The following is a 115343-nucleotide window of genomic DNA, read 5'->3' on the forward strand; positions in this document are numbered from 1 at the left end:
GCTTTCTTAAGGAGACTATCCGCCTGCTTCAGGTTTTTCGCAGTAGGTACTGGGATTGGGTTGTTGCCAATGACAGATTTAATGGCTGTAGTAACGTCTTTCTTCGTAATTGCAGGTATTTTGGCAGGGGCTACCTTGGCAAGCGGCCGCGGTTTGCTTGTTTTCGATTGTGTTTTTGACTTAGGCTTGCCATTAATCGCTTCTTTCTTGGAACGGATCCTTAATTCTGGTTGCCAGGTAAATCCTGCAAGTTTCACATCCTCTTTTAGCTCTGCCATGGGCGTTCTTACACCTTCAGGGTCTCTAATCGCCAGAATTTTGTTGACCTCCTTGTTCTTAAGTAAAACCTTGATTCTGCTGCTGATCGTCTGGTTCATCTCAATATAAACACTGTCTTTGTCCCGGTTGTAATATACACTCTCTGCATTCCCATCTACAAATAAGTTGCTTAATTCTCCGTCGGTAAAGAATCCTGTGATGAGCTTTCCTTTAACCTGATTGAACTTTGCTGAGTCTGCATTTACATTTACTACGAAGGCACTTTGGACAATCTGCAGGGTATTCAACTTGTTATTTTTTAGCCTTAAGAATATGGTATCGCCGGTTTGCTGGGAACCCTGGGACCAGAGGATTGGTTTGCCGTACCACCGCAATGTAGAATCTGCAGCAGTATAGAAAAGTGAATCTGCAACCGCCTGCATGTTCGATTTATATACCCTTACATTGTGGTATGCCTTAATAACTCTTGTTTTGATCGTGTCCAGCGGGTTAGTCGAAAGTGTATCTTTCCCCTTTAGGAGTGTTGCTGGAGTCTTTGAAACTACTGTAGCTTTTGTTCCAGGTTTACGAACAACTGCTTTTTTTTGAGTGGTATCCGCCTTTGTCGCGGCTTTAACGGTGTCTTTAACTGCTGCAACTGCTATAGCCTTGATCGAGGTACTGTCTTTCAATGTACTGTCCTTCGGAAGCTGAATTTTGGTAGTGTCAGGTGCAGCTGCTTTTGCAGCCTTTTTATCTATCCTTGTAGGTTTTTTAAGTGCAGTTGTGCCAGGCGGAAGCTTCGCTGCTACCGCTTTTGACTTTGAAGGTACTTTAGGCCGCTTGGAATCGTCTTCAGCCTCACCGAGCTCATTGTCTTTGCGGAGTGTGGGGGAGGAGACCAGCTTCAAAGATTTCTGGAGCACCATCTGTGTTTCTAGGGTATCTGCACCCATCCAAAGGCTGTCGGGCTGAAGCTTTTTATTAATTATGATGGAGTCTTTTGTACCCATTCCAACGTATGCATTCTTGGTGACGATCGCCTTTTCACCAAGCTTGTAATAATAGCCAAGTTGTCCGTAAAGTACTGTTTTATCAGAGGTGTCTCGGAAGATGATATTCTTAACCGCCTTCCCATATCCGGCTCTACCGTCATAATAAAGGCTATCTCCTTTTAAAGATTTGCTGGCATTAGTATAAAGATTCCTCTTTCCAAAATATGCGTATTCTGTCTTGGTATTGTAGGCGCCATTCTCTGTGTAAAGATTGTCGCCTTTACCCTTGATGTTAGTGGGGCCATAAAAGTAAGCCCAGTTTGATAGCGTATTGTAGCGCAGGGTATCCGAAGTGATTCGGCTTTGAGGGGTAACCACTACTACATTATACCTGAAATACGCATCACGGCTGTTGGAAAAGTAATATCCGTTTTTACTGGTAAGCGTCACATCTTTGTTGACGATTTTACCTCCCTCTACATAAGTACCCACTTTTGTAGCTAAATTATAGTCTAGAATATTGGTGGTCAGCACGTTCTCTCTATCAAGCATTCTTACATTACTGGTAAGGTGTGCTACTTTTGTATTACCATCATAAGTAAGAAAATCCGAATAGATATTCAGAGTGTCTCCCTGGTTGATATGGACATTTTTAAATGCCTCAAAGACGTTTCTGTTTTCATAAAAAACCGCACTATCAGCTGTTAACGTAGCATTTTCATGTTTAAAAACAGGGAATTTCAGGTAAGTAATTGCTCCCTGCATTTTACCAGTTCTATTGTCTTCTAGTCTGATCTTCGTTTTCTGCTGCGCAAGCATAGAGAACGGAAAGATTAAAGCAAGGATAAAGAAGTGAATTTTTTGCACGTTACAAAGTTATGTTTTTGAATGCAAACTTTTTACAGTCAAATTCGATAGCTATTTTATGCATCATCAATTTGTATTTCGACCGTTATTGACAGGGTATTGAGTAGGGGTTGGTTCAGCTATGGTCGAACCAACCCCTACTCAACCTATCTTTAACAACGAAAAAACACCGCATTTGAATATGTTAAATTAAATTATATTTGAAGTCATGCTACCGCTTCAAAACTTCAACGATTTCATCTCCCAACACAAGCTTGCTGGAATAGAACACAAAATTTTATTGGCCGTTAGCGGTGGTAGGGATTCGGTTTTAATGGTTCATCTTTTTAAAGAGGCAGGTTATAATTTTGCAATCGCTCATTGTAACTTCAATTTAAGAGGAGACGAATCCCAAAGAGATGAAAGCTTTGTTCGGTTGTTGGCAAACCTCGTTGAGGTGCCAATCCACATAAAGCATTTTGATGCGAAATCCTACGCATCCGAACAGAAGGTGTCTATACAGATGGCAGCCCGGGACTTGCGCTACGAATGGTTTGAGGAACTCCGAACAATGGAAGGTTTTGACCTGATTGCGCTGGCACAACATCAGGATGATGGCATTGAAACCGTCTTGTTAAATCTTACCAGAGGCACAGGTATTGCAGGTTTGCATGGCATATTGCCCAAAAGAGGCAATTTGATACGGCCACTGTTATTCTTGTCCAGAGCAGAGATTGATGTGATCATTGAAGAAAACGCAATCGACTTTGTGGAAGATAGTTCTAACTCAACACTAAATTATGCCCGCAATAAGATCCGCCTTCAGGTGCTCCCACTGCTGAAGGAACTTAACCCGAACCTTGAACGCACATTCGAGCAAAACATTCAACGCTTTAGGGAAACAGAAATGGTTTTACAGCAAGTGGTGGATTCCCTGACCAGAGACTTGCTAACAGAGAAAAATGGGGCTACGCATCTTTCTATTGACATTATAAAACGACTGCATCCCCAGAAACTGTTATTATTCGAGCTCCTTAAACCCTTCAATTTTACAGAAAACGTTTTGAATGATTTAATACTTGGCTTGGACAAGCAAAGTGGAATGGTTTATTATAGCAACTCACATCAGGCAATTGTTGACCGGGACGATATTATTATCATTAAGATATCCAGCAAACCGGACGAGGAAATCTGTTTTATACACCCTCATGATGAGCAGCTGAAATTCCTTGGTCAGCAAATAACAGTCTTTTACGAAGAGACTATCTACTTTGAAAAAGAACCGAATAAAGCTTTCATAGATGCGAAGAAATTAATCTATCCTCTGGTTTTGCGAACAAGACAAGACGGAGACAAGTTTATCCCTTTGGGGATGAAAACACATAAGAAGTTAAGTAATTTCTTTATCGATCAGAAGGTGCCGATAAATGAAAAAAAAGTAGCGCCTATTTTGGTTAACGGGAATGGCGAAATTATATGGATCGGGGGTCATCGTCAGGACGACAGATATAAAATTACTGGAAGCACCACAAGCATAGCGGTGTTCGAATTAATGAAAGGTTAACCTTAGGTTTCAAAATTTGACGTTTTCGCCGCAAAAAACCCTTAACTTTATTAAATAGTTACTGCCTGTAGTTGCTCAGTGCTGTAACTCATGGCGAGCTTTCACATCTAAATAAGTAAACAATAATGGGAAACAGTTACGCGTATCTGGAGAAACAATATATAGGTCGTGATTACATCAGGATATGCATCAGGCTGGTGATGGCTGCTTTCTGTTTTGCTGCCTATGTTTATGAGCGCGACCGTGACAATACTCAGGATCTCTATTTGGTAGTGGGCTTTGGCATAATTGGAGTATCAATCGCTCTGATGTTTTTAATTCAATATCAAACCATCATAGAAGATAGAAAGATTGTAATCGAAGGGTTGTGGTCGGCCAGAAAGGTGGTTATTGACCTAAACTCCATTGTTAAAGTCCGTAAAGACACTTATAGCAATTACCTATTCAATAATCCGGTGTATAATCTCCACAGAAAGGGAAGCATCCGGTTTTATTCTTCCGGAAAGGATGCGGTTGTTCTAACTGATACTGATGGTTTTGAATATTACATTGGCACTCAACGACCTAATGAGATGTACTTGGTGATACTTGCAGAAATGAAGTCAAAGCAATAATTGCAATTCTTTAACACAAAGCTCACATTAAGTATTGTACTTTGCAGCGTAAATCAAAGTAATGAAAATAGGTATTGTTTGTTACCCCACCTTTGGCGGTAGCGGAGTTGTTGCAACTGAGCTTGGAAAAGCACTTGCTGATGAAGGCCATCAGGTTCATTTTATCACGTATAGTCAGCCAGCTCGTCTCGACTTCTTTTCAGAAAACCTCTTTTATCATGAAGTTTCCGTCAGAGACTATCCACTTTTTGATTACGCGCCTTACGAATCCGCATTAGCGAGCAAACTGGTTGATGTTGTTCGATTTGAAAAGCTCGACATTTTACATGTCCACTATGCCATTCCCCATGCATCCGCAGCCTTTATGGCGAAGCAGATTTTGGAGACCTACGGGATATTTATTCCTTTTGTTACCACCTTGCATGGAACCGACATTACTCTTGTAGGTAAAGATCCTACCTATAAGCCCGTTGTTACCTTCTCGATAAATAAGTCGGACGGCGTAACTACTGTTTCGGAGAGCTTGAAAAGGGATACAGAGAATCATTTTGACATCACTAATGAAATTAAAGTTATCCCGAATTTTATAGACTTCAACAGATTTAGTTTGAAGCCAAAAGATCACTTCAAAAAGGCCATTGCGCCAAACAATGAACGGATACTGATTCACACCTCTAATTTTAGATCGGTTAAACGAACTTCGGATGTGATACTGATGTTCGAAAAGATACAAGCTGCAATTCCTTCTAAGTTGCTGATGGTAGGAGACGGGCCTGAGCGTGCTTACGATGAGCAGCTGTGCCGAAGCCTTGGTATCGGTGAACATGTTCGTTTCCTTGGAAAGCAGGATGCGATTGAGGAAATTCTTTCCGTATCCGATCTGTTTTTAATGCCGTCTGAGTCCGAAAGTTTTGGTCTGGCTGCTTTAGAAGCTATGGCTTGTAAAGTTCCTGCAATCACTTCGAATGCTGGGGGATTGCCAGAACTTAACATTGACGGATTTTGCGGATACATGAGTGAAGTAGGCGATGTGGATGACATGGCTAAAAAGGCCATTTTGATTCTCAAGGATGATGAAGTATTAAACACTTTTAAAGAGAATGCCTTTAGCAGGGCCAAGGATTTTGATTTAAAGAAGATTCTTCCTGAATACATTGCTTATTACAATGAAGTAATTGAAAAGCAACTGATCCTAAAGAAAGTATAATCCGAGAAAGCCACAGGGTTTCCGGGTAGCTAAAGCGTTCTACTTATTGTTGGATATCTTTTTTGCAGAAAAAATCAAACAGACAGGGCTGCCTACATTAATTCGTTTTCCAGAGTCGGATAAAGCGCCCGATAGTTGATTTCTTTCAAAAAGCACTACTTGATCACTATTTTGGTTGGCAACAAAGAGATACTTTCCACTTGGATCTATTGCGAAGTTTCTAGGCCCTTTGCCAAGAGTGCTGCTCCTGGAAGCAAAAGTTAATCTGCCAGTTGGGAGTATTGCAAACACATTGATAGTATTTGCATCACCGCGGTTACTTTCATACAAAAATTTCCCGTCTGCAGAAACGTGGATATCTGCTGCATCAATTCTGCCCTTGAAATCTTTTTCGACTGAAGATACTTCTTGAATCTTTTGCAGGTTGCCGTTTTTATACGAGTAAGCAGTAACAGTTCCAGTAAATTCATGTGCCAGATAGGCGAATTTCCCATTGGGACTAAAGGTAAGGTGCCTTGGTCCGGTTCCTGCTGTGGTTTTCACAACAGTTTTGACAGTCAGGACGTTACTTTTTCCACTGGGATTATAATTGTAGATGTAGATCAGGTCTTCTCCGAGGTCGGTACAGATTAAGTACTTTTTATCGGGAGTAAACTGTACCATGTGCGCATGTGCACTAGTTTGTCTAGTCGGGTCGATACTTTTACCGGTATGCTGAATTACTTGTTTTGGTTCCGATAACGATCCGTCAGCATTCTTGCCATAAACTGCAATGCTTCCGCTACTGTAGTTTGCAATGATGACATTAACGGCATCTGCTGTCACGTAACATGGGTCTGTCCCTTCGCTACCTCTTTTATTCAAAAAAGAAAGTTCACCTGAGACTGGATTGAAACTGAAAGCACTGGCAGTACTGGCCGCTCCTGATTCATTTACGGCGTAGACAAACTTTCTGTCTGGGGAAACACTTAAAAAGCTAGGATTGACAATGCCTTTTGCTACTGACCTTTCTTTCAGCTCACCATTAAGGGCATTAAAATTATAAACATAGATTCCCTCGCTCTTGCCGCTATTCGTATAGGTGCCAATTAACAAATTATAAGTTTGTGCCTGGAGTTGCGTTCCCAAAAGCATAGCGGCAAGGAAAGTGAATCGTTTCATGTTATTTAATTAAGTGTTTGATCTGGATGAGCTCATGCTCTTCTAAAAAGCGCCATTTGCCGCGTGGAAGATCCTTTTTAGTCAGATTGCCATAGACAACACGGTCTAGTTTAACCACCTCGTAGCCGAGATGTTCGAAAATTCTTCTGACAATTCTGTTTTTACCACTGTGAATCTGGATACCTACTTCTTTCTTGGTAGCGCCTGCTACGTAGGAAATGTTATCAGGTTTAATTAATCCATCTTCTAACTCTAAACCAAACTGGATTTTGTTAAAGTCTCCCTGACTTAAGCTTTTGCTTAGTTCAACGTGATAGATCTTGGTAATTCCATTTTTTGGATGGGATAATTTATCAGCAAGGTCGCCGTCATTGGTCATTAATAAAAGACCTGTCGTATTTCGATCTAATCTTCCCACTGGATAGATGCGCTCTTTGCTGGCTTTTTCTACCAAGTGCATAACTGTGCGACGTTCCTGAGGATCATCAGTGGTGGTGATGTAGTCCTTAGGTTTATTAAGTATGACATAAACACGTTTTTCACGTTTAAGCAACTCGCCATTGTAACGGATTTCATCCTTGTATGGATCAACCTTTTGCCCTAATTCTGAAACGACTTCGCCATTTACGGATACTACACCTGCAGCAATGAGCTCATCAGCCTTACGTCTAGAGCAAATTCCTGAATTCGCAATGTATCTGTTTAAACGGATTAATCCGTCGTCTTTAACAGGAGCAGCTTTCCTGTTGCGCATCGATGGAGCATTTTCTACTCTTTCTCCACGATCCTGGAACGATGGCTTTGCACCTTCTTCCTCTCTTTTTCTAAATGGTCTGCTATCTGTACTTCTGGATGTGGAGCTTTTACTCTCGTCAAACTTCCTGAAAGGCTTGTCGCCTGTTCCGAAGTTATCCTTCTTTATATAACTGCGTTTTTCTCCCGGCGGAGTATCTCTTGAACTACCTTCTTTAAATGCTCTTGGCTTGAAGTCTCTTTTCTCACCATCGCGGGGTTTAAAGTCTCTTTTCTCACCATCACGAGGCTTGAAGTCTCTTTTCTCGCCATCACGAGGTTTGAAATCTCTTTTCTCACCGTCACGAGGCTTGAAATCTCTTTTTTCGCCATCACGTGGTTTGAAGTCCTTTTTTTCGCCATCTCTCGGACTAAAATCTTTACGTTCGCCAGTTCTTGGTTTAAAATCTCTATCGCTACTGTTTCTTGGTTTAAATTCGCCGCCGGTACTTCTAGGTCTGAAGTTATCTTTTGAATCTTTATCGGCTCTTGGCTTGAAGTCTTTTCTGTCGCCTTCTCTTGGTTTGTAATCTTTCTTATCTTTTCCTTCTTTATCCTCAAACTTGCTTTTTCCCCCGTACGAACTTTCAGTTCCACTTGGTCTTCTACCAGTTGTGCTTCGGTTTCCCGGTTTGGACTTGTCATCCCGACTGTTCCTATTATTGTCTTTTATCATGATTCACTATTAACCGCATGAAATATGCGGCCACAAACTTAGGCAAAATTGCTGAATTCCACAATTTTAAGTGTTTTGAAGAGTGTCATTCCCGGGTTTAATTTGTCCTGTTTAAGACCTGGCGTTTGAGGGGGGAAGATCATAGCGGAAGGAATGTGTTTAAGATAAATTGATTGCTAAAACTGACGGTTGTAACATAAAGCGAGATCAGTAAAATGAGACCAATTTATCGCTAAAATGCTTCCTAAAGAATCTGCGTTTAAACATAAACAGACCGCGATTATGAATGAAATATTCATAATACCTTGATAATTAGATGAATATATCTTATGTTTGCAGCCGTTTAATATTGTTAACCAAAAAAAGGAGGAAAATGATAAAGAAACACGTAATACTATGTACGGTAATAATTGCATTACTGGTTATGGCAAAAGTGTTTGCTTACAACATGCCCCAAGCAACTGAAAGTCTTCCAAAAAAGGAAGTCAAAAGAACAAAAGTTACCAAGACTACCACACCACCACAAAAAGTAAAAGTGCCATCTTCCCGTATGGCCAAATTGAATTTTGCTGAAGAAACACTTCCACCTGGCGATGCTAAGGTGCAGCTTAAAATGAAGAGGGTGCTTGCTACATTCAATCACCGTAAAATTCAAACCAATCGTTTACACACAAAAGCTGCAGAATGGTTTCCAGTTATTGAACCTATCTTAGCAGCTTATGGAATTCCTGAAGATTTCAAGTATGTTCCTCTTGTAGAATCTGGCCTAAACGCTGGAGTCTCGCCTAAAGGAGCAACTGGCTTTTGGCAATTTATGCCGGGGACTGCTAGAAACTATGGACTAAAAGTGAATTCTCGAGTTGATGAGCGTAAAAATCTACGCAAGTCGACCATCGCTGCCTGTAAATATCTGAAAGAGCTCTATGGGATCTTCGATAGTTGGACTCTGGTTGCCGCCGCCTATAACGTCGGTGATAACCACATGAAAAAACAGATCAATCGACAAAATCAAGCCAATTACTTCAAAATGCGCTTAAATTCTGAGACGGGACGTTATGTGTACAAGCTAATATCTATGAAGGCGATTGTAGAAGATCCTTCACGCTATGGATTTAAGGCTCCTAAGTCGATACTGGCTTACGATAAGCAACATAGTGCAACGAGCGTAGAGTAAGAGTTTTTTTCTTATTTTACTCCCCGATGGGATTATTAAAATTACGAATAGATAAAATGATTTATGGACCAGGGGAGGCTCTGGTCCTAACTTTCGGCATTCTGAACGGTCCGATGCCGACTTATCTTGCCGGACAGTTTTTAACGCTTCAGTTTCATGTCAACAACCGGGAACTCAGGCGCTCCTATTCCTTGTGTAGTTCTCCGGCGCTGGACGAGCCGCTTTCCATAGCCATCAAGAGGGTAGAAAATGGGGAGATCTCCAGGTTATTACATCATAAGACTTCAGTAGGAGATGTACTGGAAGCCCTTGAACCAAATGGGCTTTTTATTTATGATCCTGTACCAGCACTAAAAAGAACCGTATTCTTATTTGCTGCCGGTGTTGGCATTACTCCTGTATTTTCAATCATCAAAACTGCTTTGGTGCAGGAAGTCCACAGTAAGCTTATCCTTGTATATAGTAGTAGATCTGTCGAAGAAACGTTATTTTATGCGGAGCTGAACGAGTTGGAGAAAGTATATCCAGATCGATTTAGAATAGTCTATGTTTCCAGTCATTCTAAGAATCTACTTTACGCCCGACTGAATGTATTCCTCATTGAAAAATTGATCAGTCAGTATCTTGAGTTTGATCCGCAGGACGCTCTATTTTATACCTGTGGCCCAATAGATTATATGGTAACCTGCCGTATCAAACTGCTCGAACTCGGCTATAATATTGCTCAGATTAAACGTGAAACTTTTGTCTTACCCGAAGATGAGGCAGATGAGGATGACATGACTGAAAAGGGAACTGGCGACACCAACACTTACACGGTAATCTTGAATAACAGGGGAGTGATTAACCGGATTGCTGTTCCCTATAACAGAACAATTCTTCAGGAAGCATTGTTGAACAACATCGACATCCCCTATAGTTGCCGCGCTGGCATCTGCAGTACCTGCACGGGGACCTGTACTACCGGAATGGTGAAAATGGATTATAATGAGGTGTTGGTAGCCGATGAAATTGCTGCGGGAAGAGTGCTTGTTTGCACTGGTCATCCCACTGAAAATGACACCACCATTGTGTGGTAGAAGACTTTAATAATTATCTTTGTAATATGAGTAACACTACCATTGACCTGGGTGAGCAAAAAGATGTAGAAGTGTACGGTGCCCGGGTACATAACCTTAAAAATATAGATGTTTCTTTTCCCCGTAACAAGCTGGTAGTGATAACCGGATTGAGTGGTAGTGGCAAATCTTCTCTGGCGTTTGATACGATCTATGCAGAAGGACAAAGACGTTATATGGAGACGTTTAGCGCCTATTCCCGCCAATTTATGGGAGGAATGGAACGCCCGGATGTTGATAAAGTTTCCGGACTGAGCCCGGTTATTGCAATTGAACAAAAAACAACCAGTAAAAATCCTCGTTCTACAGTAGGAACCATTACTGAAATATATGATTTCATGCGTTTGCTTTATGCCCGTACCGGGGATGCATTCTCTTACAATACCGGAGAGAAAATGGAGCGCATGAGCGAAGATCAAATCCTTGACAACATCTTTAAGAAATATAGCGACGTCCCGGTTAATATTCTGGCTCCTGTAGTCAAAGGACGTAAAGGGCACTATCGGGAACTTTTCGAGCAGATCCGCAAACAAGGATATGTGAAAGTTAGAGTTGATGGGGATATTCAAGACATCACTGCGAAAATGCAGGTTGACCGTTACAAAATTCATGATATTGAAATAGTGGTGGACCGGTTGATTATAGACCGTAAGGACATCAAGCGAATACAGGACTCCTTGCAATCAGCAATGAAGCTTGGCAAAGGAATTATAAAGATCAGCGATAAGGACAATAACGTGTCTCATTTCAGCAGGTTTTTAATGTGCCCTACTACTGGTATTTCATACGACGAGCCTCAGCCCAATAGTTTTTCTTTTAATTCGCCCTATGGCGCTTGTGAGAACTGCGACGGTTTAGGATATATACTGGTAATAGATAAAGATTCTGTTATTCCAAATACTAAACTCAGCATTATAAATGGTGGTCTGGCTCCCCTGGGTGAGTACAGAGATATTTGGGTCTTCCAGGTATTAAAAGCGCTAGCAAAAAAATATAGCTTTTCATTATCTACTCCAATTGAAAAACTTAGTCAGGATCACCTCAATATAATATTAAATGGGGCACCTGAATTGTTGAGTGTTGCAGTAGAATATAATAAGTGGAACGTTCAGAACTATCAAATCACTTTTGATGGAATTATTAAACTTCTTGAAGAGCAGCAAGAGAAAAAGGGAGAAGGTGCGGTTGATGATATGGAGGCCTTTAGAAAGCTCAAGACATGTCCGGTATGCAATGGTGCTAGATTGAAGAAAGAAAGTTTGCATTTTAAAATAGATGGGAAAAACATCTTCGAACTAGCAGACATGGATATCAGTTCTTTAAAGAATTGGTACGAAGGAATTGAAGAGCGTTTAACTGAAAGACAGAATACGATCGCTAAAGAGATCTTAAAAGAGATCAGAACTAGATTAGGCTTTCTTACTGACGTTGGGTTAAACTATCTATCGCTCGACAGAACAGCAAGAACCTTGTCCGGAGGTGAAGCTCAACGGATTCGTTTAGCTACTCAAATCGGATCGCAATTGATGAATGTCATGTACATTCTCGATGAACCAAGCATTGGTTTACATCAGCGCGATAACGAACGTCTGATTGGCGCCCTAAAAAACTTAAGAGATCTTGGAAATACAGTTCTTGTCGTAGAGCACGATAAAGAAATGATTTTAGAAGCCGATCACGTGATAGATGTTGGTCCGGCTGCCGGTGTGCATGGCGGACAGATTGTTGCTCAGGGAACTCCGGCAGAAATACTTGCTTCAGATACTTTGACTGCTGCTTATTTAAATGGTAGAAAAGAAATAGAGATTCCTAAGAAAAGGAGAAAGGGGAACGGACATAAGCTATCTATAATTAAGGCAAGCGGGCACAATTTGAAAGAGGTGTCGGTTGATTTTCCATTAGGGAAATTCATTGCAGTGACGGGGGTTTCAGGAAGTGGGAAGTCCAGCCTGATCACAGAAACGCTTTATCCTATTCTAAATCACCATTTTTTCAGGGCTAAAAAACACCCATTACCGTATGAGAAAGTGAACGGTTTGAAAGAACTTGACAAAGTAATTGAGATAGATCAGGCGCCAATCGGGCGAACTCCGAGGTCGAACCCCTCCACTTACACAGGGGTGTTCTCAGATATCAGGAATCTATATGTTCAGCTTCCGGAAGCCAAAATAAGAGGCTACAAGCCTGGGCGATTTTCATTCAATGTAAAGGGTGGTCGTTGCGAAACGTGCCAGGGCGGTGGAATGAAGGTTATTGAAATGAATTTCCTTCCTGACGTTCAGGTACCTTGTGAGGAATGTAGTGGAAAGAGATACAACAGAGAAACTTTAGAAGTAAGATACAGGAGTAAATCGATAAGTGACGTACTGGATATGAGCATTGAAGAAGCCGTTGACTTCTTTGAAAACATGCCATCTATACACAGGAAAATTAAAACGCTAAAAGACGTTGGTTTAGGGTACATTACTTTAGGCCAATCTTCTACCACATTATCCGGAGGAGAAGCACAACGTGTTAAGTTAGCGACTGAACTTTCGAAGAAAGATACCGGAAGAACATTTTACATTCTTGATGAGCCTACTACGGGGTTGCATTTTGAGGACATAAACGTGCTCTTGGGTGTACTAAATGAATTGGTTGAAAAAGGCAATACTGTACTGGTAATTGAGCATAACCTAGATGTAGTTAAGGTAGCTGACTGGGTAATTGATCTGGGTGAAGAAGGCGGTGCAGGCGGTGGAAGAATTATCTTTGAGGGAACTCCTGAAGGTCTTGTTCAAAATCCGATAAGCTTAACAGGCAAGTTTTTAAAGAAAGAAATGAATTTGTAAATTACGATAATGGCAATCTATCTGAGCGACTACCTTCCTGATACGGACGACTATAGTGTAAGGCAAGTTGTTGCCCGTGGATTAGACAAAGGAGCCGAAAGCAGGCATCCTTTTCAGTTGATTGAACCGGAGGATATAAAACGCCTTCTAAAACCCCGACTACCCTATAGCCATAAAGGCACCTATGGCCATGCCCTGATCATTGCAGGAGCAGAAGACACCATGGGAGCTGCATTACTCTCTGCTAAGGCATGTTTGCATGGAGGCGCGGGATTAACTTCTTTGAGTATGCCTTCCTCGGGTCTGACCGCGTTAAATACTCTGATGCCAGAAGTCATGTTTCTAGACCGTAATAAGCTAGAGTATGGACATGTGCTTGAGAAATACACGGCTATTGCCATAGGTCCTGGCTTAGGTTTAGATAAAGAGCAGCTTTTAAGTAGGGTGCTTGACGCAGGAAGGCCAATGGTAGTTGATGCAGATGCCTTGAATATCCTGGCGGAGCATCCTAAACTCCTTCAAAAAATTACTAGGGGCTCCGTCTTTACACCACATATGAAGGAGTTTGATACCCTTTTTGGTGCGCACAAGACATGGTGGGCGCGATTGCAAACTGCGATTACGAAGGCTAGAGAATTTGAAATTTTAATTGTGTTGAAGAATGCCAGGACTTTTATTATTGATAAAGATGGTTCTGTGCTAATCAATCCGACAGGTAATCCCGCGATGGCACAGGGGGGAATGGGCGATGCTCTAACAGGTATACTCACTGCGTTCTGTGCGCAGGGTTACGATTCAAGAACAGCAGCAATTTTAGGTGTTTACTTTCATGGGAAGTCTGGAGATGAGTTAGCAGCGAACAATAACTCGATAACGGCGTCAGAAGTAATTAGTCAGTTGTCAAAGACAATTAAACACCACCCATAGCCATCATTTGCTCCATTGTTGGGGTTGGACTACCTCCGCGTAGTTCAAGTGTGACAGCGAATGCCTGAGCAACGGCAATCTCTTTCATGTCTACGAGGACTTGAGCAGCGTTAGGATCAACATCAAATACACCAAGGTCAACTGGTTTTCCGTTTACCAATGCCCATAATTGGTATTGATGTGCTTTATCATTGATTGGCAAAACCATTTTAGTGGTGTTTACCATCACATGTTTTCTTTTCGGATTCCAGTAAACTACCATGTTGTCATTGGGATCTTTCTTTCCAGCAAGCTTTATGGTCTTCCAACTAGGGTCATCAGCTATCGCAATCACCTTGTTCAAGTCGGCGTTATTCTGTTTCATGTAGTTCACCGTTGAGCTAAACTTTTCCCGATCTGCACTTAGACTAGCTATCCTTTCTTTCGCTGTTCCCAAATCTGAATGCACTGCATAAAGCGCCGCAATACTGACAACTAAAAAGGCAACACAAGCTACTAAAGCAAGTTGCAGGCTGCGTATTTTAGATTGATACTTAGCCTGATTTTCCGCATTTAAGGGAATCACTTTAGTCTCATGTTGAGGAACAGTTTCAGTGATGCCAATCTGATCAAATATCCTCTTCTCCAAACCTACAGTAGGCTTTATTCCGTTCTCCACTGCATATCTTTCCAGGGCAATTTCTATGTCTCCAATCTCCTGCTTTACTTCAGGATAATTTGAAGCCATGGCCTGAACCTCAGTCTGCTCCTGGGCGGTAAGTTGCCCCAGAACATAAAGTTCAAGCATGCCGGACTCGATATATGCTTTTCCTTCTTCCACTTTAATTAAAATTCTTTCTTAATTCCATAATAGCCATCCTGATGCGGGTTTTAACTGTACCTAATGGTAAGTTTAATTCTTCCGCTGCCTCAACATGAGTATACCCTTTAAAGTATACCATATCCAACACAATTTTAAATTCCGGCTTAAGCGATGTAACAAGATCTTTAATACCTAAAAGATCTGCATTAAAGATAATCTCTTTCTGCGCGTCTATAAAATCTACGTTATTTTCAATGTTCTGGTTTTTATTTGAATTCTTAAAGTCTTTAGACCGTAGTTTATCAATAGATAAATTACGCGCAATATTCATCATCCAGGTGAATAAACGACCTTTCGAATTGTCGTAGCTTCCTGCAGAATTCCAAATCTTAATAAAAGTTTCCTGTAAGAGATCTTCAGCCACCTCGGTATGCTGTATTACTCTTGTAATGACTCCAAGTAGTGCACCAGAGTACATGTCATACAAGGCCTGAATAGCCAGCGTGTCCTGACTTTTCAGTTTAGTTACTAGCTCTTCTTCTGAGAGTGATATTTTTTTAGTTGCTGCCAATGAATTGCTAATATACAGAAACTACAACAAGATCATGATGTAATTGTTTTGCCTGGCAAAGAGGAGTGTAAACGATAATGAATTCCTTTTAGAAATCAAATAAATGCTTCTCAGCGTGATAAGAAGAACGAACGAGTGGTCCGCTTTCCACGTACTTCAAGCCCCTGGCTAAACCTATTTCCTTATATTTTGCAAATTGATCCGGATGGATCCAGTCAACAACGGGATGGTGATTTTTAGTTGGCTGTAAATATTGTCCCAAGGTAAGAATATGAACGCCGTTGGCGACAACATCATCTATTGCTTCTAGAAGATCATCTTCGGTTTCACCAAGGCCAAGCATAATGCCAGTTTTAGTTCTTAGTCCAAATTCTGAAATCCTTCTTAAAGCTTCCAGACTTCTATCGTATTTGGCTTGGATGCGTACTTGCTTAGTAAGACGTCTTACTGTCTCCACATTGTGAGACATGACCTCCGGACGCTCTTCCAGTACCCGGTATAGATTATCCCAAACGCCTCTGAAATCAGGAATTAACGTTTCCAAAGTAGTTCGAGGACTTTCCCTTCGGATTGCCTGCAACGTTTCCGCCCAGATAATTGAGCCACCATCTTTCAAGTCGTCCCTGTCTACTGAAGTAATGACACAGTGTTTTACTTGCATCAGTTTAACAGAATTTGCGATCCTGTTAGGTTCATCTGTGTCTACAGCTAAGGGTCGTCCAGTTGCCACTGCACAAAAAGAACAGGATCGGGTGCAGATGTTACCCAAAATCATGAAAGTTGCGGTCCCTGCTCCCCAACATTCGCCCATATTTGGACAATTGCCACTTTCGCAGATCGTATGAAGTTTATGCGTATCAACCAGGCTTCTTACCTGTGCATATTCTTTGCCTACAGGAAGCTTAACTCTAAGCCAATCTGGTTTGCGTTGTAATGGGTTCTGTGAAACAACCGGAAGTGCGATCATAGCGCAAAGTTAAGCAATAGGTTTCAATTGAAAGAAAGCGGCTGTGTTAGTCCTATGTAATGTTACTGCCTATGTTAAGCCTAAATCTTAATTAATTAATCCACTTAACATTTGACACCCCTTATTTTAGCATTCAGGAATATTAGTGCAGGTATTTTTACAACGTTAAGTTAATAACCAATATAGACATGAACGACATTTTTCGTTACAATACCATACTGGCATTAGTCCTTTGTGTGCTCATGCTTAGTAGTTGTAAAAAGGCTGCTTCATTTGAGAAAGAGACTCCCATCACAGTCGTAACTGCTGAAAGTACCATTAACACCAAGCTGGTCACGCCCGGATCTAGTTTAGAAACTAATAACGTTTATAAGTTTTTAAGAGACAATTACGGGAAAAAAATTCTTTCGGGGGTTATGACTTTAAATAGCTTTGATGAGACCAATTGGCTCAAAGAGAATACTGGTAAAGAACCTGCAATAATTGGACTTGATTTCATGCACAGTGGGAGGGGTTACAGTTGGCATGACAATGAGGCTCCTATTAAAGACGCAAAAAGCTACTGGCTAAGGAATGGAATTCCTGTCTTTGTTTGGCACTGGCGAGATCCCTCCAGAATGACCGAAGAATTTTATTCCAACAAAACGAATTTTGATATCACTAAAATTAATGACCCCTCCTCTTCAGAATATAAGGCAATGTTGGCCGACATAGATGAAGTAAGCGCAATGTTTAAAAAGTTGCAAGCGGACCATGTACCGGTTATTTGGCGGCCGCTTCACGAAGCTGCAGGCGGTTGGTTTTGGTGGGGTGCAAAAGGTGCAGCACCTTGTAAAAAGCTTTATCAAGTTATGTTCGATCGAATGGTAAATTTCCACAAATTGAATAACTTGATTTGGGTCTGGACTCGTGAGCCTAACGACGAGGCATGGTATCCTGGAGACGATGTGGTTGATATTGTTGGTCGTGATCATTACAATCAGGGAGACCATAGCTCAAGAATTTCGGAATTCAATACGTTAAAATCACTATACGGAAATAAGAAAATCATTACACTTAGTGAGTGTGGTTCTATGCCGGATGTCGAAAATTTAATTAAGGATGCCGCAGGCTGGTCATGGTTTATGCCTTGGTACGGGGACTTTACAAGAAGCAGTAGTCACAATACACTAGAACTCTGGAAGAAAGCTTTTGTTAGCAACTATGTAATTACGTTGGATGAAATGCCATCATTAAAAAACTGATATGAAAACTAGAAATTTATACATCATACTGGGACTGTTGTCTTGTAATTTGGCTGTAGCACAGAAGTTGACCCCTATAGATAAGAAAGCCACAAAAGAGACTAAAGCCCTTTTTAAAAATCTCTTTACCCTTTCTGCTAAACATACTTTATTTGGCCACCAGCATGCAACGGAATACGGACATGGATGGACAGGCGATATGGATCGTTCTGACGTAAAATCTGTAGTCGGCACCCATCCGGCAGTAATCGGGGTAGATTTTGCGGAACTCTCTGGCAGGCCAGAAGCAGATGTTTTGAAAAGCAAGCAGAAACTGATCAAGCTGATCACCGATACTTATACCAGAGGCGGAGTCACTACGGTTGCATGGCATTTTTCAAACCCGGTGTCTGCAGGCGACTTCTACTGGAAAGATTCGATATCTTTGCCAGCAGTAAAATACATTATTCCCGGAGGGGAAGCTCATGAGAAATATCTAAGAATTTTAGATGTAATAGCGGATCTCGCAAAAAGTTTAAAAGGAAAGAACGGTGAACTGATTCCTGTTATTTTCCGGCCGTACCATGAATTTGATGGAGATTGGTTCTGGTGGGGTAAATCTCACTGTACGCCGGACGAATTTAGATCTTTATGGAAGTCTACGGTAAGCTATTTACGAGACTCTGCTGGAGTTCACAACTTCATTTATGCTTTTTCTCCCGACAATACGTTTTCCACTGAAGCGGAATATTTGGAGAGGTATCCTGGAAATGAATGGGTAGATCTGGTAGGGATGGACAATTATGGGGACATGGGAAGGTATGGCAAATACAATATTGATGCGGCGATTCAAAAGCTTAAAATCGTATCTGAATATGCCCGTAAAAATAAAAAGCTTTCAGCGTTTACGGAAACTGGTTTAGAATCTATTCCAAACCCTACATGGTGGAATGATGTATTATTAAAGGTAATGAAAAGCAAGGGTATTAGAATGTCTTATGTTCTGGTTTGGAGAAATGACGCAACAAGTCCTACGCATTTTTATGCGCCATATCCGGGCCATCCAAACGTTGCGGACTTTAAAAAGTTCTATGAAGATCCTTACACGCTTTTTGAGAAAGACCTGAAGAATATTTATAAATAGATTGATATATTGAGTTGATGTTTAAAAGCATAAAGTTATTAATTATTGCATCGCTCATCATGATTGGCGCTAAGGTAAGCGCACAGTATGATCAATATCAGTTTTCTCATCTTAACATCAATAATGGCTTACCTCACAATGACGTCAATTGTTTTTACAAGGACCAGAAAGGATTCCTTTGGCTAGGAACGATGGCTGGTCTTGCCAGGTACGACGGATACAGATTTAAAGTATATAAGCACAGGAGTAAAAACAGTTCAACAATTAGCGACAGCGATGTGCGCACGATCAATGAGGGACCGGATCAGAAACTCTGGATTGAGACCAGAGCAGGACTGGACATTTACGACCCCGAGACGGAACAGTTTGATCATAATATCAAGCCTGAACTGGAAGAGTATGGCATACCAGAAAGTAGTGTCCGCATGGTTAGGAATGGCCATAAGAATACTTTTTGGTTCGTATCCATGGTTACCGGCTTATATAAATATGACGCCAGGGCCAAAAAAAGTGTGCATATTTCTCATCGTTTAAGGGTAGACAATTCTATAGGAGCGAGTCCGATAATTGATCTTTCTGAGGACAGGAGTGGTAATGCCTGGATTATCCATGCAGATGGCTTACTTGAAATGCTTTCTACTGCTACCAGGCGCGTAGATCAGCGAATTAGTCTTGCAGAAAAGTTCAATGATCGTGAAAGTGAGACTTACCGGATCTTTATTGATCGACAAGGCATAGTTTGGGTCTATGACATTTCCACCTCAACGGGAGTAGTTTCATTTGATCCTGCCACAAAAGTACTACGAGAGATCAGCAAAAGCTCTTCGTATTTGAGGTTAAACTCAGATATCGTAACAGGGATAGTGCAGGACAAAGATGATAACATTTGGATTGGGACGGATCATGGTGGAATCAATGTGATCAATAAAAGCAAGGCTACGATCAAGTACGTTCTTAACAACGAAAACGACAGCAAAAGTCTAAGCCAAAATAGCATTTCAAGCATTTATTATGACGACCAGGGCATCTTGTGGATCGGCACCTTCAGAAAAGGGGTCAATTATTATCACCACGGGATAATAAAATTCAATCTGATCAAACATTCTTCTGATCCAGGAAGCCTAATCTATAGTGATGTCAATCGAATGGTAGAAGATAAGCTGGGAAATATTTGGATTGGGACCAACGGAAAGGGACTCGTTTATTATAACAGAGCTACTGAGAAGTTTGTTTCTTATAGGCATGATCCCCAAAACCGCAATAGCCTTGCCCATGATGCAATCGTTGGAATTTATATAGATCGTTTCGAAAAGATATGGGTTGGAACCTACACAGGAGGTTTTGACGTGCTTGCTAATGGTGTCTTCAAACATTATAAAAGTATCCCAAATGATCCGGAGAGCTTAAGTGACAATAAGGTCTCCGACTTTTTAGAAGACTCTTACGGTCGGTTTTGGATCGCTACCATGGGTGGCGGCTTAAATCTTTTTGATAGGAAGACAGAAAAATTCAAACGTTACAAGCAGCATAACAGCATGATCAGCTCAGACTATGTTTTCAAAGTCCTCGAAGATTCCCATCAAAACATCTGGATTGGTACCTCTTATGGTATGAACGTCTTGAAGAAAGGGAGTGATCGCTTTACTAAAGTCGTTAATGATGTAAAAAATGAAAATAGCCTTGTTAACGACAATATAAATAGCTTTATAGAAGACAAAAGTGGCAAGCTTTGGATAGGCACCAGGGACGGACTTAGCGTTTACAATCCCAATACTAAGCGTTTTTATAACTATACCACTGATCAGGGGCTTCCTGATAACAATATCATGGATATTCAAGAAGACAATTACGGTAACTTTTGGATCAGTACTTCTAATGGCCTTTCCAAGATCAGTGTTGAGAAAAAAAATGGCTTTAGTTTAAAGTTCGAAAATTTTGATGAGAACGATGGGTTACAAGGAAAAGAATTTAACAGGATTGCGTCCGTAAAGCTCAAAACTGGTGAACTGGCGTTTGGGGGTCCTGATGGTATAAATATATTTCAGCCTGCGAATATTAAAGCATATCATCAGAATTCCAGGCTATTCATCACTGATTTCCAGCTATTCGACAAGACAGTTACTGCCAATACAACCATCGATGGTCGTACTATTCTCGAGCGCTCCATTTTTGATACCAAAGAAATTACGCTTAGTCATGATCAAAATGTTTTTGCGATAGAATTTGCGTCAGTAAATTATGTAGGGCCACACAAGGTAAAGCTCCAATATATGCTTGAAGGTTTTGATCAAACCTGGATAGTGACAGATAATGCATCTAGAAAAGCCATTTACACCAACCTGGATCCAGGAGATTATACATTCAAGGTCCGGGCAATCAGTGCTGACGATGTATCAGATATCAAGCCTGTTGTTCTTAAGATAAGGATATTAAACCCATGGTACTCCTCAACTCTAGCGAAAATACTTTATGCCATGCTTATTGGAGCTACTCTTTATTTAATACGTCATCGCGGTATACGGAAACTTAAAGCACAATTCGCTACGGAACAGGAGAAAGCCGAATCGCAGCGGCTTATTGATAGCGAACGACTGGAAGCTGTACGATTCAGAGAGTTGGATGCTATGAAAATCAAGTTCTTAACGAATGTAAGCCATGAGTTCAGGACACCATTATCTCTTATTCTTGCGCCAATTGATAAACTGAGGAAGGCACTTGACGACAATGACCTTAAGGAACAAGTGTCAATGATCCAAAAAAATGCTAAAAGGCTGCTTAATCTGGTGAATCAGTTGCTTGATTTTAGAAAAATGGAACTAAATGAAATCAAGCTTCAGAAGAGACCAGGCGACTTAGTGTCTTTTGTTAAAGATATAACCTACTCTTTTAAAGATATCGCAGAGCAAAAAAACATTCAGCTGAGTTTCAATACCACCTATGAGCGTCTGAAACTAAACTTTGACCATGATAAGATTGAAAGGATACTTTTCAATCTGCTTTCGAATAGTTTCAAGTTCACTTTTAATAATGGAAAAGTGAATGTTTCTATGGATTGTGTTATGATGGACCAGTATATGGTGGAGTTAAGAGTTAGAGACACAGGAATAGGGATTGCGAAGGAAAAACAAGACAAGATATTTGAAAGTTTTTTTCAAAATGAGATCCCAGACGCCATCATCAACCAGGGTAGCGGCATAGGTCTGGCAATTACGAAGGAATTTGTGAAGCTGCATGGCGGGGAGATTTTTCTGGAGAGTGATCAAGATCAAGGGAGCTGTTTTATTATTCTCATACCATTTGACGAGTTAAGAGAACAGACTTTCCCAAAAGAAGACTTTGTAGATGCCTTAATAGCGAATGAAAAGCCGGAGGAAAAGGAAAGTGCAGCGACGATATCTTCAAAAAAGACAACGGTTCTGTTAGTGGAAGACGATGCCGATCTGCGTTTCTACCTGAAGGACAACTTAAAAGAAGATTTCAATGTCATTGAGGCAACTAACGGGAAAGACGGGTGGCAGAAGGCGTTGTTTCACCATCCCAGTATCATTGTAAGTGACATTTCGATGCCAGAGATGACGGGCATTGAGCTCTGCAAAAAGATAAGGGCAGATTCAAGGACAACGCAGATACCAGTAATACTATTGACTGCACTCGTTGGAGAGGAACAAGAACTAACAGGGTTAGAAACTGGGGCCAATGACTACATGACAAAGCCCTTCAGCTTTGAGATTCTACACTCCAAGATTAAAAACATCCTGATTCAGCAGGAGTCTTTTAAAAAGGTTTATCAAAAGCAGGTAGCGGTTCAACCATTAAATGTAGAATCAGAAAGTCCGGATGACGACTTTATCCAACAAGTATTGCAGGAGATTGAAAAGAACATTGCCAACAGTAATTTTTCTGTTGACGTTTTAAGCGGCTTGCTTCTTGTGAGCCGGGTCACGCTTTACAAACGTATTGTGTCGCTGACAGGCAAGACGCCTTTGGAGTTTATAAAATCATATCGTTTAAAGCGGGCTGCTCAGTTATTAGAGCAGGGTAAGCTCACAGTTTCTCAGGTGTGCTTTAAGGTTGGGTTTAAAACCACCAAAAACTTTGTTAAGTCTTTTAAAGATGAATTCGATGTTTTGCCTTCAAAGTATGCTGGAAGCAAAGATATAAGCGCGTTCTAGCACGTTTAGAGGCAGGTTAACATTTGGATCCCCTTTTTTTAGCAATCGAGATTGAGGTTGTTCATACGTTTATCCTCGGAAACACTCCCCGTGTTCCGAGTTAAACCAAATATGACGATTAAAATGAAAAGTACAAGAAAGAGTTGTAAAGGGTGGATTTATTGTCTATCCATAATTATGATGCTAACCGGAATTTCTAATTCCATCTACGCCCAAACCACTACTAAAATCGTTACCGGAGTTGTTACTGATGAACAGGGAACAACATTGCCAGGAGCTGCGGTGCTGGTTAAAGGTACAAAGACTTCGGCTTCTACATCTGTAGATGGCAGATATTCAATTGCTGTTCCTTCAGATGCCAGTGTCCTTGTTTTCTCCTACGTGGGGATGACAGCTTCAGAAGTAACTGTTGGTACGAAAGTACTAATAAACGTTACCCTGCAATCATCAGTATCGACCTTATCAGATGTAGTCGTCATCGGTTACGGTACTGCTAAACGTGCCAATGTAACCTCTGCAATCTCATCGATCAGCGAAAAAGACATTAGAGACCTACCAGTTTCAGGTGTTGATCAGGTCTTGCAAGGGAAAGTTGCCGGTGTAAGTGTGACCACGAATGGCGGACAGCCAGGTGGCGGTGTTTCCGTTCGTGTGAGAGGTGTAACTTCGGTGAACGGAAATGAGCCTTTGTATGTTATAGATGGGGTCCCGTTGCAAACGAGCCGAAGTAGTATCTCTCAGGATCAATTGGGAGGTATGGGTGGTCAAACCAGCCAAAGTCCTCTAGCATCCCTTAATCCATCAGACATTTTAAGTGTAGACATTCTTAAAGATGCATCAGCACAGGCCATTTATGGCTCGCAAGGTGCGAACGGAGTTGTACTTGTAACAACTAAAAGAGGTAAAGCCGGAGAAGGAAAAATTACTTACGAAGGTTATTATGGCTTGCAAGAAGTGCAGAAGAAATTGAAGATCATGGACCTTAGCCAATTTGCTCAATATAATAATGAAGTGCTGGGTGAAATTGCTGCGGTAGACGGTAACCCTAATTTTTCCACTGTAGGAGAGTTTCAGAATCCGTCTATATTGGGAAAAGGAACCGATTGGCAGGATGAGGTCTTTAGAAGAGGGGTAATGCAGAACCATCAGCTAAGTTTTTCTGGCGGTCATGATAAAACTAATTACTACACGTCATTGAACTACTTCAGTCAAGAAGGAACAATTGTAGGTTCCGACTTCAACCGTTTATCACTAAGATTTAATATCGATCAGCAGGTGAAGAGCTGGTTTAAGGTTGGTTTAAGTACAAACGCCACGCGAAGCAACCAGAGAGTTTCTCTAACTAACGGTTCGGACGCGATTGTTTCGATTGCCACAGCTAATAGCCCTGCTGCTCCCGTATATAATGAAGCTGGCGGCTATGCCACTACTGTAGCGGTGGGTGGTTATAACTTTGGAAATGTTAGAAACCCAATTGCCCTGGCGTTGGCTCGTGAAGTAAGGAATATTCAGACAAAAGGCTACGGCAACTTATATGGAGAGATTTCTTTCACACCGAACTTCTCGTTTAGGTCTGAGGCCAATTTTGACTATACTACAGGTGACAATAGTGCATTTCAGCCCTATATTGACAACATATTAACCCCAAGTAGATTAGTTGAGCAGAGGAGTTCTAATGTCTACTACGGTTTAAGAAACTTTTTAAATTACAATCAAACTTTTGGAAAGCATAATGTAACCGCACTATTGGGGCATGAAATCCAAGAAGGGATGTATGATCAGTTGGAAGCATCCAGAAATAATTTAACGCAAAATATTCCAGCCATTGGTGCTGGTGGTGAAGCCGGACAATCCTTAGGCTCTTATATGGGTGATTTTGCAATGGAATCGTTCATCAGTAGAGCTGGATACATATATGATGGTAGATATGCTTTGAATGTTTCCTTAAGACGCGATGGTTCGTCGGCATTTGGACCAGACAACCGAATAGGTTATTTCCCTGCTGCGTCCATTGGGTGGACAGTAACAAACGAAGAGTTTGCAAAAAATCTAAATGGTTTGAATTACCTTAAAATAAGAGCTGGTGCAGGGGCGGTAGGTAATCAAAACTCCCCAACAGCCAATGCTTATGTAACGAGGGTTAGATTAGTTTCTACCGCACCTTTTGGTCAGGGTGGAATTCCTCAGAACGTTGGTAATCCGAACCTTCAGTGGGAGTCGGTAATTACCTACAATGGAGGGGTTGATATGGGATTCTTCGATAGAAAATTGGAGGTAACCGTTGACTTATACAAAAAAGAGACATCAGAAATGATCTTAAGCAGTTCATTGCCTGTATTCACAGGGATTGGAACGCAATATAATGACATTCAGGCTCCAATAGTTAATGCCGGAAATATGGTAAATAAGGGTATTGATATTTCGGTCTCTTCTACGAATATGAGCCGTGCAAACTTTGAATGGAGGACTAACGTCATATTCTCTAAGTATAAGAATATACTTAATTCATTGAATAGTGAGAGTGCAGACATATCCCGGTATGTTGAATATGGTAATGCGGTACTTTTAACTAGAACAATTCCTGGGAGGTCAGTAGGAGGATTCTATGGCTTTGTGACTGACGGGCTTTATAGGACTATGGAAGAGTTAAACAATGGGCCGGACCAAGGTTTAGGTATTAGTCCTAAAGGAACTTGGTTGGGAGACATACGTTACAAAGATTTAAATGGTGACGGAAAGATTGACCAGAGTGATTTAACCTTCATTGGAGATCCAAATCCATCTTTTACTTATGGGATAACCAATACATTTAGGTATAAGACACTCGACCTTTCGGTGTTTCTGCAAGGTTCATATGGTAATGACGTGCTAAATTATACAAAAAGAACCACCGAGGCGTTGAACAACGTATATAGTAACCAACTAGAGACTGTTCAGGACCGTTACTCTGCTACCAATACAGATGGTAATTTACCGAGGTACAACCAATGGCATAACAACAACATCCGAGTTTCCGATCGTTATGTGGAAGACGGGACTTATCTCAGGATTCAGAATGTTACGTTGGGGTACAACCTTCCATTAAATATTATTAAAAAGGTAAAAATGGCTAACGCACGGTTATTCGTTTCAGGACAAAATCTCTACACCTTCACAAAATATACTGGATATGACCCTGAACTTGGTGCATTTAATGGGGGCGCTACGTTCTTTAACATAGATAATGGCAATTATCCAAATCCACGCACATTCACTTTTGGTGCAAACATCACTTTCTAAGAGCTACGATTATGAAACTGAAAATACAACATATATATACTGCAGTCGCCGTGGCGATTGTGACCATAAATTTATCCTGTAAAAAGGACTTTTTGGAGAAGCCGTCTAAGAATGAGCCAACCCTCGAAACCTATTATGACAATGCTGCCCAGGTAAGGGGTGCAACCGGATTGTTATACAATAGTATTTGGTACGAATATCAGGATAAAGCATTCCACGCGATTGGAGAGGTGCTTAGTGGGAACATGTATACTGGTGATCCAAAATACAACACATTTATGAACTTCTCCATTTCTGGTACTGATGAGCAGGTCACAAGATCATGGTATGCGTTCTATAAAGAAGCCGGTAACGCTACTGTACTGATCAACACCTTCGAGCAAAAGAAGTCACTCGTTTCAGACGCTTCATTTCTTAATCAAGGGATCGCAGAAGCCAGATTTATGCGTGGAGTAGCTTACTTTTACCTCGCGAGAGTATTTGGTGCGGTTCCAATCATCACCGACCCAGTTAAATTGGCGGAAACAGGAAATTTCAATGTGCCGCGTTACATCCAGTCAGATGTGTTGAAATTCGCGATTGAGGATTTGAAATTTGCAGAACAGAATTTGCAAGCTACTGACGAACCAGGAAGGGTGACTCAGAATTCAGCAAAAGGAATGATGGCTAAAATTTATCTTTACCTGAAAGATTACGACAATGCAAAGCTAAAAGCTGGCGAGGTGATCTCTTCTGGTAAATATTCTCTTTACCCTGACTACAAAAAAATGTTTACTGATCCCTCTGCGAACAATAACCAGGAGGTGTTATTTGCTTTTCAATGGCTTGCTGCAGGCGGTTATTCCATAGGGAATCCAATCCAGGCTTATGTAGGTCCCTCTACTTTGCTGTTGCCAACGACCGGAGCGGGTTATTCTGCAATTATTCCTTCTATTGATTTGTTAAATAGTTATGAGTTTGACGACAAAAGGAGAGGTTGGTCGGTGATGGAGCAAGGGTTCTCAAAACCGGACTGGAAAAACGTAAACTTCCCAAATGGCTTCACTTATGATACCACATATGTAACCTCCTCTGATGAGAAAACGAAGATTAAGACAGGTACAAGATCTAACGCTTTAAAGTATGTAGTTGGCCCGGGTGGGAATGGCGTAAATGTTAATAGCTCATCAACGGATATCAATACTTACATTTTAAGATATGCGGATATTCTGTTGATCTATGCAGAAGCAACGTTGGGAACCGCCGGTTCAACTTCGGATGCTGCAGCACTAAAAGCATTTAACGATGTGAGACATAGAGCAGGCTTTGGTGTATCTGCTGATAAAACCTCTTTAACAGCCGATCTTATATTACATGAACGTCGTGTTGAGTTTGCATTCGAAGGTGACTACTGGTTTGATATTCAGAGACAAGGTTTCACAAAGGCTAAGCAAATCATCGATAATCAGGAACGTGGAACCTACGGTTTCGAAGGTAAACATGTCATTCAAAGCATCAAAGCTACCCTTCGCTCTGCGGAAAATTTGTTTATCCCAATTCCAACTACTGAAATATTAACCAACCCGGAGCTTGCTAAGCCGGCAATCCCTTACTACAATTAAAAAGAATCACTATGAAAAGGTTCATTATAAAGCCACTGTTAGTTGGCGTCGCATTAATCATTGCTTCCTGTACCAAGGAAGTAGAAAAACCGGAAGCAAAAGATAGTCCTAAGGCAAATGCATTAGAAGTATCTGAAGGCGCTGCTGGAACAGTAGTTTCTATAACAGGAAGCGATCTGGGAGGAATGAAATCTATTATGTTTGAGAAGGACAGTGTATATGCGCCTTTTAACCCGGTATTCAACAATAACAGCGCTGTCGTATTTAGGGTTCCTGATGATGCCTCAGGCGGCAGCCAGAACATCGTGTTAACCAATTCCTTGAACAAACAAATAACAATACCCTATACCGTAATTGCGCTTCCAACGGTTACAGCAGTTTCGAACTATAATTTCGTAGCCAACACCGAAATAACAATTACAGGAAATAATTTAAATGACGTTGTTTCAGTTGGAGTTACCGGTACAGCTGCGACAGCTACTATTGTTTCTAAAGCTAAGAGAAGCTTAGTTATAAAAATGCCCGCAACGGATGTGAATAGCGCTACACTGACCATTACAAATAGTACAGGTCCAATCGTTACCGGCCAGGTATTCGTTAATTTGGATAAAGCGTATAAGATCTTCACTGAAGGTTATGATAATGGATTTGAAAATGCATCCTGGGGTCCTGCTTCTGTTTCGACTGAATTTGCTAAGACAGGAACCACATCGTTCAAAGCGGGATATAATAAAGGCAACTGGAGTGCTGATGGTTTTGCAAACTGGAATGGCATTGCGGTGATGCCTGACTACAAGTTCATGTCGTTCTGGGTAAAAGGAGCTTCTGCTGCTTACACTTTGTATCTTACAGGTGATCAACGTGAAGGCGGGTATGGAAACTCTGATACGAGTGTACCGCTCCAAATCCCGGCTAATGTGTGGACTTACTTCAAAATACCTATGGAAACCATACAGCTGTGGAAAAAAGGGGGGCCATTTAAACAGGTTGGTTTCTTTATCAAAGGTCCGGACGCCCAAGACGAAGCATTCTATTTCGATGATGTAATATTTGTAAAATAAAAGTATAACTATAGCTGGTTTGAATGTACAGGGAGGGTCAGGATTGGCTCTCCCTTGTATTTTATACAATTTATTCTAATCTTGCACCAAAATAGTAACTATGGCCACATCTAAAATAACCTACAACGGAGGTTTGAGAACTACTTCAATTCATGAACGTTCTCAAAATGAAATTATTACCGATGCTCCTGTTGATAATAAAGGCAAAGGCGAAGCATTTTCCCCAACGGATTTACTTGCTACTTCTCTTGGGAACTGCATGCTTACGATTATTGGTATAGCCGCACATGAGCATGGTTTTAATATTGATGGAAGTACTTGCGAGATCACAAAGATCATGGCAGAGCAGCCTAGAAGGGTATCAGAAATAATTGTTGAGTTTCAATTTCCTCAGAATGGATACAGTGACAAAGTAAAAGCAATCATCGAAAGATCAGCGCTTACCTGTCCTGTGGCTTATAGTCTACATCCTGATATCAAGAAAACAGTGTCTTTTGATTATTAAACGCTTTTTTCTTGGCCAATCACTTCAGCAACTTCCTCTGCTGAAATATCGCTGTGCGAGGAATCAAGCACACATTCACCATCTTTGATCAATAAGATTTGAGGAGATTCATGTTGCACTTGGAATGTCTCAGCTATTTGAGCAGAAATTGGCCTGTAGCTTATTAAATCTAAAAAGTATAAGGTAGTGCCTTCTGGAATAGCTTCCCAATCCATTTCAAAGCGGCGTTTCGCCATCATGCTGACTGAGCAGCGCGTACTATGTTTGAAAATCAAGCTATAGCCTGGTTGGTTTTTAATGTCATTGATCTGATCCGAATCAGTTATGTATTTCCACTGCATCTGTAAGTCTTTCGTTATTTAACTATCCTCTTCTTCTCTTGCCTTCCGGATACGAGCTATACGCAGGGCAAAGACGGCTGGAGCATGCTTCCAAAACAGTGATTGCAAAAAATACGCCAATCAGTAATACCGCAACTTTTTTCATCAGTTTATTATTAAATGTAGATTCTTGTACTAAGCTAACCAATTTGAATAAGTATTCAAAGCATTTACAGGTTCGCCGATAAATCTGCCATTTTTATAGCAGTGATTGCTGCTTCGTCTCCTTTGTTGCCTAGTTTCCCTCCAGCGCGGTCAATAGCCTGCTGTTGGTCGTTGGTGGTCAGCACGCCAAAGATTACCGGTTTACTATATTTTACACTTACCTTAGTAATTCCGTTGGCTACGGCGTCACAAATAAAGTCGAAATGTTTAGTGTCGCCTTGTATCACACAACCCAGGCAAATGACAGCATCAAGGTCCTTGTATTTACTTAAAAGGATATCCGCAACACTTGTCAGCTCAAAACTGCCGGGCACTGCAACTGACGTGATGTTAGTTTCCAGTACTCCATGCTTCAAAAGCGTATCGAATGCGCCTTTGTACAATGCGCCAGTAATCTCAGCATTCCATTCAGCTACAGCAATAGCGATCTTATAGTTCGCTCCGTTCGGGATTGTGGTATGGGAAAAGTCAGATAAGTTTTTAAGTTGTGTTGCCATACCCCAAATCTAGAGAAAAAATATATTTAATGATTGTCACATATTCAGAAGATAGCATAAAAGTGCAATCCGGGGAGATAACAGAGAAATGATTGGACAATGCGTATAAAGGGGTTTAAGTGAGTCTGGAATGAGTCTGGTCAATTAGAGTCGTTCAGAGTCGTTAACAAGTCGTCCCAAAGTCGTTGCTCTGTAGACTTCACCTATGTCACCTATGACTTATCTCTTCAGTTTGCCAGGGCCTGACGGGCCGTTTTTGTGGATCCCTCAGTCTCATCCATGCTGAAATGGAAGCCGACTGCTAATGTAGGTAAATTATGCTTCAAAATAATAATGCCTTGTTAGAACTTAATCTAACAAGGCACTATCTACTGGTTATGACAACCAGATAGTAGGTATTACTTAACCTGAGCTTCTGAGCGACCGATATACTCATCAATCAAAACAGCTTCCTGACTTTCAGGGTATTGTGTCTTAATTTTCGTGTAAGCATCCTGAGCGCCTTTGAAGTCTTTCAAAGTTTCTTTAACAAGTCCTAATTTCTTAAGGAACATTGGTGAAGTGAACTTGTTGCTGGCTTTATCAGCAGCTTTTTTATAGTAAGTTGCAGCTTGTTTATAATCTTTCAGCTCGCTATAAGCATCACCTAAAAGACCGAGTGCAAGAGGATCGATAACTGTACTTCCTGTTTCAGAATATTTCCCTAAGGACTCAACTGCTTCTTTGTATTCTCCTTTGCGTAGATAAATTCCACCCAAATAAAGATTAGCAAGGTTGGCAGATTTAGTATTAGCATACTCATCAGCAATTTTCTCTAATCCAGGATAGCCACCTTCGCCGATCAGCGCTTTGTTAGCTAAAGAATCTACTCCGATAAATCGTTCTGCTTTATACATTTTAGCTGATGCTTCTTCTGCTCTACCTTTTAGGTAAAAATTCTGATACCAAATATATATAGCGATAAGCAGCACAATCGCACCTGCAATAAATAAAAGGCTTTTGGTGTTTTCTTGTAAAAATGAGCCCTTTCTAACCGGCTGGGTAGTTTCTTTTTCTGTTGTTAACATTTTGTTTTAAAAAAATTAAGGATTGCAAAAATACGTTTTTACATCAAAGTATCAATCTCTTTTTTAAGTAATTAATAAAACATATTACCAGCCATCTTAATTGACAATGCTAAACGGTAACTTTGAAATAGATTATATGTGGTTAAAAAACATTACACTTCTAAATTTTAAAAACTATTCTGATGCAAATGTCAGTTTCTCTAAAACTGTAAACGCCTTTGTAGGTGATAATGGAGCCGGGAAAACCAACCTTCTGGATGCGATACATTATTTATGTCTATGTAAAGGATATTTTAATCCCATTGATACCCAACAGATCAAAACTAATGAGGATTTGTTTATGATCCAGGGTGACTTTGAAAGATTGGAAAAGAATGAAAAGATCACTTGCGGGGTCAAACGGAATCAGAAGAAGCAGTTCAAGAGAAATAAGAAAGAATATGATAAGCTGGCTAGCCATATTGGCTTGTTTCCTCTGGTTATGATTTCTCCATATGATACAAATATCATTATGGAAGGAAGTGAGGAGCGCAGAAGATTTATGGATAACGTTATCTCGCAAACAGACTCTTACTATCTGGATGAATTGATACTATATAATAAGCATTTGCTTAATAGAAATGCTTTGCTGAAACAGATTGCTGTCACCAAAAGCTACGATCCGTCATTACTAGAGATTTATAATGACCAACTTGTTGCTTCGGGATTAAAGATTTTTGTGAAGAGACAAGAGTTTATGGTGCACTTCATTCCCCTTTTCAATAGGTACTACACATTCCTGACCGAAGGCAACGAAGAAGTTGGCTTCCAATACCAGAGTCAGTTGACAGATACTGGGTTTCAACAATTGCTGCTTCAATCACTAGAGAAGGATAAAGTGCTGGAGAGAACTACCACCGGGATTCATAAAGATGAACTGATATTTACAATCTCTGATATGCCTCTTAAAAAGTTTGGCTCTCAGGGACAGCAGAAGTCGTTTGTGATTGCACTAAAACTTGCGCAGTATGCTTATCTACAAAAGCATAAAGGGTTCAAGCCATTGTTGCTGCTCGATGACATCTTCGATAAACTCGATGACAACCGGGTAAGTAAATTAATGGAGATGGTATCTCACCATGATTTCGGTCAGATTTTTATCACAGACACGGGAAAGGAAAGGGTGTTCAGTATCTTTGAAAAAATAGCTACTCCATTAACCATTTTTGAAGTTAATAAAGGCACCTTAAATCATGCGTAAACCAAACGATATCACTTTAAAAGAAGGAATTGGGAAGTTGCTTAATGTGTATAAACTTAAGGGGAGGTTTGATGAAACATCTGTAGTTGCTTTTTGGCCTGAACTGATGGGAAGGGCAGTAGCAAATAGAACGACTCAAATTTACATTGCACAGAAAAAATTATTCATCAGACTGGAATCATCTGTGATAAAGAATGAGCTTTTAATGGTCAGAACCGGCATCATTCAAAAGATTAATGAACGAGCCGGTACTGAAGTCATTACAGATATAGTCTTTTTATAGACTATATTGCCTGCTATTAAAATACTTTACTAACAAGCCAGATAATCAGTGCAATCACAAGTACAACTACGATTACGCCTGTTATTACTCCGGCTTTGAATATCCCTTCAATCGCTTCACAGCTTGCAAGAGTCGTGGTAAGTAATGCGATCAGTGCTAGAGGAAAATATCTTTTATTCATCATAATTTTTGTTTTGTAGTAACTAACAATAAATTATAATAATGGTTTTATTATTTGCTTGCCATAACTTTCAAGAGCTCTACTTCAAACACTAAGGTGCTAAAAGGTGGGATATCACCGCCAGCTCCTTGTTCACCGTATGCCAATTGATAAGGAATAAAAAACTTATACTTGGCACCAGGCTGCATAAGTTGTACACCCTCTGTCCATCCCGGGATCACTCCATTTAATGGGAAGGAAATAGGTTCATTTCTTTTATAAGAACTATCAAATTCTTTACCGCTTAATAGAGATCCCTTGTAGTGTACGGATACAGTATCGGTAATCTTCGGACTTACACCTGTACCTTTAGTCAACACCTGGTATTGCAAACCGCTTGCTGTCACCTGAATTCCTGGTTGCTTTTTATTATTTTCAAGAAAGGTTTTGCCTTCATTTATCTGAACAGCGTATTTTGATTTGGTAAGACTACTGATCAGGTTATTGATTGCTTTTTCTGCCTTATCTTTTTCTATTAATGGCGTTTTCCCGGCAAAAGCATCTTTAAAGCCTTTTAATAACAGCTCATAATTTAGTGAAGTAATTCCACCTTGCTTCATGTTGCTGGCCGTACCTAAACCAAACGCATAGCTAGCAGAGTCCATTGTGTTTCTAATTGCTAACGGCGCTACAGCGGTTTTAACAACCGTTCTTCCTGCTGTTGTCTTTTTAGCAGGTGTGGCTTTCTTAGCAGTTTGAGCAAATCCCGACAAGGAGATCGCAGCAATCAGTAGCGTAAAAAGTGTTTTTTTCATATTAAAAGCGCTCATCAGCGGTGAAGAAGAAGTCTCCTTCAATAGCTGCATTTTCATCAGAATCCGAACCATGAACTGCATTTGCTTCAATAGAATTTGCATATTTCTGACGTATCGTTCCTTCAGCAGCATCAGCAGGATTAGTAGCGCCAATCAATTTTCTAAAATCTTCGATTGCATTTTCCTTTTCCAGAATTGCAGCAACGATAGGACCTGAAGACATAAATCCAACTAAGTCCTTATAGAACGGGCGCTCTTTATGAACCTCATAAAATTTACCAGCAGTCTCTGCAGTAAGATGAGTGTATTTTAACGCGATGATTTTAAATCCAGCGGTAGTAATGTCGTTAATAATTGCACCGATGTGTCCATTAGCTACAGCATCTGGCTTAATCATTGTAAATGTTTTGTTCGTAGTCATTTTATATCAAATTTTCACAAAATTACATTTTCTAGTGTTAATATTTAAGCTTCAATTTTATTAGGCTTCAAATTATCATTAAATCATTAGCTTTGCCCCCGAAAATATGTTGTCTATTACCGAAATAAAAGAGTTGCTGGCTACGCCGCAAAAAATTGTTATCACTACCCATCATAAACCAGATGGTGACGCTATGGGCTCCTCTTTAGGGCTTTATGCTTATCTGATTCAGTTAGGTCATCATGTGGACGTGATCACCCCTACTGATTATCCGGGTTTCTTACATTGGTTGCCAAACAATTCCGAGGTTATTATTTATACAGATGAAACTGAAAAAGCGGCCAAATTGGTCGAAGAAGCGGCTCTTATATTCTGCTTGGATTTCAATACGTTAAGCAGAATTAATGAGCTAGGTGAGCTTGTTCGTGCTTCTGATGCTTACAAACTAATGATCGATCATCATCTAGAGCCTGAAGACTTTGACGATTACCGCCATTGGAGCATTAACGCCTGCGCTGCTGCTCAGCTTGTTTACGAATTTATTGTATATGAGTTGAACGATGGTGAGATGATGAACAAGGACATCGCAACTTGCTTGTATACAGGAATAATGACCGATTCTGGATCTTTCAGATTTGAGTCAGCAACCTCATCGGTCTACAGAATTGCTGCAGATTTAATTGATGCAGGAGCGGAACACTGGAGAATACATCAACTTGTATACGATAATGCCACTGAAAACCGGTTAAGGTTCCTTGGTCATTGCATCAGCAATAAATTAGAAATCCTGAGGGAATACAATACGGCGATCATCTCAGTTACTAAACAGGAATTGAACGAGTATAAAATAGTAACAGGTGATACTGAGGGTATTGTGAACTATGCGCTGTCTATAAACGGCATTAAACTCGCTGCATTTATTATTGAAAGAACTGATAAAGTTAAATTATCTTTGCGCTCCACCGGAGATTTTCCAGCCAATGAGATCTGTAAAAAGTACTTTGATGGTGGCGGACATAGAAATGCAGCTGGAGGTGTGTCAAGTAAGGACCTGACTGCAACTGTTGCTGAATTCAAAGAGATAGTAGAAGATTATAAAACGCAGCTATTGCAATAGTAGATTAAAACAATACGCTGATATACAGAATAAGACATTAACAAAATATAAACAAAACAAAATAATTTAAAAACCAAAATGAAGAAAAGCATAGTAATTCTTTTCGCAGCTACAATTGGATTAGCTGCATGTAACAACTACAAGAAAGCTGAGGGAGGCTTGGAGTACAAGATCTTCACCGATGCAGGTAAAGAGAAAATCAAAGAAGGTGATATCGTAAAATTGAACTTCCTTCAAAAAAATGAAAGAGATAGTGTGATGTTCAGTACTTACGACATCGAGTCGCCGCAGGTATTTCCTGTTGCTAAGAAAATGTACGGTGGTGATATGAATGACGTATTGACATTGTTTGGAGAAGGCGATAGCGCATCATTCAAATTGAACCTTGATACAATGGCTAAACGCACTGGCACGCCTAAGCCACCACAGAATGCAAAAGACACTTATTTGGTTTTTAACATTAAAGTGGAGAAAGTATTTAAAAGAAATGCTGGTGAGGCTGATGAGGCTTTCCAAAAAAGAGCTCAGGAATTCTTCCAAAAAGATTATTTAGCTGCTCAAGAGAAATTGAAAGGTACTGAAGCAGGAAAAATCAAAGCGTATATTGAAGACAATAAACTGAAAACTCAAACTACTGCTTCTGGCTTGAACTATGTAATTAGCAATCAAGGATCAGCTCAGAAAGCAGTTATAGGTGATACAGTAATGCTTAGGTACACTGGTAAACTTGCGACTAAGAAATCTGATGGCAAGTATTATATCTTCGATACTACGGAAGAGAAAATCGCTAAAGAAGCAGGTATCAACAATCCAATGGTTAAGTATGAGCCAAGACCATTTAGTATTGGTAATGCGATCCCAGGATTTGACGAAGGTTACCAACTAATCGGTAAAGGTGGAAAAATCACTTTAATCATTCCTTCAAAATTAGGTTATGGTGAAGGTGGTCAGCCTCAAGCTAAAATTAGTCCTTTTGCTCCACTTGTATTCGAGATTGAGATCGTTGACATTAAGAAACCAGTTGGTGGTGCTCCGGTAGCAACTGCGCCTCCAGTTTCAATCCGTTAATTTACTGTAAAGCCTTTTAATGGCAAACCATATTTGAAAAACCCTGTTGGCCGTCGCTAACAGGGTTTTTTTATTAACTTCGTTCATGCTTTTAACAGATACACATACCCACCTATATTATGAAACGGATGCTGAGAAGCAGGCATTACTTATGCAGCGGTGTTTTGAGGCAGGCGTAAGTCGTCTGTTCCTTCCTAATGTAGATCTAGCCTCAATTCCTCAGATCGATGCGTTGGTAAAGCGCTATCCGGCAAATTGTTTCGCAATGACCGGACTGCACCCCTGCGATGTTAAAGAGGATTATGAACTGGTTCTGGATGCGATCTGCGAAAATATGATAGACAGGGAGATTTTCGCCATTGGTGAAATTGGTATCGATCTTCATTGGGATAAGACTACTTTGGAATTTCAGCGCATCGCATTTAAAGAACAGATCAAATGGGCAAAAGACCTGGAACTGCCTATCGTCATTCATTGCAGAGAAGCGTTCAATGAAGTATTTGAAGTATTGCAAGAAGAAAAGGGCACCCTTTTGCGCGGAATCTTCCATTGTTTTACGGGCGATTTGGAACAGGCGAGACAAGCTATAGACCTTGGTTTCTACTTGGGAATCGGTGGAGTACTCACCTATAAAAACAGCGGATTAGACGTGGTTTTGAAAGACATTCCATTAGACAAGTTGGTGCTTGAAACTGATTCGCCATATCTTGCCCCAGTGCCTTTTAGGGGTAAAACAAATGAAAGCAGCTATTTGGTTTATATCGCAGAGAAAGTAGCTGAGATATATGGCATAGGTATAGATGAAGTGGCTTCGGTTACTACAAGAAACTCGAAAGAAATTTTCGGTATTTAACATGATCAGCATACTCATTATCTATACTGGAGGAACTATTGGGATGGTTAACGATCCTAAGACAGGATCTCTAATTCCTTTCAATTTTAATCAAATCCAACAAAATGTACCGGAGCTGGCACGCTTAGATTACCGGCTTGATGTGTATTCCTTTGATCCAATATTGGATTCCTCTAATATGACTCCTGAGATTTGGGCTGAACTCGCACTATTGATTAAGAACAAATATGACGAGTTTGATGGGTTTGTAATCCTTCATGGGTCGGATACGATGGCCTTTACCGCTTCAGCCTTGAGCTTCATGCTGGAGAACTTAAGCAAGCCGGTAGTGCTTACTGGCTCACAGCTTCCGATAGGAGAGATCCGTACAGATGCTAAAGAAAATCTGATCACTGCTTTAGAAATTGCTGCCACTAAAAACAACGGAACGGCAATGATTCCTGAAGTATGTATTTATTTCGATTATCAGTTGTTCAGAGGCAATCGTGCCATAAAATACAATGCAGAAAAGTTTGAAGCTTTTCGTTCTCCAAACTATGCGATATTGGCGGAAGCCGGAGTTACGCTGTCGTTCTTCGGAAACTACATTTTGCCACAACCCAATGAAGATCTCGTTGTGCACCTTGATCTGAATCCCAATATTGGTGTATTTAAATTATATCCGGGAATCTCCAAACAAGCAGTGCTTGCCATCACTGAATCAGACGTTGATGCAATCATTATGGAGACATTTGGCTCTGGGAACACCACTACTGCAGAGTGGTTCTTACAATGTCTGGAACAGGCATTAGCACAAGGCAAGCTGATTATTGACATTACTCAATGCCCTCGCGGAGCAGTAGAGCTTGGGATGTACCAAACCAGCAAAAGATTACAGCAGATGGGTATTATCAGCGGATACGACATGACCTTTGAGGCGACCTGCACTAAGCTCATGTATGTACTGGGCTTGAAGCTGGATAAAGAAACTACTATTAAGTTGATGGAGCAATCCCTGCGAGGCGAATTGACTGCCTGAGGTAAAACTTATCAGGCGTTTAATAATCGCGGCATTATAATGGTAATTTTGTTGACCGTTGCTCCGGCAACTACAATTCATTAAGATACAATTATGAAAATTGAGCAGATTTATACCGGTTGTTTAGCAGAGGCTGCTTATTACATAGAAAGCGAAGGCGAAGCTGCCATTATCGATCCTCTAAGAGAAGTGGAGCCCTATCTAAAACGTGCGGCTAAAGACAATGCTAAGATTAAATACATTTTTGAAACTCACTTTCACGCAGACTTTGTATCCGGGCATATTGACCTCGCACAAAAGTCGGCCGCAACAATAGTTTACGGTCCCACTGCTGTAACTTCTTTTTCTTCGCATATCGCCAGGGATAACGAACAATTCAAGGTAGGCAAACTGACAATTACTGCGCTACATACGCCAGGTCATACACCTGAGTCAACAACCTATCTGTTAACCGACGAAACGGGCAAGGCTTATTGCATATTCACGGGTGACACCTTATTTATTGGCGATGTAGGAAGACCGGACTTAGCGCAGCAAGGCGCACTCACTGTGGAGGATATGGCTTCAACACTTTATGACTCTCTTCATGAGAAGATTCTGATCCTGCCAGATGATATCCTTGTCTATCCGGCTCATGGCGCCGGATCTGCTTGTGGAAAACATATGAGCAAAGAAACTTTTGACACTTTAGGGCATCAAAAGGAAGTTAATTATGCTTTAAAGGCAGAAACGAAGCAGCAGTTTATCGAGGAGGTAACAGCGGGCATCCTCCCTCCGCCACAATATTTCGCCAAGAATGCGGATATGAATAAGAATGGCTATGAACCTTTTGATGAAGTTTACGATAAGGGGCTAATTGCTCTTGATGCCGAAGAGTTTGAGCGCACAGCTAATCAAACAGGGGCGGTGGTATTAGATACACGCGATCCTCAGGCATTCGCAGCAGGATTCATTCCTTCCTCAGTGAACATTGGATTGAATGGCCAGTTCGCGCCATGGGTTGGAGCTTTGATCACTGATCTAAAGCAACCGATCGTGTTAGTTGCAGAAAGGGGAAAAGAGCAGGAAGCGATAACCAGACTGGCACGAGTAGGGTATGACAGTACTATCGGATATCTCGACGGCGGTATTGATTCTTGGAAAGCTGCAGGGAAGGATCTGGATACGATTGATTCTATTGCCGCAACAGCATTTGCTGATGCAATTGCAGCAGAACATAATTATACCGTATTAGATGTTAGAAAGCCCGGTGAATATGAGGCCGAACACCTCGAAATATCTCTTTCCAGACCACTAGATTATATTAACGACTGGACGGCAGAGATCGATCCAAAAAAAACCTATTACATTCACTGCGCAGGTGGCTATCGTTCTATGATCGCGGCTTCCATTCTTAAGGCGAGGGGAGTAGATCGAGTAATTGATGTTCAAGGGGGATATGCTGCAATTAAAACAGCCCGACTTCAAAGAACAGAATTGCCCCTCCAGGTAAAACATTAAAGGATTAGCAGTAATTAAGCAGAGCATGTTAGAAAAGCAGAATCAAACACAATACGACCTTCTAATTATAGGTGCCGGTCCTATCGGTATGGCCTGTGCCATTGAAGCGTTAAAAGCAGGACTGAGCTATGTCATCATCGAAAAGGGCGCTTTGGTTAACAGCCTTTACAATTATCCTGTGTTTATGACCTTCTTTTCGACTTCTCAAAAACTTGAAATCGGTGGCGTTCCGTTTGTTAGCATCAGCAATAAGCCTAACCGCAATGAGGCTTTGGAGTATTACCGAAGAGTCGCCGAAAAGTTTGAATTGAATGTCAGACTCTTTGAGCCGGTGAAACAAGTTTCCAAGCAATCTGACGGTAAGTTTCAGGTGCTGACCGAAAAAGCGGAATACAATGTTAGTAAAGTAATTATATCTACCGGCTTTTATGATGTGCCAGTGATGATGAATATCCCTGGTGAAGAGCTGCCCAAGGTTAGGCACTACTACCAAGACCCCCATCTATATGCTTTTAGCAATATTTTGGTGATTGGTGCGGCCAATTCCGCGATTGATGTGGCATTGGAGACCTACAGAAAAGGTGCAAAAGTAACCTTAGTGGTAAGGGGAAATGAGATTGGCCCCAGGGTGAAATACTGGGTAAAGCCAGATATAGAAAACCGCATCAAAGAAGGAGACATAACAGCTTATTTTGATAGTGAGGTAATTGCTATCTCAGAGCATGAGGTTCAGATCAGCACCCCCGATGGGATTGTCACGGTGATTAATGATTTTGTATTAGCCATGACTGGATATAAACCTGACTTCGCTTTGCTGAAGAATCTAGGCGTTACCTTAGAAATCGACAATTGTCCGGTTCACAATCCGGATACAATGGAGACCACAGAAAAAGGGCTTTACCTGGCAGGCGTGGTTTGTGGAGGTATGAATACGCACAAATGGTTTATAGAAAACTCCCGTGTTCATGCGGAGCAAATTATCGCTCATATTAAAGGAAATTAATTTATGTTTGCACACACATTTTTACCTGAATGCCGGGAATAAACCAGATCAGACTACCTATCGCTGCAGATATCGATGTATTTGAAGAAAAGTTCAAAGCATCTATGCACAGTGACGCTCCATTATTGGATAGGATCACACACTACATCGTAAAGCGGAAAGGTAAGCAGATCAGGCCCATGTTTGTTTTTTTTGCAGCGAAGCTATGTGGGGGAATTATCGAATCCACTCACCGCGGTGCAGCTCTGGTTGAACTGCTCCATACCGCCACACTGGTACATGATGATGTAGTTGATAACGCTTATGAAAGAAGGGGCTTCTTTTCAATCAATGCACTCTGGAAAAATAAGATAGCAGTATTGGTAGGGGACTATTTACTGGCAAAAGGGCTCCTTTTGTCGGTGAATAATGGAGAATTCAAATTACTGCAGATTGTATCTGAAGCGGTTAAACAGATGAGTGAGGGTGAATTGCTACAGATAGAGAAAGTACGTCGGATGGACATCAGTGAATCGTTGTACTATGATGTTATCCGTCAGAAAACAGCTTCCCTTATTGCCTCATGTTGTGCCTGTGGCGCTGCTTCTGCCGGAGCAGATGAGGAGACGGTTGAGAAAATGAGGTTGTTTGGAGAAAAGGTCGGTATCGCCTTCCAAATTAAGGATGATACATTTGATTTTGGAACAGATGATGTTGGTAAGCCCCTGGGTATCGACATCAAAGAAAAAAAAGTGACACTTCCGTTGATTTATGCATTAAATAATTCTGACAAGACAGAGAAGAAACGCATCATCAATCTTGTTAAAAATCATCAGGATGACCCCATTAAAATTCAGGAAATAATTGACTTTGTAAATTCTAAACAAGGTGTTAAATATGCAAATGAGCAGATGACAAAGTATCAGCAGGAAGCTTTTGATATTCTTTATACATTTGAACCTAGCGAAGCCAGAACCGGACTAGAACAGTTGGTTCGGTATACTACGGAGCGTAAAAAATAGGAAATAGTTAATTTTTCTATACATCCAGCTCCCATATTCTGATCATATTCCTTATTTTGATCGAAATTTCCTTTATGAAAATCTTATTTGCTGCTTTTATCTGTCTGGCAGGCCTTACTGCTAGTGCCCAAGACGACTTTAGTGCCGTTTTTTCCAAAATTAATACTGAAGTTGCGTCTAACTCTAAGGCCTATTCCACCTTGAAGGATGCAACTACAACGATTGGTCATCGCTTAACTGGTTCTGCGAATGGTGCAAAGGCAGAGGCATATGCCTATAACTTATTAAAATCATATGGCCTTGAGGTAAAGTATCAGCCATTTGAAGTGGAAAGTTGGAGCAGGCTAACCAATGAGACGAAGATTGGCGATTCAGAAAAAGCATTGGTAAAATATGCAACCGTAACGCTTGCACATTCGCCGGTTAAGGCTAACGTTACTGCTGAATTGGTTGATATGGGTAATGGTTTAGAAGCAGACTATGCTTCTTCCAATGGAAAGGTTAAAGGGAAAATTGCCTTAATCTATCTCGGCGTATTACCCGGCTCTCCTGCTGAAACTCCATCGCTTCATCGATCCGAGAAGACTGCAATTGCAACAAAGTATGGCGCTTCAGGGGTGATCATCATCAATGGAGTAAAGGGCGGAGTGCTGTTGACTGGGACTGCATCTGTAACTGGCAAGCTCATCCCTATTCCAGCGGTTTGCATTGGACTAGAGAATGGCATGGCGATAAAGGAAAGTCTAAAAACAATAAAACAGTTTGCGAGCTTAAGCATGACCAACTTCTCTGGGATGATCAAGGCAAGAAATGTGATTGCGACGGTTAAGGGCAGCGCTCTACCAAAGGAGAAGATTGTAGTAGGTGGTCATCTAGACAGTTGGGATCTCGCAACTGGAGCAATAGATAATGGCATCGGATCCTTTTCGATTATAGACATGGCGCGTACCTTTCAAAAGCTTGGCCTGACTCCCAAACGCAGTGTGGAGTTTGTTCTTTTTATGGGAGAGGAGCAAGGCTTACTTGGCTCAAAGGCTTATGTTGAACATGCTAAAGCGAGTAAGTCGCTCGACGATGTAAGATTTATGCTTAATTATGACATGACAAATGATCCAAAAGGTTTTTCTACGAGCAGAGCGGAAATGAAGGATATATTTACTTCCTGGGGCAGTCAGATTGCCAGACTGGATACTGGCTTCAAGAATATTTTCTCTGCAGGCGCGGGTTTGCATAGCGACCATCAACCTTTTATGTTAGAAGGAATTCCAACGGGGGGTGGCGCCGGCGGTAGGTTGCCAAACAATTCAGGACCATTTTATCATTCAGATGGGGATGTCTTTAAATTAGTAGATGAGCAAGGGCTAAAAAATACCGTTCGCTATAGCACGATGTTAACTTATGCCCTGGCAAATACTACGACGATCCCCGTAGTGAAGCAAACGGAGGAGGCACTCAAGCTTTTCCTTCAGTCAAACAAGCTCGAAGAGCCACTAAGGATTGCCGGCGAGTGGAGATGGTAAATACAGCCCGTGTAACATATTACACGGGCTGCTAGATAGCCATTCTTATACTGTGGCCGGCATGGCTTCTGATTTGTTCCAGTTTATTTTTACCGTGAAGTACATCAGACAAGCGATAATTACAAATAGGCCTATACTGCCGAATAGCAATGCAAGGTCTTGCAGTTGAATGATAACATAGATGAAGCTGTAGAAAATTCCGAGTATTGCTGAGAATACCAGAGCTGTCCTTCTACTCTTTAAGAATGCGCCAATGAATGTGCTGACTAGCGTTATCGTGGCCATTGAAGCAATGAAATATGCTACATCGAAACCAACCTGTTCTGAGAACGACAATAGCAGTGTATAATAAATACTCATTGCAGCACCAATGAGCAAGTAATGAAGGAGACTTACTGTAGTTTTCTGTAGCAACTCGATGAAGAACAGGGAAACAAAGCTCAGCAGGATAATCAATATGGCGTACTTGGCCGATCGCATTATCTTTTGATACTGATCGACGGGAAGTAAAAACTTAACCCCAAAAGTTGATTTGTCTTTGTTTTCTTTATTAATTACAGTGCTGTTCCCTTGCCACTGTTGTGGAAAAGGCCTATTGAAGTTTGACATTTTCCAACTACCTGAAAAATCTTTCTCAGTGATGGTTCTTTTCTCAGGCAGGAAGTTCCCTGTGAAACTAGGGTTGTTCCAGGAACCGCTAACGTTAACAGAAGTATTTCTTCCTAAATGCATGAAGTTCAATTCGCCGCTTCCACGGAGGTCAAAGCTATATTGAAATTTCAAGACTGTGCTCTTCTTCTCGTTAAGGTTAATCTGTACTGCCAGGCTGTTGTCGAATAGATTCTCCGGACTAAAATCAGGTTCCGCGGTGTAAGCGGTATCGGCTATACTAATTTTAGGACTATTCTTTAGACCTTTAAAATCCGTGAGACCTGCAACAATCTTTACTTTATCCCACAAAATCATAGATGGATTTATACCGGATTTCTTAAGTTCAAGTGGACTGAAACTGCCTTCTATATTAACAGTTGAATTATAGACGACGGCATCAAAAATTCCTCTATGCAAAATCTCTGGGGTCACCACTGATTGGATGGTTAGGTTTTCAGGCAAAATATAAACTGTTGATATACTTTCGCGAAAAGTCACTTTGCCAGCGGTATCGATTCCTTTTGTAAAGGTTTTTATAGGGAGTTGCATAGCAGGACTTTCTATGAGCTGCGAGCCAGACCATTTACTTGCAACCTCAGCGGTTGCGTCTTCCTGGTTTTGCTGCCTTTCGGAAATAAGAGACTGTACCCAATTGGAAGGTATCAAAAGTAATAGGGTTAGTACGCCTATTAAAAATAGTTTTACGCCAATCGACTCATTGAGTTGGGCATAGAAAGATTTTGGTGCTGCTAAGTGCTGTGTTTCCATGATTTAGTAATTAAAAGTACTTTGTTTTTCAAAGTTTATGCTTAAAAGAATATTATTTCTGTTGTTTAATTAAATTTTCAAGTGCCTGCAAGTGCATCTTGAATGCTTTTCTCCCATTATCAGATGCGGAATATGTCGTATTTGGTTTTCTTCCTAAAAATGATTTGTGTACAATAATGTATTCTTCCTTTTCTAGTGCCTTCAAATGGGAAGCTAGGTTGCCATCAGTTACGCTTAGCAACTCTTTCAAGGAGTTGAAGTCATAATTCTCATTGGCAACAAGCACGCTCATAATCTGAAGCCGGATCCTGTTCTCAAATGCTTTATCAAAATTGTCTAATCTTAACTTCACTTATCGTATCTAAAATGCATTATTGAACCATAGATAATGTGCAATATTCCAAAGCCAATTGTCCAAAAAACAATTCCAAATCCTGGGAAACAGGCAGCAAGGAGCCCCAATACAATCTCATATATCCCTAGCCATTTAACATCGGTAAATGTGTAGTGACTTCCTGCTACTAACGCCAGGCCATAAAAAATCAAAGTCGCTGGTGCAATAATTCCGAAATAGCCCCTGAACAACAAAATAAGAATTAGAATACCGCCCGTAACCAGAGGTACCGCCATGTTTACAAGTAGTTTTTTACTGCTAGGGTTCCACACCTTTTCGCCCCTTTTCTTTGCCTTCCTAACGGTAAGCAGCACTCCGGTGCTTAACGATAAGACTAATACTGCCACTGCTAACCAAAATAGCTGCAAGATAACGGCTTCATCATTTAGGTAATGATCTCTGTAATCAAGATCGCCTGTAGTTCCATACACGATATAATACCCTATACCTGCACCAATCAGCGCATATACTCCAGCCAAAATTCCAGAAAGCCCACTAAGGGAGATAAACTTAGCCGAGCGTTCCATAAGGTTCCTGATGGAATTAAGTTCGGAATAGATTTCATTTTCTTGCATAAAAGTACTTTGTGATTCAAAGTAAGCTATAAGTTTTCACTTTTGCAACACTAAATATAATATATCAGGCAATTTTCTTTAGCCATTAAACTCCTAACAGGATTGATACTGAATTGCAACAGCATCTTAATACAGAATTAATATACGCTTAACGGTGCCCGATGACCTTTGCCAAAAATATTGTAGGTCAATAGTAGTGCAACAAACAAATGAAAATGAATAAAACTTTTACTAAAGAAAGGCAGTGGACGAGGGTGTTAAGATACGGTTTATTCGTATTGGCTGCATCGGTTTTCCAGATGCCTCAGACCTTAATTGCGAGGGAAAATGCGTTGTCAACAAAAAGTTTCTTCCAGGAAACCATTACAGTTAGAGGAACTGTAATAGATGATAAGGATGGTCAGCCAATTCCTGGAGCGACGATTACAGATAGCGAGCGTAGGGTGTTAGGCACTTCAAATGGAAGCGGTGCGTACAGTGTAACGGTGCTAGCTGGAACAGAAATATCCTTTTATATGATCGGATATTCGACTGTTAGGCAGACTGCAGCTACAGGTCAAACCAAGCTTGTTATTCGTTTGAAAGAGTCAAGTAGTGACTTAAATGAGGTAGTGGTCACTGCTCTTGGTATCAAAAGAGAAGAGAAGTCTTTGGGATACTCAGTTACAAAGATTGATAGCACACAGTTGACCAATGCAATTTCCAGCAACTGGACAGATGCTTTATCTGGTAAGGTAGCTGGTCTGAATCTAGTTAGAAATAGCGGTCCAGCCGGCTCAAACAAAATCATCTTGCGTGGGGAAAACAATTTAACAGGTGACAACGAAGCGCTGATCGTTATAGACGGCGTTGTCGCAAGTAGTAGCAGAAGACGTACCGCATCTTCTTCGGGAGGTCCCTATGGAACATCAGGAGATAATTTACCCGCGGATTTTGGCAGTGGTATAAGCGACATCAATCCAGATGATATAGAAAGTGTAACTGTTTTAAAAGGTCCGGGAGCAGCTGCCTTATATGGTCAGCGTGGAGCTAATGGTGCAGTATTGATCACAACAAAATCTGGAAATGCAAAAAAGAACAAGCTTGGTGTAACTTTCACATCAAATACTTCTTGGGAAGAAGTAAATAGAGGTCCTGATAGTCAGTATGAATTCGGTCAAGGTCAATTTGGCGTTTCTTACTTTTCTTATGGAGCATCCGCAGATGGCGCCAATCAAAATAGTACAAGTTCTTCTTGGGGAGCTCCGTTTGACGGTCAGTCATTTTTTCAATATGACCCTGCAACAAAAACAGGGGGTACCCAACGTACACCTTGGATTGCTTATCCAAATCCTTTAAATGAGTTCTTCACCACGGGCTATGAGACTTCAAATTCTGTTAGTCTTGATGGAACGTATAAGAAAGTGGCGATGAGGTTTTCTGCCAGTCATGGTGATAACTCATGGATTGTACCAAACACAGGTCTGTCACGTACTACTGTTTCCTTCTCTGCGAATGCGAAGGTTACAAAAAAGCTTGACGTCAACGTAAAAGCTATCTACAGTAACCGTACTAGTGATAATTTACCGGCAACGGGATATGGTAACCAGTCACTCATGTATTGGTTTATGTTTGCCCAGCCTAACGTAAATGTTAATTGGTATAAAGACTATTGGAGACCTGGTAGACAATTTCTTGAGTTTGTAAACATTACTACAACGAACCCCGAGAGTCCTTATGCGATTTCAGAGCAATACCTAAACACTCAAAAGCGTGATGGAATTGTAGGTAATGTACAGGCGAATTACCGTTTAACTAAAGAATTGAGTGTGATGGTAAGGGCGAGTATAGACAAAAATGTCGATGGTCGTGAACAAATTCGTCCTTATGATGCCTCTGGTAGTAAGTTTGCACAAGGATCTTATCGTGTCCAGGATATTAATTCCCAAGAAGTTAATGGTGATTTTATGTTTAGATATGATAAGAAGATTGGAAGTGATTTCAATATCAACGCATCTGCCGGCGGTAGCATGCTTAGAAATCGGTATCATAAAGGGGAACTGCGTGCAGACGGACTTAGAATTCCTAACGAATATAGATTAACAAATAATCTTAATCCATTACTCTCTGTTCCAGATACAGCAAATTATAGAATGAATAGTTTTTATGGACTAGTATCTTTGAGCTACAAGAATTATCTGTTTCTGGACATAACTGGTAGAAAAGATTGGAGCAGTGTTTTAGCAACGCCTACACGTACAGACAATGTTGGTTTCACTTATCCTTCTGCAAGTGTTAGTTTTGTTGCGTCAGATTATTTTAAGCTTCCGGAATCAATAACACTTGCAAAAGTTAGATTTTCAGCTTCACAAGTTGGTAGCGGTGGTACGACACCTTATCTAACGGCATACAATTATAGTCTTGCTTCAAGCGGTATTTACCCGGACAGCGCATCTCAGAATCCTTCATTATTGCCAAATCCTAATTTGAAACCACTTAAAACAACTACTTATGAACTAGGTGCAGATCTAAGGTTTTTCCAAGGTCGCCTAGGTCTTGATGTTGCCGTTTACTCAGGCAAAACTACAAATCAGATATTGAGTCGCCTTATTGACCGGTCATCAGGTTACAGTAGTGCCATCATCAATGCTGGAAGAGTCGACAATAAAGGCTTAGAAATAGCGCTAAACGGTAAGCCAATATCAGTAAAGAATGGTTTTGAATGGGCTGTCAATATGACTTTTTCGACAAATAGTAATAAAATAAAGGAACTTAGTGATAGTTCATTAGTGTTAAGAACAGGTGCCCTAGGTGGTGGACAGGTGGTAGCCAGCGTTGGCGGAAGTATGGGTGACTTATATGGATTGGGCTACATGCGATCTCCAGATGGTCAAATTGTGTACGATGCTAATTCAGGCTTTGCTAAATTCTCTTCAGGTGTCATCAAGTTAGGTAATACTATACCGAAATATAAGGCGTCTATTAACAATACGTTTTCTTACAGAAGATTTAGCTTAAGTACATTGTTTGATGCACAAGTAGGAGCTGTTGCTCATTCACTTACATTTTCAAGGATGGCTGCTCTAGGTAAGTTGAAAGCTACCTTGCCTGGCCGTTATAATGGAATTATAGGGAAGGGCGTTATTCAGAATGCAGATGGGAGTTATCGCCCAAATGATGTGATTGCAACCGATATACAAAATTACTACAATTCTGTATACGGCTCAGATCAGGCTGAAGGAAGTATATTTAGTACCGACTTTATCAAGTTTAGAGAAGCAAATCTAAGTTATAGTTTTAAGCCCGCATTCTTAAAAAAGCTAAGTCTAGAGAGATTAACCATCGGCGCGTACGGTAGAAATTTATTTATTTGGTCTCCTTGGCCTGCTTTTGACCCGGAATTTGGTACACTATCAGGAACAGATATTGTTACGGGCTTTGAAACCGGGCAGCTTCCTTCTACAAGAACATACGGCGTACGTTTAGTTGTAGGCCTTTAATTAATTGCTTCATCACATATATAATAATCAGAACAGATGAAAAATACAATAATAAAAACCAGTTGCTTACTAATGCTGGGAATAGGAAGCCTTCTTTCCTCATGCGATAAGGATTTCGAAGACATTAATACCGATCCCATAGGGACAACTGCTACAACTGCGAATCAACTACTTGCACCTGCAATGGTAAATGTGCTGTCTGGCAACATGATGAGAAATCGTAACTTTACTAATGAACTAATGCAGGTTACCGTCGACATAAGCGATGCTGATGGTAAAGTGTTCCGATATGATTTTAGGCGCAATTGGTCAGATTACCTGTGGAATATCTGGTATCCTCAATTAACTAATCTTAAAGACATCTACACTATCTCAAGTGAACCTGCTAATTTAAATAAGTCATATCAGGGCATTTCTTTGATCACACAGGCATGGGTCTACTCTTTACTTACTGATACCTATGGAGACGTTCCATATACAGAGGCAAACTTAGGCAAAGAAGGAGTAATAGAACCTGCATACGATAAACAACAGGATATCTATCTGGATTTGTTTAAAAAGCTCGAAGAGGCGAATGATTTATTAAGCACGGGTACAGCGATTACAGCTAGTGGTGATCCGGTTTATAAAGGCGATGTTGCAAAGTGGCGCAAGCTTGGCAATTCACTTTATCTTCGATTATTGCTACGAATCTCAAGAAAGGCAGAAACATCAGCACAGGTCATCGCTAAAATTAAGGAGATGGTTGATACGAATCCAGCGAAATATCCGCTGATGGCTTCAAATGATGATTCGGCAAAGATCTTATGGAATGGTACAAACAGCAGTACGTCAGTTTACTCTTCACCTTTCATGGTCGGTATCAGAACTACTGATTTCAGGACTCCTGCAATCACCAGTTTCTTCATCGATAAAATAAGAGATTGGGGATATCCGTTACTAAACCCTTCATTAGGAAAAGGATCAATTCCAAGATGGGGAATCGCACAAGGATCATCTGGTTATAGCGGCGTACCAAGCGGTTTTGCTGCGGGATTGGGATACACTAGACAATCTTATTTTTATTCAGACCCCCAACCAACAGGATATACATTACAAACGGATCCATACACAGGTATCATCATGGGTTGCACAGAGCTAAACTTTATCCTGGCAGAAGCGGCTGCAAAAGGTTGGATTAGTGGCTCCGCAGAGAGCTATTACAATAAGGGAATCCTTTATGGTATAAATTACTGGTTGCCAACATGGGCATCTACAGTTACAGACAAGAGATTCACAGACTATATCACAGGAGCAGATGTGGATTGGAATAATGACCTGCCACTAGATGCAGCTACTGGAAACAGTAAAATGGAGATGATCCATTTACAAAAATATTATGCGATGTTTCTTGTAGACATGCAGCAATGGTTTGAATACCGTAGGACGGGTCATCCCATTCTGCCAAAAGGGACAGGTTTGGCAAACGGCGGAGTTATGCCTGCTAGAATGGTTTATCCGGTAATAAGTCAGTCTGCAAACCCAACAAGCTATAGAAATGCAATAGCAGTCCAAGGGCCGGATGAGATCTCTACTCAGGTTTGGTGGCAAAAACCTTAATGTTTACAAAAATATAAATTATAATTATGAAGAAGATTATCAATTACCTCATATTACTCTTTGCAGTTTTAGTCTGGACAGGGTGCGAACATGATGACGCTTATAGCGGCGGGGAATCAAGTCCTTATATATCCAACTTTGATTTACGCAAAATATACAAAGGGAGTGATGTTACCTTAAGTACTTCAAACATGAGAGGTGCTACTTCTGTAAGAGGAGTAGTGATCTCAGACCATTCCGGCAATAACTTGCCGGCAGGTTTGCTTATCCTTCAAAATATCCGAACTGTTGGAGCAGTCGATTCTTTGCGAGGAATCGCCATTGCAATTGGACAAGATGCTGCCAGTTATGTGCCAGGTGATTCTGTGCAGGTAAAAATTGAGGGTGGTGTATTAAAAAGACAAGATGGCATTCTACAAGTAACAGGTGTTAATGCAAGTGAAGTAACTAAAGTTGTATCTGGAAGGACTATCCCAGTTAACAGAATCCCAAGCAGCGCGATACTTGCCAGACCAAATGATTTTGAAAGCACATTAGTAGCTTTGGTTAAAGTGGGATTTGATCCAGTAGCTGTTCCTGCCGATACGTATAAAGGTGATAAGGTAATTAATGACGGATTTGACAACTTTACATTACATACGGAACCTACAGCTACTTTCGCCAATGCCAGCGGACTTAACTTTAATGCCAACTATTACGGAATTGTCTTTAATACAGTAGATGCCAGCGGTAAATTAAAGCCTCACCACAGAATACGTACTATTCGTGACGTAATTCCATTGAGCTCCACACCTGAGATCGCAGCAATTATAATCTCCGGCTACATGGCTGATGCAGAAGGTGGTGATGGAAATTATGAATACATGCAGTTTCTAGCGACACGGGATATCAATTTTGCTACTACACCGTATTCAGTCGTCGTTACAAGTAACGCAGGTGGTTCAACTCCAACTACTGTTTTTCCAGTAAAAGGATGGGCAACTGGTGCAGATGCAGTGACTGGTGCGGGACTAACCGCTAGAACCTATAAGTTCGACTTAACTTCCGGCACGGCTGCTAAAGGCACCTATTTTTATGTTGGAGGTTCTTCTAAATTGATTAATGGTCCGAATTCAACATCTATTGCTGCTGGTAAATGGATAAAGTCTAAAAACTATTCAACAGCTACTCCTGCAGCGGCGCCTGCTGGTAACGGCGATGGTTTCGGTCTTTACACGAGTGGGCTATTTGCAAACAGTGGAAATGCCTCGGGTTTTGCTGTCTTTGAAGGTACAAACGTTAATGTGAATTCAGCACCTATCGATGTTATATTTATTGGTGATGGAGGTAGTGTATACAATGGTTCAACAGTGGGTTATAGAATTGCTAATAATGATTTCTACGACAAAATTGATCCAATAACTTTACAACCTCAGCCATTTTTTAAAAGCGGTACAAATACGCTGAAATTTAGTTATCAGACGCCTGCAGATCAGGGCTTTTGGAACCTGCTAAGTGGGGTTTATAATGCTGATTTAGGTAAGTGGGTTAAGGCGCGTACACAAACCAATTTGGATCTATCTAAAACATCAGCTCTTTCTGCCATAGAAGGACCTGCTATTAGAGTAACAAGCAACAGTGATGGAGTTGAGATAAGAAGAGACACAATCCCGCCAACTAGACTTAAATAATTGTCATAGATATATTATAACATTATGAAAAGAAGATCATTCATACAAAGCTTAGGGTTCATTGCCGGAAGCGCATTTATATCATTAAACTCAAATGCCTTTGGAAATTTAAATCGTGACAAGACCATCCGTGGTAAAGTAACAGATAAGAATAAAGGAGTAGCCAATGTCATTATCTCAGATGGGTTTTCTGTAGTTAAAACAGATGCTAAAGGTCAGTATACCATAGAAATTAATGAGAAGGCTACCAACTTATTTATGAGTACGCCTTCAGGTTATGAGTTTAAAACGAACGCAAATATTGCCAAACAGTATGAAGTCTTAGGAGCACGTAATGAGTATGATTTCGTGCTAACTAAACTTAAGAAAAACGATACGAAGCACAATTTCATTATCTGGGCCGATCCACAAGTGAGAACTAAAGATGACGTTCGACAAATGATGGAGACTTCGGTGCCTGATACTATTGAAACCATTAAATCATTAGGTCCAAACGCACTGGTTCATGGAATCTGCGTAGGCGATCTTGCCTGGGATTTCCTGGAGTATTTTGAAGATTATAATAAGGCTATCGCGTTGATGGGGATTCCTTTCTTCCAGGCGCTGGGTAACCATGACATGAATTACAGAGAAGGTGGTGATGACACTTCAGACCGTACCTTTAAAGAATTCTTTGGTCCCACTTATTACTCTTTCAACAGAGGTAAAGCACATTATGTAGTGATGGATGATGTGAGGTATCTGGGTGTGGAACGTACGTATGACGGCCACATCAGTGAAGCTCAACTAAATTGGCTAGCCAAGGATTTGGAACACGTACGTAAAGAAGATCTGCTAATCATTAACCTGCATATTCCAGTACACAACTCCATCAAAAACAAAGAGGATCTGTATAAAGTGCTAAATGGTTTCGGTAATGTTCATATCATGTCTGGCCACACGCACTATAACGTAAACAAGATCACTGATACCATCTTTGAACATAACCATGGTGCAGTTTGTGGCGCATGGTGGTCTGGTGAAATCTGTTCAGATGGTACACCAAGAGGATACGGTGTCTATGAAGTAGATGGTAATGACCTGAAGTGGCACTATAAGCCTACAGGCATCTCAAAAGCACATCAGATCAGTCTTACTGTCGATACACTGACGAACCAAAAACGCATGTTAGCAAATGTGTGGAACTGGGATCCAAAATGGAAGATTGAATATGAGCTTGACGGAAAAAACATGGGTGCTTTAGAACAGCAAACCGGCAACGATCCTCAGGCCGTTAAGTTAAACGCAGCCGGAAAGCCGGCTAAGGGTAGGGCTTTTCCAAAACCATCGCAAACAGAGCACCTCTTTATGGCGCATTTCAAGCCTGAAGTGAAACAAGTTAAAGTGATTGCTACTGATCGCTTCGGTAATAAATATACGCAGGAAATTAGCGCATAATACCTGCTAGAAACCAGTGTCTTAGTTTATTTGTATTATTGCAGCATAACTGCAATCTATATGATGAAACTAAGACACTTTTTTTATACGCTATTTTCTACACTCCAATGCGCTCAGTGATGTGCACAAAGAAAGTTGCATGAAGATCTGACCAACTAAGCGTATACCGGAGATACTTTTCTAGTGTTAGTGCAAGATGCTTGGTAAATGTATTTATTCTCTTTATAAGCCTCTTTTCCAAGCTTACGTAAGATCTTGTAATGTGAAACCAGTGCTCCGCTAAAAGTCTTACTCTCTATATAAGGTAAATCAAATTCCAAAGCGGTTTGTTTTACGATCTTACCGATTTCCGGGTAGTGAATGTGACATACTTTCGGAAACAAATGGTGCTCCACCTGTCTGTTTAAGCCCCCGCAAAGAAAGGCAGCGACTTTACTCTCAACCGCAAAATTTGCGGTGGTTCTCATTTGATGCTCGGCCCAGGCTTCTTCAATATTACCTTCTGAATCCGGAACAGGGAAGCTTGTACCTTCAACCACATGGGCAAGTTGGAAAACGAGTCCGAGTACTAAGCCTTGAGCCAACTGCATCACCATGAAGCCTATGATGAACTGCCACCAGGTTACATCCATCACAACCAAAGGAATTACTATAAAAAGAACGTAATAAATGGCTTTGTAAAAAAAGAGCTTAAAATATTCTATCCTTGGATGATCACAAACATGCTCACCAATCTTCTTCTGGAAAAACTTTTTATAATCTTTTCTGAATACCCAGGAAAGCATCGCTAAACTATAAAGGCCAAAGGCATAAAAATGCTGGTAACGCTGAACTTTATTTACCGTTTCTGTTTCTGAAAAGCGAATCAAACCAGGGGCAACATCTATATCTTCATCATGACCTGCAATATTAGTATAGGTATGGTGTACGATATTATGGCAAATGTTCCAGACATACGGACTTGCACCTATCAGGTTAAATACAAAACTAAATACTTCATTCACCTTTTGGTTAGCAGAAAACGATTTATGTATTGCATCATGGCATATGTTGAAGCCTACAAAGGCACCAGTCATTCCCAGAAGGATACTCAAAAGCAGCATTACCGGATTGCTCAGGTTTCCCAATAAAATAGCAAGGTATAAGCCACATAACGTTGTTAAAAAGAATATGGCTTTAAACCACATGGCGCCGTTTGCATACGTTGAAAGCTTGTTTTCGATGAAATATTGATCTACCCGTGAACGAACCGTCGCATAAAAAGCAGATTTATTGACATTCTTGAATTTAAGCTTTTTAGCCATTTGTTTAACTCGTTAAATTTTTTGTGTTTGTGACCCCTACGATAATTAGCTAATGTAATACTTTTAAGATTATTACAGAGGGTGATATATATTATTAAATAGTTACGTAAATAATGCTACACCAGATGTTAGCCACTAATTCATCCATTAAAAATAAAATTCCTATTTTTACGGCCCGCTTATGAAACAAGTAAAAACATCATTTGATTTTGAAAAGCCTTTGGCTGAACTGGTTCAGCAGATTGATAAGGTTAAACAAGTTGCCGATAAAACAAAAGTAGATATGTCTGCTACCCTTGCAGAACTGGAAGAGAAGATCATTGAAACTCAGACCAATCTATACAGCAACTTGTCAGGTTGGCAAAAAGTTCAGATGTCCCGACACCCGGAGCGACCGCAAACATTGGATTATATCAGTATGATCTGCGATGAATTCATAGAGATGCATGGAGATAGAACCGTTGGTGATGATAAAGCAATTATTGGAGGTTTTGCTACCATTGGTGGGGAATCTGTAATGATCATTGGTCATCAAAAAGGTAAAAATACCAAGGAGCGCCAGTTCCGTAATTTTGGAATGGCCAATCCTGAAGGTTATCGTAAAGCTTTACGCCTGATGAGACTAGCGGAAAAGTTTAACAAACCAGTAATATCATTTATTGATACCATGGGTGCTTATCCGGGTCTTGAAGCTGAAGAACGGGGCCAAGGCGAGGCAATTGCCAGGAATTTATTAGAAATGTCTATCCTGAAGGTTCCAATTCTTTGCTTTGTAGTGGGTGAAGGAGCTTCTGGAGGCGCCTTAGGTATTGGAATAGGGGATAAGGTGTATATGCTTGAACATACCTGGTATTCTGTAATCTCTCCCGAGTCTTGTTCGTCCATCTTGTGGAGAAGCTGGGATTATAAAGAACGTGCTGCAGACTGTCTTAAACTTACTTCTGATGACATGTTCAGGAACAAACTTATAGACGGAATCATTAAAGAACCACTTGGCGGAGCGCATCAGGATCCTGAAGCGATGGCTCAAACCGTTAAAGAACAAATTCTAAAGGATCTGACCATTCTAAAGAAAGAAAAGACCGAGAAAATGATCTCCACAAGAATAGATAAATTTTGTGCCATGGGTGTGGTAGTAGAATAACTTCTACCAGCTTAAAGAACATTAAAAAAGCCTTGCAATTACAAATTGCAAGGCTTTTTTAATGGAATTAACTATTCTTATTGAGGGGCATAGAACGCTGAGAAACGTCCTTCCATTGCTGTATATTGACTAAGCAGGCTTTGACTCAACTTCACTTGATTATATTTTGCAGCCGTTCTCGACATTTGATTCAGGAATTGCATTCCCAGTTGTATGTTTTGACCACCGGTAAATTTACCCTTGCTGGCAGAAACATCCGCCAGGTATACCAGTTCTTTCTGAATATACGCCGCACATTTCTCCATCATTTCGTTCGCACGTTTCGTGTCGTTTAAGGCGTACAAATTCTCCGCCATAAAATATTTACCCATCATTGAACGCAGGCCAAAGAATTTGTCTGGCATCACTTCGTAGTATTTAGCAACAGCTTTTTTCGCCTCTGCAGTCTTTCCTTCACTGATCAATCCTGAAATGGTATTGTTGAAGATATTCGTAAAAATAGACACATCATCTGTAGACTGGGTGTCTAAATAGCTTGCGTTTTTAACGTTACCCCATACAAACTTAGTCATGATGTTGTTATACATCACAGGTACATTTAACAATTCAGTCTTTCCTACCAGTCCAGTATCAACCCTCAATGGACGAAGTTGCAATGCCAGTCCTGAGCTGTATAGGTAATTATCTAAGCCATTGTATTGCTCTGATGGTACCGTACTTGCAAAATAAATAGGTCTTTTCCAATTGTTGTGAACCAATATGTCAAACATTGCAAGTGTACCCTTGGTCACATAGTTCTTGTTAAAAGTCCACTCCATTGCAGGAACAACATTCGCAGAATCTTTAGCGTCTACAATCTTGTTTTTAATGACCTCGTCGCGGTTTACAGTTAATTTGAAGTTTTTAGTAGGGATAAAGTTTTCCCTTTTCCCATTTTGCAATGGTACTTTGTCTTCATCACTATCCGAAAGCAGTACATCTAGAACGTTCGATAATTCCACTGAACCAGCGATCTTGTAGTCCTGATAATACATGACATCCCTTACACCCTGAACATATTTCGATTCATTCATTGAAATAGGCAATGGAGCTGATTCGTTCTGAACACGTTTCATTCCATTGATATACCAATCTGTATCAAACAGACTTAAGTTGACCAAACGAATATCTGGCCGGATGTTCTCTACTTCCTGTGCATACCACAATGGGTAGGTATCGTTGTCGCCATAAGTGAATAGAATGGCATTAGGTGCACAGGATTCAAGATAATCTACCGCAATGTCATGTGCGACCATTTTTTCTGACCTGTTATGATCATCCCAGCCTTGCTGAGCCATTATAACTGGCGCAGCGAACAATCCAATGATCGAAGCAAAAATACCAGCATTTAGCGGCGTAACCTTTTTAGAAAGCCACTCTTTGATGGCCAATACGCTTAGACCAATCCATATAGCGAATGCATAAAATGATCCAGCGTAAGCGTAGTCACGCTCTCTGGGCTCCATGGGCTTTTGATTCAGATAAAGTACGATCGCCATACCTGTAAAGAAGAACAACAGGCCAATGATGCCAGCGTCTTTTTGATTTCTTTTGAAATGCCAGATCGCTCCGATAAGTCCTAATATTAACGGAAGATAGAAGAAGCGGTTGTAAGCATTACTCTCCGTGATGGTTGGCGGCAGGTTACTTTGATTTCCTAGGAAAAGTGCATCAATAGGTTTGATACCGCTTAACCATTGGCCTTCATAAGCACTTCCTTGTCCCTGGTCATCATTTTGTCGACCCACAAAGTTCCACATGAAATATCTCATGTACATTTGTCCGGTTTGGTAGCTAAAAAAGACCTTGATATTGTCAAACAAGGTAGGAAAGGCTGTATCATCAAGCCCCAGCATATCTTTATAGTAACCTATATGCCTTGCATCATCGCTATACATCCTTGGGAAAGGAGTGGTTCGGTCGTAAACTTCCTCGCTCTTTTTGCCGGCTACCTCATATTTATCAGCACCCTTCCTGTATATCGTTTTTCCTTCTTTAACATCAACAGGCTCAGAGTTGTAGTTAGGGCCAAAAAGCAAAGGCCTGTCGCCGTACTGCTCTCTGTTTAAATAACTTAGAAAGGCAAACGCATTGTCAGGGTCGCTGTTGTTTAAGTTCGTATCTGCTTTAGCTCTGATAATGATCATTGCAAAAGACGCATAACCAAAAACAATTAATACGGTGGATAGCAACGCGAGGTTAAGGATCTTTTTCTGATGTTTAATGGAATACCTGATTCCCCATACCATTGCGGCAATCGCAAGAATAGCGAAGAACAAAACTCCTGTACCAAAACCAAGTCCCAGGGTATTTACGAAGAAAAGATCGAAATAAGCACCTAACGATACCAGGTACTGTATGATACCATACTGAATGACCGCGAGGATCAGGATGCCGACAGCGGCTGTTTTCAAGATCCCTGAAGAGGTAGGAATCTTTGTTTTTTTGAAATAATATACAAATGCTATTGCTGGGATGGTTAGTAAGTTCAACAAGTGAATACCTATTGATAAACCCATGATATATGCGATGAATAGTAACCATTTATCAGCACGCGGTTCGTTGGCATTTGCTTCCCATTTCAAAATTCCCCAAAATACAATTGCGGTGAAAAGCGATGACAATGCATAAACTTCCGATTCAACAGCCGAAAACCAAAAACTATCTGAGAAGGTATAAGCCAATGCACCAACTACCCCTGCACCCATGATAGATACCAGGTTGCTTTGATTTACAGCTTCATTTTCTTTAACCAAAACTTTCTTAGCTAAAGCAGTGATCGTCCAGAATAAGAACAGGATGGTAGCACCACTTGCAACCGCTGAGCCTACGTTCATGAAATAAGCTATTTTCGTTAGGTCGCCGAAAGCAAAGAGCGAGAAAAAACGCTGGATCATTAAAAACAATGGAGCTCCCGGCTGATGTACAACCTGCATTTTTAACGCAGCGGCGATAAATTCACCGCAGTCCCAGAAGCTTACTGATGGTTCTAATGTTAAAATATAGGTAAGTGTAGCAATGGCAAAACATAGCCAGCCGGTAATGTTATTGATTTTAGAATAGTTCATTGATTATAAATGTAGTTCTGATTATGAGTACGCTTAATTGCTGCCGAAAATAAAGAATAAGATTGATATATGTCTATATATAGTTTGTTTTAACATTTGTCACAATGTGTGTTAATGAGGGATTAAAGAGGTATTGAACCGGGGTTGATTCGGCTTAGGACGAACCAACCCCTACTCAACCCCTACTGAACCCCGACTGAACCCCGACTCAACCTCATTTGTAAATCAGTCAGTTAAGCCATTGAATAATTGTTTGTCAAAAATAATTAACTTTTTTTCGTCTGTGGTATTGCAGAAGTGAAAAATCTGCGTATTTTTGCATTCCATTTAAAAGCAAGTCTTTTGTGGAAGATTGCCCGATAGTATAAAGGTAGTACAACGGTTTTTGGTACCGTTTGTCTAGGTTCGAATCCTGGTCGGGCAACCAAACATTATTCGGATTGTGATCAACACACAATCCGATTTTTTTAACCACTATTGATCCTGTTCAATAATGCCACTGCAGTTCAACCCCGTTAAACTCTTTGCCGGAACCGGTACAAGAGAATTAGCACTTAAGATTGCCGAGAACTACGGTAAGCCTTTAGGAGACGTTACCTTAAATAAGTTTAGCGACGGTGAGTTTCAGCCATCATATAATGAAACAGTTCGAGGCTGTGATACATTCATTATTCAGTCTACCTACCAACCTTCAGATAATTTAATGGAATTGTTATTAATGATCGATGCAGCAAAAAGGGCATCAGCGCATTACATAACAGCAGTTGTTCCGTATTACGGGTTAGCCAGACAAGATAGGAAAGATAAGCCGCGCGTTGCAATTGGTGCCAAACTCGTCGCAAATTTGTTAAAAACGGCCGGTATCCACAGGATCATGACGATGGATTTACATGCTGCACAAATTCAAGGGTTCTTCGATATTCCTGTTGATCACCTGGATGGTTCAGTAATTTTTGTGCCTTATATCAAAAGCCTTAAATTAGAAAACTTAACCATCGCTTCTCCGGATATGGGCGGTTCTTACCGGGCACGTACTTTCGCCAAGTTCTTCAATGCAGAGGTGGTGATTTGTGATAAACGTCGTAAAAGAGCCAACGAAATTGAGTCAATGTCCATCATTGGTGACGTAACGGATATGGATATTGTGTTGATCGATGACATCTGTGATACGGCAGGTACGCTTGCTAAGGCAGCAGCGTTGATCATGGAGAAAGGCGCCAGAAGTGTAAGAGCAGTTTGTACGCATCCTGTGCTTTCAGGTAAGGCTTATGAAACTGTCGAAAACTCGATGCTGACAGAATTGATCGTAACAGATACGATCCCTTTGAAGAAACAGAGTGATAAGATAAGAGTATTGAGTACGGCACCTTTGTTTGCTAAAGCAATTGCAAATGTTAATGAACATGGTTCTATAAGTGGACTATTTGAAGTAGAATATCAGTAAATATTATATATCCGGAGTTTTGCTCCACAACAATTAAAAAAAATGAAAATAATCGCAATTAGCGGTTCTCCAAGAGAGAACGTAGGGAAACGCGATGCTAAAGAGCTTCGCTATGAAGGCAAAGTTCCTGCAGTATTGTATGGTGGTAAAGATCAGGCACACTTTTCAGTAGTTTCTACTGATTTGAAAGATGCTATTTATACACCAGAAGCAAACTTTGTTGAAATCACTTTAGGTACTGAAAAGACCAAAGCAATCATCAAAGAATTACAATTTCACCCACTAACAGACTTATTATTACACGTTGATTTTCTTCAATTGTTTGATGATAAAGAAATCACAATGGAAATTCCTATCAAATTGAGCGGTACTTCTCCAGGTGTTAAAATGGGTGGTAAACTAGTTCAGAAATTACGTAAACTTCGTGTTAAAGCATTACCGAAAGATATGCCTCAAACTGTTGAAGTAAGCATTTCTAAAATGGAAGTTGGTAGTTTGTTCCGCGTGCGTGACCTGTCTGCAGGTAACTATGTTGTAACAAATACTCCTGAAGATACTATCGTATCTGTAGGTATGTCCAGAGCTTTAAAACAAGCAGAACAAGCTGGTGGAAAGAAATAATTTTCATTAAATGTTTTCAGGAAGGCGCTGTAGATTCAATTCTGCAGCGCCTTCTTTGCGTTTAGTATACACTTAATGCCCAATCTCTAAAAACTATTATATTTGCTGCATCATGAAATATCTAATCGTAGGCTTAGGAAACATCGGACCTGAATACTCATTTACCAGGCATAACATCGGTTTTCTGATCGCTGATCAATTGGTCAAAGATCTTGGCGGTAGCTTTGCAAACCTACGGCTGGCTTACTATGCTGAAATTTCTTTCAAAGGCAAAAAACTCTACGTAATTAAGCCTACGACCTTCATGAACTTGAGTGGTAAGGCGGTTAATTACTGGATGCAGCAACTCAACGTGCCCATTGAAAATGTGTTGGTCATTGTTGATGACCTCGCCTTACCTCTGGGTAAACTCAGATTAAAACTTCAGGGAAGTAGCGCAGGGCACAATGGTTTGAAGAGCATTGAAGGCCTTTGTGGGGGACAAGGCTATCCAAGATTGCGGTTCGGTATTAGCGACAATTTTGCCCAGGGAAGGCAGGCCGACTACGTTCTTTCTACATTTGATAAAGAAGAATTGCCGGAGTTACCTGCATTGATCGATAAAAGCACCGAACTCATTAAAAGCTTTGTTACGGTTGGCCCAGCCAAAACAATGACTGCCTTTAATCAGTAATCTCTTAGATCACCTTAGGTATGGTATATAGGGTCAGCTTTTTATACAGCGTGTCCAGTTTAAAAGGTTTTCCCAGCACGTCATTTGCACCAGCATCTATAGCAGTCTTATTATCGTTATCCATTACTGCTGCAGAAAAGGTGATGATTGGAATATTTTCTTTCCCTGGAGCATAGCCTTCCCGGATGTGTTTAATAGCATCCAGACCACTCATCACAGGCATATAGGTGTCCATCAGGATGATATCGTAATCTTGTTCTCTCAGCTTGTCTATCGCATCTTGACCATTTTCAACTACATCAGCCTTGATCTCCCAGTCTTTGAGGATTTTGATGATCAGAAACTTGTTGACTGGATTGTCTTCTGCCACTAAAACCCGTAAATGTGGTAATGGTTCAAACTTTTCTGGAGTCTTAATTGCTTCAGGTTCTACATCTTTGATAACCTGATACCAGTTTTCAAACTGGAACGTACTTCCTTTACCCAGTTCGCTTTGAACCTCAAGCGTGCCCCCTTTCAGTTTAGTTAAATTCTTCACGATGGATAGTCCTAAGCCGGTTCCTCCAAAATTAATTGTTGTCTTATCATCAGCTTGTTCAAAGGTTTCGAAGATCTTTTCTGTATTCTCCTTTGCTATGCCGATGCCGGTATCGATCACCGTAAATCTCACTCTAACGTTATTACCCTTTAAACTGACCACTCCAACTTTCAAAGTAACACTACCGACTGAGGTAAATTTGATGGCATTCCCAATGAGGTTCATTAAGATTTGATTTAACCGCAGCGAATCTGCGAGGATATGCCTGGGTAAAGTGGGGTCAAGCTCCGTAATCAAGTCCAGCTTTTTCTCTTTTGCTCTCAGGCTAAGTAGGTTTACCACTGCATTACACAGTTTTGGAAGATCAATTTCTGTTCTGGTGATCTTAAACTTGCCTGACTCGATCTTGGAGAGGTCAAGAATATCATTAATTACCCCCAATAGAGAATTAGAAGAGATCTCTAAAAGATTAATCATTTCTTTCTGATCGGCTGATAAGTCAGTTTTTCCTAACAATTGGGCAAGGCCTATAATTCCATTTATCGGGGTCCGTAGCTCATGGCTCATATTAGCCAGAAAGTTTTCTTTGATCCTCTTCCCTTGCTCTGCAAGTTCTTTCGCAACAATCAGCTCCTTCTGGTAAGCCTCCAGCTCTCTGTTTTTCTTTTTAACCTCCCGTTGGCTTCTGACAATTTGAATGAATGAATCCACTTTTGCAGAAGTCACAAAGGGGTCCAAAGGCTTATATAGATAATCAACAGCACCAGAATTAAGGCCTCTTACTGCATATTTAGTTTCTTTTGAAATGGCTGTTACAAAAATGATCAGTATATCTTTAGTTCTGGGATTACTTTTAAGGATCTCAACCAGCTCAAATCCATCCATTTCAGGCATTTGCACATCCACGAGTGCAATCGCAATGTCCATCTCCCAGGAAATTCTTAATGCTTCATTGGGATTGGTAGTGCTTACAATGTTTATGTCGTCTCTTTGCAGCAAGGCTTCCAGGGCGATGATGTTTTCCGGACGGTCATCAACAATAAGAATATTTATTTTTTCCATGTATAGGCTTTCTGTTATCGGTTTACGCTATTTTTTGATAAATATTATTCTTTTTATCGACGACTTTAAAACGACCTATTTCACTGCTTCGTAAGGTTTCTTTGGATCCAAGACAAAGGAACCCGAAATTAGCTAAACTGTTGTAAAATAGTTCTATTACTTTCATTTGAAGCTCCTGGTTAAAGTAGATGAGCACGTTCCTGCAGGAGATCACGTGAAACTCATTAAAAACCCCATCTGTAGCCAGGTTATGAACGGAAAACAGTACGTTCTTCTTTAAAGAGTGGTTGATGCTAGTTGCATCATATTTAGCAGTATAAAAGTCGGACAGGGTATGCAACGTTCCTGTGCTTTGAAAGTTTTCAGAGTATTGCTTCATTTTCTGAAGATCATATATGCCTAAACGAGCATGTTCTAGAACATCGTTATTGATATCTGTACCATAAAAGAAAGTACGATCATACAGGTTTGCTTCCGAGAACACAATAGCGAAGGAGTACAGTTCTTCGCCGGTTGAGCAACCTGCATTCCATACTTTAAGGCGTTGATAAGAGCCTAAATAAGGAATCACATTTTCCGACAGCGACCTATAAAACAATGGGTCCCTAAACATTTCTGTCACATTCACTGTGATTTCTATTAAAAAGGACTCGAAATAGTGTTGGTCATTTGTGAGCAAAGTACGTAGATCAAAAAGGCTTAGCTTTTGCAGGTGCATAATTCTGGTGACACGCCTTTTCAACGATGCCGCAGCATAATCTCCAAAGTCGAATTGCTGGGTGTTCCTTATGAGGTCAATTAAGCTATCAAGCTCCTCAAAGGTGATCTCCTGGTTTATACTCTGCATATTAACTCAGCCATACCCTAAGCATTGACAATAATTTATCAATATCAACAGGTTTGGAGATATAGTCGTTTGCACCTGCTTCAATACATTTTTCCCTGTCACTTTTCATTGCTTTAGCAGTGAGGGCGATGATAGGCAGTTTTGCATACCGTTTGTCCTTTCTAATCTCTTTCATAGCTTCGTAGCCATCCATTTCCGGCATCATGATGTCCATCAAAACCAGGTCGATCTGATCATTTTCCTGCAGCCGGTTAATGGCTTCACGGCCGTTGTTTGCGATAATGATATTCATATCATAAATCTGCAACGCACTTGACAACGCAAAGATATTGCGCATGTCGTCATCTGTAATCAATACCGTTTTACTGAGCAATGCTTTTTCAATAGTAGAGGCCCCCTTATCTACTGTGTCGCTTCGAACGGTAAGGGCTTTCCTGTTGCCCTGTTTCAGCTTATTCATAAACAGGCTTACTTCATCAATTAGCCTGTCGTTTGATTTGTTGCTTTTGAGCACCATCGCTTCCGTATGTTTAAGGATCTTGTCCATCTTATCCTGGGCCAATTCCATAGCGGTATTGATGATTACAGGTACATGTGCATGTTCTGGTAATGCTTTTATCTGATCAAGAAGATCAAAACCCGAAATGTCCGGAAGCTTAAGATCCAAAATTATGCAATCAAATTGTTGTTCTCCAAGTAGCTTTAAAGCTTCTTCACCGGTGTATGCCTGTTTCACTTCTACCCCTTTGCTTTCCAGCTGTTCAGTCAGAATTTTGCTTTGAAGTTCTTGATCTTCAATCACCAAAACCTTTCTCAAATTGTATTTGAGATGCGCAGAACTTAGCAGATTAAATGCGTCTTCCAAAGCCTCCTTTTCTACAGGCTTACTTAGAAAACCAATGGCCCCTTCATTTTTCGCCTTATCTCCCCTTTCATTTCCGGCAGACATCATATGCACAGGGATATGTTTGGTCCGCGGATCCGCCTTAAGTCGTTTTAAAATTTGCCAGCCATCCATTACCGGAAGCATGATGTCCAGCACTATCGCGTCAGGCAATTCTGATATCGCCATCTCTAAACCTGTGTCACCACGAGTTGCGATTATTGGGGAGAAACCCTTCTCCAGCGCATAGTCTGAAAGCAGTTCCGCAAAAACAGGGTCGTCTTCAACAATCAGCAATGTTTGTGTGGTAGAAGCGCTATGCTCTTTGACAGTAGGGTTCGTTAGAGAAGGAGGAATGGGTGAGACAATGGGAATGGTTCTTGAAGGCTTCTCTGACACCTCAACTTTAAGGTCAGCGTTTCGCTCTTGAAGGTACAGTGTAAAAGTACTTCCAGCGTTAGGTTCACTTTGAATCTGTATTTCCCCTCCCAGCATATAAGCCAGTTCCTTACTAATCGAAAGTCCTAGTCCGGTACCTCCATATTTCCTGCTCGTTGATCCGTCTGCCTGTTGAAAAGCTTCAAAAATTAGCTTTTGCTTCTCCAGTGGGATGCCGATTCCAGAATCCTTGACCTGAAAGCTAATAATACTGCCTTCGGCAGTATTCAATTGATCAGAGAAATAGGTTGTTCCTGGTTCCGCTACCGCTATCTTCAGACTAATTTCTCCCTGTTCCGGGGTGAACTTAAAGGCATTAGACAATAAGTTTTTGATAATCTGCTCCACCCGTGCCTGGTCGGAAATAATTACTTGAGGAAGTTTGTCAGACAACTCAGTTGTAAATTTAATTTTCTTGTTCCCTGCCACTTCCGTAAACAACGACTCGAGATTGTGTTGCATCTCTCCAGGATTGATCGGCTCGATGGTAAGGTCTACCTTTCCTGATTCGATCTTTGAAAGGTCAAGGATATCGTTAATTAAGGTAAGGAGATCGTTTCCGGCGTTATGAATCACCCCTGCGTATTTAATCTGATCTTCGGTTAGGTTCTCAGGCCTGTTTTCTTTCAAAATTCTTGCGAGGATCAATATGCTGTTGAGTGGTGTTCTCAGCTCATGACTCATGTTTGCCAGGAACTCAGATTTATACCGGCTGGACATCTCCAGTTCTTTTGCCTTGAGGACCATATCCTCTTTGGATTGGTTTACGATAACGTTTCGCTCTTCGAGTTGATTTGCCTTTTCCTCCAGTTCGGCGTTCATTTGTTTCAACTCTTCTTGTTGAACTCTCAGTTCTTCTTCCGAGGCCTGGAGCTGTTCAGACTTGAATAGCAACTCTTCATTTGTAGTTCGCAACTCCTCCTGCTGACTTTCCAACTCCTCTGACTGCTGTTGGGTCTGCTCAAATAAATCCCTGAGTTTAACTCTTGTGATGGCGCTGTTAATTGCCACACCGATGTTCTTAGCGACAGTTGTTAAAAAGAGTGTGGTCGCCTCATCCGGTGCATTTAATAATCCGAGTTCGATAACCGCAATTGTTTTTTTCTCGAAGATCACAGGTAAAAGAAATAGGGATGATGGATTGGTATTTCCTAAGCCGGAGTTGACCTTAATGTAATCTTCAGGAAGATCGTTGATCAACCTGGGACTCTTTTCCAATGCTGTTTGTCCGACCAGACCCTCGCCCGGTTTGTAGCTAATTAAAACGTTTTTGTTTCTTTGATATGCATAGCCTGCGACAAGGTTGAAGGTGTGTTTCGATGAAAGTTGATATAGCGCACCTACAGGCGCGTTGATGTACCGGCAGATTTCGGTGATGATATGGCTACCGAGCTGTTCGATCTCCTGCTCTCCGCTCATCACTTCGTTCAGCTGGGTAGCGCCGGAAAGCAACCAGTTTCTTTGCTCATTATCCGCTGAAATCTCGGCCAGTTGAATGTTGGATTCTCTGATCAGCGTTTCGGTGATCTTTTGTTGATCAAAGGTCTTCTTGATGTAAGAGAATAGGAATAATATCAAACAAAAGATAATAACAGAACTGGCCCATATTATCCAGGTGCTTTGAATACTGCTCTTAATCGTATTTGACTTTCTGATTTTTAAAAGTCTCAATTCATCACGGGTAATCCGTTCTGTTACTCCCAGAATTAACATTTTGATTCGTTGTCCGTTGCCGCTCAGTACCACTTTAAGGGCATTTTCCCTCCCTCCCAATGAATTGAAGTGGAGTACCTTTTGCATGTCTTCTATTTTTTGCTTCGCATACAGTTCCAGTGTGTCGATCCTTAAAGATTGCCTGGGATTATCCTGGACAAGGATTCCGAGCTCACCAATGGTTGGTGCAATTTTACCAACGTTCAAGGTATATGGGTCTAGAAAATCATTTTGCTGCGTCAATACAAAGCCTCTGAGCGATGCTTCAGAGTTAAGGATCTGCGACTCAATCTTCTGCGTCATGTTAAGGACTTCGTGAGTATGACTTTGCCATCTGGCATCCTGGCTTAGTGACTCTACACTAGTATAAGACGTAAGCGCAGAAATAAGAACAAAAAATAATGAAAAGCCGAAGCCGGCCATTACCTGTTGCTTAAAGGAAAGTTTGAGCATAGAATCCTGCAGATAGATGATGTGTTTGAAAAGGTATACAATAATAATAAATATTCCATTAGGGAATTATCTAATCTGTAGTCTATTTGTTTGAAGTGGTGACAGTGGCTGTGAAATTCCTGCCTTTTTTTTAGATTCGCAGGATGATAGTCTACGGCATTCCGAATTGTAATACAGTAAAAAAAGCCATTACCTGGTTAACACATCATGGTATTTCATTTGTATTTCACGATTTTAAAAAGAAGGGCATTAGTGCGGAGAAACTGAATCAATGGTGCGACTATTTCGGATGGGAAACGGTTCTAAATAAAAAGGGAACCACCTGGAAAAAATTACCCCTTGAAGAGCAGGAAGCTGTGGTAGATCAGGCATCGGCAGTTCAGATCATGCTTGCCAATACCAGTGCCATTAAAAGGCCGGTTATTGAAGTTGAAAACGCTCCAGTTCTGATCAGTTTTAATGAGGACAATTATCTCAAAGTCTTGTAAGCAAAAAAAGCGTTCCTGTTAATTTTTGTTAAAATCACCGCAATCAGTAATCGCCAGGCCTATATTTGGTAAATGTGGCGATTATCTCTTTTTCTGCTTATCCTTTTATCCCCCTTAAAAAACATAGCGCAGGAGACTATTTCCGGTCATGTATACGATTACGAGAAGAAGACGGCTCCATTGGAAGGCGTGGTGGTAAAAAACCTAAAAACCGGAAAAAAGCTTCAGACACCTGCTTCAGGGCGATTTACCATTGCCGCCGCAAAGGGTGATCTGCTTGAGTTCTCAAAATTTGGCTACCATAGCGACACCTTGTTTCTGACAAACCTGGCAGACAGACGCATCTATTTACCGGTAAGGGCGAATGAATTGAACGAAGTGAACATCCTGGGTGCAAAAGTTAATTCTGCGGTATACTACAAAGATCCGGAGGCCAAAGAGTTTAAAAGATTCGAGACCGACGACCTCAGGGGAAAGAAGAATAACGACAGGGCAGGGGGACTGAAGTTTAATTTAGGGTATGGAAAGTACCGCAGTCAGCTGAATAAGCGGAAGCAGCTTGAAGAAAAGGAGGGATACGAAGAAGAGATAAATTCAAACTTCAATGAGCGAATCATCTCAAGCTTGATCAAATTGCAGGGCGAGGAGTTGAAAACGTTCATCTACCTGTACAAGCCTGCTGCTTTATTAGTATCGGCAGAACGGCCTTTTAATTATAACGGTTATATCGTAAAGGCGTATAATACCTGGTTAAAGTTAAAGCCCGAAGAACGGAAAATGCCTCCTATGCCCAAGTTGTAGCTGTATTTTCCTCCATTGTTTCTATTATTGGCGTTACATTTGTCTGGAGGCCTATTGTTTTTATACATTTGCCTCAAATTCTCCATAGACTATGAACATCTTTCAAAAATCAACCTTATTTTCGCTCTTTTTTGCGGCATTAGGGGGTTCTGTATTCTCACAAAGTAGCACACCTGTTTCTAACTACGATCCACATGAGGCTTTTGGTCCGTTATTTTATACCCAAAACGGCAACGAGTTTCGCTCGGCAAGTGGGTATCCGGGTCCAAAATACTGGCAAAATAAAGTCGACTATAACATTACTGCAAGTTTAAATGATGTGACCAATACCATAACTGGATCGGTCACAATCACCTATAAAAATAACAGTTCCGATAAGTTGCCTTATCTCTGGCTTCAACTGGATCAAAACTTATTTGCTACAGGTTCGAGAGGTAATGCGTTGATCGCCGGAAACAGCCGTTATGGCAATAGAGGAGAAAAATTGGAAGGTGGGTATAAGATTGACGGTTTAGAGGTATCTCAAAAAGCAAAACCAGTAAAATTTAGTTCACTGATCGAAGATACCAGGATGCAGATTCGTTTGGAGCAAGCACTGGCACCAGGAGAGGTGGCTGTACTTAAGATGAACTTTTCGTTTGTGATCCCGATCAATGGATCTGATCGTATGGGGCACCTTACTACAAAAAATGGTGAGATTTTCACGATTGCGCAATGGTTTCCAAGGATGGCCGTCTATGACGACGTATTGGGATGGAATACTTTGCCTTACTGGGGCGCAGGAGAATTTTACTGCGAATACGGTGATGTGGACTTTGCGATAACAGCACCTGCCAATCACATTGTAATGGGTTCAGGAGAACTATTAAATCCTCAGGAAGTATTTACTGCAGAACAATTGAAACGCTGGAATGCAGCAAAGAACAGTGATCAAACGGTTGCAATCAGATCAGAAGCAGAGGTATTGAATCCGGCTTCGCGACCTGCAAAAGATAAATTGACCTGGAAGTTCAGAATCAAGAATACAAGAGACGTTGCATGGGCATCGTCAAAGGCCTTTGTGCTGGATGCTGCAAGGATTAATCTCCCAAGTGGTAAAAAATCTTTAGCTGTTTCTGCACAACCTATAGAAAGCAATGGAAAAGACAGCTACGGAAGAGGAGTAGAATATGTAAAAACAACTATTGAACATTATTCCACAAAGTGGTTTGAATACCCGTACCCGATGGCAGTAAATATTGCGAGCAATGTAGGAGGAATGGAATATCCCGGCATTGTGTTTTGTGGCTGGAAAGCAAAGAATGCCAGTGCATGGGGTGTGATCGATCATGAGTTCGGACATACCTGGTTTCCTATGATCGTTGGAAGTAACGAACGTAAATACGGTTGGATGGATGAAGGTTTCAATACATTCATCAACGGCATCTCTGCTCAATCATTCAACAACGGAGAATACAATGAAGGAAAGACAGACATGCGTCGGGCTGCTCAAAATTATTCAAGGCCTGAATCGGAATACATCATGTTAAGTCCGGATGCCATGAGAGAAGCTAATATCGGTCGTAACTTGTACAGTAAGCCTGGACAAGGATTAGATATTTTAAGAAACCAGGTTCTTGGTGCCGATCGTTTCGATTACGCATTCAGGAAATATATTGAGGAGTGGTCTTTCAAACATCCTACGCCATTTGATTTCTTCAGGTCGATGGAAAATGGTGCAGGGGAAGATTTGTCATGGTTCTGGAAGGGCTGGTTCTTAGAAAACTGGAAAATGGATCAGGCGATTACGTCGGTAACGCCTAGCAAAGGGCAAAATGCCACTCCAGGATATGATATTGAGGTGGCTAACTTAGAGAAGATGCCTATGCCGATTATTTTAGAGGTCAAGACTAAAAGTGGCAAAACGGATATCTTGAAATTAGGTGTTGACGTTTGGATGAGAAATAAGAGTTGGGTAATTAAGTATCCAACCGCCGAAGAAGTTATTTCGGTACGGTTGGATCCTGATAAAGTAATGCCTGATGTTAATCCGGCAAACGATAATTGGCCGGCGCGATAGTTTACTTAAAGAAACTATTTTTAAGTTTTTCTGCGTCGAGTACAGGGGCTGGTTTATCAAGACGGATAGACCAGCCTTTTGTTTTTAACAAAGGAATTTCGACTTTAGCTACGGAGAGGTCTTTTCCTTTTAGTTGTTCGTGGTAAATCAGGGGAGCTAAGGGTTCCACATTGGCCTTGGTATTAAATAATACCTCTAATCTAAATTTTGGCCATAGTTGTATGTCACTCATGTTTGCAGAATAGATTTTTATACTGCTGTGCGGTTTGATCATGCCTGCATATTCTCCATTAAAGGTTCCGTTTTTCTCAGTAGTAAGACTTGCCAATAACTGGAAAGAACTTTCGTTTACCAGGTGGAAGTGGGCGACAGAAGCGATATGCTGATCGCTGATCAAGCCGAGGGAAATGCCCTCTGCTACGAAGACTTCAGGGATAGCTTGAGAAAGCGTGCTGGAAGCCAGCGGTCCATTTTCGGGTATTTCACCATGTATAAGGGTAACTTTAGATGCCATAACTGGTATCTCAAAATCATTTGCGTCTGTAACGCCAATCATATCTTTATCGATGATCCGGGTGATATATCCTTCCAGATTTTCATCTACAAAACGAACAAAGTCTCCAATTTTTAGGTGCATAGGATTTGTATTAGAATACAAATTTAGGCAAATGACTTAACATGTGGAGTTGAATTGGTGCTGTGTGCGGCTATACTTGCGAGTAGAAGCAATATGGAGTCCTTTGTACGTAACTAGAAAGGATGGCGCATTTACATGGGAGTTAATAAAGAGTTGACAGGCGCAACCTCCCTATGAAGTCCCTGTTACCTCCCTGTCATGTCCCTGTTAAGTCCCTGTCATTTACGACCATAACGTTAACTATTCACGATTTTAGGAGCTCGTAATTATTTGGAATTAAACCTAAAGTTAAACATAATATGTTAGTATCCGAGCGTCATTGCGGCGTAGGCCGCAACCTCGGGCTAGTTGGCATCGCTACGCCGAGGTCCTGAAATAAATTCAGGAAGACGGGGGTATAAGCTGTCATTGCCGCTTCAATGGGTTTGCCCAAACAATAAAATCTCAAGAAGCGCAATGCTTTAAACATTACCCCTCGAATATAAACAGAAACCAGTATTTTTACAGCATGGATGCAGAAGAGCAGAAGAACAACCCTTTACATGGCAAAACCCTGGAATTCATTCTAAAGCAATTGGTATGGCATTATGGCTGGGAAGAGATGGGCACTTATGTTAAAATAGAATGCTTTAACAACAATCCTTCTATGAATTCAAGCCTCAAATTTTTACGAAAGACCGATTGGGCGAGGAAAAAAGTAGAGAAACTTTACCTCGATACTTTTCAGTAACATATAATTAATAAATCTTAGTTAACACCTTGATTCATAAAATGTATTGTCTTACCTTTGCAGTCCCTTATTGAGGGGTAAAGTTTTTAAACATTAATAGAAAAACAAAAAAGAACAATGCCAACCATTCAGCAATTAGTTAGAAAAGGTAGAGTAGCACTGGAGTTCAAGAGTAAGTCTCCGGCGTTGGACAGTTGTCCACAGCGAAGAGGTGTATGTACACGTGTATATACTACTACCCCTAAAAAACCAAACTCAGCAATGCGTAAAGTTGCCCGTGTACGTTTAACCAATGGAAAAGAGGTGAATGCCTACATCCCTGGTGAAGGTCACAATCTACAGGAGCACTCGATCGTATTGATCCGTGGTGGTCGTGTTAAAGATTTACCAGGTGTACGTTATCACATCATCCGTGGAGCATTAGATACTTCAGGTGTTGCTGGTCGTAACCAACGTCGTTCAAAATACGGCACAAAACGTCCTAAGCCGGGACAAGTAGCTGCGGCTCCAGCAAAAGGTGGTAAAAAGAAATAATTAGGAGGAAAGAAAAATGAGAAAGTCAAAACCAAAAAAGAGAATTATCCTTCCTGATCCTAAGTTTAACGATGTTCAGGTAACAAGATTTGTAAACAATATGATGTACGATGGAAAGAAATCCATTGCATATGATATTTTTTATGATGCAGTAGAATTAGCTGAGAAAAAAGCTGGTGAAAACGGCTTAGAAATATTTAAACGTGCTTTAGTAAACATCAGTCCAGCTGTAGAGGTTAAATCTCGTAGAGTTGGTGGTGCAAACTTCCAGGTACCTACAGAAGTAAGACCAGACCGTAAGATTGCTTTAGGCATGAAATGGTTGATCAATTATGCTCGTAAACGTGGTGAAAAAACTATGAAAGAGAAATTGGCAGGTGAAATTATTTCAGCAGCTAAAGGTGAAGGCGCAGCAGTTAAGAAAAAAGAAGATACGCATAAAATGGCTGAGGCTAACAAAGCGTTCTCTCATTTCCGTTTCTAATAATTGAAAATATATAATGTCAAGAGATTTAAGATTTACTAGAAATATTGGGATTGCAGCTCACATTGATGCGGGTAAAACCACAACAACGGAGCGTATTCTTTATTATGCTGGTGTTAGTCACAAAATTGGTGAAGTGCACGAAGGTGCTGCAACAATGGACTGGATGGCACAAGAGCAGGAGCGTGGTATTACCATTACTTCTGCTGCTACAACAGTAGGATGGAAATACAGAGATCAGGATTATCACATCAATATAATTGATACACCGGGTCACGTGGATTTTACCGTAGAGGTAAACCGCTCGCTACGTGTATTGGATGGTTTGGTGTTTTTGTTTTCAGCAGTTGATGGTGTAGAGCCACAATCTGAAACCAACTGGCGTTTAGCTAACAACTACAATGTTGCCCGTATCGGTTTTGTTAATAAAATGGACCGTTCAGGAGCAGATTTCCTGAAAGTTGTTGCACAGGTAAAAAGTATGTTAGGTAGTAATGCAGTTCCATTACAATTGCCTATCGGTGCTGAAGATAGCTTTACAGGTGTTGTTGATCTAATCAATAACCGTGGTATTGTTTGGAATGAGCATGATAAAGGGATGACCTTTACTGAAGTGCCAATTCCAGAAGATATGATTGATGAGGTTGCAGAGTGGAGAGAGAAGTTATTGGAATCTGTTGCAGATTACGATGAGTCTTTGATGGAGAAATTCTTCGAAGATCCAAACTCCATCACTGAGCGTGAGATCTTAGATGCATTACGTGCAGCTGTATTGGATGCTAAAATTGTACCAATGGTTTGTGGTTCATCTTTCAAAAATAAAGGTGTACAAACTATGCTTGACTATGTGATGGAATTATTGCCATCACCAATGGATTCTCCAGGTATCGTTGGAACACATCCTGATACTGGCGAAGAAGTTTTGCGTAAACCAGATGAAAAAGAGCCTTTTGCAGCTTTAGCATTTAAAATTGCAACAGATCCTTTCGTTGGTCGTCTATGTTTCATCCGTGTATATTCAGGTAACCTGGAAGCAGGTTCTTATATCTACAATGCACGTTCTGAAAATAAAGAACGTATTTCCCGTATCTTCCAGATGCATGCGAATAAGCAAAACCCTATTCCTAATGTAGGAGCAGGTGATATTGCCGCTGTTGTTGGTTTTAAAGATATCAAAACAGGAGATACGCTTTGTGAAGAGAAAAACCCAATCATATTGGAGTCTATGAACTTCCCTGAGCCAGTTATCGGTTTAGCTATTGAGCCTAAAACTCAAGCTGACATTGACAAATTGGGTATGGGATTGTCTAAACTTGCAGAAGAAGATCCTACATTTAGAGTTCAAACTGACGAGGAAACTGGTCAGACTGTAATCTCTGGTATGGGTGAGCTTCACCTGGACATCCTGATTGACCGTCTTAAACGTGAGTTTAAAGTAGAGGTTAACCAGGGAGCACCACAAGTTGCTTACAAAGAGGCGATCTTCGGTACAACTCAACACCGTGAGACTTACAAAAAACAATCAGGTGGTCGTGGTAAGTTCGCGGACATTCAGGTTGTGATTTCACCAATTGACGCAGACTTCGAAAAAGGTGGTTTACAATTTGTCAATGAAATCTCTGGTGGTTCAATTCCACGTGAGTTTATCCCTTCAGTAGAAAAAGGATTTGCAGCAGCAATGGCAAACGGAGTATTGGCAGGTTATCCACTACCAGACATGAAAGTTCGTTTAATTGATGGTTCATTCCACGCAGTCGATTCAGATGCTTTGTCATTTGAACTTGCAGCTAGAATGGCTTACCGTGAAGCATTGCCTAAATGTAAACCTACGTTGATGGAGCCAATCATGAAAATCGAAATCCTGACCCCAGAAGAAAACATGGGTGATGTTATCGGTGATATGAACCGTCGTCGTGGTCAACTTCTAGGTATGGATACACGTGCGGGATCACAAGTAATTAAAGCGACTGTGCCTTTGTCTGAAATGTTTGGTTATGTAACTCAGTTACGTACAATTACATCAGGACGTGCAACTTCAACAATGGAATTTGACCATTACGAGGCTGCTCCTAAAAACGTACAGGATGAAGTAATTGCGAAATCAAAAGGTAGAGTTAAATCTATAGATTAGTACAAATAACTTAGCGGGTAGTTATTAATAGCTCTAACTACCTGCTTCATTTAAACATATATCATGAGCCAAAGAATCAGAATCAAATTGAAATCTTACGATTACAACTTGGTAGACAAGTCTGCTGAGAAGATCGTTAAGACAGTTAAACCTACGGGTGCAGTAGTAAGCGGACCGATTCCCTTGCCTACAGAAAAGAAAATCTTCACTGTTTTGCGTTCACCACACGTGAACAAAAAAGCGCGTGAGCAGTTTCAATTGTGTGCATACAAACGTTTGTTAGATATTTATAGCTCTAACTCTAAAACAGTTGATGCATTGATGAAACTTGAATTACCAAGTGGTGTTGAAGTAGAAATCAAAGTATAACTTTAGGGTTTACGACGAAAAAGGCCTTCCAGAAGTAATTCTGAAAGGCCTTTTTATTTATCCGGTAGTGGCTTTCCTAGCCTCTGCTTTTGAGCTCGTCAATTTTATTGCGCTCATCCTGAAGTTCTCTTGCTAATTTTTTCTCCTTATCGTTCGACTTCACTTTATAAGCCTGAAACTCCTGAGAAATCTCCTCATATAATCCAGTCCGGTATTTTGCTTCTTGCACGCTTTTGGCAGATCGAAGGAAAACTATGGTTAATACCAATGCAAGAACGATAATGATAGTCCAGACCCCCACGTTATAACTAGATTTGGAGAAGGCCATGCCAAGAAAGGTAATTTGATCCATCTTAGCGTTGGTAGCCGCCAGAGAGGATTCCGTTCCGGAAATCTCCGACTTTAGTCCGGATACCCCTTTTTCCAACGTTGCAATTTGCTTTTGAGCTGTTGATGAACGTTTTCTTTCGGTTTTAATCGTGTCACGTACGTTTTGCCAAAACTTCGATAAGCGGGAGGGGTTGACGAGCTTATTTCCGTAGAGTGTTTTAGATTTTGATAATAGGAGTTGGTATTGTCCTTGAAGGCTAGGATCTGGTGCAATGCTATCCCGCACCTTCGTCTGAGCTATTAAAGTCAGATTAAGCATCATCAGTGCAAGTAGGAAAATGGTAATTCTTTTCATTAAGACAATTTTAGGTTCCGTGAATATATTGAAATAGTTACTTCTATTGTAACAATGGGGATTTAATTTTATTGTGTTTTGGTTGTAGATGGTATCTTTGCCCGGATGTCTGTACTGCTATTTACAATCGTTGTTTTGCTGGGGGCTTTCCTGGCTGGACTACTTGGGTCGATGACCGGATTGGGCGGTGGAGTGATTATTATTCCTTTACTAACGCTTGTGTTGGGTGTAGACATTCATTATGCGATTGGCGCATCGATCATTTCTGTGATCGCTACTTCATCTGGTTCCGCTGCTGCTTATGTAAAAGAAGGTATCACTAATATAAGAATTGGGATGTTTCTAGAGATTGCTACTACCATCAGTGCCATTTTTGGGGCGATCATTACCGCTTACATTAATCCCTCTTATATCGCAATTGTGTTTGGCGTAATTTTGTTGTTTTCTGCTGTGATGATGGTCAGGAACAAGATTGACAGATCTGACAATGATACCTCTGGCAATCTAGCCCTGTGGCTTAAGCTCAACGGAACATACCCGACTGATGCAGGAGTGGTTAAATATGCGGTACATAATGTAGTAGGGGGCTTTATGATGATGTTCGTCGCCGGACTTATATCCGGGCTTTTGGGAATTGGATCAGGAGCTCTGAAAGTAGTCGCGATGGATAATATCATGCGCATACCTTTTAAAGTATCAACCACGACCAGTAATTTTATGATGGGCGTAACCGCTGCCGCGAGTGCCGTGGTGTATTTTCATCGTGGACAGATTGACCCTGGGATTGCGATGCCGGTTACTATCGGGGTTTTGCTGGGCTCTACGCTTGGTGCGAAGATCCTGTTAAGGACAAAAACGGATAAGCTAAAGACTGTTTTCGCAGTCGTAGTCACATTTTTAGCTGTACAAATGATATATAACGGAATTTCAGGAAGATTATGAAAAGGGATGCGGACCACTTTTTAGCTGATAAAGATGTGCAGGTGATACTTGGCACATTGTTGCGAGTGGGAGTTATTGCTGCTATGACTGTAGTATTTGTGGGTGGTGTGATTTACTTGCTATCCGGCCATGCAAACATTGTTGACTACCGCGAGTTTCACGCTGATAAATCTGGCATGTCATCGGTGCTGGCTGTTTACCGGGGAGTGATCCATATGGATGGAGCTGCGATCATCCAGTTTGGTACATTATTGTTGATTTTTACGCCGGTTGCGAGGGTAGTTTTTTCCATTTTTAGCTTCCTTATAGAGCGTGATTACCTATATGTGCTGATCGGATTATTGGTTTTGACTGTGATAATGATCAGTTTGAGCAACAAGCTGATTGGCTAAAAGTTGTTTTAAATGAGCGGGGTCCCGCGGAAACAAATAAAATGCATTTATTTCAAAATAAAATGTGCTAACTGTTTGAAAATTAAGATTTCTTTCCTATTTTTGCCCTCCCTTAATAGGGATGTGTATCCACCTTGAACGAAGCCCTACTGCTTCGATGGGTGTTAAAATTAGAAAAAGAAAATGTCAGGTATTATTGGAAAAAAAGTAGGAATGACCAGCATTTTCGACGCCGATGGAAAGAATATTCCATGTACGGTGATCGAAGCTGGGCCTTGTGTAGTTACACAAGTGAAAACCGAAGAGAAAGATGGTTACGTTTCAGTTCAGCTGGGTTTCAGCGAAGCTAAAGAAAAGAACACCACAATGCCCCTAAGAGGCCACTTTGCGAAAGCAAACACTACACCAAAACGCAAGTTGGTTGAATTCGAACCGTTTGCAGAATCTCTAAGCTTAGGTGACACAGTAACAGTAAGCATTTTTAACGAAGGCGACTTTGTTGATGTTGTTGGTACGTCAAAAGGTAAAGGTTTCCAGGGTGTTGTAAAACGTCATGGTTTTGCTGGTGTTGGTGGACAAACTCACGGACAGCATAACAGAATGCGTGCTCCAGGTTCATTAGGAGCTGCTTCTTATCCTGCACGTGTATTTAAAGGCATGCGTATGGCGGGAAGAATGGGTGGAGACAGGGTTAAAGTTCAGAACTTACAAGTTTTGAAAGTTTATGCTGATCAAAATCTGGTTGTAGTTAGTGGTTCTATACCAGGAGCCAAAGGTTCTTACGTAATCTTAGATAAGTAAGCAGATGGAAGTTAAAGTATTAAACATTTCAGGACAAGAGACAGGCGCAACAGTGCAACTTCCTGAGTCGGTATTTGGCATTACGCCTGTTGACCATGCAATTTATTTAGATGTTAAACAGTATTTGGCTAATCAACGTCAAGGTACTCACAAGTCTAAACAACGTAATGAGATTGCTGGTTCAACCCGTAAATTATATAAACAAAAAGGTACTGGTGGTGCTCGTGCCGGTAGTATTAAATCTCCATTGTTCAATGGTGGTGGTCGCGTGTTTGGTCCTCAGCCCCGTGATTACAGTTTTAAATTGAATAAAAAATTGAAAGTGTTGGCTCGTAAGTCTGCATTATCTTACAAAGCACAGGATTCAAATGTTGTGGTTTTGGAAGATTTCTCTTTCGATTCTATCAAGACTACAAACTACATCAATTTAGTTAGCGCTTTAAATTTAGCTGGCGAAAAGACATTGTTGGTTTTACCTTCACAAAATAACAATATCTATTTATCAAGCAGAAACATCCAGAAAGCGAAAGTAATCACTGCAGATCAGTTAAATACTTATGATGTATTGAACTGCGGAAAACTTTTGTTAACGGCTGATTCTCTTAAAACATTGGAGGAGGCATTCGCCAAGTAATATGGAAATTCTAAGAAAACCAATATTAACAGAAAAAGCTTCTGTATTGACTGAGAAGTCAAATCGCTTCACTTTCAGAGTTGAGCACAGAGCGAACAAACTGCAAATCAAAGCTGCTATAGAAAAAATGTACGGCGTTAACATTCTAGCGATCAACACAATGATTGTAACTGGAAAAGTTAAATCCAGAAACACTAAAGGCGGATTGGTAACAGGACGTAGCCCTAAGTACAAAAAGGCTATTGTTACTTTGAAAGCAGGTGAGACAATAGATTATTACGCGAACATTTAATAAGAATTGAATATTTATAAACTATGGGCTTAAGAAAATTTAAACCAGTCACTCCGGGAACCCGCTTTAGAGTAGGTGCCAGTTTTACGGAGATTACAGCAACCAAGCCCGAAAAATCATTGGTTGTATCTTCTAAGAAATCGGGAGGACGTAACAATACAGGAAAGATGACTATGCGCTACATGGGTGGTGGTCACAAAAAATCTTACCGTTTAATTGACTTTAAACGTGAGAAATTTGATATTCCTGCAACAGTAGCTACTGTTGAATACGATCCAAACCGTACAGCACGTATCGCATTATTACATTATGCGGATGGTGAGAAGCGTTATATTATTGCACCGGAAGGATTGCAAGTAGGGCAAAAGGTAGTGTCGGGTGATACTGCAACTCCAGAAGTGGGTAATACTTTGAAATTGAGCAATATTCCATTGGGATCTATTGTACACAACGTGGAGATTCATCCAGGTCGTGGTGCTCAATTAGCACGTAGCGCTGGTGCTTATGCACAATTGGCTGCTCGTGACGGTAAATATGCTACATTGAAAATGCCATCAGGCGAGACAAGATTAATCTTGACTACTTGTTTGGCTACGATAGGAGCTGTTTCCAATTCAGATCATGCAAATGAAGTATTAGGTAAAGCTGGTCGTAATCGTTGGTTAGGTCGTCGTCCAAGAACGCGTCCGGTAGCGATGAATCCTGTCGATCACCCTATGGGTGGTGGTGAGGGACGCTCATCAGGTGGTCAGCCAAGATCAAGGAATGGTATGTATTCTAAAGGCTTCAAGACCCGTACACTTAAAAAATACTCAAATCGTTTCATCATAGAGAAAAGGAAGAAATAATGGCTCGTTCGATAAAAAAAGGACCTTATATTGACCATAACGTAGAGAAGAAAGTAGTCTCTATGAATGATTCAGGCAAAAAGTCTGTCATTAAAACATGGTCTCGCAGATCAATGATCTCACCAGATTTTGTGGGTCATACATTTGCAGTACATAACGGTAATAAATTTATACCGGTATACGTAACAGAAAACATGGTTGGTCACAAGCTGGGAGAGTTTGCTCCAACCAGAACATTTAGGGGTCACTCTGAAAAAAGAAAATAATTAGAAGATGGAAGCAGTAGCGAAATTAAACAATTGTCCAACCTCACCACGTAAAATGCGTTTGGTTGTAGATCTTATCAGAGGTGAGCGTGTTGAGAAAGCTTTACATATTTTAAAGTTTACCAATAAAGAAGCAGCAATAAGAGTTGAGAAACTATTATTATCAGCAATCAAAAACTGGGAAACTAAAAATGAAGGTTCTCGCCCTGAAGAAAACCAGTTATTCGTGAAAACGATAATGGTAGGCGGTGGTCGTCAATTAAAAAGACTTAGACCAGCACCTCAAGGCCGTGGTTATAGAATACGTAAACGTTCAAACCATGTTACCTTGATAGTAGATAGTAAAAACGTTGAAACTCAAACTAATTAACAGAAATGGGACAAAAAGCACATCCAATAGGAAACAGGTTAGGGATCATCAAAGGTTGGGATTCAAACTGGTTCGGTGGCAACAACTATGCTGATAAATTAGTTGAGGACGATAAAATAAGAAAATATCTTGCTGCACGTATCGCAAAAGGCGGTGTTGCGAAAGTTGTAATCGAGCGTACTTTAAAACGCATTACGGTTACAATCCACACAGCGCGTCCAGGTATTGTGATCGGTAAAGCAGGGGCTGAGGTTGATAAGATCAAAGAAGAGTTGAAGAAATTGACTAAAAAGGAAATTCAAATCAACATTTTTGAGATCAAACGTCCTGAGCTTGATGCACAATTAGTTGCAGAAGGTGTTGCGAAACAATTAGAGGCAAGGATCTCTTTCCGTAGAGCAATGAAATCTACCATTGCGTCAACAATGCGTATGGGCGCTGAAGGTATCAAAATCATGACCTCTGGTAGGTTAGGTGGTGCTGAGATGGCTCGTAGCGAACAGTATAAAGAAGGTAGAATTCCTTTGCATACTTTCCGTGCAGACATTGACTATGCATTAGCAGAAGCGTTAACTACTTATGGTAAAATAGGTGTTAAGGTTTGGATCTGTAAAGGTGAGGTTTACGGTAAACGTGATCTTTCTCCAAACATCGGTGCTACGAGCAATGCTCCAGGTAAAGGTGGCAGACCAGAAGGTGCATTTGCCGGTGGCAGAGAAAGAGATAACCGTGGTGGCGGTGGTGGCGACAGAAGAAACGATAACCGCGGTGGTAGTAATCGTGGCGGAAGTGGAAGAGCCCCAGGTCAAGGTGGTCCCGGTCAAGGTGGTCCAGGCGGTCCCGGTAGAGATAATAGAGGCGGAAATACTCCTAACAGAGGTCCTCGTAAATAATTAGTTAACAGATCGTTTAACGATAATATTAAAATAAAATGTTACAGCCAAAAAGAACGAAGTTCAGAAAGATGCAAAAAGGCAGAATGAAGGGTTTAGCAACACGTGGTGCTGAATTGTCATTCGGGTCTTTCGGGATCAAATCTTTAGAGTCGACCTGGATTACCAGTCGTCAGATAGAGGCAGCCCGTATCGCGGTAACTCGTTTCATGAAACGTGAAGGCCAAGTGTGGATTAGGATTTTCCCGGACAAACCGGTTACTAAGAAGCCAGCTGAAGTACGTATGGGTAAGGGTAAAGGTGCTCCGGAATACTGGGTAGCTGTTGTTAGACCCGGACGCATTATTTTTGAAGCCGAAGGAGTTCCTTTAGAAGTTGCTAAGGAAGCGATGAGATTGGCCGCTCAAAAATTACCGATCCAAACAAAATTTGTAGTACGTAGAGATTACGTAGAGGCATAAGCTAGTTGTGGGTTGAATGTTGTAAGTAACTTGTTATTATAACCGCTAGACCCACAACATAAATAATAATAAAATGAAGAACTCAGAAATCACAGGGCTTTCACAAGAAGAACTAGTAGTCAGGATTGCAGAAGAAAAGGAAAACTTAATTAAGTTGAAATTTGCACATACAATATCGGCTATAGAGAATCCTACCCGCATTAGAAAGGTAAGAAGAGATATCGCCCGATTAAACACTGAAGTGGCTAAGCGTAAAGCAGAGCCAGCTACTGAAACTAAATAACTTTAGAGTCGAAATGGAAAGACAATTAAGAAAAACAAGAAGCGGGTTAGTGGTGAGCAACAAGATGGATAAATCTATAGTTGTAGCGGTAGAACGTAAAGTGAAACACCCGATCTATGGTAAGTTTGTTAAGAAAACTACCAAATTTATGGCTCATGACGAGAAAAACGATTGCGGTATTGGTGATACAGTACTGATCATGGAGACTCGTCCGCTGAGTAAGAACAAGAACTGGAGATTAGTGGAAATTTTAGAGAGGGCTAAATAATGGTACAACAGGAATCAAGATTAAACGTAGCCGACAATAGCGGCGCAAAAGAAGTATTGGTTATCCGTGTACTAGGTGGTACTGGAAAAAGATATGCTTCTATCGGTGACAAAATTGTTGTTACCGTGAAAAGCGCAATCCCTTCTGGAAACATTAAGAAAGGAACCGTCTCTAAAGCAGTAGTTGTTAGAACTAAGAAAGAAATCAGACGTAAGGATGGTTCTTATATTCGTTTTGACGACAATGCAGCAGTATTATTGAATGCACAGGATGAGCCACGTGGTACACGTATTTTTGGCCCTGTAGCAAGAGAGCTGCGTGAAAAACAATTCATGAAAATTGTATCATTAGCTCCGGAGGTTTTATAAAATGAAAAAAGAAATAACAACACCAAAAGTAAAGATCCGCAAAGGAGATTTAGTAAAGGTAATTGCCGGTGACTCAAAAGGTCAGCAAGGAAAAGTACTTACAGTATTAATTACTAAAAGTAGAATCCTTATAGAAGGCGTTAACCTTGTATCAAAACATACAAAACCTAATGCTGCTACTCCGAACGGAGGTATCATTAAAAAAGAAGCTGCTCTTCATATTTCTAACGTAGCATTGATTGATCCTAAATCAGGTGAGATTACGCGCGTTGGCAGAAAGCTTAATGCTGATGGGAAATTAGTTAGGGTTAGTAAAAAATCAGGAGAGGAGATCAAATAATGGCTTACATACCAAGGTTAAAAACTAAATATAAAGAGGAAATCATAGTTGCACTTAAAGATAAGTTCAATTACAAGAGCGTAATGCAGGTTCCTAAATTGGAAAAAATTGCTATCAACCAGGGTGTTGGGCGTTTTTCTGTAACTGATAAAAAGATAATGGATAGCTCTATTTTAGAGATGAGCACCATTTCTGGTCAACAAGCGGTTGGAGCAAAATCTAAAAAAGATATCTCAAACTTTAAATTACGTAAGGGTATGCCTGTTGGTGTACGTGTAACTTTACGTGACAACAACATGTATGAGTTCTTAGATCGTTTAATTTCCGTAGCTTTACCACGTATCCGTGATTTTAAAGGAATTAATGATAAAGGATTTGATGGAAAAGGTAACTATACTTTAGGCATCACTGAGCAAATCATTTTCCCTGAGATCAACATCGATAAGATCAGTAAGATTTTAGGAATGGATATTACTTTTGTAACAACAGCTACTACAGATGTTGAGGCATTGGAACTTTTAAAACAATTTGGATTACCGTTTAAAAATCAAAAAACAGATCAATAATGGCAAAAGAAGGAGTAAAAGCTCGCGAAGTAAAGCGCCAAAAATTGGTGGCTAAGTATGCTGACAAACGTGCAGAACTTAAAGCTGCTGGTGATTTCGAAGGATTAGATAAGTTACCTAAAAACTCATCTCCTGTTCGTTTACACAATCGTTGTAGAATTACTGGACGTCCTCGTGGTTACATGCGTACTTTCGGTATATCGAGGGTAATGTTTCGTGATATGGCTTTAGCAGGAAAGATTCCTGGAGTAAGAAAAGCAAGCTGGTAATACGGCTTCTTTTCGCTTGGTGCAAACTAAGCGTTAATAGAATTTTAACCGATGGCAGGTCGTCCCGAATAAGTAGGAAGGAAACCACTATCACAATTATATAATAATGAATACAGATCCAATAGCAGATTATCTTACAAGAGTAAGAAATGCCATCAAGGCAAATCACAGAATTGTAGAAATTCCTGCATCCAACCTAAAAAAGGAAATTACTAAAGTACTTTTTGATAAAGGTTACATCGCGAATTACAAGTTTGAAGACACGACTACTCAGGGAGTAATCAAAATAGCTTTGAAATATAACGCTATTACAAAGATTCCTGCGATTCGTACGTTGACTCGTATCAGCAAACCAGGTTTAAGGCAATATGCCGGCGTTGATAATATGCCAAGAGTATTAAATGGTTTAGGTATTGCAATTTTGTCAACATCGAAAGGTATCATGACAGATAAAGAAGCAGCTAAACTTAACATTGGTGGCGAGGTTTTGTGTCACGTTTATTAATTAAAGGAGGATAACAAAATGTCAAGAATAGGAAAAGCCCCAATTAGTGTTCCTGCAGGCGTAACAATTAGCGTTTCAAACGATAATGTTGTTACTGTTAAAGGACCAAAAGGAGAACTTACTCAAGTAGTAGATTCCGATATAACAATTAGTCAGGAAGACGGAGTTGTAACAGTTCAACGTCCAACAGAGCAGAAAAGACACAAAGCTTTACATGGTTTGTATCGTTCTTTGTTAAATAATATGGTGATAGGTGTAACAGAAGGTTATAAACTACAACAAGAATTAGTAGGTGTGGGTTACCGCGCAACTAATACAGGTAACACACTTGATCTTGTTTTAGGATATTCTCACCATTATGTTTTCCAGTTACCAGAAGAGATTAAAGTAACAACTACATCTGAGAAAGGTCAGACACCAAAAATCATTTTGGAGAGTATTGACAAACAATTGATTGGACAAGTAGCGGCGAAGATTCGTTCATTACGTGCACCAGAGCCTTATAAAGGTAAAGGTATCAAGTTTGTAGGTGAAGTGTTAAGAAGAAAAGCAGGTAAATCGGCTTCTAAAAAATAAGTATCATGGCAGGGAAAAAATTATCTCGTAGAGATCGTATAAAAAAAGGAATCAGAAAAAGGTTAACAGGTTCTGACAGCCGTCCACGTTTATCGGTTTATAGAAGCAATAAAGGTATTTATGCTCAAATCATTAATGACGTAACCGGTAGTACAATTGCATCCGCATCTTCTTTATCTAAAGACTTTGCAGGTACTGGAAACAAATCTGAGCAATCAATAGCTGTTGGTAAATTAGTTGCTGAGAAGGCAATTGCAGCTGGTATTAAAGAAGTGGTTTTCGATAGAAATGGCTACTTATACCACGGTCGTGTAAAATCGTTGGCAGAAGGTGCCCGCGAAGCTGGTTTAGTATTTTAATCTGAAAATAGGATAAGAATGTCAACTATCAATATAAAAAGAGTTAAGACTAGCGAGGTCGAATTAAAAGATCGTTTAGTTAGCATACAGCGTGTAGCCAAAGTAACAAAGGGTGGTCGTACATTCAGTTTTTCAGCAATCGTAGTTGTTGGAGATGAAAACGGTATCGTTGGTTATGGTTTGGGTAAAGCGAAAGAGGTTACAGAAGCAATTGCAAAAGGCATTGATGATGCGAAAAAGAATTTAGTTAAAGTTCCTTTGTTGCATGGTACTGTTCCTCACGAACAAATCGGTAAATTTTCAGGTGGTTTTGTATTGATCAAACCTGCTGCAGTTGGTACTGGTGTAATTGCTGGTGGTGCAATGCGTGCTGTTCTGGAAAGTGCTGGAGTGCATAATGTACTTGCAAAATCAAAAGGTTCATCAAATCCTCACAACGTGGTTAAGGCGACTGTAGATGCATTAACTAAAATGCGTGACGCATACACAGTGGCTCAACATCGTGGTGTAGATTTAAACAAAGTTTTTAACGGATAATATCATGGCTAGGATTAAAATAACCCAGATAAAAAGCATCATCGATAGAAGCGAGCGTCAAAAAAGAACTATGCAGGCTTTAGGTTTAAACAAAATGAACCAAAGTGTGGAAGTTGAAGCGAATCCTGCTATCATTGGCATGGTACGAAAAGTAAACCACTTGATCGCTATCGAAAGTATCTAATTATTAAGGGTTGTGAATCTGAGTTATATATTTAGATTTGCAACCCTTGTATATTGTTTAACCGTTGACCCTGATTAGTGAAAGCGAAGGGCAACACAATAAGTTTCAAAAAATGAACTTAAGTAATTTAAAACCTGCAAAAGGTTCTACTAAAAATAGTAAGAGAATTGGTCGTGGTACTGGTTCTGGTCGTGGCGGTACTTCAACACGTGGTCATAAAGGTGCTGGATCCCGCTCAGGACATTCTACCAAGATCGGGTTTGAAGGTGGTCAAATGCCTTTACAACGTCGCGTACCTAAGGTAGGTTTCAAACCTATCAACCGTGTAGAATATGTGGGTGTTAACCTTGATGTAATTCAAGAGTTGGCTGAGCGTTTCGAATTAACGAGCATCGATTTTGCACTCTTGCAAGAACATGGTTTGGCTTCCAAAAATGATTTAGTGAAAATCTTAGGTCGTGGAGAAGTTAAATCGAAATTAGAAGTTAAAGCACATGCTTTTTCTGCAACCGCACAAAAAGCTATTGAGGCTGTTGGAGGCTCAATTGAAAAATTGTAATTAATGAAGAAGCTGTTTACTACTTTAAGTAACATTTGGAAAATCCAGGAATTGAAAGAGCGTATTTTATTTACGCTCATGATTCTTGTGATCTATAGATTTGTATCACATGTGGTGTTGCCAGGTGTTGATGCAACACTTTTAGGTGATAATTCGAAGTCAGGCCTATTGGGCTTACTGGATATGTTTGCTGGAGGTTCTTTCTCCCGTGTTTCTATTCTGGCTTTGGGTGTTATGCCTTATATTTCAGCGTCAATTGTAGTTCAGCTCTTAGGAATCGCGGTTCCTTCGTTTCAGAAAATGCAAAAGGAAGGTGAAAGCGGCAGAAAAAAGTTAAATCAGATAACCCGTTATTTAACGGTAGCAATTACTGCAGTTCAAGCGGCAGGATATGCTAAAACGCAGGTTCCGCAGGAAGCCATAATCATTGATCATACATTGTTCCTGGTGTTGTCAACATTTGTGTTGTCGGCCGGTACACTGTTTGTAATGTGGTTAGGTGAGAAGATCACTGATAAGGGTATTGGAAACGGTATTTCAATCATTATCATGGTGGGTATCATTGCACGTTTACCTATCGCTTTACAACAAGAGATTAGTTCAAGATTCGTTGGTGATGGTGGACTTATTGCGTTAGTAGTTGAGATTGTAGCTTTATTTGCAGTCGTAATGTTTACGATCATGATTGTTCAGGGTGTCCGTAAGGTACCTGTTCAATATGCTAAAAGGATTGTTGGTAACAGACAATTTGGTGGCGTGAGACAATACATTCCTTTGAAAGTTAATGCCGCCGGTGTAATGCCGATTATCTTTGCTCAGGCATTGATGTTTATTCCTGCAGCGCTTACTGGATTCTTCCCGTCATTGCAGAATACATGGTTAACACAGTTTAGTGATTATACATCGCTGGCTTATAGCTTAACATTTGCGTTCTTGATTATTGCATTTACTTTCTTTTATACTGCAATCACAGTTAATCCTACTCAGATGTCTGATGACATGAAGAAAAATGGAGGTTTTATTCCTGGTATCAAACCAGGATTAGCTACTTCCAGTTTTATAGATGACGTGATATCTAAGATTACGCTTCCAGGAGCTGTGTTTCTAGCGATCATCGCAATCTTACCTTCATTCGCTGTAAAGTTTGGTATTAAATCTGAATTCGCTCATTTTTATGGGGGAACGTCGTTGTTGATCTTAGTAGGAGTTGTATTAGATACACTTCAACAAATTGAAAGCTATTTATTGATGCGTCATTATGATGGTTTGATGAAAACTGGTAGGGTTACGGGAAGAACAGGTATTCCTGCGGCGACTGGTAGCAATGCCGTGATTTAGTCAATTGAATTATCTAAATGTCTAAAATTTACTATAAATCTTCAGAGGAGATTGAGCTAATCAGAGCAAGTTCTTTGTTAGTCTCTAAAACCTTAGCTGAAGTAGCTAAGATCATTAAGCCGGGTATTACTACCAAGAGTCTTGATGATCTTGCATACACCTTTATTAGTGATCATGGTGCCGTCCCAGCCTTTCTAAACTACAACGGTTTTCCTAACTCTCTTTGTATATCTCCTAATGAGCAGGTGGTTCATGGATTTCCAAATGAATATATCATTCAGGAAGGCGATTTAATTTCTGTCGATTGTGGCGTTATTATGGACGGGTTCTTTGGTGATTCTGCATATACTTTTTCCATTGGAGAGATTAGTGCTGAAAAGCAAAAGCTTGTTGATGTTACAAAAGAGTGTTTACTGTTAGGTATTGAGAAAGCGGTTGTTGGCTCCAGGATCGGCGACATTGGCTTTGCTGTTCAGGATCATGCTGAAAAGAATGGTTTTGGTGTGGTAAAGGAATTAGTAGGTCATGGCGTTGGTGTCAAGCTTCATGAGAAGCCAGAGGTACCGAACTATGGTAAGCGGGGGAGTGGTATAAAGTTAGAGGAAGGAATGGTCATTGCTATTGAGCCGATGATTAATGCGGGGGTTGCTGGCGTTAAATTCTGGTCAGATGGATGGACAGTGACCAGCAAGGATAATAAGCCGTCTGCTCACTTTGAGCATACTGTAGCGGTTAAAAAAGGTCAGGCGGATGTTTTATCCACCTTTTCGATTATCGAAGAAGTTTTAAATAAAAAATACTAATTATTAAAGTTTTTTATTTAATTTTGCAACCCTGTTTGACAACAGCTAATTAAGTAAATATCAATATTATATGGCTAAACAAGCCTCAATTGAACAAGACGGTGTAATAAAAGAAGCGTTATCAAATGCGATGTTCCGGGTAGAACTGGAGAATGGTCATGAGATAATAGCACATATTTCAGGAAAGATGAGGATGCATTACATCAAGATTCTTCCTGGAGACAAAGTTAAATTAGAGATGTCGCCTTACGATTTATCAAAAGGCAGGATTACTTATAGATACAAATAAAATGAAAGTTAGGTCGTCAATTAAAAAGCGTAGCGCGGATTGTAAGATTATTCGTCGTAAAGGTAAACTTTACGTTATCAACAAGAAAAACCCTAAGTATAAGCAACGTCAAGGTTAAGAAATTATTGAAGTATGATTGGATTGAATGTACAGGTTACTCAATCTTTCATTTAATCAAATAATCAAACATTTAGTACAAATATGGCAAGGATATCAGGTATTGATTTACCAAGAAACAAAAGAGGCGAAATTGGATTAACCTACATCTTCGGAATAGGCAGATCAACTGCACAGCGTATATTGACTGAGGCAGGTATCGATTTAAGCAAGAAAGTACAAGACTGGGCAGATGATGAATTATCTGCGATCCGTACTATTATTAATGACGGTGTGAAAGTAGAGGGTGCTTTGCGTTCAGAAGTTCAATTGAACATTAAGCGTTTGATGGACATCGGTTGTTATCGTGGTTTACGTCACAGGAAAGGTTTACCAGTTCGTGGTCAGCGTACTAAAAACAATTCTCGTACACGTAAAGGAAAGAGAAAAACAGTTGCAAACAAGAAAAAAGCTACTAAATAAAATTAGTACTGAATAATAATTATGGCTAAGAGTAAAAAAGTTACCAAAAAGCGTATTGTTGTTATTGAGCCTGTTGGTCAGGCGCACATCAATGCTACTTTTAACAATATCATTGTTACTTTAACAAATAACAACGGTCAAACTATTTCATGGTCTTCTGCTGGTAAAATGGGTTTTAAGGGTTCTAAAAAGAACACTCCATATGCAGCTGGACAAGCAGCGTCTGACTGCGGTAAAGTAGCATTTGATTTGGGTCTGCGTAAAGTAGAAGTTTTTGTTAAAGGTCCAGGTTCAGGTCGTGAGTCTGCAATTAGAACATTGCAAGTTTCAGGTATCGAAGTAACCTCGATCAAAGATATCACCCCGCTTCCACACAATGGATGTCGTCCTCCTAAGAAGAGAAGAGTTTAATTTATAATTTTTAAAGCTAAGAGTCTGCAGCTACAGGTTGCACGATACTTTAAAACAAAAAGCAATGGCAAGATACACAGGACCCAAGTCCAAAATCGCGCGTAAATTCAGAGAGCCTATTTTCGGCCCTGACAAAGTATTAGACAGAAAAAACTATCCTCCTGGGCAACATGGTGCTTCTAAGAGAAGAGGAAAGCAATCTGAATATTCAGTACAGTTAATGGAAAAGCAGAAGGTTAAATATACTTATGGTGTATTAGAGCGTCAATTCCGTAACTTATTCACTAAGGCGTCTTCACGTGAAGGTATCACTGGTGATAATTTATTGCAATTATTAGAAGCCCGTTTAGATAATACGGTATATAGATTAGGTATTGCTACTACCCGTTCAGCTGCTCGTCAGTTAGTTAGCCATAAACACGTTACAGTTAATGGTGAAGTAGTAAATATCCCATCCTATCAATTAAAAGCTGGTGATGTAGTTGCAGTTCGTGAGAAATCTAAAACTCTTGAAGCAATTACGAACTCGGTAGCTGGAAGAATGATCAATAAATTTAATTGGTTAGATTGGAATGCAAGCGAGTTAACTGGAAGGTTCCTTACTTATCCTAATCGTGATGAGATTCCGGAGAACATCAAAGAAAACTTGATCATAGAGTTGTACTCTAAATAAAATATAGGGATAATTGCTTTAGGGCAATTATCTTTTTGCGTTACATTATTTAATAACGATCTAAAAACATTATAAATGGCAATTTTAGCATTTCAGAAACCCGATAAGGTAATCATGCAGAAATCAACGGATTTCGATGGTATATTTGAATTTCGTCCCTTAGAGCCCGGTTTCGGTGTAACAATTGGTAATGCACTCAGAAGGATATTGCTTTCTTCATTAGAAGGTTATGCAATTACAAGTATTCGCTTTTCTGGAGTATCTCATGAGTTTTCTACCATGAAAGGTGTTGTTGAAGATTTAACTGAGATCATTCTTAATTTGAAGCAAGTTCGTTTTAAAAAGGTAGGTGATACTGGTGATACAGAAAAAGTTTTTATAGTTGTAAACGGACAGGATCAGTTTACTGCCGGAGACATCACTAAGTTCTCTACTAATTTTGAGGTTCTTAATCCAGATTTCGTTATCTGTAATATGGAAAAAACGGTTACTTTAGAAGTAGAATTATCTATCAATAAAGGACGTGGTTATGTTCCAGCTGAAGAGAATAAAGTTAATGATGCCGTAGTTGGAGTAATTGCGATCGATTCGATTTTCACACCAATGAAAAATGTGAAATATACGATTGAAAATTATCGTGTTGAACAAAAAACGGATTATGAGAAATTGATTCTTGACATCTCTACTGATGGATCAATCCATCCTGAGGAGGCGTTAAAGGAAGCTGCAAAAATCTTGATTCAGCATTTCATGTTATTCTCTGATGAGAATTTGGTTCTTGAGTCTCAAGCGAAAGAAGAAACTAAAGAGGTTGACGAAGAGATTTTGCATATGCGTAAGATCTTAAAAACTGAATTAGTTGATCTAGATCTTTCAGTACGTGCGTTGAACTGCTTAAAAGCAGCTGATATTCGTACTTTGGCGGATTTAGTATCTTATGACGTAGCTGATATGTTAAAATTCAGAAACTTTGGTAAGAAATCCTTAACAGAAATTCAAGAGCTTGTTAAGTCTAAAAGCTTGACTTTTGGAATGAACTTGTCTAAGTTCAAACTTGACGAAGAATAATAAATAACAAATTATACATAGTGCATAATTCCCTCAGAGTTAACTCGACGAGACGGTATGCATTGAACAAACTAAAAAATGAGACACGGTAAAAAAAATAACCATCTAGGAAGAACAGATTCGCATCGTAGGGCGATGTTAGCTAACATGGCTTCATCGTTAATTAAACACAAAAGGATCTCTACTACATTAGCTAAAGCAAAAGCCTTGCGTATGTATGTTGAACCTTTAATAACAAAATCAAAAACTGATACTACGCATTCACGTCGTATTGTATTTGGTTACTTACAAGATAAAGAAACTGTTACTGAGCTTTTCCGTGATATTGCGACTAAAGTTGCAAATCGTCCAGGTGGTTATACCAGAATTATCAAATTAAACAATCGTTTAGGAGATAATGCTGAAATGGCATTAATTGAGTTTGTTGATTACAATGAGATTTACGGTAAGGAAGTTGAAGGTTCTGAGAAGAAAACAACTCGTCGTGGAAGAAGCAAAGCGAAAAAAGATGATGCTCCGGCAGAAGTTGCTGCAGTTTCTGAAGACAAAGTAGAAGATACTCCAGCAGTGGATGACAGTGCTAAAGTTGACGAATCTAAAAACGATAAAGGAGAGTAATTTGCTCTTGGTATTTGAAGCCCGGTTCATACAGAGCCGGGCTTTTTTATGTATTAAACATTAAGTTATGTCCAGCCAAGTCACCCTGAATGAGCTCAAGGAAGTGTTAATTTCAGTCATTGCCGATAATAAATTGATCAAGGTAACACTTGGCAATTATCAAGGGAATGACAAGCTTTTAAAAAACATTTATATCCGTAAGGTTAAAATAAAGAGGGTTGACAAGCTTTCTTTTACCTATAGGTATCAGACACGTGACCTGATCAAAAATCATGACATAAAAGAGGGAGTCGAATTGATCATCAATCTTTCAAGTTATGACTTTAGAGTATGCAATGTGTTCTGTACAGATAGAGAAATTTATGTTGAACACAATAGTAAGGGTGTCATTGTGTCGCGGCAAAAGATTAGAGCGGTTGATGTAAAGCTTACGCTTTCACATGATAAACCAAAGGAGAGAGCGATCAAGCCTGTTGCTGAAAAAACTTATCTTAATGCATTAAACATCACGGATGCAGAAGGTAAAGTTTATAACAATGCGCAAGACAAGTTTCGTCAGATTAACCATTACATTGATCTTTTAGCGCCGCTAATCAGCGAGTTATCCGCGAAAAAAGTCATGAACGTTGTAGATATGGGATCTGGAAAGGGCTATCTTACTTTTGCTTTGTACGATTACCTGCGAAATATCTTAAACCTTGAAACAAGGGTAACAGGCGTCGAGTTTAGAGAGGATCTCGTCATACTTTGTAATGAAGTTGCAAAAGCTTCAAAATTCGCAGACTTGGTGTTCAGCCAGGGGACGATTCAAGATTTCAATAGTACCGATTTTAATATTTTGATTGCACTTCATGCCTGTGACACTGCAACTGACGACGCAATTTACAAGGGTATCCAGGCCAATGCAGATCTAATTGTAGTGGCCCCCTGCTGTCATAAGCAGATCAGGAGAGAAATGGAAAAATCTAAGGGTGCTGAGCAACTTTCCTTTTTAACAAGGAATGGGGTTTTTCTGGAGCGGCAGGCGGAAATGGTCACAGATGGATTAAGGGCTCTGCTTCTGCAATCAGCCGGCTATAAGACGAAAATTATGGAATTTGTCTCTGATGTTAATACTCCAAAAAATATAATGATCGTTGCTGAAAAGCTGAGCCAGGGGCAACAACATGAAAAGGCGTTAAAAGAGATCTCTGAGTCTATGAAGTTCTTTGGTATTGCCCATCATCATCTGGCTGACCTGATGGGTATTTAATTGCATACAGGTTCTGTCAAGCTGTCACCATTTTATTTCGATTTCGGACATTGGTATAACTGACGTCGTAAATTCTTAGTGATTTTCTGCCAAATGTCTATTGGCACATTGCTTGTTAAGTCAATTGTAAATAAGATTTCATAACAAATAGAAATAGATAACATGTCAAAAATTATTGGTATAGACTTAGGAACTACAAACTCTTGCGTAGCCGTAATGGAAGGTAACGAACCTGTAGTTATAGCCAACAGTGAGGGTAAGCGTACAACACCATCAATTGTTGCTTTTACAGAAAATGGAGAGCGCAAGGTGGGTGAGCCAGCTAAACGTCAGGCGATTACAAATCCAACGAAAACAATTTCTTCGATCAAACGCTTCATGGGAAGTAGCTTCGCTGAAGTTTCTAAAGAGGCTGGACGCGTGCCTTACAAAGTGGTAAAGGGTGACAACAATACTCCTCGTGTTGAGATTGATGATCGTAAATATACTCCTCAGGAGCTTTCTGCGATGATCTTGCAAAAAATGAAGAAAACAGCAGAAGACTTTTTAGGTCATGAAGTAACAGAGGCTGTTATTACTGTTCCTGCATATTTCAATGATGCACAACGTCAGGCTACGAAAGAAGCTGGAGAAATTGCTGGTTTAACTGTTAAACGTATCATTAACGAACCAACTGCTGCAGCCCTTGCTTATGGGTTGGATAAGGCACACAAAGACATGAAGATCGTTGTTTTTGATTGTGGTGGTGGTACTCATGATGTTTCTGTATTGGAGTTAGGTGACGGTGTATTTGAAGTTAAATCTACTGATGGTGATACTCACTTAGGTGGAGACGATTTTGATCATATCATTATTGAATGGTTAGCTTCAGAATTTAAAGAAGAGAATGGTATGGACCTTAATAAAGATCCAATGGCATTACAACGTTTAAAAGAAGCTGCTGAAAAAGCTAAAATTGAGCTTTCAAGCACTACTTCTACTGAGATTAATCTTCCATACATCACAGCGGATGCTTCAGGTCCAAAACACTTAGTTAGAACTTTGAGTCGTGCCAAGTTTGAGCAACTAGCAGCTGATTTGATTAAACGAACAATTGATCCTTGTAGATCAGCTTTGAAAAATGCTGGTTTGAAAACGACTGACATTGATGAAATCATTCTTGTAGGTGGTTCTACACGTATCCCTGCAATTCAGGAAGCTGTAAAAGCATTCTTCGGTAAAGAGCCATCTAAAGGAGTTAATCCTGATGAAGTAGTGGCAATTGGAGCTGCAATTCAAGGTGGTGTATTAACTGGAGAAGTTAAGGATGTACTTCTATTAGATGTAACTCCACTTTCTTTAGGTATTGAAACTATGGGTGGTGTAATGACCAAGCTTATTGAGTCGAATACAACTATCCCTTCTAAAAAAGCAGAAACATTCTCTACTGCTGCTGATAATCAACCTTCAGTTGAGATCCATATTTTACAAGGTGAGCGTCCAATGGCTGTTCAGAACCGTACTATAGGGCGCTTTATACTAGATGGTATTCCACCAGCTCCACGAGGTGTTCCTCAAGTAGAGGTTGCTTTTGATATAGATGCTAACGGTATCTTACACGTAAGTGCAAAAGATAAGGCCACTGGTAAAGAACAAAAAATCCGCATTGAGGCTTCTTCTGGCTTAACTGATGAAGAAATCAAAAGGATGAAAGAAGAGGCAGAGCAAAATGCTGATGCTGATAAAGTAGCTAAAGAAGAAGCAGAAAAAATAAACAGTGCTGACGCATTGATCTTCTCAACTGAAAAACAATTGAAAGAGTTTGGCGATAAGATCTCTGCAGATAAAAAAGCACCAATCGAAGAAGGATTGAAAAAGCTTAAAGATGCGCACTTAAGCAGAAACTTCGCAGATATCGATGCTGCACAAGAAGAGCTTCAAACTGCATGGAATGCCGCTTCTGAAGATATGTACAAAGCTGGTCAGGATGGCGCTGCGCCAACTGATGGTGCTCCACAAGGTGGAAACGGACAATCTGACGCTGGCGATAGTGTTACTGATGTTGACTTTGAAGAAGTGAAAGACGATAATAAATAATTAGTAACAATATTAACAAAAAAACCCGGGACATTTGTCCCGGGTTTTTTTGTTAAATGACTAAAACACTCTTAACTCCAAAGCTTTTCAGGATAGGCACCATCCTTGATCAATTGATCGATACTAGCTTGTACAAACGGCTTGTCTTCTTTATAGGTGACACCAAACCATTGACTGTCGGTCGGAATTACTTTGAAGGTTGCAGTGTCATTGTGTACCAGTGTTTCACCGATCAATGGGATAAAGAATTCTGCTTTGGGCTTGTCTTTATTTGCCAGTGCAAACTCTTTGAACATTTCCTCGGTAAGTTTAAAAACAGCCGGCGTAAAGCCCCAAAAGTTCATGGATACGGGTGTTTCATAGTCTAATGGATATTCGACCCCATTCTCTTCGTAAACTATAATGTCATCTTTTTTAAAGACTTGCGTACGCTCGGTGATTTCCTCCAAAAACCCTCCCTCATCTGTTTTGCAAACTCCCCTGGAGACTGAGCCAAAATCTGATAGCGTCTTCCCAATTTTATATCCTACGATTGAATAATTACTGTCTGAGGCTTCATCCGTTAGAAATTCTACCATTTTCTTAAACGAATCATGGCCATAAAAGTCATCTGCATTGATTACGCAAAACGGTTCTTTAACCACTTTTCTTCCCGATAGGATGGCGTGGGCGGTACCCCATGGCTTTTCCCGGTAAATCTCTTCATTGATTCCAAATTGTTTTAAGTCAAAGTTTTGAAACACATATTCGGTTTCAATTCTTCCATCAAGCTTTGGCTCAAAAATGGATTTAAAGTTGTCTACAAATTCTTCTTTTATGATAAATACTATCTTTCCGAAACCGGCTTTAATAGCATCATAGATCGAATAATCAATTATAGTTTCGCCGTTCGGTCCAAATCCATCGATTTGTTTCATACTGCCATAGCGACTCGCCATTCCAGCAGCCAATATTAATAGCGTTGGTTTCATTTATATTGTATATTTAAAATCGTGGTCCTTTTCTATATTGAGCAATGAGTGATAAATAAGGCTAATGACATTATCTACGTCCTCTTTATGTATCATTTCAACAGTTGTGTGCATATATCTCAATGGTAGTGAAATTAATGCTGAAGGAACACCTCCATTAGAGTAGGCGAATGCATCCGTATCTGTACCTGTAGAACGGGAAGATGCCTGTCGTTGGAAAGGTATAGCATTCTTCACCGCAGTTTCAATCAGGAGCTTATTCAAGTTTGTTTGAACTGCTGGCGCATAAGAAACGACAGGGCCTTTTCCAGCAGATAGATCTCCTTGTGTAATTTTGCTGATCATCGGAGTTGTTGTGTCATGAGTTACGTCTGTAATAATCGCCACGTTAGGTTTGATTCTATGAGCAATCATTTCTGCCCCCCGTAAACCGATTTCTTCTTGTACGCTATTTACGATATACAATCCAAAAGGCAGTTCCTTTTTATTTTCTTTAAGCAACCTGGCCACTTCTGCTATCATAAAACCACCTGCACGATTATCCAGAGCTCTGCCGACGTAATATCTGTCGTTCAGTATCATGAATTCATCCTCATAAGTAATCACGCAACCCACATGTATACCTAAACCTTCAATCTCATCTTTAGAGTTGCATCCGCAATCAAGAAAAATATTCTTTAGCACTGGAGCTTCTTCCTTTTCACCATTTCGAGTGTGAATTGCTGGCCAGCCGAATACTGCCTTTACCATTCCTTTATCTGTATGGATATTTACTCTTTTAGAAGGGGCTATCTGGTGATCTGATCCTCCGTTTCTAATTACGTATATTAAGCCTTCAGGGGTGATATAGTTTACAAACCAGGAGATTTCATCAGCGTGTGCTTCTATTACCACCTTAAACTCTGCTTCAGGATTGATAACGCCTACAGCAGTTCCATAATTATCAATGAAACTTTCATCAATGTAGGGTTCTAGATAATCCAGCCACATTTTCTGTCCAGGATATTCAAATCCTGTAGGAGAGGGGTTGTTAATATATTTCTCAAAAAACTCGAGTGACTCCTTCGTAACCACCTCAACATGTTGTGGCTTATTTTCTTCTTTATCTGACATTTTCTATTAATTATTCGAACAAATATATAAACAAGAGCCTACGCAACAGTTGCGTTGCCCAGTTGTAACTCCATAATGACAAAATCTATACCGTGCTTCGAAAAGTAATCACCACTTGGTTTGAATCCAAGCTTTTCATAAAATCTCAACGCAGCCGTACGGGCATTGCACCATATTTTCTCTCCTCCTTCTTGCGTAACGTACGCAATTACGTAAGATAGCAACATTGTTCCATAGCCTTTGCTTTGTGAAGCTTCTAATGTGGCAAGCTTACGGAACTGATAGGTATTTCCCTGATTAAAAACAGAAATGACCGAGGTCAGGTGATCACCAGCGTAGAGTCCGAAATGTATGCCCTCCGGGTCTTCGGGTAACTTAATCGTTTCTAAAGGAAGATGTGGATACATTACTTCATGTCGAATCCGCCAGGTAAGTTCATACCTGATCTGTTCAATTTGGACGTGATCAGCTGACATTAAGCGTTTTCTTACTGTAAAAATTATAAATCAACAGGTTGACAAGAATAACTAATGCTGTTCCAAGGCAAAACATCGGCCACTGCCCCTGTTCCCATAATAAGAGTCCTAACGCAGAGCCGCCAGCTGCACCAACAAAGGAGACCGACATGAATACAGTGTTTAAACGGTTTCTTGCCTCAGGTAAAATGGCGTAAATCCGGGTCTGATTGGTCACATGAATTGCTTGCTGTCCAATATCGATAATGATTATCCCTAAAACAAACATTACCAGATAGGTGCCAGTGAAATAAAACAATGCAATACTTAAGATTTGCAAGGTCAAGCCAATCAAGACATTTCGCCGGGGATTACCTCCGCCACTAAGTTTCCCTACCAGAGGTGCTGCTAGTGCTCCGGCAGCGCCCGCAATTCCAAATAGTCCAATTTGTAACGTCTGAAAGCCGTAGGGCGGACTTGCAAGATACAACACCATAGTCGTCCAAAATGCACTAAGTACCGCGAAAGCAAAGAAGTTTATCAGTGAAGCCTCACGTAAAACAGGCTGAGTTTTTACATAGCCCCACATCGATGACATAAGGTCAGCATAAGTTCCCTTAAACGATGGGACACTTGTCGGGAAGCGTTTCGCCATCAAGGCCATCAGCAGTAAACAAATGCCCGCAGCCATGAAATAAACAGAGCGCCAACCCCAGAGGTAGCCAATACTGCCACTAAGTGCCCTTGACGCTAAAATGCCGATCAGTAAGCCACTCATGATGATGCCAATCGTGTGACCACGGGTTTCATCACTACTCAGATTAGCTGCCAGGGGTAATATAAGCTGAGGTACGATCGAACTTACACCGATTAATACGCATGCGATCTCCAGTACCAGAAAGGAATGCGAAAATCCCGCTACCAATAAGGACGCAACCGCAAGTCCTGTTATGATCAATATCTGCCTTTTACGCTCAAACATGTCACCAAGTGGAACAAGCAGAAACAGGCCTAAAGCATATCCAGCCTGAGTTAGGTAGGTAATCTTTCCTGCATGGCTCTCAGTAAGGCCAAATTCCTGCGCTACGAGAATCACCAGCGGCTGACAATAATAAATGTTGGCTACTATAAGACCAGTACAGAAGGCCATTAAAAGGATGTCAGTTCTTCTAAGCATTACAACGGGATATTACCATGTTTTTTACGGGGAGCATTTACCACTTTATTCTCAAGCATCTTGAACGCTTTAATTAATTTAACCCGCGTTTCAGAGGGTTCAATTACTTCGTCAACGAAACCTCTCTCTGCCGCTCTATATGGATTCGCAAATATATCGGAGTACATTCTCTCTTTTTCCTGCCATTTCTCTTCAGGATGCTCCGCGGCCATAATTTCTTTCTTAAAAATGATTTCTGCAGCGCCTTTTGCGCCCATTACAGCGATCTCCGCCGTGGGCCATGCGTAGTTCATATCGGCACCAATATGTTTTGAATTCATCACATCGTAGGCGCCACCATATGCTTTTCTGGTGATTACTGTGATTCTTGGAACGGTCGCCTCACTAAAGGCATAGAGCAACTTCGCTCCATTGGTAATGATCCCATTCCACTCCTGATCGGTTCCAGGTAAAAATCCCGGAACGTCCTCGAGAACTAACAACGGTATATTAAAGCAATCGCAAAAGCGCACAAACCGGGCTGCCTTCGCGGAAGCATTGATGTCCAGAACTCCTGCCAGGTACGCTGGCTGGTTAGCCACCAAACCAATACTTCTACCTGCTAGTCTGGCAAAACCAACTACAATATTCTCTGCATAGTCTTTATGTACTTCCAGAAAGCTATCGGCATCTGCCAACTCAGTCACAATTAATCGTACATCATATGGCTGGTTCGCATTTTCAGGCATCAGCTGAGATAAGGCAGGCCGGACTTCATCACCTGGGGTATAGGGAAGATGCGAAGGCATTTCTTCACAGTTTTGAGGCATATAACTTAAAAGCATCTTTAGATGGTTTATCGCCTCCAGTTCATTCGCACAGGCAAAATGCGTAACCCCTGACTTGGTTGCATGCGTTGTTGCACCTCCAAGTTCCTCTGACGTAACTTGCTCATGAGTAACCGTCTTCACCACGTTCGGACCAGTTACAAACATATAGGAAGTGTTTTCTACCATCAATATAAAGTCTGTGATCGCAGGTGAATAAACAGCGCCACCAGCGCATGGACCCATAATGGCAGACAGTTGCGGGATCACCCCTGAGGCCTGAACATTTCTATAAAAGATGTCTGCATAGCCTCCTAAAGAGACGACGCCTTCCTGAATTCGCGCACCACCGCTGTCATTGAGGCCAATCAAAGGAGCGCCATTCTTCATTGCCATCTCCATGATCTTACAGATCTTTTCTGCATGAGTCTCGGATAATGAACCGCCAAAAACGGTGAAGTCTTGTGAAAACACGTAAACGAGGCGGCCAGCGATTGTTCCATATCCAGTGACTACACCATCCCCTGGGTACTTTTCCCGCTCCATTCCGAAATCTGTACTTCGATGGGTAACCAACATCCCTATTTCTTCGAAAGAACCTTCATCTAATAAGAAATGCAAGCGTTCACGGGCAGTGAGTTTCCCCTTTTTATGTTGGGCTTCTACTCTAGCCTCACCACCGCCAGCATGTGCCTGCAGCACTTTATTTTGAAGTATGTCTATTTTGTTTTTCATAGGTTGCTCTTTAAAATATTACCAGCGATACTGAAGACGGGTTGTGAAAACATCATCCTTAAGATCTGCACTGTAGTCCGGTAGCAAAGTGTTGTCGTTTACAACGTGTTCATTGTAAATGGTCAGTTTTAATCTTGGATTAAGTAAATAAGTAAACCCATAGCCGAGCGTAGTAAACCTGATATCGCCTGCTGAGGTATTACCTCCGGCACCTATCTCTGCTTCGCTGATCTTTCTGTTTGGGTCGTACGTGTCTAATGCCATTATCGCCGTCAATTTTGTTTTTGCAATCTTTTGCGTTAGCCAGAAATAATATCCGGAGAAATCTCGCAGATAAAGGTCGGTAGTAGGCTGTGAACCAAAACTCGTACTCGCTGCAAAGCCGGTTATTGTAGAAGATGAAGCAACCCCTGGTTGTCGCCCTGCCACATACTCTGCTTTAAAAGAAGTCGCACCGAAAGTATTGTCGTATTGCAGTTGTAAATTCAATCCGTAATATCTTCTTTTTGCATACCAGTTTACGTTATCACTGCTGGTAACCTTTGCATAACCGCCTTTTTCATAACGGAAATAGCTTTCTGTATCACTTCTTACTGAACCCGTGTATCCGGACACCCCAAAACCGATGTGCAATCTCTTATTCGAGAGACTATCGAAATCCATAGCAATATTTCCAATGAAGTCCTTTTTAGAGTCAAAGTCCCTTGACGTATGTCCGCTTCCATTTACCACTGCGAGGTCGGCGCGTACAAATTTTAACTTTGAAGGTTTATAACTAATCATGGCGCCAATGTCCCGCTCACGTGGCATTAAAGTTTGAAAAACCCGGGCGCGTTCCGGAAAATCCCTATATCCGGAAGAGTAGACTATTGAATACCCGAAAGGTCGGTTAAATAATCCTGCTGTAAATAGTAAGTCCTTTGAATTTGGTTGGTGAAATTGAATAAAAGCATCCATTAATGTCAAGCCATTTTGTGTAGCATCAATCTGAAACACGATGCTGGAATACTTATCCGCCCTATCTATTTTAAGCCTTCCCCTTCGAATCATGAACCGTTCATCGGAATTTTTTGAAAAGTCGCCGCCAGACCACGAGTTGATGCCGGCGGACTGCGCCTTCTGATATTGTGTTTGCAGGTAACCAGTGATGGCAATTTCATGAGGATCATAGGTGGATGGCGCATTGTTATTCTGGGCAAGGCCAAGAATCGGAGTCATTACAGCCAGTATGAACAAAATCTTTCTCATTTAGTAGCGTAGAAATTTAAGAAGCCTAAATTAAACTAATTGAACCATTTTATATAATTACGCTTTCAAATAAGAAAACTACTTGTGATATTTACATTAGAAAAGTAATTGCAATCTTTTTACATGACAGTACGGCTTGTATCAAAGTTTGGAGTTACTTTTGACTTACAAAAACAAAATGGTAATAAATGTTTTATAGGAAGTACCGTGTTTTTATCGTCATTGCCTTTCTGGGCATCTTCTCTGCGAAGATGATGATATCAGGCGCACCTGTATTTTTTATTCAGTTTGATAAGCAAATTATGAATGCAGTGATCTTGCAAATAGAGCAGGAGCATAGCAGCGACGGTGAGTCTGGTAAAACTGGTCTTAAATATACAGACTATAAGCTTGTTGAATTCCACCATATTGACTCTTATATTGCCTTTTTAAGCCACTTTAGAATAAATAATAGCTTTATTGAGCATTCTAAACGGTATGTTGATCCATACCATCCCTCGGTGCCAACGCCACCCCCTAACTTTTCTTAATTCCAACATTTCGTCCCTCAATAAGAGGAATTAGTCTCATTTTTTTTGGGAAAGAATACTTGTAATTAGTAACACTGAAGTAGTCGCTGCCTTATACAGTCCGGCTGCTCAAATAATACACAAATGAAAAACGGGAACTCAGTCTTTTCAAGACTGGAAGTAAAAAAGTATATTTTAACAAAAAACCTGAAACGTGACCTTCCTGCCAGTATAGTTGTGTTCCTGGTAGCGCTGCCGCTTTGTCTTGGTATAGCGTTGGCATCAGGTGCACCACTGTTTGCCGGGCTTATAACCGGAGTGATTGGCGGTATCGTTGTCGCATCTATCAGCGGCTCACAATTAAGCGTAAGTGGTCCTGCAGCAGGTTTGACTGCAATCGTTCTTGGCGCCATTGCCTCCCTGGGCAATTATCAAACCTTCTTGCTAGCGGTAGTGCTCGCAGGTTGTATTCAAGTGATTCTTGGAATTTTAAAAGGCGGAACAATAGGTAATTACTTCCCTTCCAGCGTAATTGAGGGAATGTTAGCTGCCATAGGTCTTACCTTGATATTAAAACAACTACCACACGCATTAGGCGTAGACTCCGATTTCTTTGGCGATGAGAGTTTTTCTCAGGGCGATAGTGAGAATACCTTTACGGCCATCACATCAGCGGTAAGTCATTTCGGTATCGCCGCTATCATTATTAGTGGCCTGTCGATAGCGGTACTTATATTCTGGCCAAGATTTAAGAAACTTGCAGTTCTACCAGCGCCGTTAGTTGTCGTGCTTTTAGGAATTGGGTTAAGTATAGCTTTTAAAGGTACCCAGTTTGCACTTGGCGATCATCATATGGTGGAGATACCTGTTGTGAACGGCTGGTCAGAGTTTATAGGATTATTTACAACTCCAGACTTCTCACAGATTTCCAATAGCAAAGTTTGGATAGTAGCTGTCACTATCGCGGTTGTTGCCAGTCTGGAGACCTTGTTAAGTATCGAGGCCATAGATAAGATTGATCCGATTAAAAGAGTCTCGCCGACTAATCGCGAACTGATTGCCCAGGGCACAGGTAACATCGTAAGTGGTTTGGTAGGTGGGTTACCAATGACTTCTGTTATTGTTCGAAGTTCAGCCAATGTGAATGCTGGTGGAAGAACAAAGATGTCAGCCATTTTTCACGGAACCTGGTTGCTTTTGTCTTTGCTTTTCATTCCTGGGTTGATAAATATGATCCCTTTGGCCTGTTTAGCCGCCATTCTATTGGTGACAGGTTACAAACTTACAAGAATTGCATTGTTCAAACACATGTACCATAAGGGCTGGGACCAGTTTGTGCCATTTGTGGTTACAATCATTGCAGTTCTACTGACAGACTTATTGAAAGGTGTGGGCGTAGGAATGTTGTTCTCTATCTTCTATTTGTTACGTACAAACATGCGTAACCCATTCTTTTATAGAATCAAGGAAGAGGGTGATAAAAAGAACCTCCGGATCACGCTTGCAGAAGAAGTGTCGTTTTTAAATAAAGCGGCTATTGCAGTGGTATTAAACAAGATTCCCAAAGAAACCAATGTGATCATTGATGGGACAAACTCCCGATACATCGATCCGGATGTATTAGAGACGATATTTAATTATAAGCATAACGCTTATACAAAAGGGATTATAGTTAGTTTAGTAGAAATCAAACAACACTATTCTGTGCCCAAGTTAAATGATAAAATTATTGAAGAAATTAATAGTAATTAAAATATTATGTGCGCAAAACTAGAAAGACAACCAACAGAAGAAATAACATACGAAGGACTTTTACAAGGAAATAAAGACTGGGTAGCTGCAACGCTAGCAGAAGATCCAGAATTTTTCCAAAAGCTTTCCGCAGGACAAAAGCCACCAATTTTGTGGATAGGCTGTTCTGACAGCCGTGTTCCTGCAAATCAGATTACTAACACCAATCCAGGTGATATTTTTGTCCACCGTAACATTGCTAACGTAATTGTTCATACTGACATGAATATGCTTAGCGTATTAGATTATGCCGTGAATGTTTTGGAAGTCGAACATGTAATTGTTTGTGGTCACTATGGTTGCGGTGGTGTTGCTGCTGCGATGGGCAATAAACAATTTGGCATTATAGACAATTGGTTAAGAAACATTAAAGACACTTACAGGCTACATTATCATGAGTTAGATCTAATCTCTGATTCTAAAAAGAGAGCTGAAAGATTGGTAGAGCTTAATGTAATTGAAGGTGTATTTAATCTAACAAAGACTTCTATCATTCAGAATAGGTGGACGAACGGTAAAAAGCTTGGTCTTCATGGATGGGCTTATAGCCTGGAGACCGGATTAATTAAAGATCTAGGCGTTACTTGTGAATCGAGTAACCACCAGGATTCTGTATTCAGAATCGACGGTGTTTAAAAAGCTTAAGTAATTTTATCGCTTTAAAAAAAGGCTCCCTGCTTAAAAGTAAGGAGCCTTTTTTTTATCCTAAAAATGGATATCTGTAATCTTTTGGTGGATCAAATGTTTCTTTAATAGTTCTAGGCGAAACCCAACGCAACAGATTGATCATTGATCCTGCTTTATCATTGGTCCCAGAACCACGTGCACCTCCAAAGGGCTGCTGACCAACTACCGCTCCCGTACACTTGTCATTGATATAGAAGTTACCTGCTGCATTTCTCAAACGCTGAGAAGCCTTTTCGATCGCATAACGATCCTGAGCTATAAATGCTCCAGTTAACGCATATATTGAGGTGGAGTCAATCATATCTAATACCTCGTCAAAATCTGCGTCTTCATATACATAGATCGTCAACACAGGTCCAAATAGCTCCTCGCACATGGTCGTATATTTTGGATCGTTCACAACCAAAACAGTTGGTTCGATAAACCATCCTTTCGATTTATCATAATTACCTCCTGCAATTACCTCTACCGATGAGTCAGCTTTGGCAGCATCAATATACTTTGCCAGTTTATCAAATGACCTTTCGTCAATAACTGCATTGATGAAATTACTGAAATCTTCAGTGCCACCCATTTTAAAGGTTGCAAGATCTCTCAGCATATTTTCTTTGATCGCTGGCCATTTACTTGCTGCAATGTAAACGCGGGATGCAGCGGAACACTTTTGTCCTTGGTATTCGAATGCGCCACGCAAGATCGCAGTGCTGGAAACCTCTGCATCTGCTGTGCCATGAACCAATATAAAATCCTTTCCACCAGTCTCACCAACAATACGAGGGTAAGTTTTATACTTATGGATATTTGTGCCGATAATCTTCCAGATGTTTTGGAAAACTGCTGTCGATCCAGTAAAATGTATTCCTGCAAAGTCAGGATGATTGAAGATAACTTCACCAGCTTCCGGGCCGTCAACATAAACCAGGTTAATTACGCCATCAGGTAACCCAGCTTCTCTAAAGATCTCCATGATGACATCTGCAGCATACACCTGCGTATCTGCAGGTTTCCAAACTACCACATTTCCCATCATTGCTGCAGACGCAGGTAAATTACCCGCTATTGCAGTAAAATTAAACGGAGTAAGTGCAAATACAAAGCCTTCTAACGGGCGTTGTTCTAATCTATTCCATGAACCTTTAGGCGATACAGGTGGCTGTTGCTTATATATATCAGTCATGTAACTTACGTTGAAACGCAAGAAATCGATGAATTCACAAGCTGCGTCGATCTCTGCCTGGTAGGCATTTTTACTTTGAGCAAGCATGGTTGCGGCATTCAGTTTATAACGGTAAGGACCAGCAACCAGGTCTGCAGCTTTTAAAAATATAGCTGCCCGGTGTTCCCATGCCAGATTTTCCCAATTTGCTTTTGCTGCCAGTGCAGCATCTATTGCTTTAACTACATGGTCTTTATCGCCAATACTGAAATTTCCCAATACATGCTGGTGATCATGAGGAGGGCTAAGCTTACCCTTTTTATCGGTATGTACTGCTTGTCCACCAATATACATAGGTATTTCTACTTGCTTTGAACGTGCCTCTTTCAAAGCGGCCTCCAATAGTTCACGCTCTTTGCTGCCTGGTGCATAACCCAAAATGGGTTCATTTACAGGTGTTGGTACGTTAAAAAATCCTTTAAGCATAATAATATTTGTTAGTTGTGCAAAGATAGCTAATTACCCTCCTTTACCCTACAAAATGAGTAATAATTCTTATTTTTGAGGCCTTACATGAGCACATACCTAAGATATTTACTCCTTCCTTTTTCGTTGCTCTATGGCTTGGTCATTGTGATTCGCAATAGCTTGTTTGACGCAGGTGTATTGAAGTCTGTGTCGTTCGATTTACCGATTATTTGTATAGGTAACTTAGTCGTAGGCGGCTCTGGAAAAACACCTGTAACTGAATACATTGTGTGTTTACTGAAGGGCAAGCGCATAGCGATCCTCAGTCGAGGGTATGGCCGCGATACTAAGGGCTTTCTAATTGCAGATGCTACCAGCACAGCAAACAGCATCGGAGATGAGCCGCTACAATACTTTAATAAATTTGAAGACGTCACAGTAGCCGTTTGTGAAGACCGTACCGAAGGAATAGAGCGATTACAGAAAGATCATGATGTCATCTTGTTAGACGATGCTTTTCAGCATAGGAAAGTGCGTGCTGGATTAAATATTTTACTTTTTGACTATGCTAAGTTTTCCACGCCCCAGTTCCTTTTACCTGCCGGAAATTTAAGAGAACCTTTCCGGGGCTTTAGACGGTCGGATATGGTATTGATTACCAAATCTCCCCAATGCGTTAATAAAGAGGCGCAAAAGAAGATCAGAAATCAGTTTCGTTCGGAGGCACACGTCCCAATATTGTTCTCCTATCTGGATTATTTAGATATAAAACCGGTTTATTCCAGCCAGCTCACAACGCCAATGCTGAATCACGATGTTAACCTTCATTTGCTCACCGGAATAGCGAATCCAAACCCATTGGTCAATTATCTGGAGCAGCGGTCCAGAAAAGTTGTTCATTATGAATTCCCTGACCATCATCAATTTAGCTTGAAAAACATCTCCAGCTTAGTTGACGCATTTAATCTGGACCCTGCTGTTAACAAAATCATTGTAACTACAGAAAAAGATGCACAACGTTTATTAGATGCTTCATTAAAAGAATTACTTTTGGAATTGCCGATATTTTATTTGCCTATTCACGTGATGATTAATGAATCAGACAAACCAACATTTGATCAAAAGATTTTAAAATATGTTTCAAGCACTACACGAAACCGTTGAATTTATAAAACGTAAAACAAACAACTTTCAGCCTGAAATAGGCATTGTTTTAGGTACTGGCTTAGGCGGCTTGGTTAACGACATTCAGATTGAATATCAACTTATGTATTCAAATATTCCAAACTTTCCGATTTCTACGCTGGAGTTTCATTCGGGTAAGTTGATTTTCGGAACTTTTGAAGGAAAAAGGGTGGTCGCTATGCAAGGAAGACTGCATTATTATGAAGGATATAGCATGCAGCAGATCACCTTTCCAATACGGACAATGAAAGTCCTTGGTATCTCGCACTTGTTCGTTTCAAACGCGGCGGGGTCTCTAAACCCGGAGTTCAAAAAAGGCGACCTAATGGTCATCAATGATCATATCAACCTTCAACCTGAAAGTCCGCTTCGCGGCAGCAACGATCCGGATATGGGCCCTCGATTTCCTGACATGAGTCAGCCCTATAAAAGAGATTTGGTTAAGACAGCACTAAAACTTGCAGCAGACCACAACATTGTTTGTCATCAGGGCGTTTACATTGCCGTAACAGGTCCTAACTTGGAGACTAAGGCCGAGTACAATTACTTGAGAATCATCGGAGGTGATGCCGTAGGTATGAGTACTGTTCCAGAAGTGATTGTTGCCAACCACATGTCAATCCCGGTGTTTGCAATTTCCGTACTTACGGATGAAGGTTTTCCAGAAGTACTGGAACCTGTGAGACTTGAAGAGATTATTGAGACGGCAAAGGCTGCTGAACCAAACATGACAAAGATATTGAGCCTTTTAATTTCAAACTTATAATGTATAAAAAGTTAATTCTTCTTGCTTTCTCTATAATCCTTATTAATGCATCCGGGGTAGTTGCTCAGGATCTTAAAACGAAGGTGAACGACAATAAGGAGATGGATTCGTTAAGGAAGCTGGAAGAAGAAGGAAAAGATTCTGTAGTCTTTACTTCAAAGTACATTCGTTATACCACACTTAGACTGACTAAAGACAGTATACAAACTATACCCCTTGATACTACGCTAGCAGGCTTCCACAATTTCAGCGTGCTGGTACAGCCAAGGAGGCCAACGGTAGGGCTGGGAAACCTCGGGTTATCTGCTATTCCCTTGCTTTTTGAACCACTTAAAACAATTGGTTTTGATGCAGGTTTTCATACCCTTGATTATTATGCCTTGACGAATGATGACGTGAGGTATTATCAAGCCAGGGCACCCTTTACCAGCCTTTATTATGTGAATTCTGGTGAGATCGAGCAGGTTTTTAAAGTTATACACTCACAGAATGTCAATAAGAACCTGAATATAGGATTGAATTTCAATCGGATTGGTGCAAATGGTAACTACTCTCATCAACGTGGAGATCACCTGAACGGAGCCTTGTTTACCTGGTTTCAATCTCCAAGTAAAAGATATAACCTCTGGACCAATATCGTTTTTAATACACTCAAAGCGGAGGAGAATGGTTCTATAGAGAACGAAACACTTTTTACTGTACCAACATTAACCATAGAAAGAGAGGCACAGGCTATTCGACTTACTACTGCTAAGAGAATTTACAGGCAAAGAGCATTTATATTAAAACAAACTTACTTCGTTGGGCGAATTGACAGTCTCGCGGAGGCCGCCGGCAAAAAGATTTTGCCTACCAATAAGGTGGCTTATACCCTAAGATATGACGCAAATTCGTACGTATTCAGAAAGGATGAAAATGATAATCATAAAGCGCTACCAAGGGGCCTGGCTGATGAAGTGTTTACAAACGATAGTACCCGGTACAATCACGTGCAAAATGAATTCATTTATAGCTTTTTCCTGAGGCCTAAATCCTCGGCACTCATTAACAATGAGTTAAAGCTTGATGTTGGTATCAAACATGATTATTACAAGTACAATCAGTTTGTTCTGTTTAGGGACAATACAAAATATTATGGCTACGATGCCTCTTTTCAAAATGTAACCCTCCTTGGAAACGCTGGATATAGACTTAGCGATAAGATAGATCTTAAGGTAGATTTGCAGCAGATCTTTCAAGGCCGAAACCTGGGAGATTTCTTGTATGAAGCAAAAAGCAATGTGCTTCTAAGCAAGTCTGTGGGCAGGATTATACTTGGCGCATATTTCCAGAATAAGTCACCAGAAGAGATCTACTCCAGATATGTCAGTAACCACTACAATTGGGACAAAAATTTCGACCGTACCAAGACCATCAACTTTTACTTCAACTACTTGAATGATAAACTTGGGGTTGATGCAGGTGCACAATACTACTTGATTGACAAATACCTCTACTTTTCAGAGAGCATGCCCGACTCTTTAACCATAAAGCCCTCGCAATCAGGATCTCCAATAAATTTGTTAAAAATCTCTGTTGGTAAGAAGTTTAAATTCGGCAAGTTCAATCTGGATGCTTTTGTTGTTTACCAAAAAACCGACAATCCTGGAATACTAAGGACTCCGGAAGTTTATACATTCAATAGTTTCTACCTTGATCAAACCTTCTTCAAGGTGCTAAAAACTAATATTGGATTTGATGTCAGATATAACACTCCTTATTCAAATTATTCTTATTCAGCTGCAGCAGGACAGTTTTACGTAGGTTCAAGTAAAATGTTTGACACCACACCTATTGTGGATGTTTGGGTTAAAGCAAGTCTCCGAAGAGCGAATCTCTTTGTCAAGTGTGATTACGTAAATCAGGGGCTTGGTCTTATGGGTTATAATACCGTCAACAACTACCCCATGCAGGATAGGGCACTGTTAAAATTCGGCGTAAGCTGGAACTTCTACGATTAAGTTTTTTGAGGCTTTTTCTTTGCCGCGGGGAATAAAACATTGTTTAGTATTAGCCTGTACCCCGGGGAATTCGGGTGTAAGTTTAAGTCCGTTTGAGGATCGCCAACCTGGTGCTGATAATCCTCTGGATCGTGCCCGCCATAGAAGGTAAATCTTCCTTTACCGATCTCTCCATTTAAATACCTGACTTCTTCTGCACCTTTATTTTCACCCAGCACAGTGATGCTTGGCTTAACGAGTTTCTTTTTGAATGCCGTCGTTTGTCCCATAAATCCCTTTATCACTTTGTCGTGGTTTTGCGTAAGCATAGACGGAACCAGATCCCATTTTGCAGAGAAGTCGAATAACGTGAAGTAATCGTTTGATTCGACTAAGCTTCTGTTCTGAGTGACGTCAATGTCTGAGAACTCGTAATTTGAGGGGTTAATGTCCAGCCTAAAATCTTTGAAGGCGACAGTTTTACTGAAGTCAATCTTGCTTTGTGCTTTGGGATCAGCGGCGTCACCATCAAACATACTTTCGCAAATGTCGACGCCTTCGGCACTAAGTGCAATGTCAAAACTATCAGTGCCAGAGCACATTGCAAATAAGAAACCGCCCCCTGAGCAAAACTCTTTTATTCTTTTAGTAACAGAGAGCTTCATTTGAGAGACCTTAGTGAATCCGTTTCGTTTTGCTGTAGCTTCCTGATTCTTAACGTCTTCTCTATACCAGGTTGCATTTTTGAAACTAGACCAGAATCGCCCGTACTGGCCTGTAAAGTCTTCATGATGCAAGTGAAGCCAGTCATAGTCAACAAGTTTATCCTTTAAAACATCATCATCATAAATGACATCGTAAGGGATTTCTGCATAGGTGAGCACCATCGTTACTGCGTCATCCCAAGGAAGCTTACTCTTAGGAGAGTAAACAGCCATTTTGGGAGGCTTTTCGAGCTTTACAATTTCCATATTAAACTGTGGATCGCTTATTTCGTTAAGTAATGCAGTAACTTTTCCATCAGCGAGCACCTGGTAAGATACACCGCGGGTTTTGCACTCGTCTTCCACAGTTTTATTGTAGCCAATAAGAAAGCTGCCACCGCGGTAATTGAGCAGCCAGTTCACCTCTGCCTGCTGCTTTATGCTCCAATAGGCAATTCCATAAGCTTTCAGATGATTCTTTTGATCCTCATCCATATAGATAAGAATGGAAGATGCTTTGAGGGAAATACTGAGTATAAGTAGAACTATTGTTAGACTAATTTTTTTATGTTTCATAGGTATGTTCTTGTGAATATAACTTTTTTTCAAAATAAAAAGTATTTTATCTAAGTTTGCCCTTCACAAAAAACAATCATGGGTAAAGCAATAATCAAAACAGAGAAAGGTGAAATGACTGTTCAGTTCTATGAACAAGATGCACCAATAGCGGTTGCTAACTTTAAAAAATTAGCAGGAGAAGGATTTTATGATGGAGTGACTTTCCATAGGGTAATTCCAAATTTCATGATTCAGGGCGGATGTCCAAACTCAAAGGATCCGAACAAAGCGCACCTTGCAGGTACTGGCGGTCCGGGATATAAGATCGATTGTGAATTAACTGGAGAAAACCAATACCACGATCGCGGTGTCCTTTCAATGGCACATGCGGGTAGAAATACAGGTGGATCACAGTTCTTTATCTGCCATAGCAGAGATAATACTGCTCACCTGGATAGAAACCATACCTGCTTTGGTAAGGTGATTGAAAATATTGATGTTATTGATGACATCAAACAAGGTGATAAGATATTAGGTATTGAAGTTCTGGAAGATTAATTCTGAACTTTTAACAAAACAAATGATATGAATTTAAGAGGAATAGTAGCAGTATCTGGCAGACCAGGTTTGTATAAACTAGTTGGGCAAAATAAAGGTGGTTATGTTCTTGAAAGTCTTGATGCTCAAAAAGTTAAAATAGTTGCAAGTATTAGTACAACTAAATTAGCATCGCTAGAAGACATCACAATTTATGGTGAAGACGATGATTTGAAACTGGTTGACGTATTAGCCAATATAGCTGCTGCGGAAGGCACTGTGCCTGATGCTAAATCTGATGCGAAAGACTTAAAGTCTTTCTTTGAAGAAGTTGCTCCTAATCATGATCAGGAAAAAGTTTACTCTTCTGATATGAAGAAAATAATTACCTGGTATCATTTGTTAAAAGACTTGCCACTTTTCACTGAGACTTCGGCTGTTGCCGATGGCGAGACTGAAGGTGTGAAAACTGAAGACAAAGCAGATAAGAAAATTCAGGCTACTCCTAAACCGTCTAATGCGAAGGCTCCGGCTAAAACATCCCAGCCAGCTAAGAAAGCAAGTATGACCAGTAAAAAGGGCGTATAATCCCTTACCACTTATTGATATTAAGGCGCTCTCTGGAGCGCCTTTTGTTTTGGCCTTGCTTTGCGTGTTGCTGCCATAAACGCACAATGCTCCCGCATTGTACCCGCCTTTTCTCTAGGCAAAAGGCGGACGCAACGCGAGAGCATGGCGCATTCAAGGCGGGAGCAATCAAAGCAAGTACAAAGTGAGTGTGCTATCAGTTTATACCGTGATTTGATTGCCAGTACGGAAAACCGCTTTCCTTTCCATGATTACAAAAGTGGACATTTATAATAAATAAATTATTTAGTGTACAACATACACTATGGTATGACGTTTGTTGTATGTAAGTAAGATGCTGCACAAGCACTTAATAAAAGATTTTATGCGTCTTCCTATGGCAATTTATGTGAGATAATGCCAACAAGGATGCGAAGAGAAAGCCGGTTCATACGGGTTTATATTTGGTTAGAAAAGGGATGTTTCGTGGATGCGACATCCCTTTTTAGTTTCCTGAAAAACATAAGCCAGAATTATCGCAGGTGCGGAGAATGTGTCTAAATAAACATCTCATTACTTTAGTGCTCTTTGATTGCTGTAGATTTGTCCGAAAATAACGAACATGTCAAAAACAAAACTTACAATAAACAACAACGGGTCACTTAAAATTGAAGGTGATTTTGAAATAGTGGATAGAAGCGGAAATGAATATGGACTACAGGGACGTACTGTTGTTTCAATTTGCCGTTGCGGTCTTTCGAAAAATAAGCCTTTCTGTGATGGTGCGCATAATGGCC

General features: G+C 40.5%; 112 protein-coding genes and 1 tRNA gene (2 of these 113 cut by a window edge). 83 read left to right on the forward strand and 30 right to left on the reverse strand.

The features are described 5' to 3' along the window. Positions 1 to 2120, reverse strand: the 5' portion of a protein-coding gene (locus WKF66_RS04380) for an OstA-like protein (protein WP_489673187.1). It extends 43 nt beyond the left edge of the window; only the first 2120 of its 2163 coding nucleotides appear in the window; its start codon is at positions 2118 to 2120; its stop codon lies off the left edge, out of view. 208 nt (positions 2121 to 2328) lie between these two features. Between WKF66_RS04380 and tilS the strand changes: the two genes are divergently transcribed. The 3 genes from tilS (at position 2329) to bshA (ending at position 5484) form a co-directional block, all read left to right on the forward strand. Next, on the forward strand, positions 2329 to 3663 hold the full coding sequence (gene tilS, locus WKF66_RS04385; protein WP_489673188.1) for a tRNA lysidine(34) synthetase TilS: 1335 nt from the start codon (positions 2329 to 2331) through the stop codon (positions 3661 to 3663). A gap of 125 nt (positions 3664 to 3788) precedes the next feature. Continuing rightward, complete coding sequence (locus tag WKF66_RS04390; RefSeq protein ID WP_489673189.1) at positions 3789 to 4277, forward strand: hypothetical protein; 489 nt, start codon at positions 3789 to 3791, stop codon at positions 4275 to 4277. A gap of 61 nt (positions 4278 to 4338) precedes the next feature. Then, on the forward strand, positions 4339 to 5484 hold the full coding sequence (bshA, locus tag WKF66_RS04395; RefSeq protein ID WP_489673190.1) for an N-acetyl-alpha-D-glucosaminyl L-malate synthase BshA: 1146 nt from the start codon (positions 4339 to 4341) through the stop codon (positions 5482 to 5484). 39 nt (positions 5485 to 5523) lie between these two features. On the opposite strand, the gene WKF66_RS04400 is transcribed toward bshA, so the two are convergent. Next, positions 5524 to 6645, reverse strand: coding sequence for a lactonase family protein (locus WKF66_RS04400; protein WP_489673191.1), 1122 nt, complete (start codon positions 6643 to 6645; stop codon positions 5524 to 5526). Between the two features lies 1 nt (position 6646). Continuing rightward, on the reverse strand, positions 6647 to 8113 hold the full coding sequence (locus tag WKF66_RS04405) for a pseudouridine synthase (RefSeq protein WP_489673192.1): 1467 nt from the start codon (positions 8111 to 8113) through the stop codon (positions 6647 to 6649). Positions 8114 to 8486: 373 nt separating this feature from the next. On the opposite strand from WKF66_RS04405, the gene WKF66_RS04410 reads away from it, so the two are divergent. The 4 genes from WKF66_RS04410 to WKF66_RS04425 are packed head-to-tail and all read left to right on the forward strand — an operon-like array spanning position 8487 to position 14163. Continuing rightward, positions 8487 to 9287, forward strand: coding sequence for a lytic transglycosylase domain-containing protein (locus WKF66_RS04410; protein WP_489673193.1), 801 nt, complete (start codon positions 8487 to 8489; stop codon positions 9285 to 9287). A gap of 26 nt (positions 9288 to 9313) precedes the next feature. Next, complete coding sequence (locus WKF66_RS04415; protein WP_489673194.1) at positions 9314 to 10366, forward strand: 2Fe-2S iron-sulfur cluster-binding protein; 1053 nt, start codon at positions 9314 to 9316, stop codon at positions 10364 to 10366. Between the two features lie 26 nt (positions 10367 to 10392). Beyond that, positions 10393 to 13236 (forward strand): excinuclease ABC subunit UvrA, encoded by a 2844-nt coding sequence (uvrA, locus tag WKF66_RS04420; RefSeq protein WP_489673195.1) that lies wholly within the window; start codon positions 10393 to 10395, stop codon positions 13234 to 13236. Between the two features lie 9 nt (positions 13237 to 13245). Further along, a complete protein-coding gene (locus WKF66_RS04425) occupies positions 13246 to 14163 on the forward strand; it encodes an NAD(P)H-hydrate dehydratase (RefSeq protein WP_489673196.1) in 918 nt (305 codons plus the stop codon). Here the strand turns inward: WKF66_RS04425 and WKF66_RS04430 are convergent. The 3 genes from WKF66_RS04430 to lipA form a co-directional block, all read right to left on the reverse strand. Continuing rightward, positions 14147 to 14983 carry an anti-sigma factor gene (locus WKF66_RS04430; RefSeq protein WP_489673197.1) on the reverse strand — a complete coding sequence of 279 codons (837 nt, stop codon included), beginning with the start codon at positions 14981 to 14983 and terminating at the stop codon, positions 14147 to 14149. The two genes, WKF66_RS04425 and WKF66_RS04430, sit on opposite strands and share 17 nt — an antisense overlap. Position 14984: 1 nt before the next feature. Beyond that, positions 14985 to 15536 (reverse strand): RNA polymerase sigma factor, encoded by a 552-nt coding sequence (locus WKF66_RS04435; RefSeq protein WP_489673198.1) that lies wholly within the window; start codon positions 15534 to 15536, stop codon positions 14985 to 14987. Between the two features lie 88 nt (positions 15537 to 15624). Continuing rightward, positions 15625 to 16503 (reverse strand): lipoyl synthase, encoded by an 879-nt coding sequence (gene lipA / locus WKF66_RS04440; protein WP_489673199.1) that lies wholly within the window; start codon positions 16501 to 16503, stop codon positions 15625 to 15627. A 188-nt stretch (positions 16504 to 16691) separates the two neighbouring features. Here lipA and WKF66_RS04445 point away from each other — a divergent pair, with 188 nt between their 5' ends. The 7 genes from WKF66_RS04445 to WKF66_RS04475 all read left to right on the forward strand — a co-directional run bounded on the left by WKF66_RS04445 (position 16692) and on the right by WKF66_RS04475 (position 29488). Next, positions 16692 to 17747 (forward strand): glycosyl hydrolase, encoded by a 1056-nt coding sequence (locus WKF66_RS04445; protein ID WP_489673200.1) that lies wholly within the window; start codon positions 16692 to 16694, stop codon positions 17745 to 17747. Position 17748: 1 nt separating this feature from the next. After that, on the forward strand, positions 17749 to 18870 hold the full coding sequence (locus tag WKF66_RS04450) for a glycoside hydrolase family 26 protein (protein ID WP_489673201.1): 1122 nt from the start codon (positions 17749 to 17751) through the stop codon (positions 18868 to 18870). A 17-nt stretch (positions 18871 to 18887) separates the two neighbouring features. Then, positions 18888 to 23042 (forward strand): hybrid sensor histidine kinase/response regulator transcription factor, encoded by a 4155-nt coding sequence (locus WKF66_RS04455; RefSeq protein WP_489673202.1) that lies wholly within the window; start codon positions 18888 to 18890, stop codon positions 23040 to 23042. 177 nt (positions 23043 to 23219) lie between these two features. Beyond that, entirely contained in the window at positions 23220 to 26321 is a 3102-nt protein-coding gene (locus WKF66_RS04460) for a SusC/RagA family TonB-linked outer membrane protein (protein ID WP_489673203.1), read from the forward strand. A gap of 11 nt (positions 26322 to 26332) precedes the next feature. Beyond that, complete coding sequence (locus tag WKF66_RS04465; protein WP_489673204.1) at positions 26333 to 27922, forward strand: RagB/SusD family nutrient uptake outer membrane protein; 1590 nt, start codon at positions 26333 to 26335, stop codon at positions 27920 to 27922. 11 nt (positions 27923 to 27933) lie between these two features. After that, positions 27934 to 28983, forward strand: coding sequence for an IPT/TIG domain-containing protein (locus WKF66_RS04470; RefSeq protein ID WP_489673205.1), 1050 nt, complete (start codon positions 27934 to 27936; stop codon positions 28981 to 28983). A gap of 100 nt (positions 28984 to 29083) precedes the next feature. Then, positions 29084 to 29488, forward strand: a complete 405-nt coding sequence (locus WKF66_RS04475) for an OsmC family protein (RefSeq protein WP_489673206.1) — start codon at positions 29084 to 29086, stop codon at positions 29486 to 29488. On the opposite strand, the gene ytxJ is transcribed toward WKF66_RS04475, so the two are convergent. The 3 genes from ytxJ to WKF66_RS04490 form a co-directional block, all read right to left on the reverse strand. Further along, complete coding sequence (gene ytxJ, locus WKF66_RS04480) at positions 29485 to 29829, reverse strand: bacillithiol system redox-active protein YtxJ (protein ID WP_489673207.1); 345 nt, start codon at positions 29827 to 29829, stop codon at positions 29485 to 29487. The two genes, WKF66_RS04475 and ytxJ, sit on opposite strands and share 4 nt — an antisense overlap. 209 nt (positions 29830 to 30038) lie before the next feature. Beyond that, positions 30039 to 30530: a 6,7-dimethyl-8-ribityllumazine synthase gene (ribH, locus tag WKF66_RS04485; protein WP_489673208.1), complete on the reverse strand. Its 492-nt coding sequence runs from the start codon at positions 30528 to 30530 to the stop codon at positions 30039 to 30041. Positions 30531 to 30928: 398 nt separating this feature from the next. After that, on the reverse strand, positions 30929 to 31597 hold the full coding sequence (locus WKF66_RS04490; RefSeq protein WP_489673209.1) for a tetratricopeptide repeat protein: 669 nt from the start codon (positions 31595 to 31597) through the stop codon (positions 30929 to 30931). A 136-nt stretch (positions 31598 to 31733) separates the two neighbouring features. Between WKF66_RS04490 and recF the strand changes: the two genes are divergently transcribed. Together recF and WKF66_RS04500 are read left to right on the forward strand one after the other, a co-directional pair. Then, a complete protein-coding gene (gene recF / locus WKF66_RS04495; protein WP_489673338.1) occupies positions 31734 to 32837 on the forward strand; it encodes a DNA replication/repair protein RecF in 1104 nt (367 codons plus the stop codon). Next, positions 32830 to 33120 (forward strand): DciA family protein, encoded by a 291-nt coding sequence (locus WKF66_RS04500; protein WP_489673210.1) that lies wholly within the window; start codon positions 32830 to 32832, stop codon positions 33118 to 33120. Before recF ends, WKF66_RS04500 begins: the two co-directional genes overlap by 8 nt. A gap of 16 nt (positions 33121 to 33136) precedes the next feature. Here WKF66_RS04500 and WKF66_RS04505 read toward each other — a convergent pair whose 3' ends face one another. The 3 genes from WKF66_RS04505 to WKF66_RS04515 are packed head-to-tail and all read right to left on the reverse strand — an operon-like array spanning position 33137 to position 34516. After that, the gene (locus WKF66_RS04505) at positions 33137 to 33304 is read right to left on the reverse strand and encodes a hypothetical protein (RefSeq protein ID WP_489673211.1); all 168 of its coding nucleotides are present in this window, start codon (positions 33302 to 33304) and stop codon (positions 33137 to 33139) included. 47 nt (positions 33305 to 33351) lie between these two features. Further along, complete coding sequence (gene bamJ / locus WKF66_RS04510; RefSeq protein WP_489673212.1) at positions 33352 to 34095, reverse strand: BamJ family beta-barrel-assembly machinery protein; 744 nt, start codon at positions 34093 to 34095, stop codon at positions 33352 to 33354. Between the two features lies 1 nt (position 34096). Further along, positions 34097 to 34516, reverse strand: a complete 420-nt coding sequence (locus WKF66_RS04515) for a nucleoside-diphosphate kinase (RefSeq protein WP_489673213.1) — start codon at positions 34514 to 34516, stop codon at positions 34097 to 34099. A 106-nt stretch (positions 34517 to 34622) separates the two neighbouring features. Here WKF66_RS04515 and WKF66_RS04520 point away from each other — a divergent pair, with 106 nt between their 5' ends. The 8 genes from WKF66_RS04520 to WKF66_RS04555 all read left to right on the forward strand — a co-directional run bounded on the left by WKF66_RS04520 (position 34623) and on the right by WKF66_RS04555 (position 43596). Next, positions 34623 to 35633 carry a DHH family phosphoesterase gene (locus WKF66_RS04520; protein WP_489673214.1) on the forward strand — a complete coding sequence of 337 codons (1011 nt, stop codon included), beginning with the start codon at positions 34623 to 34625 and terminating at the stop codon, positions 35631 to 35633. A gap of 78 nt (positions 35634 to 35711) precedes the next feature. Further along, positions 35712 to 36701 (forward strand): FKBP-type peptidyl-prolyl cis-trans isomerase, encoded by a 990-nt coding sequence (locus tag WKF66_RS04525; protein WP_489673215.1) that lies wholly within the window; start codon positions 35712 to 35714, stop codon positions 36699 to 36701. A gap of 85 nt (positions 36702 to 36786) precedes the next feature. After that, positions 36787 to 37554, forward strand: coding sequence for a TatD family hydrolase (locus WKF66_RS04530; protein WP_489673216.1), 768 nt, complete (start codon positions 36787 to 36789; stop codon positions 37552 to 37554). A 1-nt stretch (position 37555) separates the two neighbouring features. After that, positions 37556 to 38572 (forward strand): asparaginase, encoded by a 1017-nt coding sequence (locus WKF66_RS04535; protein ID WP_489673217.1) that lies wholly within the window; start codon positions 37556 to 37558, stop codon positions 38570 to 38572. 93 nt (positions 38573 to 38665) lie between these two features. Further along, a complete protein-coding gene (locus tag WKF66_RS04540) occupies positions 38666 to 40072 on the forward strand; it encodes an MBL fold metallo-hydrolase (protein ID WP_489673218.1) in 1407 nt (468 codons plus the stop codon). Positions 40073 to 40097: 25 nt separating this feature from the next. Beyond that, a complete protein-coding gene (locus tag WKF66_RS04545) occupies positions 40098 to 41075 on the forward strand; it encodes a YpdA family putative bacillithiol disulfide reductase (protein ID WP_489673219.1) in 978 nt (325 codons plus the stop codon). Positions 41076 to 41104: 29 nt separating this feature from the next. Next, the gene (locus WKF66_RS04550) at positions 41105 to 42076 is read left to right on the forward strand and encodes a polyprenyl synthetase family protein (RefSeq protein ID WP_489673220.1); all 972 of its coding nucleotides are present in this window, start codon (positions 41105 to 41107) and stop codon (positions 42074 to 42076) included. A gap of 74 nt (positions 42077 to 42150) precedes the next feature. Further along, complete coding sequence (locus WKF66_RS04555) at positions 42151 to 43596, forward strand: M28 family peptidase (RefSeq protein ID WP_489673221.1); 1446 nt, start codon at positions 42151 to 42153, stop codon at positions 43594 to 43596. Between the two features lie 45 nt (positions 43597 to 43641). Here the strand turns inward: WKF66_RS04555 and creD are convergent, their stop codons facing one another. The 3 genes from creD to WKF66_RS04570 are packed head-to-tail and all read right to left on the reverse strand — an operon-like array spanning position 43642 to position 45984. Next, complete coding sequence (gene creD, locus WKF66_RS04560; protein WP_489673222.1) at positions 43642 to 45015, reverse strand: cell envelope integrity protein CreD; 1374 nt, start codon at positions 45013 to 45015, stop codon at positions 43642 to 43644. A gap of 52 nt (positions 45016 to 45067) precedes the next feature. Next, positions 45068 to 45367 (reverse strand): winged helix-turn-helix domain-containing protein, encoded by a 300-nt coding sequence (locus WKF66_RS04565; RefSeq protein ID WP_489673223.1) that lies wholly within the window; start codon positions 45365 to 45367, stop codon positions 45068 to 45070. Beyond that, positions 45364 to 45984, reverse strand: coding sequence for a hypothetical protein (locus tag WKF66_RS04570; protein ID WP_489673224.1), 621 nt, complete (start codon positions 45982 to 45984; stop codon positions 45364 to 45366). Before WKF66_RS04570 ends, WKF66_RS04565 begins: the two co-directional genes overlap by 4 nt. A gap of 215 nt (positions 45985 to 46199) precedes the next feature. On the opposite strand from WKF66_RS04570, the gene WKF66_RS04575 reads away from it, so the two are divergent. From WKF66_RS04575 to WKF66_RS04590, 4 genes are read left to right on the forward strand one after another with little or no spacing between them, the layout of a single operon-like run. Beyond that, positions 46200 to 49463 carry a SusC/RagA family TonB-linked outer membrane protein gene (locus WKF66_RS04575; protein ID WP_489673225.1) on the forward strand — a complete coding sequence of 1088 codons (3264 nt, stop codon included), beginning with the start codon at positions 46200 to 46202 and terminating at the stop codon, positions 49461 to 49463. A gap of 36 nt (positions 49464 to 49499) precedes the next feature. Beyond that, positions 49500 to 51062: a SusD/RagB family nutrient-binding outer membrane lipoprotein gene (locus WKF66_RS04580; RefSeq protein ID WP_489673226.1), complete on the forward strand. Its 1563-nt coding sequence runs from the start codon at positions 49500 to 49502 to the stop codon at positions 51060 to 51062. A gap of 26 nt (positions 51063 to 51088) precedes the next feature. Further along, positions 51089 to 52732 carry a DUF5689 domain-containing protein gene (locus tag WKF66_RS04585; protein ID WP_489673227.1) on the forward strand — a complete coding sequence of 548 codons (1644 nt, stop codon included), beginning with the start codon at positions 51089 to 51091 and terminating at the stop codon, positions 52730 to 52732. Positions 52733 to 52756: 24 nt separating this feature from the next. Next, positions 52757 to 54169 carry a calcineurin-like phosphoesterase C-terminal domain-containing protein gene (locus tag WKF66_RS04590; RefSeq protein WP_489673228.1) on the forward strand — a complete coding sequence of 471 codons (1413 nt, stop codon included), beginning with the start codon at positions 52757 to 52759 and terminating at the stop codon, positions 54167 to 54169. Positions 54170 to 54324: 155 nt separating this feature from the next. Here WKF66_RS04590 and WKF66_RS04595 read toward each other — a convergent pair whose 3' ends face one another. Then, positions 54325 to 55473, reverse strand: a complete 1149-nt coding sequence (locus tag WKF66_RS04595) for a fatty acid desaturase family protein (RefSeq protein ID WP_489673229.1) — start codon at positions 55471 to 55473, stop codon at positions 54325 to 54327. A 181-nt stretch (positions 55474 to 55654) separates the two neighbouring features. Here WKF66_RS04595 and WKF66_RS04600 point away from each other — a divergent pair, with 181 nt between their 5' ends. Further along, positions 55655 to 56617 (forward strand): acetyl-CoA carboxylase carboxyltransferase subunit alpha, encoded by a 963-nt coding sequence (locus tag WKF66_RS04600; RefSeq protein ID WP_489673230.1) that lies wholly within the window; start codon positions 55655 to 55657, stop codon positions 56615 to 56617. Positions 56618 to 56694: 77 nt separating this feature from the next. On the opposite strand, the gene WKF66_RS04605 is transcribed toward WKF66_RS04600, so the two are convergent. Further along, the gene (locus WKF66_RS04605) at positions 56695 to 59724 is read right to left on the reverse strand and encodes a glycosyltransferase family 117 protein (RefSeq protein ID WP_489673231.1); all 3030 of its coding nucleotides are present in this window, start codon (positions 59722 to 59724) and stop codon (positions 56695 to 56697) included. Positions 59725 to 60077: 353 nt separating this feature from the next. On the opposite strand from WKF66_RS04605, the gene WKF66_RS04610 reads away from it, so the two are divergent. The 4 genes from WKF66_RS04610 to pth all read left to right on the forward strand — a co-directional run bounded on the left by WKF66_RS04610 (position 60078) and on the right by pth (position 62462). Further along, a tRNA-Gln gene (locus WKF66_RS04610) sits at positions 60078 to 60151 on the forward strand. A 66-nt stretch (positions 60152 to 60217) separates the two neighbouring features. After that, positions 60218 to 61168 carry a ribose-phosphate pyrophosphokinase gene (locus WKF66_RS04615; RefSeq protein ID WP_489673232.1) on the forward strand — a complete coding sequence of 317 codons (951 nt, stop codon included), beginning with the start codon at positions 60218 to 60220 and terminating at the stop codon, positions 61166 to 61168. A gap of 42 nt (positions 61169 to 61210) precedes the next feature. Beyond that, on the forward strand, positions 61211 to 61789 hold the full coding sequence (locus WKF66_RS04620) for a 50S ribosomal protein L25/general stress protein Ctc (RefSeq protein ID WP_489673233.1): 579 nt from the start codon (positions 61211 to 61213) through the stop codon (positions 61787 to 61789). A 112-nt stretch (positions 61790 to 61901) separates the two neighbouring features. After that, entirely contained in the window at positions 61902 to 62462 is a 561-nt protein-coding gene (pth, locus tag WKF66_RS04625; RefSeq protein ID WP_489673234.1) for an aminoacyl-tRNA hydrolase, read from the forward strand. Between the two features lie 4 nt (positions 62463 to 62466). Here the strand turns inward: pth and WKF66_RS04630 are convergent, their stop codons facing one another. Genes WKF66_RS04630 through WKF66_RS04640 form a run of 3 tightly spaced genes read right to left on the reverse strand, consistent with a single transcriptional unit; the run spans position 62467 to position 68396 of the window. Then, positions 62467 to 64062 (reverse strand): response regulator, encoded by a 1596-nt coding sequence (locus WKF66_RS04630; protein WP_489673235.1) that lies wholly within the window; start codon positions 64060 to 64062, stop codon positions 62467 to 62469. A gap of 22 nt (positions 64063 to 64084) precedes the next feature. After that, positions 64085 to 64909, reverse strand: a complete 825-nt coding sequence (locus WKF66_RS04635) for a CheR family methyltransferase (protein ID WP_489673236.1) — start codon at positions 64907 to 64909, stop codon at positions 64085 to 64087. A gap of 1 nt (position 64910) precedes the next feature. Further along, on the reverse strand, positions 64911 to 68396 hold the full coding sequence (locus WKF66_RS04640; RefSeq protein ID WP_489673237.1) for a response regulator: 3486 nt from the start codon (positions 68394 to 68396) through the stop codon (positions 64911 to 64913). 143 nt (positions 68397 to 68539) lie between these two features. On the opposite strand from WKF66_RS04640, the gene WKF66_RS04645 reads away from it, so the two are divergent. The 3 genes from WKF66_RS04645 to WKF66_RS04655 all read left to right on the forward strand — a co-directional run bounded on the left by WKF66_RS04645 (position 68540) and on the right by WKF66_RS04655 (position 71744). After that, on the forward strand, positions 68540 to 68884 hold the full coding sequence (locus tag WKF66_RS04645) for an arsenate reductase (protein WP_489673238.1): 345 nt from the start codon (positions 68540 to 68542) through the stop codon (positions 68882 to 68884). Positions 68885 to 68956: 72 nt separating this feature from the next. Beyond that, entirely contained in the window at positions 68957 to 69685 is a 729-nt protein-coding gene (locus WKF66_RS04650; protein ID WP_489673239.1) for a peptidase associated/transthyretin-like domain-containing protein, read from the forward strand. Positions 69686 to 69776: 91 nt separating this feature from the next. Continuing rightward, complete coding sequence (locus WKF66_RS04655; RefSeq protein ID WP_489673240.1) at positions 69777 to 71744, forward strand: M1 family metallopeptidase; 1968 nt, start codon at positions 69777 to 69779, stop codon at positions 71742 to 71744. Between the two features lies 1 nt (position 71745). Here the strand turns inward: WKF66_RS04655 and WKF66_RS04660 are convergent, their stop codons facing one another. Next, positions 71746 to 72381, reverse strand: coding sequence for a DUF8465 domain-containing protein (locus WKF66_RS04660; protein ID WP_489673241.1), 636 nt, complete (start codon positions 72379 to 72381; stop codon positions 71746 to 71748). Between the two features lie 508 nt (positions 72382 to 72889). On the opposite strand from WKF66_RS04660, the gene WKF66_RS04665 reads away from it, so the two are divergent. The 5 genes from WKF66_RS04665 to rpsJ all read left to right on the forward strand — a co-directional run bounded on the left by WKF66_RS04665 (position 72890) and on the right by rpsJ (position 76629). Beyond that, positions 72890 to 73111, forward strand: coding sequence for a VF530 family protein (locus WKF66_RS04665; protein WP_489673242.1), 222 nt, complete (start codon positions 72890 to 72892; stop codon positions 73109 to 73111). 117 nt (positions 73112 to 73228) lie between these two features. Next, on the forward strand, positions 73229 to 73645 hold the full coding sequence (rpsL, locus tag WKF66_RS04670; protein WP_410884823.1) for a 30S ribosomal protein S12: 417 nt from the start codon (positions 73229 to 73231) through the stop codon (positions 73643 to 73645). Between the two features lie 16 nt (positions 73646 to 73661). Further along, positions 73662 to 74129: a 30S ribosomal protein S7 gene (gene rpsG / locus WKF66_RS04675; RefSeq protein WP_489673243.1), complete on the forward strand. Its 468-nt coding sequence runs from the start codon at positions 73662 to 73664 to the stop codon at positions 74127 to 74129. Positions 74130 to 74145: 16 nt separating this feature from the next. Further along, on the forward strand, positions 74146 to 76260 hold the full coding sequence (fusA, locus tag WKF66_RS04680) for an elongation factor G (RefSeq protein ID WP_489673244.1): 2115 nt from the start codon (positions 74146 to 74148) through the stop codon (positions 76258 to 76260). A gap of 63 nt (positions 76261 to 76323) precedes the next feature. Next, the gene (rpsJ, locus tag WKF66_RS04685; protein WP_008244591.1) at positions 76324 to 76629 is read left to right on the forward strand and encodes a 30S ribosomal protein S10; all 306 of its coding nucleotides are present in this window, start codon (positions 76324 to 76326) and stop codon (positions 76627 to 76629) included. Between the two features lie 76 nt (positions 76630 to 76705). On the opposite strand, the gene WKF66_RS04690 is transcribed toward rpsJ, so the two are convergent. After that, on the reverse strand, positions 76706 to 77314 hold the full coding sequence (locus WKF66_RS04690; protein WP_489673245.1) for a hypothetical protein: 609 nt from the start codon (positions 77312 to 77314) through the stop codon (positions 76706 to 76708). Between the two features lie 105 nt (positions 77315 to 77419). Between WKF66_RS04690 and WKF66_RS04695 the strand changes: the two genes are divergently transcribed. The 33 genes from WKF66_RS04695 to dnaK all read left to right on the forward strand — a co-directional run bounded on the left by WKF66_RS04695 (position 77420) and on the right by dnaK (position 97134). After that, complete coding sequence (locus tag WKF66_RS04695) at positions 77420 to 78256, forward strand: sulfite exporter TauE/SafE family protein (protein ID WP_489673246.1); 837 nt, start codon at positions 77420 to 77422, stop codon at positions 78254 to 78256. Next, entirely contained in the window at positions 78253 to 78648 is a 396-nt protein-coding gene (locus tag WKF66_RS04700) for a DUF1634 domain-containing protein (RefSeq protein ID WP_489673247.1), read from the forward strand. Before WKF66_RS04695 ends, WKF66_RS04700 begins: the two co-directional genes overlap by 4 nt. Positions 78649 to 78831: 183 nt before the next feature. After that, positions 78832 to 79449, forward strand: coding sequence for a 50S ribosomal protein L3 (rplC, locus tag WKF66_RS04705; protein ID WP_489673248.1), 618 nt, complete (start codon positions 78832 to 78834; stop codon positions 79447 to 79449). Between the two features lie 4 nt (positions 79450 to 79453). After that, positions 79454 to 80083, forward strand: coding sequence for a 50S ribosomal protein L4 (rplD, locus tag WKF66_RS04710; RefSeq protein WP_489673249.1), 630 nt, complete (start codon positions 79454 to 79456; stop codon positions 80081 to 80083). A gap of 1 nt (position 80084) precedes the next feature. Next, positions 80085 to 80375, forward strand: coding sequence for a 50S ribosomal protein L23 (gene rplW, locus WKF66_RS04715; protein ID WP_489673250.1), 291 nt, complete (start codon positions 80085 to 80087; stop codon positions 80373 to 80375). A gap of 23 nt (positions 80376 to 80398) precedes the next feature. Continuing rightward, positions 80399 to 81223, forward strand: coding sequence for a 50S ribosomal protein L2 (rplB, locus tag WKF66_RS04720; protein WP_410884804.1), 825 nt, complete (start codon positions 80399 to 80401; stop codon positions 81221 to 81223). Continuing rightward, complete coding sequence (gene rpsS, locus WKF66_RS04725) at positions 81223 to 81489, forward strand: 30S ribosomal protein S19 (protein WP_136843375.1); 267 nt, start codon at positions 81223 to 81225, stop codon at positions 81487 to 81489. Before rplB ends, rpsS begins: the two co-directional genes overlap by 1 nt. A gap of 7 nt (positions 81490 to 81496) precedes the next feature. Next, positions 81497 to 81859: a 50S ribosomal protein L22 gene (rplV, locus tag WKF66_RS04730; RefSeq protein ID WP_489673251.1), complete on the forward strand. Its 363-nt coding sequence runs from the start codon at positions 81497 to 81499 to the stop codon at positions 81857 to 81859. A 5-nt stretch (positions 81860 to 81864) separates the two neighbouring features. Next, positions 81865 to 82752, forward strand: a complete 888-nt coding sequence (gene rpsC / locus WKF66_RS04735; protein ID WP_489673252.1) for a 30S ribosomal protein S3 — start codon at positions 81865 to 81867, stop codon at positions 82750 to 82752. A gap of 38 nt (positions 82753 to 82790) precedes the next feature. Then, the gene (gene rplP / locus WKF66_RS04740; protein ID WP_048907441.1) at positions 82791 to 83213 is read left to right on the forward strand and encodes a 50S ribosomal protein L16; all 423 of its coding nucleotides are present in this window, start codon (positions 82791 to 82793) and stop codon (positions 83211 to 83213) included. Between the two features lie 73 nt (positions 83214 to 83286). Next, a complete protein-coding gene (rpmC, locus tag WKF66_RS04745; protein ID WP_489673253.1) occupies positions 83287 to 83496 on the forward strand; it encodes a 50S ribosomal protein L29 in 210 nt (69 codons plus the stop codon). 13 nt (positions 83497 to 83509) lie between these two features. Next, positions 83510 to 83764: a 30S ribosomal protein S17 gene (gene rpsQ / locus WKF66_RS04750; protein WP_230642087.1), complete on the forward strand. Its 255-nt coding sequence runs from the start codon at positions 83510 to 83512 to the stop codon at positions 83762 to 83764. Beyond that, positions 83764 to 84132, forward strand: a complete 369-nt coding sequence (gene rplN / locus WKF66_RS04755) for a 50S ribosomal protein L14 (protein WP_410884795.1) — start codon at positions 83764 to 83766, stop codon at positions 84130 to 84132. The genes rpsQ and rplN overlap by 1 nt, the downstream gene beginning before the upstream one ends. A 1-nt stretch (position 84133) precedes the next feature. Further along, positions 84134 to 84472: a 50S ribosomal protein L24 gene (rplX, locus tag WKF66_RS04760; protein WP_489673254.1), complete on the forward strand. Its 339-nt coding sequence runs from the start codon at positions 84134 to 84136 to the stop codon at positions 84470 to 84472. Further along, entirely contained in the window at positions 84472 to 85038 is a 567-nt protein-coding gene (gene rplE / locus WKF66_RS04765; RefSeq protein ID WP_489673255.1) for a 50S ribosomal protein L5, read from the forward strand. Before rplX ends, rplE begins: the two co-directional genes overlap by 1 nt. Further along, positions 85038 to 85307 (forward strand): 30S ribosomal protein S14, encoded by a 270-nt coding sequence (rpsN, locus tag WKF66_RS04770; protein ID WP_489673256.1) that lies wholly within the window; start codon positions 85038 to 85040, stop codon positions 85305 to 85307. Before rplE ends, rpsN begins: the two co-directional genes overlap by 1 nt. Before the next feature lie 106 nt (positions 85308 to 85413). Continuing rightward, a complete protein-coding gene (gene rpsH, locus WKF66_RS04775; RefSeq protein WP_489673257.1) occupies positions 85414 to 85812 on the forward strand; it encodes a 30S ribosomal protein S8 in 399 nt (132 codons plus the stop codon). Positions 85813 to 85830: 18 nt separating this feature from the next. Then, positions 85831 to 86388, forward strand: a complete 558-nt coding sequence (gene rplF, locus WKF66_RS04780; protein ID WP_489673258.1) for a 50S ribosomal protein L6 — start codon at positions 85831 to 85833, stop codon at positions 86386 to 86388. Between the two features lie 5 nt (positions 86389 to 86393). Continuing rightward, complete coding sequence (rplR, locus tag WKF66_RS04785; RefSeq protein ID WP_489673259.1) at positions 86394 to 86747, forward strand: 50S ribosomal protein L18; 354 nt, start codon at positions 86394 to 86396, stop codon at positions 86745 to 86747. 18 nt (positions 86748 to 86765) lie between these two features. Beyond that, positions 86766 to 87284, forward strand: a complete 519-nt coding sequence (gene rpsE, locus WKF66_RS04790; protein ID WP_489673260.1) for a 30S ribosomal protein S5 — start codon at positions 86766 to 86768, stop codon at positions 87282 to 87284. Between the two features lie 4 nt (positions 87285 to 87288). Continuing rightward, positions 87289 to 87468 (forward strand): 50S ribosomal protein L30, encoded by a 180-nt coding sequence (gene rpmD / locus WKF66_RS04795; RefSeq protein ID WP_489673261.1) that lies wholly within the window; start codon positions 87289 to 87291, stop codon positions 87466 to 87468. Positions 87469 to 87580: 112 nt separating this feature from the next. After that, positions 87581 to 88027: a 50S ribosomal protein L15 gene (gene rplO / locus WKF66_RS04800; RefSeq protein WP_489673262.1), complete on the forward strand. Its 447-nt coding sequence runs from the start codon at positions 87581 to 87583 to the stop codon at positions 88025 to 88027. A gap of 3 nt (positions 88028 to 88030) precedes the next feature. After that, positions 88031 to 89365, forward strand: a complete 1335-nt coding sequence (secY, locus tag WKF66_RS04805; RefSeq protein ID WP_489673263.1) for a preprotein translocase subunit SecY — start codon at positions 88031 to 88033, stop codon at positions 89363 to 89365. A gap of 17 nt (positions 89366 to 89382) precedes the next feature. Then, positions 89383 to 90168 carry a type I methionyl aminopeptidase gene (map, locus tag WKF66_RS04810; RefSeq protein ID WP_489673264.1) on the forward strand — a complete coding sequence of 262 codons (786 nt, stop codon included), beginning with the start codon at positions 89383 to 89385 and terminating at the stop codon, positions 90166 to 90168. A gap of 70 nt (positions 90169 to 90238) precedes the next feature. Then, the gene (gene infA / locus WKF66_RS04815) at positions 90239 to 90457 is read left to right on the forward strand and encodes a translation initiation factor IF-1 (RefSeq protein ID WP_048907428.1); all 219 of its coding nucleotides are present in this window, start codon (positions 90239 to 90241) and stop codon (positions 90455 to 90457) included. A 1-nt stretch (position 90458) separates the two neighbouring features. Further along, positions 90459 to 90575 carry a 50S ribosomal protein L36 gene (gene rpmJ / locus WKF66_RS04820; protein WP_010599887.1) on the forward strand — a complete coding sequence of 39 codons (117 nt, stop codon included), beginning with the start codon at positions 90459 to 90461 and terminating at the stop codon, positions 90573 to 90575. Between the two features lie 83 nt (positions 90576 to 90658). Further along, complete coding sequence (rpsM, locus tag WKF66_RS04825) at positions 90659 to 91036, forward strand: 30S ribosomal protein S13 (protein ID WP_489673265.1); 378 nt, start codon at positions 90659 to 90661, stop codon at positions 91034 to 91036. Between the two features lie 21 nt (positions 91037 to 91057). Next, entirely contained in the window at positions 91058 to 91447 is a 390-nt protein-coding gene (rpsK, locus tag WKF66_RS04830; RefSeq protein WP_048907426.1) for a 30S ribosomal protein S11, read from the forward strand. A 64-nt stretch (positions 91448 to 91511) separates the two neighbouring features. Then, the gene (gene rpsD, locus WKF66_RS04835; protein ID WP_489673266.1) at positions 91512 to 92120 is read left to right on the forward strand and encodes a 30S ribosomal protein S4; all 609 of its coding nucleotides are present in this window, start codon (positions 91512 to 91514) and stop codon (positions 92118 to 92120) included. A gap of 75 nt (positions 92121 to 92195) precedes the next feature. Beyond that, entirely contained in the window at positions 92196 to 93188 is a 993-nt protein-coding gene (locus WKF66_RS04840; RefSeq protein ID WP_489673267.1) for a DNA-directed RNA polymerase subunit alpha, read from the forward strand. Positions 93189 to 93266: 78 nt separating this feature from the next. Continuing rightward, positions 93267 to 93806: a 50S ribosomal protein L17 gene (gene rplQ / locus WKF66_RS04845; RefSeq protein WP_489673268.1), complete on the forward strand. Its 540-nt coding sequence runs from the start codon at positions 93267 to 93269 to the stop codon at positions 93804 to 93806. 67 nt (positions 93807 to 93873) lie between these two features. Beyond that, positions 93874 to 95058 carry a class I SAM-dependent methyltransferase gene (locus tag WKF66_RS04850; RefSeq protein WP_489673269.1) on the forward strand — a complete coding sequence of 395 codons (1185 nt, stop codon included), beginning with the start codon at positions 93874 to 93876 and terminating at the stop codon, positions 95056 to 95058. A 162-nt stretch (positions 95059 to 95220) separates the two neighbouring features. Further along, complete coding sequence (gene dnaK / locus WKF66_RS04855) at positions 95221 to 97134, forward strand: molecular chaperone DnaK (RefSeq protein ID WP_489673270.1); 1914 nt, start codon at positions 95221 to 95223, stop codon at positions 97132 to 97134. 71 nt (positions 97135 to 97205) lie between these two features. Here the strand turns inward: dnaK and WKF66_RS04860 are convergent, their stop codons facing one another. From WKF66_RS04860 to WKF66_RS04885, 6 genes are read right to left on the reverse strand one after another with little or no spacing between them, the layout of a single operon-like run. After that, entirely contained in the window at positions 97206 to 98105 is a 900-nt protein-coding gene (locus WKF66_RS04860) for a nucleotidyltransferase family protein (protein WP_489673271.1), read from the reverse strand. Then, the gene (locus WKF66_RS04865; protein ID WP_489673272.1) at positions 98106 to 99218 is read right to left on the reverse strand and encodes a M42 family metallopeptidase; all 1113 of its coding nucleotides are present in this window, start codon (positions 99216 to 99218) and stop codon (positions 98106 to 98108) included. Positions 99219 to 99256: 38 nt separating this feature from the next. Then, positions 99257 to 99694: a GNAT family N-acetyltransferase gene (locus WKF66_RS04870; protein WP_489673273.1), complete on the reverse strand. Its 438-nt coding sequence runs from the start codon at positions 99692 to 99694 to the stop codon at positions 99257 to 99259. Further along, a complete protein-coding gene (locus WKF66_RS04875; protein ID WP_489673274.1) occupies positions 99684 to 100850 on the reverse strand; it encodes an MFS transporter in 1167 nt (388 codons plus the stop codon). The genes WKF66_RS04870 and WKF66_RS04875 overlap by 11 nt, the downstream gene beginning before the upstream one ends. Continuing rightward, the gene (locus WKF66_RS04880) at positions 100850 to 102391 is read right to left on the reverse strand and encodes an acyl-CoA carboxylase subunit beta (protein ID WP_489673275.1); all 1542 of its coding nucleotides are present in this window, start codon (positions 102389 to 102391) and stop codon (positions 100850 to 100852) included. The genes WKF66_RS04875 and WKF66_RS04880 overlap by 1 nt, the downstream gene beginning before the upstream one ends. Before the next feature lie 18 nt (positions 102392 to 102409). Next, positions 102410 to 103639 (reverse strand): porin, encoded by a 1230-nt coding sequence (locus WKF66_RS04885; protein WP_489673276.1) that lies wholly within the window; start codon positions 103637 to 103639, stop codon positions 102410 to 102412. A 188-nt stretch (positions 103640 to 103827) separates the two neighbouring features. Here WKF66_RS04885 and WKF66_RS04890 point away from each other — a divergent pair, with 188 nt between their 5' ends. From WKF66_RS04890 to can, 3 genes are all read left to right on the forward strand, one after another. Beyond that, positions 103828 to 104169 (forward strand): hypothetical protein, encoded by a 342-nt coding sequence (locus WKF66_RS04890; RefSeq protein WP_489673277.1) that lies wholly within the window; start codon positions 103828 to 103830, stop codon positions 104167 to 104169. 123 nt (positions 104170 to 104292) lie between these two features. After that, positions 104293 to 105900, forward strand: coding sequence for a SulP family inorganic anion transporter (locus WKF66_RS04895; protein ID WP_489673278.1), 1608 nt, complete (start codon positions 104293 to 104295; stop codon positions 105898 to 105900). A 6-nt stretch (positions 105901 to 105906) separates the two neighbouring features. Further along, positions 105907 to 106575 carry a carbonate dehydratase gene (gene can, locus WKF66_RS04900; protein ID WP_489673279.1) on the forward strand — a complete coding sequence of 223 codons (669 nt, stop codon included), beginning with the start codon at positions 105907 to 105909 and terminating at the stop codon, positions 106573 to 106575. A 64-nt stretch (positions 106576 to 106639) separates the two neighbouring features. Here the strand turns inward: can and pruA are convergent, their stop codons facing one another. Then, positions 106640 to 108268, reverse strand: coding sequence for an L-glutamate gamma-semialdehyde dehydrogenase (gene pruA, locus WKF66_RS04905; RefSeq protein ID WP_489673280.1), 1629 nt, complete (start codon positions 108266 to 108268; stop codon positions 106640 to 106642). 87 nt (positions 108269 to 108355) lie between these two features. On the opposite strand from pruA, the gene lpxK reads away from it, so the two are divergent. Genes lpxK through WKF66_RS04920 form a run of 3 tightly spaced genes read left to right on the forward strand, consistent with a single transcriptional unit; the run spans position 108356 to position 112201 of the window. Further along, positions 108356 to 109414, forward strand: coding sequence for a tetraacyldisaccharide 4'-kinase (lpxK, locus tag WKF66_RS04910; protein WP_489673281.1), 1059 nt, complete (start codon positions 108356 to 108358; stop codon positions 109412 to 109414). Then, positions 109386 to 110201, forward strand: coding sequence for a purine-nucleoside phosphorylase (locus WKF66_RS04915; RefSeq protein ID WP_489673282.1), 816 nt, complete (start codon positions 109386 to 109388; stop codon positions 110199 to 110201). Before lpxK ends, WKF66_RS04915 begins: the two co-directional genes overlap by 29 nt. Next, positions 110201 to 112201, forward strand: a complete 2001-nt coding sequence (locus WKF66_RS04920; RefSeq protein WP_489673283.1) for a putative porin — start codon at positions 110201 to 110203, stop codon at positions 112199 to 112201. The genes WKF66_RS04915 and WKF66_RS04920 overlap by 1 nt, the downstream gene beginning before the upstream one ends. Here the strand turns inward: WKF66_RS04920 and WKF66_RS04925 are convergent. Beyond that, entirely contained in the window at positions 112198 to 113460 is a 1263-nt protein-coding gene (locus WKF66_RS04925) for an asparagine synthetase B (RefSeq protein WP_489673284.1), read from the reverse strand. The two genes, WKF66_RS04920 and WKF66_RS04925, sit on opposite strands and share 4 nt — an antisense overlap. 78 nt (positions 113461 to 113538) lie before the next feature. Between WKF66_RS04925 and WKF66_RS04930 the strand changes: the two genes are divergently transcribed. The 3 genes from WKF66_RS04930 to WKF66_RS04940 form a co-directional block, all read left to right on the forward strand. Further along, entirely contained in the window at positions 113539 to 114000 is a 462-nt protein-coding gene (locus tag WKF66_RS04930; RefSeq protein WP_489673285.1) for a peptidylprolyl isomerase, read from the forward strand. Positions 114001 to 114027: 27 nt separating this feature from the next. Continuing rightward, the gene (locus WKF66_RS04935; protein ID WP_489673286.1) at positions 114028 to 114567 is read left to right on the forward strand and encodes a DUF5606 family protein; all 540 of its coding nucleotides are present in this window, start codon (positions 114028 to 114030) and stop codon (positions 114565 to 114567) included. Between the two features lie 601 nt (positions 114568 to 115168). Beyond that, positions 115169 to 115343 carry the 5' portion of a CDGSH iron-sulfur domain-containing protein gene (locus WKF66_RS04940; protein ID WP_489673287.1) on the forward strand. 50 nt of this gene lie beyond the right edge of the window, so the window shows 175 of its 225 coding nt (coding positions 1-175); its start codon is at positions 115169 to 115171; the stop codon falls past the right edge of the window.

It is taken from the genome of Pedobacter sp. (assembly GCF_037719805.1).
Classification (GTDB): Bacteria; Bacteroidota; Bacteroidia; order Sphingobacteriales; family Sphingobacteriaceae; genus Pedobacter.

Excerpts from the sequence above, each read along its gene's own strand:
- WKF66_RS04595 (WP_489673229.1), bottom strand. The coding sequence starts at position 55,473 with ATGGCTAAAAAGCTTAAATTCAAGAATGTCAATAAATCTGCTTTTTAT.
- WKF66_RS04465 (WP_489673204.1), top strand. The coding sequence starts at position 26,333 with ATGAAACTGAAAATACAACATATATATACTGCAGTCGCCGTGGCGATT.
- WKF66_RS04640 (WP_489673237.1), bottom strand. The coding sequence starts at position 68,396 with ATGCTCAAACTTTCCTTTAAGCAACAGGTAATGGCCGGCTTCGGCTTT.
- rplE (WP_489673255.1), top strand. The coding sequence starts at position 84,472 with ATGGCTTACATACCAAGGTTAAAAACTAAATATAAAGAGGAAATCATA.
- WKF66_RS04915 (WP_489673282.1), top strand. The coding sequence starts at position 109,386 with ATGTTTCAAGCACTACACGAAACCGTTGAATTTATAAAACGTAAAACA.
- WKF66_RS04520 (WP_489673214.1), top strand. The coding sequence starts at position 34,623 with ATGTTGTCTATTACCGAAATAAAAGAGTTGCTGGCTACGCCGCAAAAA.
- infA (WP_048907428.1), top strand. The coding sequence starts at position 90,239 with ATGGCTAAACAAGCCTCAATTGAACAAGACGGTGTAATAAAAGAAGCG.
- WKF66_RS04840 (WP_489673267.1), top strand. The coding sequence starts at position 92,196 with ATGGCAATTTTAGCATTTCAGAAACCCGATAAGGTAATCATGCAGAAA.
- WKF66_RS04620 (WP_489673233.1), top strand. The coding sequence starts at position 61,211 with ATGAAAATAATCGCAATTAGCGGTTCTCCAAGAGAGAACGTAGGGAAA.
- dnaK (WP_489673270.1), top strand. The coding sequence starts at position 95,221 with ATGTCAAAAATTATTGGTATAGACTTAGGAACTACAAACTCTTGCGTA.
- rpsH (WP_489673257.1), top strand. The coding sequence starts at position 85,414 with ATGAATACAGATCCAATAGCAGATTATCTTACAAGAGTAAGAAATGCC.
- rplP (WP_048907441.1), top strand. The coding sequence starts at position 82,791 with ATGTTACAGCCAAAAAGAACGAAGTTCAGAAAGATGCAAAAAGGCAGA.
- recF (WP_489673338.1), top strand. The coding sequence starts at position 31,734 with ATGTGGTTAAAAAACATTACACTTCTAAATTTTAAAAACTATTCTGAT.
- rpsK (WP_048907426.1), top strand. The coding sequence starts at position 91,058 with ATGGCTAAGAGTAAAAAAGTTACCAAAAAGCGTATTGTTGTTATTGAG.
- WKF66_RS04455 (WP_489673202.1), top strand. The coding sequence starts at position 18,888 with ATGTTTAAAAGCATAAAGTTATTAATTATTGCATCGCTCATCATGATT.
- rplX (WP_489673254.1), top strand. The coding sequence starts at position 84,134 with ATGAAAAAAGAAATAACAACACCAAAAGTAAAGATCCGCAAAGGAGAT.
- rpsM (WP_489673265.1), top strand. The coding sequence starts at position 90,659 with ATGGCAAGGATATCAGGTATTGATTTACCAAGAAACAAAAGAGGCGAA.
- WKF66_RS04535 (WP_489673217.1), top strand. The coding sequence starts at position 37,556 with ATGATCAGCATACTCATTATCTATACTGGAGGAACTATTGGGATGGTT.
- rpsQ (WP_230642087.1), top strand. The coding sequence starts at position 83,510 with ATGGAAAGACAATTAAGAAAAACAAGAAGCGGGTTAGTGGTGAGCAAC.
- WKF66_RS04860 (WP_489673271.1), bottom strand. The coding sequence starts at position 98,105 with ATGAAACCAACGCTATTAATATTGGCTGCTGGAATGGCGAGTCGCTAT.
- rplC (WP_489673248.1), top strand. The coding sequence starts at position 78,832 with ATGTCAGGTATTATTGGAAAAAAAGTAGGAATGACCAGCATTTTCGAC.
- WKF66_RS04545 (WP_489673219.1), top strand. The coding sequence starts at position 40,098 with ATGTTAGAAAAGCAGAATCAAACACAATACGACCTTCTAATTATAGGT.
- WKF66_RS04515 (WP_489673213.1), bottom strand. The coding sequence starts at position 34,516 with ATGACTACGAACAAAACATTTACAATGATTAAGCCAGATGCTGTAGCT.
- WKF66_RS04655 (WP_489673240.1), top strand. The coding sequence starts at position 69,777 with ATGAACATCTTTCAAAAATCAACCTTATTTTCGCTCTTTTTTGCGGCA.
- WKF66_RS04525 (WP_489673215.1), top strand. The coding sequence starts at position 35,712 with ATGAAGAAAAGCATAGTAATTCTTTTCGCAGCTACAATTGGATTAGCT.
- WKF66_RS04540 (WP_489673218.1), top strand. The coding sequence starts at position 38,666 with ATGAAAATTGAGCAGATTTATACCGGTTGTTTAGCAGAGGCTGCTTAT.
- WKF66_RS04490 (WP_489673209.1), bottom strand. The coding sequence starts at position 31,597 with ATGTTAACAACAGAAAAAGAAACTACCCAGCCGGTTAGAAAGGGCTCA.
- can (WP_489673279.1), top strand. The coding sequence starts at position 105,907 with ATGTGCGCAAAACTAGAAAGACAACCAACAGAAGAAATAACATACGAA.
- WKF66_RS04930 (WP_489673285.1), top strand. The coding sequence starts at position 113,539 with ATGGGTAAAGCAATAATCAAAACAGAGAAAGGTGAAATGACTGTTCAG.
- WKF66_RS04635 (WP_489673236.1), bottom strand. The coding sequence starts at position 64,909 with ATGCAGAGTATAAACCAGGAGATCACCTTTGAGGAGCTTGATAGCTTA.
- WKF66_RS04580 (WP_489673226.1), top strand. The coding sequence starts at position 49,500 with ATGAAAAATACAATAATAAAAACCAGTTGCTTACTAATGCTGGGAATA.
- rplB (WP_410884804.1), top strand. The coding sequence starts at position 80,399 with ATGGGCTTAAGAAAATTTAAACCAGTCACTCCGGGAACCCGCTTTAGA.
- WKF66_RS04530 (WP_489673216.1), top strand. The coding sequence starts at position 36,787 with ATGCTTTTAACAGATACACATACCCACCTATATTATGAAACGGATGCT.
- pth (WP_489673234.1), top strand. The coding sequence starts at position 61,902 with ATGAAATATCTAATCGTAGGCTTAGGAAACATCGGACCTGAATACTCA.
- WKF66_RS04880 (WP_489673275.1), bottom strand. The coding sequence starts at position 102,391 with ATGAAAAACAAAATAGACATACTTCAAAATAAAGTGCTGCAGGCACAT.
- rpsL (WP_410884823.1), top strand. The coding sequence starts at position 73,229 with ATGCCAACCATTCAGCAATTAGTTAGAAAAGGTAGAGTAGCACTGGAG.
- WKF66_RS04865 (WP_489673272.1), bottom strand. The coding sequence starts at position 99,218 with ATGTCAGATAAAGAAGAAAATAAGCCACAACATGTTGAGGTGGTTACG.
- WKF66_RS04500 (WP_489673210.1), top strand. The coding sequence starts at position 32,830 with ATGCGTAAACCAAACGATATCACTTTAAAAGAAGGAATTGGGAAGTTG.
- rpsJ (WP_008244591.1), top strand. The coding sequence starts at position 76,324 with ATGAGCCAAAGAATCAGAATCAAATTGAAATCTTACGATTACAACTTG.
- WKF66_RS04645 (WP_489673238.1), top strand. The coding sequence starts at position 68,540 with ATGATAGTCTACGGCATTCCGAATTGTAATACAGTAAAAAAAGCCATT.
- rpmD (WP_489673261.1), top strand. The coding sequence starts at position 87,289 with ATGGCTAGGATTAAAATAACCCAGATAAAAAGCATCATCGATAGAAGC.
- WKF66_RS04630 (WP_489673235.1), bottom strand. The coding sequence starts at position 64,062 with ATGGAAAAAATAAATATTCTTATTGTTGATGACCGTCCGGAAAACATC.
- rpsE (WP_489673260.1), top strand. The coding sequence starts at position 86,766 with ATGTCAACTATCAATATAAAAAGAGTTAAGACTAGCGAGGTCGAATTA.
- WKF66_RS04885 (WP_489673276.1), bottom strand. The coding sequence starts at position 103,639 with ATGAGAAAGATTTTGTTCATACTGGCTGTAATGACTCCGATTCTTGGC.
- rplD (WP_489673249.1), top strand. The coding sequence starts at position 79,454 with ATGGAAGTTAAAGTATTAAACATTTCAGGACAAGAGACAGGCGCAACA.
- rplF (WP_489673258.1), top strand. The coding sequence starts at position 85,831 with ATGTCAAGAATAGGAAAAGCCCCAATTAGTGTTCCTGCAGGCGTAACA.
- WKF66_RS04405 (WP_489673192.1), bottom strand. The coding sequence starts at position 8,113 with ATGATAAAAGACAATAATAGGAACAGTCGGGATGACAAGTCCAAACCG.
- rpsG (WP_489673243.1), top strand. The coding sequence starts at position 73,662 with ATGAGAAAGTCAAAACCAAAAAAGAGAATTATCCTTCCTGATCCTAAG.
- WKF66_RS04550 (WP_489673220.1), top strand. The coding sequence starts at position 41,105 with ATGCCGGGAATAAACCAGATCAGACTACCTATCGCTGCAGATATCGAT.
- WKF66_RS04590 (WP_489673228.1), top strand. The coding sequence starts at position 52,757 with ATGAAAAGAAGATCATTCATACAAAGCTTAGGGTTCATTGCCGGAAGC.
- WKF66_RS04695 (WP_489673246.1), top strand. The coding sequence starts at position 77,420 with ATGTCTGTACTGCTATTTACAATCGTTGTTTTGCTGGGGGCTTTCCTG.
- WKF66_RS04460 (WP_489673203.1), top strand. The coding sequence starts at position 23,220 with ATGATGCTAACCGGAATTTCTAATTCCATCTACGCCCAAACCACTACT.
- WKF66_RS04410 (WP_489673193.1), top strand. The coding sequence starts at position 8,487 with ATGATAAAGAAACACGTAATACTATGTACGGTAATAATTGCATTACTG.
- rpsC (WP_489673252.1), top strand. The coding sequence starts at position 81,865 with ATGGGACAAAAAGCACATCCAATAGGAAACAGGTTAGGGATCATCAAA.
- WKF66_RS04570 (WP_489673224.1), bottom strand. The coding sequence starts at position 45,984 with ATGCAAGAAAATGAAATCTATTCCGAACTTAATTCCATCAGGAACCTT.
- uvrA (WP_489673195.1), top strand. The coding sequence starts at position 10,393 with ATGAGTAACACTACCATTGACCTGGGTGAGCAAAAAGATGTAGAAGTG.
- tilS (WP_489673188.1), top strand. The coding sequence starts at position 2,329 with ATGCTACCGCTTCAAAACTTCAACGATTTCATCTCCCAACACAAGCTT.
- fusA (WP_489673244.1), top strand. The coding sequence starts at position 74,146 with ATGTCAAGAGATTTAAGATTTACTAGAAATATTGGGATTGCAGCTCAC.
- WKF66_RS04650 (WP_489673239.1), top strand. The coding sequence starts at position 68,957 with ATGTGGCGATTATCTCTTTTTCTGCTTATCCTTTTATCCCCCTTAAAA.
- WKF66_RS04415 (WP_489673194.1), top strand. The coding sequence starts at position 9,314 with ATGGGATTATTAAAATTACGAATAGATAAAATGATTTATGGACCAGGG.
- lpxK (WP_489673281.1), top strand. The coding sequence starts at position 108,356 with ATGAGCACATACCTAAGATATTTACTCCTTCCTTTTTCGTTGCTCTAT.
- WKF66_RS04475 (WP_489673206.1), top strand. The coding sequence starts at position 29,084 with ATGGCCACATCTAAAATAACCTACAACGGAGGTTTGAGAACTACTTCA.
- bshA (WP_489673190.1), top strand. The coding sequence starts at position 4,339 with ATGAAAATAGGTATTGTTTGTTACCCCACCTTTGGCGGTAGCGGAGTT.
- rplW (WP_489673250.1), top strand. The coding sequence starts at position 80,085 with ATGGAAATTCTAAGAAAACCAATATTAACAGAAAAAGCTTCTGTATTG.
- rpsS (WP_136843375.1), top strand. The coding sequence starts at position 81,223 with ATGGCTCGTTCGATAAAAAAAGGACCTTATATTGACCATAACGTAGAG.
- WKF66_RS04555 (WP_489673221.1), top strand. The coding sequence starts at position 42,151 with ATGAAAATCTTATTTGCTGCTTTTATCTGTCTGGCAGGCCTTACTGCT.
- secY (WP_489673263.1), top strand. The coding sequence starts at position 88,031 with ATGAAGAAGCTGTTTACTACTTTAAGTAACATTTGGAAAATCCAGGAA.
- WKF66_RS04660 (WP_489673241.1), bottom strand. The coding sequence starts at position 72,381 with ATGCACCTAAAAATTGGAGACTTTGTTCGTTTTGTAGATGAAAATCTG.
- ribH (WP_489673208.1), bottom strand. The coding sequence starts at position 30,530 with ATGGCAACACAACTTAAAAACTTATCTGACTTTTCCCATACCACAATC.
- rpsD (WP_489673266.1), top strand. The coding sequence starts at position 91,512 with ATGGCAAGATACACAGGACCCAAGTCCAAAATCGCGCGTAAATTCAGA.
- rplN (WP_410884795.1), top strand. The coding sequence starts at position 83,764 with ATGGTACAACAGGAATCAAGATTAAACGTAGCCGACAATAGCGGCGCA.
- WKF66_RS04605 (WP_489673231.1), bottom strand. The coding sequence starts at position 59,724 with ATGAACTATTCTAAAATCAATAACATTACCGGCTGGCTATGTTTTGCC.
- WKF66_RS04700 (WP_489673247.1), top strand. The coding sequence starts at position 78,253 with ATGAAAAGGGATGCGGACCACTTTTTAGCTGATAAAGATGTGCAGGTG.
- WKF66_RS04425 (WP_489673196.1), top strand. The coding sequence starts at position 13,246 with ATGGCAATCTATCTGAGCGACTACCTTCCTGATACGGACGACTATAGT.
- creD (WP_489673222.1), bottom strand. The coding sequence starts at position 45,015 with ATGGAAACACAGCACTTAGCAGCACCAAAATCTTTCTATGCCCAACTC.
- WKF66_RS04505 (WP_489673211.1), bottom strand. The coding sequence starts at position 33,304 with ATGATGAATAAAAGATATTTTCCTCTAGCACTGATCGCATTACTTACC.
- WKF66_RS04445 (WP_489673200.1), top strand. The coding sequence starts at position 16,692 with ATGAACGACATTTTTCGTTACAATACCATACTGGCATTAGTCCTTTGT.
- rpmJ (WP_010599887.1), top strand. The coding sequence starts at position 90,459 with ATGAAAGTTAGGTCGTCAATTAAAAAGCGTAGCGCGGATTGTAAGATT.
- WKF66_RS04470 (WP_489673205.1), top strand. The coding sequence starts at position 27,934 with ATGAAAAGGTTCATTATAAAGCCACTGTTAGTTGGCGTCGCATTAATC.
- map (WP_489673264.1), top strand. The coding sequence starts at position 89,383 with ATGTCTAAAATTTACTATAAATCTTCAGAGGAGATTGAGCTAATCAGA.
- WKF66_RS04875 (WP_489673274.1), bottom strand. The coding sequence starts at position 100,850 with ATGCTTAGAAGAACTGACATCCTTTTAATGGCCTTCTGTACTGGTCTT.
- WKF66_RS04920 (WP_489673283.1), top strand. The coding sequence starts at position 110,201 with ATGTATAAAAAGTTAATTCTTCTTGCTTTCTCTATAATCCTTATTAAT.
- rpmC (WP_489673253.1), top strand. The coding sequence starts at position 83,287 with ATGAAGAACTCAGAAATCACAGGGCTTTCACAAGAAGAACTAGTAGTC.
- WKF66_RS04615 (WP_489673232.1), top strand. The coding sequence starts at position 60,218 with ATGCCACTGCAGTTCAACCCCGTTAAACTCTTTGCCGGAACCGGTACA.
- WKF66_RS04925 (WP_489673284.1), bottom strand. The coding sequence starts at position 113,460 with ATGAAACATAAAAAAATTAGTCTAACAATAGTTCTACTTATACTCAGT.
- WKF66_RS04870 (WP_489673273.1), bottom strand. The coding sequence starts at position 99,694 with ATGTCAGCTGATCACGTCCAAATTGAACAGATCAGGTATGAACTTACC.
- WKF66_RS04450 (WP_489673201.1), top strand. The coding sequence starts at position 17,749 with ATGAAAACTAGAAATTTATACATCATACTGGGACTGTTGTCTTGTAAT.
- WKF66_RS04665 (WP_489673242.1), top strand. The coding sequence starts at position 72,890 with ATGGATGCAGAAGAGCAGAAGAACAACCCTTTACATGGCAAAACCCTG.
- ytxJ (WP_489673207.1), bottom strand. The coding sequence starts at position 29,829 with ATGCAGTGGAAATACATAACTGATTCGGATCAGATCAATGACATTAAA.
- WKF66_RS04690 (WP_489673245.1), bottom strand. The coding sequence starts at position 77,314 with ATGAAAAGAATTACCATTTTCCTACTTGCACTGATGATGCTTAATCTG.
- WKF66_RS04890 (WP_489673277.1), top strand. The coding sequence starts at position 103,828 with ATGTTTTATAGGAAGTACCGTGTTTTTATCGTCATTGCCTTTCTGGGC.
- WKF66_RS04600 (WP_489673230.1), top strand. The coding sequence starts at position 55,655 with ATGAAACAAGTAAAAACATCATTTGATTTTGAAAAGCCTTTGGCTGAA.
- WKF66_RS04585 (WP_489673227.1), top strand. The coding sequence starts at position 51,089 with ATGAAGAAGATTATCAATTACCTCATATTACTCTTTGCAGTTTTAGTC.
- rplQ (WP_489673268.1), top strand. The coding sequence starts at position 93,267 with ATGAGACACGGTAAAAAAAATAACCATCTAGGAAGAACAGATTCGCAT.
- bamJ (WP_489673212.1), bottom strand. The coding sequence starts at position 34,095 with ATGAAAAAAACACTTTTTACGCTACTGATTGCTGCGATCTCCTTGTCG.
- pruA (WP_489673280.1), bottom strand. The coding sequence starts at position 108,268 with ATGCTTAAAGGATTTTTTAACGTACCAACACCTGTAAATGAACCCATT.
- rpsN (WP_489673256.1), top strand. The coding sequence starts at position 85,038 with ATGGCAAAAGAAGGAGTAAAAGCTCGCGAAGTAAAGCGCCAAAAATTG.
- rplR (WP_489673259.1), top strand. The coding sequence starts at position 86,394 with ATGGCAGGGAAAAAATTATCTCGTAGAGATCGTATAAAAAAAGGAATC.
- WKF66_RS04390 (WP_489673189.1), top strand. The coding sequence starts at position 3,789 with ATGGGAAACAGTTACGCGTATCTGGAGAAACAATATATAGGTCGTGAT.
- rplO (WP_489673262.1), top strand. The coding sequence starts at position 87,581 with ATGAACTTAAGTAATTTAAAACCTGCAAAAGGTTCTACTAAAAATAGT.
- WKF66_RS04935 (WP_489673286.1), top strand. The coding sequence starts at position 114,028 with ATGAATTTAAGAGGAATAGTAGCAGTATCTGGCAGACCAGGTTTGTAT.
- rplV (WP_489673251.1), top strand. The coding sequence starts at position 81,497 with ATGGAAGCAGTAGCGAAATTAAACAATTGTCCAACCTCACCACGTAAA.
- WKF66_RS04400 (WP_489673191.1), bottom strand. The coding sequence starts at position 6,645 with ATGAAACGATTCACTTTCCTTGCCGCTATGCTTTTGGGAACGCAACTC.
- WKF66_RS04895 (WP_489673278.1), top strand. The coding sequence starts at position 104,293 with ATGAAAAACGGGAACTCAGTCTTTTCAAGACTGGAAGTAAAAAAGTAT.
- WKF66_RS04850 (WP_489673269.1), top strand. The coding sequence starts at position 93,874 with ATGTCCAGCCAAGTCACCCTGAATGAGCTCAAGGAAGTGTTAATTTCA.
- WKF66_RS04575 (WP_489673225.1), top strand. The coding sequence starts at position 46,200 with ATGAATAAAACTTTTACTAAAGAAAGGCAGTGGACGAGGGTGTTAAGA.
- lipA (WP_489673199.1), bottom strand. The coding sequence starts at position 16,503 with ATGATCGCACTTCCGGTTGTTTCACAGAACCCATTACAACGCAAACCA.